This is a genomic window from Arthrobacter sp. B2I5 (assembly GCF_030816735.1).
GTDB lineage: Bacteria > Actinomycetota > Actinomycetes > Actinomycetales > Micrococcaceae > Arthrobacter.
The window spans coordinates 2,098,074-2,213,416 of record NZ_JAUSYF010000001.1 but is presented as its reverse complement, the minus strand read 5'-3'; the positions used below and the strand labels follow the sequence as shown (position 1 = coordinate 2,213,416).

At 66.2% G+C, this 115,343-nt stretch carries 103 protein-coding genes and 2 pseudogenes (2 of these 105 cut by a window edge); 66 read left to right on the top strand and 39 right to left on the bottom strand.

Features of this window, described 5'->3' with window-relative positions; translation table 11 throughout:
• A protein-coding gene (locus QFZ60_RS10545; protein WP_307090331.1) for an aldo/keto reductase crosses the window boundary here: on the top strand, positions 1-769 show its 3' portion. The gene continues 263 nt to the left of window position 1, outside the view; 769 of the gene's 1,032 nt are visible here — the last part of the coding sequence; its start codon lies off the left edge, out of view; its stop codon occupies positions 767-769.
• Between the two features lie 25 nt (positions 770-794).
• Here the strand turns inward: QFZ60_RS10545 and QFZ60_RS10540 are convergent, their stop codons facing one another.
• From QFZ60_RS10540 to QFZ60_RS10520, 5 genes are all read right to left on the bottom strand, one after another.
• A complete protein-coding gene (locus tag QFZ60_RS10540; RefSeq protein WP_142121624.1) occupies positions 795-1,037 on the bottom strand; it encodes a hypothetical protein in 243 nt (80 codons plus the stop codon).
• An 8-nt stretch (positions 1,038-1,045) separates the two neighbouring features.
• Positions 1,046-2,479, bottom strand: a complete 1,434-nt coding sequence (locus QFZ60_RS10535) for a flotillin family protein (RefSeq protein ID WP_142121626.1) — start codon at positions 2,477-2,479, stop codon at positions 1,046-1,048.
• 193 nt (positions 2,480-2,672) lie between these two features.
• Positions 2,673-2,972: a hypothetical protein gene (locus QFZ60_RS10530; protein WP_307090328.1), complete on the bottom strand. Its 300-nt coding sequence runs from the start codon at positions 2,970-2,972 to the stop codon at positions 2,673-2,675.
• A 112-nt stretch (positions 2,973-3,084) separates the two neighbouring features.
• On the bottom strand, positions 3,085-3,948 hold the full coding sequence (locus QFZ60_RS10525) for an SDR family oxidoreductase (RefSeq protein ID WP_307090326.1): 864 nt from the start codon (positions 3,946-3,948) through the stop codon (positions 3,085-3,087).
• Between the two features lie 48 nt (positions 3,949-3,996).
• Positions 3,997-6,555, bottom strand: coding sequence for an excinuclease ABC subunit UvrA (locus tag QFZ60_RS10520; RefSeq protein WP_307093287.1), 2,559 nt, complete (start codon positions 6,553-6,555; stop codon positions 3,997-3,999).
• A gap of 207 nt (positions 6,556-6,762) precedes the next feature.
• On the opposite strand from QFZ60_RS10520, the gene QFZ60_RS10515 reads away from it, so the two are divergent.
• Positions 6,763-7,587, top strand: coding sequence for a DUF1206 domain-containing protein (locus tag QFZ60_RS10515; RefSeq protein ID WP_307090324.1), 825 nt, complete (start codon positions 6,763-6,765; stop codon positions 7,585-7,587).
• 75 nt (positions 7,588-7,662) lie between these two features.
• Here QFZ60_RS10515 and QFZ60_RS10510 read toward each other — a convergent pair whose 3' ends face one another.
• Complete coding sequence (locus tag QFZ60_RS10510) at positions 7,663-8,409, bottom strand: MBL fold metallo-hydrolase (RefSeq protein ID WP_307090322.1); 747 nt, start codon at positions 8,407-8,409, stop codon at positions 7,663-7,665.
• 230 nt (positions 8,410-8,639) lie between these two features.
• Here QFZ60_RS10510 and QFZ60_RS10505 point away from each other — a divergent pair, with 230 nt between their 5' ends.
• On the top strand, positions 8,640-9,383 hold the full coding sequence (locus QFZ60_RS10505) for an SGNH/GDSL hydrolase family protein (RefSeq protein ID WP_307090320.1): 744 nt from the start codon (positions 8,640-8,642) through the stop codon (positions 9,381-9,383).
• Positions 9,384-9,433: 50 nt separating this feature from the next.
• On the opposite strand, the gene QFZ60_RS10500 is transcribed toward QFZ60_RS10505, so the two are convergent.
• The gene (locus tag QFZ60_RS10500) at positions 9,434-10,180 is read right to left on the bottom strand and encodes an SCO1664 family protein (RefSeq protein WP_307090318.1); all 747 of its coding nucleotides are present in this window, start codon (positions 10,178-10,180) and stop codon (positions 9,434-9,436) included.
• An 88-nt stretch (positions 10,181-10,268) separates the two neighbouring features.
• Here QFZ60_RS10500 and QFZ60_RS10495 point away from each other — a divergent pair, with 88 nt between their 5' ends.
• From QFZ60_RS10495 to QFZ60_RS10485, 3 genes are read left to right on the top strand one after another with little or no spacing between them, the layout of a single operon-like run.
• On the top strand, positions 10,269-11,657 hold the full coding sequence (locus QFZ60_RS10495) for a sigma 54-interacting transcriptional regulator (protein ID WP_307090316.1): 1,389 nt from the start codon (positions 10,269-10,271) through the stop codon (positions 11,655-11,657).
• A 14-nt stretch (positions 11,658-11,671) separates the two neighbouring features.
• Positions 11,672-13,672: a VWA domain-containing protein gene (locus tag QFZ60_RS10490; protein ID WP_307090313.1), complete on the top strand. Its 2,001-nt coding sequence runs from the start codon at positions 11,672-11,674 to the stop codon at positions 13,670-13,672.
• 36 nt (positions 13,673-13,708) lie between these two features.
• Positions 13,709-14,326, top strand: a complete 618-nt coding sequence (locus QFZ60_RS10485) for a dihydrofolate reductase family protein (RefSeq protein WP_373427673.1) — start codon at positions 13,709-13,711, stop codon at positions 14,324-14,326.
• A gap of 17 nt (positions 14,327-14,343) precedes the next feature.
• Here QFZ60_RS10485 and QFZ60_RS10480 read toward each other — a convergent pair whose 3' ends face one another.
• On the bottom strand, positions 14,344-15,666 hold the full coding sequence (locus QFZ60_RS10480; RefSeq protein ID WP_307090310.1) for a BNR-4 repeat-containing protein: 1,323 nt from the start codon (positions 15,664-15,666) through the stop codon (positions 14,344-14,346).
• A gap of 158 nt (positions 15,667-15,824) precedes the next feature.
• On the opposite strand from QFZ60_RS10480, the gene QFZ60_RS10475 reads away from it, so the two are divergent.
• Together QFZ60_RS10475 and QFZ60_RS10470 are read left to right on the top strand one after the other, a co-directional pair.
• A complete protein-coding gene (locus tag QFZ60_RS10475) occupies positions 15,825-16,778 on the top strand; it encodes a 5'-3' exonuclease (protein ID WP_142121645.1) in 954 nt (317 codons plus the stop codon).
• Positions 16,779-16,966: 188 nt separating this feature from the next.
• Positions 16,967-17,482: a flavin reductase family protein gene (locus tag QFZ60_RS10470; protein ID WP_307090307.1), complete on the top strand. Its 516-nt coding sequence runs from the start codon at positions 16,967-16,969 to the stop codon at positions 17,480-17,482.
• Between the two features lie 75 nt (positions 17,483-17,557).
• On the opposite strand, the gene QFZ60_RS10465 is transcribed toward QFZ60_RS10470, so the two are convergent.
• Positions 17,558-17,971: a CBS domain-containing protein gene (locus QFZ60_RS10465; RefSeq protein ID WP_142031162.1), complete on the bottom strand. Its 414-nt coding sequence runs from the start codon at positions 17,969-17,971 to the stop codon at positions 17,558-17,560.
• A gap of 265 nt (positions 17,972-18,236) precedes the next feature.
• On the opposite strand from QFZ60_RS10465, the gene QFZ60_RS10460 reads away from it, so the two are divergent.
• The 4 genes from QFZ60_RS10460 to QFZ60_RS10445 all read left to right on the top strand — a co-directional run bounded on the left by QFZ60_RS10460 (position 18,237) and on the right by QFZ60_RS10445 (position 22,100).
• The gene (locus QFZ60_RS10460; RefSeq protein WP_307090305.1) at positions 18,237-18,539 is read left to right on the top strand and encodes a hypothetical protein; all 303 of its coding nucleotides are present in this window, start codon (positions 18,237-18,239) and stop codon (positions 18,537-18,539) included.
• A 13-nt stretch (positions 18,540-18,552) separates the two neighbouring features.
• Positions 18,553-19,146, top strand: coding sequence for a hypothetical protein (locus QFZ60_RS10455; protein WP_307090303.1), 594 nt, complete (start codon positions 18,553-18,555; stop codon positions 19,144-19,146).
• A 42-nt stretch (positions 19,147-19,188) separates the two neighbouring features.
• Entirely contained in the window at positions 19,189-21,810 is a 2,622-nt protein-coding gene (gene hrpB / locus QFZ60_RS10450) for an ATP-dependent helicase HrpB (RefSeq protein WP_307090299.1), read from the top strand.
• 143 nt (positions 21,811-21,953) lie between these two features.
• Entirely contained in the window at positions 21,954-22,100 is a 147-nt protein-coding gene (locus tag QFZ60_RS10445) for a hypothetical protein (protein WP_307090296.1), read from the top strand.
• Here QFZ60_RS10445 and QFZ60_RS10440 read toward each other — a convergent pair.
• Entirely contained in the window at positions 22,097-22,783 is a 687-nt protein-coding gene (locus QFZ60_RS10440) for an alpha/beta family hydrolase (RefSeq protein WP_307090294.1), read from the bottom strand. The genes QFZ60_RS10445 and QFZ60_RS10440 overlap by 4 nt on opposite strands.
• Positions 22,784-22,871: 88 nt before the next feature.
• On the opposite strand from QFZ60_RS10440, the gene ligD reads away from it, so the two are divergent.
• Positions 22,872-23,894 (top strand): non-homologous end-joining DNA ligase, encoded by a 1,023-nt coding sequence (ligD, locus tag QFZ60_RS10435; protein ID WP_307090292.1) that lies wholly within the window; start codon positions 22,872-22,874, stop codon positions 23,892-23,894.
• Between the two features lie 153 nt (positions 23,895-24,047).
• Here ligD and QFZ60_RS10430 read toward each other — a convergent pair whose 3' ends face one another.
• Positions 24,048-24,668 carry an L-threonylcarbamoyladenylate synthase gene (locus QFZ60_RS10430; RefSeq protein ID WP_307090290.1) on the bottom strand — a complete coding sequence of 207 codons (621 nt, stop codon included), beginning with the start codon at positions 24,666-24,668 and terminating at the stop codon, positions 24,048-24,050.
• Positions 24,669-24,844: 176 nt separating this feature from the next.
• Between QFZ60_RS10430 and QFZ60_RS10425 the strand changes: the two genes are divergently transcribed.
• The 6 genes from QFZ60_RS10425 (at position 24,845) to QFZ60_RS10400 (ending at position 28,844) form a co-directional block, all read left to right on the top strand.
• Positions 24,845-25,276: a VOC family protein gene (locus QFZ60_RS10425; protein WP_307090288.1), complete on the top strand. Its 432-nt coding sequence runs from the start codon at positions 24,845-24,847 to the stop codon at positions 25,274-25,276.
• A 100-nt stretch (positions 25,277-25,376) separates the two neighbouring features.
• Positions 25,377-26,063: a hypothetical protein gene (locus tag QFZ60_RS10420; protein ID WP_307090286.1), complete on the top strand. Its 687-nt coding sequence runs from the start codon at positions 25,377-25,379 to the stop codon at positions 26,061-26,063.
• A 17-nt stretch (positions 26,064-26,080) separates the two neighbouring features.
• A complete protein-coding gene (locus tag QFZ60_RS10415) occupies positions 26,081-26,587 on the top strand; it encodes an HAD domain-containing protein (protein WP_307090284.1) in 507 nt (168 codons plus the stop codon).
• Positions 26,588-26,740: 153 nt separating this feature from the next.
• Positions 26,741-27,988 carry an inorganic phosphate transporter gene (locus tag QFZ60_RS10410; protein WP_307090283.1) on the top strand — a complete coding sequence of 416 codons (1,248 nt, stop codon included), beginning with the start codon at positions 26,741-26,743 and terminating at the stop codon, positions 27,986-27,988.
• The gene (locus QFZ60_RS10405) at positions 27,985-28,206 is read left to right on the top strand and encodes a hypothetical protein (RefSeq protein ID WP_307090281.1); all 222 of its coding nucleotides are present in this window, start codon (positions 27,985-27,987) and stop codon (positions 28,204-28,206) included. The genes QFZ60_RS10410 and QFZ60_RS10405 overlap by 4 nt, the downstream gene beginning before the upstream one ends.
• 77 nt (positions 28,207-28,283) lie before the next feature.
• Positions 28,284-28,844 carry a dihydrofolate reductase family protein gene (locus QFZ60_RS10400; protein WP_307090279.1) on the top strand — a complete coding sequence of 187 codons (561 nt, stop codon included), beginning with the start codon at positions 28,284-28,286 and terminating at the stop codon, positions 28,842-28,844.
• 10 nt (positions 28,845-28,854) lie between these two features.
• Here QFZ60_RS10400 and QFZ60_RS10395 read toward each other — a convergent pair whose 3' ends face one another.
• The gene (locus QFZ60_RS10395) at positions 28,855-29,319 is read right to left on the bottom strand and encodes a hotdog fold thioesterase (RefSeq protein ID WP_307090277.1); all 465 of its coding nucleotides are present in this window, start codon (positions 29,317-29,319) and stop codon (positions 28,855-28,857) included.
• 217 nt (positions 29,320-29,536) lie between these two features.
• Here QFZ60_RS10395 and polA point away from each other — a divergent pair, with 217 nt between their 5' ends.
• The 3 genes from polA (at position 29,537) to rpsA (ending at position 35,268) form a co-directional block, all read left to right on the top strand.
• Complete coding sequence (gene polA, locus QFZ60_RS10390; RefSeq protein ID WP_307093286.1) at positions 29,537-32,179, top strand: DNA polymerase I; 2,643 nt, start codon at positions 29,537-29,539, stop codon at positions 32,177-32,179.
• A 76-nt stretch (positions 32,180-32,255) separates the two neighbouring features.
• Positions 32,256-33,554, top strand: a complete 1,299-nt coding sequence (locus tag QFZ60_RS10385) for a GNAT family N-acetyltransferase (RefSeq protein WP_307090275.1) — start codon at positions 32,256-32,258, stop codon at positions 33,552-33,554.
• A gap of 238 nt (positions 33,555-33,792) precedes the next feature.
• Positions 33,793-35,268, top strand: coding sequence for a 30S ribosomal protein S1 (gene rpsA / locus QFZ60_RS10380; RefSeq protein WP_307090273.1), 1,476 nt, complete (start codon positions 33,793-33,795; stop codon positions 35,266-35,268).
• Positions 35,269-35,375: 107 nt separating this feature from the next.
• Here rpsA and QFZ60_RS10375 read toward each other — a convergent pair whose 3' ends face one another.
• Positions 35,376-35,876 (bottom strand): GNAT family N-acetyltransferase, encoded by a 501-nt coding sequence (locus QFZ60_RS10375; RefSeq protein WP_307090271.1) that lies wholly within the window; start codon positions 35,874-35,876, stop codon positions 35,376-35,378.
• Complete coding sequence (locus tag QFZ60_RS10370) at positions 35,860-36,549, bottom strand: YigZ family protein (RefSeq protein ID WP_307090269.1); 690 nt, start codon at positions 36,547-36,549, stop codon at positions 35,860-35,862. Before QFZ60_RS10370 ends, QFZ60_RS10375 begins: the two co-directional genes overlap by 17 nt.
• Positions 36,550-36,625: 76 nt before the next feature.
• On the opposite strand from QFZ60_RS10370, the gene coaE reads away from it, so the two are divergent.
• Positions 36,626-37,840 carry a dephospho-CoA kinase gene (gene coaE / locus QFZ60_RS10365; RefSeq protein ID WP_307090267.1) on the top strand — a complete coding sequence of 405 codons (1,215 nt, stop codon included), beginning with the start codon at positions 36,626-36,628 and terminating at the stop codon, positions 37,838-37,840.
• Positions 37,841-37,920: 80 nt separating this feature from the next.
• Positions 37,921-40,020 (top strand): excinuclease ABC subunit UvrB, encoded by a 2,100-nt coding sequence (uvrB, locus tag QFZ60_RS10360; protein WP_142121678.1) that lies wholly within the window; start codon positions 37,921-37,923, stop codon positions 40,018-40,020.
• 114 nt (positions 40,021-40,134) lie between these two features.
• On the opposite strand, the gene QFZ60_RS10355 is transcribed toward uvrB, so the two are convergent.
• Positions 40,135-41,460 carry an ABC transporter substrate-binding protein gene (locus QFZ60_RS10355; protein ID WP_307090265.1) on the bottom strand — a complete coding sequence of 442 codons (1,326 nt, stop codon included), beginning with the start codon at positions 41,458-41,460 and terminating at the stop codon, positions 40,135-40,137.
• A gap of 340 nt (positions 41,461-41,800) precedes the next feature.
• Between QFZ60_RS10355 and QFZ60_RS10350 the strand changes: the two genes are divergently transcribed.
• On the top strand, positions 41,801-42,829 hold the full coding sequence (locus QFZ60_RS10350) for a TerC family protein (protein WP_307090264.1): 1,029 nt from the start codon (positions 41,801-41,803) through the stop codon (positions 42,827-42,829).
• Positions 42,830-42,961: 132 nt separating this feature from the next.
• Positions 42,962-44,368 carry an MFS transporter gene (locus QFZ60_RS10345; protein ID WP_307090262.1) on the top strand — a complete coding sequence of 469 codons (1,407 nt, stop codon included), beginning with the start codon at positions 42,962-42,964 and terminating at the stop codon, positions 44,366-44,368.
• Here QFZ60_RS10345 and QFZ60_RS10340 read toward each other — a convergent pair.
• The 3 genes from QFZ60_RS10340 to QFZ60_RS10330 form a co-directional block, all read right to left on the bottom strand.
• Entirely contained in the window at positions 44,354-45,628 is a 1,275-nt protein-coding gene (locus QFZ60_RS10340; protein WP_307093284.1) for an alpha/beta fold hydrolase, read from the bottom strand. The two genes, QFZ60_RS10345 and QFZ60_RS10340, sit on opposite strands and share 15 nt — an antisense overlap.
• A 64-nt stretch (positions 45,629-45,692) precedes the next feature.
• Positions 45,693-46,208, bottom strand: a complete 516-nt coding sequence (locus tag QFZ60_RS10335) for a GNAT family N-acetyltransferase (RefSeq protein ID WP_307090260.1) — start codon at positions 46,206-46,208, stop codon at positions 45,693-45,695.
• Between the two features lie 21 nt (positions 46,209-46,229).
• Positions 46,230-48,773 (bottom strand): RNA helicase, encoded by a 2,544-nt coding sequence (locus QFZ60_RS10330; RefSeq protein WP_307090258.1) that lies wholly within the window; start codon positions 48,771-48,773, stop codon positions 46,230-46,232.
• 97 nt (positions 48,774-48,870) lie between these two features.
• On the opposite strand from QFZ60_RS10330, the gene QFZ60_RS10325 reads away from it, so the two are divergent.
• From QFZ60_RS10325 to QFZ60_RS10245, 17 genes are all read left to right on the top strand, one after another.
• Entirely contained in the window at positions 48,871-49,650 is a 780-nt protein-coding gene (locus QFZ60_RS10325) for a trans-aconitate 2-methyltransferase (protein WP_307090256.1), read from the top strand.
• 154 nt (positions 49,651-49,804) lie between these two features.
• Entirely contained in the window at positions 49,805-51,550 is a 1,746-nt protein-coding gene (locus QFZ60_RS10320) for an ABC transporter ATP-binding protein (protein WP_307090255.1), read from the top strand.
• Complete coding sequence (locus tag QFZ60_RS10315) at positions 51,547-53,358, top strand: ABC transporter ATP-binding protein (RefSeq protein WP_307090253.1); 1,812 nt, start codon at positions 51,547-51,549, stop codon at positions 53,356-53,358. The genes QFZ60_RS10320 and QFZ60_RS10315 overlap by 4 nt, the downstream gene beginning before the upstream one ends.
• Positions 53,355-53,735, top strand: a complete 381-nt coding sequence (locus tag QFZ60_RS10310) for a GntR family transcriptional regulator (protein ID WP_307090252.1) — start codon at positions 53,355-53,357, stop codon at positions 53,733-53,735. Before QFZ60_RS10315 ends, QFZ60_RS10310 begins: the two co-directional genes overlap by 4 nt.
• Before the next feature lie 47 nt (positions 53,736-53,782).
• A complete protein-coding gene (uvrA, locus tag QFZ60_RS10305) occupies positions 53,783-56,707 on the top strand; it encodes an excinuclease ABC subunit UvrA (protein ID WP_142121696.1) in 2,925 nt (974 codons plus the stop codon).
• A gap of 79 nt (positions 56,708-56,786) precedes the next feature.
• Positions 56,787-57,503 (top strand): HAD hydrolase-like protein, encoded by a 717-nt coding sequence (locus QFZ60_RS10300; RefSeq protein WP_307090250.1) that lies wholly within the window; start codon positions 56,787-56,789, stop codon positions 57,501-57,503.
• The gene (locus QFZ60_RS10295; RefSeq protein WP_307090248.1) at positions 57,490-58,158 is read left to right on the top strand and encodes a 1-acyl-sn-glycerol-3-phosphate acyltransferase; all 669 of its coding nucleotides are present in this window, start codon (positions 57,490-57,492) and stop codon (positions 58,156-58,158) included. The genes QFZ60_RS10300 and QFZ60_RS10295 overlap by 14 nt, the downstream gene beginning before the upstream one ends.
• A 43-nt stretch (positions 58,159-58,201) precedes the next feature.
• A complete protein-coding gene (gene uvrC, locus QFZ60_RS10290; protein WP_307090246.1) occupies positions 58,202-60,217 on the top strand; it encodes an excinuclease ABC subunit UvrC in 2,016 nt (671 codons plus the stop codon).
• Between the two features lie 86 nt (positions 60,218-60,303).
• On the top strand, positions 60,304-61,227 hold the full coding sequence (gene rapZ, locus QFZ60_RS10285; protein ID WP_142031191.1) for an RNase adapter RapZ: 924 nt from the start codon (positions 60,304-60,306) through the stop codon (positions 61,225-61,227).
• Positions 61,227-62,246, top strand: a complete 1,020-nt coding sequence (gene yvcK, locus QFZ60_RS10280; protein ID WP_142121704.1) for a uridine diphosphate-N-acetylglucosamine-binding protein YvcK — start codon at positions 61,227-61,229, stop codon at positions 62,244-62,246. The genes rapZ and yvcK overlap by 1 nt, the downstream gene beginning before the upstream one ends.
• A gap of 9 nt (positions 62,247-62,255) precedes the next feature.
• Complete coding sequence (gene whiA / locus QFZ60_RS10275; RefSeq protein WP_015937022.1) at positions 62,256-63,236, top strand: DNA-binding protein WhiA; 981 nt, start codon at positions 62,256-62,258, stop codon at positions 63,234-63,236.
• 101 nt (positions 63,237-63,337) lie between these two features.
• Entirely contained in the window at positions 63,338-63,964 is a 627-nt protein-coding gene (locus QFZ60_RS10270; RefSeq protein WP_056333700.1) for a superoxide dismutase, read from the top strand.
• 259 nt (positions 63,965-64,223) lie between these two features.
• Positions 64,224-65,234: a type I glyceraldehyde-3-phosphate dehydrogenase gene (gene gap / locus QFZ60_RS10265; protein ID WP_142031193.1), complete on the top strand. Its 1,011-nt coding sequence runs from the start codon at positions 64,224-64,226 to the stop codon at positions 65,232-65,234.
• Between the two features lie 10 nt (positions 65,235-65,244).
• Positions 65,245-66,471 carry a phosphoglycerate kinase gene (pgk, locus tag QFZ60_RS10260; protein ID WP_307090243.1) on the top strand — a complete coding sequence of 409 codons (1,227 nt, stop codon included), beginning with the start codon at positions 65,245-65,247 and terminating at the stop codon, positions 66,469-66,471.
• Positions 66,472-66,592: 121 nt separating this feature from the next.
• Positions 66,593-67,408, top strand: coding sequence for a triose-phosphate isomerase (gene tpiA, locus QFZ60_RS10255; RefSeq protein ID WP_142121708.1), 816 nt, complete (start codon positions 66,593-66,595; stop codon positions 67,406-67,408).
• A gap of 48 nt (positions 67,409-67,456) precedes the next feature.
• The gene (gene secG / locus QFZ60_RS10250; protein WP_142121710.1) at positions 67,457-67,714 is read left to right on the top strand and encodes a preprotein translocase subunit SecG; all 258 of its coding nucleotides are present in this window, start codon (positions 67,457-67,459) and stop codon (positions 67,712-67,714) included.
• Between the two features lie 137 nt (positions 67,715-67,851).
• Positions 67,852-68,250, top strand: coding sequence for an RNA polymerase-binding protein RbpA (locus tag QFZ60_RS10245; protein WP_142121712.1), 399 nt, complete (start codon positions 67,852-67,854; stop codon positions 68,248-68,250).
• Here QFZ60_RS10245 and pgl read toward each other — a convergent pair.
• Genes pgl through tkt form a run of 6 tightly spaced genes read right to left on the bottom strand, consistent with a single transcriptional unit; the run spans position 68,203 to position 76,421 of the window.
• On the bottom strand, positions 68,203-69,021 hold the full coding sequence (pgl, locus tag QFZ60_RS10240) for a 6-phosphogluconolactonase (protein ID WP_307090239.1): 819 nt from the start codon (positions 69,019-69,021) through the stop codon (positions 68,203-68,205). The two genes, QFZ60_RS10245 and pgl, sit on opposite strands and share 48 nt — an antisense overlap.
• Positions 69,011-69,952 (bottom strand): glucose-6-phosphate dehydrogenase assembly protein OpcA, encoded by a 942-nt coding sequence (locus QFZ60_RS10235; RefSeq protein WP_142121716.1) that lies wholly within the window; start codon positions 69,950-69,952, stop codon positions 69,011-69,013. The genes pgl and QFZ60_RS10235 overlap by 11 nt, the downstream gene beginning before the upstream one ends.
• Entirely contained in the window at positions 69,949-71,508 is a 1,560-nt protein-coding gene (gene zwf, locus QFZ60_RS10230) for a glucose-6-phosphate dehydrogenase (protein WP_142121718.1), read from the bottom strand. Before zwf ends, QFZ60_RS10235 begins: the two co-directional genes overlap by 4 nt.
• Positions 71,509-71,523: 15 nt before the next feature.
• Positions 71,524-73,155 carry a glucose-6-phosphate isomerase gene (locus QFZ60_RS10225; protein WP_307090235.1) on the bottom strand — a complete coding sequence of 544 codons (1,632 nt, stop codon included), beginning with the start codon at positions 73,153-73,155 and terminating at the stop codon, positions 71,524-71,526.
• A 5-nt stretch (positions 73,156-73,160) separates the two neighbouring features.
• Positions 73,161-74,276 carry a transaldolase gene (gene tal, locus QFZ60_RS10220; protein WP_307090233.1) on the bottom strand — a complete coding sequence of 372 codons (1,116 nt, stop codon included), beginning with the start codon at positions 74,274-74,276 and terminating at the stop codon, positions 73,161-73,163.
• A 27-nt stretch (positions 74,277-74,303) separates the two neighbouring features.
• Positions 74,304-76,421 carry a transketolase gene (gene tkt / locus QFZ60_RS10215; RefSeq protein ID WP_307093283.1) on the bottom strand — a complete coding sequence of 706 codons (2,118 nt, stop codon included), beginning with the start codon at positions 76,419-76,421 and terminating at the stop codon, positions 74,304-74,306.
• A gap of 518 nt (positions 76,422-76,939) precedes the next feature.
• On the opposite strand from tkt, the gene QFZ60_RS10210 reads away from it, so the two are divergent.
• Positions 76,940-77,899: a heme o synthase gene (locus QFZ60_RS10210; RefSeq protein ID WP_307090231.1), complete on the top strand. Its 960-nt coding sequence runs from the start codon at positions 76,940-76,942 to the stop codon at positions 77,897-77,899.
• A gap of 193 nt (positions 77,900-78,092) precedes the next feature.
• Positions 78,093-80,348: a bifunctional SulP family inorganic anion transporter/carbonic anhydrase gene (locus tag QFZ60_RS10205; protein ID WP_307090229.1), complete on the top strand. Its 2,256-nt coding sequence runs from the start codon at positions 78,093-78,095 to the stop codon at positions 80,346-80,348.
• Positions 80,349-80,423: 75 nt separating this feature from the next.
• Here the strand turns inward: QFZ60_RS10205 and QFZ60_RS10200 are convergent, their stop codons facing one another.
• From QFZ60_RS10200 to QFZ60_RS10190, 3 genes are read right to left on the bottom strand one after another with little or no spacing between them, the layout of a single operon-like run.
• Complete coding sequence (locus tag QFZ60_RS10200; RefSeq protein ID WP_307090227.1) at positions 80,424-81,404, bottom strand: heme A synthase; 981 nt, start codon at positions 81,402-81,404, stop codon at positions 80,424-80,426.
• 7 nt (positions 81,405-81,411) lie between these two features.
• Positions 81,412-82,179: an ABC transporter permease gene (locus tag QFZ60_RS10195; protein WP_307090225.1), complete on the bottom strand. Its 768-nt coding sequence runs from the start codon at positions 82,177-82,179 to the stop codon at positions 81,412-81,414.
• Positions 82,176-83,144, bottom strand: a complete 969-nt coding sequence (locus QFZ60_RS10190) for an ABC transporter ATP-binding protein (RefSeq protein WP_307090223.1) — start codon at positions 83,142-83,144, stop codon at positions 82,176-82,178. The genes QFZ60_RS10195 and QFZ60_RS10190 overlap by 4 nt, the downstream gene beginning before the upstream one ends.
• A 126-nt stretch (positions 83,145-83,270) precedes the next feature.
• Here QFZ60_RS10190 and QFZ60_RS10185 point away from each other — a divergent pair, with 126 nt between their 5' ends.
• The 6 genes from QFZ60_RS10185 (at position 83,271) to QFZ60_RS10160 (ending at position 88,423) form a co-directional block, all read left to right on the top strand.
• Positions 83,271-84,059: a metalloregulator ArsR/SmtB family transcription factor gene (locus QFZ60_RS10185; protein WP_307090221.1), complete on the top strand. Its 789-nt coding sequence runs from the start codon at positions 83,271-83,273 to the stop codon at positions 84,057-84,059.
• 11 nt (positions 84,060-84,070) lie between these two features.
• Positions 84,071-85,534 carry a Fe-S cluster assembly protein SufB gene (gene sufB, locus QFZ60_RS10180; RefSeq protein ID WP_056333736.1) on the top strand — a complete coding sequence of 488 codons (1,464 nt, stop codon included), beginning with the start codon at positions 84,071-84,073 and terminating at the stop codon, positions 85,532-85,534.
• Positions 85,535-85,536: 2 nt separating this feature from the next.
• The gene (sufD, locus tag QFZ60_RS10175; RefSeq protein WP_142121736.1) at positions 85,537-86,820 is read left to right on the top strand and encodes a Fe-S cluster assembly protein SufD; all 1,284 of its coding nucleotides are present in this window, start codon (positions 85,537-85,539) and stop codon (positions 86,818-86,820) included.
• A 23-nt stretch (positions 86,821-86,843) separates the two neighbouring features.
• Positions 86,844-87,203 carry a non-heme iron oxygenase ferredoxin subunit gene (locus QFZ60_RS10170; protein WP_056333741.1) on the top strand — a complete coding sequence of 120 codons (360 nt, stop codon included), beginning with the start codon at positions 86,844-86,846 and terminating at the stop codon, positions 87,201-87,203.
• 80 nt (positions 87,204-87,283) lie between these two features.
• Complete coding sequence (gene sufC / locus QFZ60_RS10165; protein WP_307090217.1) at positions 87,284-88,078, top strand: Fe-S cluster assembly ATPase SufC; 795 nt, start codon at positions 87,284-87,286, stop codon at positions 88,076-88,078.
• A gap of 12 nt (positions 88,079-88,090) precedes the next feature.
• Positions 88,091-88,423: a metal-sulfur cluster assembly factor gene (locus QFZ60_RS10160; protein ID WP_307090216.1), complete on the top strand. Its 333-nt coding sequence runs from the start codon at positions 88,091-88,093 to the stop codon at positions 88,421-88,423.
• Between the two features lie 139 nt (positions 88,424-88,562).
• Here the strand turns inward: QFZ60_RS10160 and QFZ60_RS10155 are convergent, their stop codons facing one another.
• A complete protein-coding gene (locus tag QFZ60_RS10155) occupies positions 88,563-89,444 on the bottom strand; it encodes a neutral zinc metallopeptidase (RefSeq protein ID WP_142121740.1) in 882 nt (293 codons plus the stop codon).
• A 58-nt stretch (positions 89,445-89,502) separates the two neighbouring features.
• Between QFZ60_RS10155 and QFZ60_RS10150 the strand changes: the two genes are divergently transcribed.
• On the top strand, positions 89,503-90,909 hold the full coding sequence (locus QFZ60_RS10150) for a class I adenylate-forming enzyme family protein (RefSeq protein WP_307090214.1): 1,407 nt from the start codon (positions 89,503-89,505) through the stop codon (positions 90,907-90,909).
• Positions 90,872-92,101, top strand: a complete 1,230-nt coding sequence (locus QFZ60_RS10145; RefSeq protein ID WP_307090213.1) for a thiolase family protein — start codon at positions 90,872-90,874, stop codon at positions 92,099-92,101. The genes QFZ60_RS10150 and QFZ60_RS10145 overlap by 38 nt, the downstream gene beginning before the upstream one ends.
• 3 nt (positions 92,102-92,104) lie before the next feature.
• Here the strand turns inward: QFZ60_RS10145 and QFZ60_RS10140 are convergent, their stop codons facing one another.
• Genes QFZ60_RS10140 through QFZ60_RS10130 form a run of 3 tightly spaced genes read right to left on the bottom strand, consistent with a single transcriptional unit; the run spans position 92,105 to position 94,121 of the window.
• Positions 92,105-92,737, bottom strand: coding sequence for an energy-coupling factor transporter transmembrane protein EcfT (locus QFZ60_RS10140; RefSeq protein ID WP_307090212.1), 633 nt, complete (start codon positions 92,735-92,737; stop codon positions 92,105-92,107).
• On the bottom strand, positions 92,734-93,465 hold the full coding sequence (locus tag QFZ60_RS10135) for an energy-coupling factor ABC transporter ATP-binding protein (protein ID WP_307090211.1): 732 nt from the start codon (positions 93,463-93,465) through the stop codon (positions 92,734-92,736). The genes QFZ60_RS10140 and QFZ60_RS10135 overlap by 4 nt, the downstream gene beginning before the upstream one ends.
• Before the next feature lie 11 nt (positions 93,466-93,476).
• On the bottom strand, positions 93,477-94,121 hold the full coding sequence (locus QFZ60_RS10130) for a biotin transporter BioY (protein WP_307090209.1): 645 nt from the start codon (positions 94,119-94,121) through the stop codon (positions 93,477-93,479).
• A 622-nt stretch (positions 94,122-94,743) separates the two neighbouring features.
• On the opposite strand from QFZ60_RS10130, the gene QFZ60_RS10125 reads away from it, so the two are divergent.
• From QFZ60_RS10125 to QFZ60_RS10115, 3 genes are all read left to right on the top strand, one after another.
• Positions 94,744-96,189, top strand: a complete 1,446-nt coding sequence (locus QFZ60_RS10125; RefSeq protein WP_307090207.1) for a hypothetical protein — start codon at positions 94,744-94,746, stop codon at positions 96,187-96,189.
• Between the two features lie 29 nt (positions 96,190-96,218).
• A complete protein-coding gene (locus QFZ60_RS10120) occupies positions 96,219-96,656 on the top strand; it encodes a VOC family protein (protein WP_307090206.1) in 438 nt (145 codons plus the stop codon).
• 90 nt (positions 96,657-96,746) lie between these two features.
• Positions 96,747-97,760 (top strand): DUF808 domain-containing protein, encoded by a 1,014-nt coding sequence (locus QFZ60_RS10115; RefSeq protein WP_307090204.1) that lies wholly within the window; start codon positions 96,747-96,749, stop codon positions 97,758-97,760.
• Between the two features lie 30 nt (positions 97,761-97,790).
• On the opposite strand, the gene QFZ60_RS10110 is transcribed toward QFZ60_RS10115, so the two are convergent.
• Positions 97,791-98,855 carry a spore photoproduct lyase family protein gene (locus QFZ60_RS10110; RefSeq protein WP_307093282.1) on the bottom strand — a complete coding sequence of 355 codons (1,065 nt, stop codon included), beginning with the start codon at positions 98,853-98,855 and terminating at the stop codon, positions 97,791-97,793.
• A gap of 211 nt (positions 98,856-99,066) precedes the next feature.
• Here QFZ60_RS10110 and QFZ60_RS10105 point away from each other — a divergent pair, with 211 nt between their 5' ends.
• The gene (locus QFZ60_RS10105; protein WP_307090202.1) at positions 99,067-100,665 is read left to right on the top strand and encodes an ABC-F family ATP-binding cassette domain-containing protein; all 1,599 of its coding nucleotides are present in this window, start codon (positions 99,067-99,069) and stop codon (positions 100,663-100,665) included.
• Positions 100,666-100,798: 133 nt separating this feature from the next.
• Here the strand turns inward: QFZ60_RS10105 and QFZ60_RS10100 are convergent.
• The 4 genes and pseudogenes from QFZ60_RS10100 to QFZ60_RS10085 form a co-directional block, all read right to left on the bottom strand.
• Positions 100,799-100,966, bottom strand: a pseudogene (locus tag QFZ60_RS10100) (YbaK/EbsC family protein); the annotation flags it as partial.
• A gap of 155 nt (positions 100,967-101,121) precedes the next feature.
• Positions 101,122-102,001 (bottom strand): annotated as a pseudogene (locus tag QFZ60_RS10095) (SURF1 family protein).
• Positions 102,002-102,262, bottom strand: coding sequence for a hypothetical protein (locus tag QFZ60_RS10090; protein ID WP_307090201.1), 261 nt, complete (start codon positions 102,260-102,262; stop codon positions 102,002-102,004).
• Entirely contained in the window at positions 102,259-102,684 is a 426-nt protein-coding gene (locus tag QFZ60_RS10085; protein WP_056333776.1) for a DUF3099 domain-containing protein, read from the bottom strand. Before QFZ60_RS10085 ends, QFZ60_RS10090 begins: the two co-directional genes overlap by 4 nt.
• 152 nt (positions 102,685-102,836) lie before the next feature.
• Here QFZ60_RS10085 and QFZ60_RS10080 point away from each other — a divergent pair, with 152 nt between their 5' ends.
• A complete protein-coding gene (locus QFZ60_RS10080; RefSeq protein ID WP_056333780.1) occupies positions 102,837-103,562 on the top strand; it encodes a beta-ketoacyl-ACP reductase in 726 nt (241 codons plus the stop codon).
• Positions 103,563-103,703: 141 nt separating this feature from the next.
• On the top strand, positions 103,704-104,465 hold the full coding sequence (locus tag QFZ60_RS10075; RefSeq protein ID WP_307090198.1) for an SDR family oxidoreductase: 762 nt from the start codon (positions 103,704-103,706) through the stop codon (positions 104,463-104,465).
• Between the two features lie 91 nt (positions 104,466-104,556).
• Here QFZ60_RS10075 and serB read toward each other — a convergent pair whose 3' ends face one another.
• Positions 104,557-105,450: a phosphoserine phosphatase SerB gene (serB, locus tag QFZ60_RS10070; protein ID WP_307090196.1), complete on the bottom strand. Its 894-nt coding sequence runs from the start codon at positions 105,448-105,450 to the stop codon at positions 104,557-104,559.
• Between the two features lie 125 nt (positions 105,451-105,575).
• Between serB and QFZ60_RS10065 the strand changes: the two genes are divergently transcribed.
• The 5 genes from QFZ60_RS10065 to QFZ60_RS10045 all read left to right on the top strand — a co-directional run bounded on the left by QFZ60_RS10065 (position 105,576) and on the right by QFZ60_RS10045 (position 109,590).
• Positions 105,576-106,361 carry an ABC transporter ATP-binding protein gene (locus QFZ60_RS10065; protein ID WP_307090194.1) on the top strand — a complete coding sequence of 262 codons (786 nt, stop codon included), beginning with the start codon at positions 105,576-105,578 and terminating at the stop codon, positions 106,359-106,361.
• Positions 106,362-106,381: 20 nt separating this feature from the next.
• Positions 106,382-107,167, top strand: a complete 786-nt coding sequence (locus QFZ60_RS10060) for a sulfite exporter TauE/SafE family protein (protein WP_307090193.1) — start codon at positions 106,382-106,384, stop codon at positions 107,165-107,167.
• Between the two features lie 7 nt (positions 107,168-107,174).
• Positions 107,175-107,981, top strand: a complete 807-nt coding sequence (locus QFZ60_RS10055) for an RNA methyltransferase (protein ID WP_307090191.1) — start codon at positions 107,175-107,177, stop codon at positions 107,979-107,981.
• A 156-nt stretch (positions 107,982-108,137) separates the two neighbouring features.
• Entirely contained in the window at positions 108,138-108,395 is a 258-nt protein-coding gene (locus tag QFZ60_RS10050; protein ID WP_018771158.1) for a type B 50S ribosomal protein L31, read from the top strand.
• 97 nt (positions 108,396-108,492) lie between these two features.
• Complete coding sequence (locus QFZ60_RS10045) at positions 108,493-109,590, top strand: biotin/lipoate A/B protein ligase family protein (RefSeq protein WP_307090189.1); 1,098 nt, start codon at positions 108,493-108,495, stop codon at positions 109,588-109,590.
• A gap of 48 nt (positions 109,591-109,638) precedes the next feature.
• Here the strand turns inward: QFZ60_RS10045 and pepN are convergent, their stop codons facing one another.
• Together pepN and QFZ60_RS10035 are read right to left on the bottom strand one after the other, a co-directional pair.
• Positions 109,639-112,341, bottom strand: coding sequence for an aminopeptidase N (gene pepN, locus QFZ60_RS10040; RefSeq protein ID WP_307090188.1), 2,703 nt, complete (start codon positions 112,339-112,341; stop codon positions 109,639-109,641).
• Positions 112,342-112,374: 33 nt separating this feature from the next.
• Positions 112,375-113,433: a YeiH family protein gene (locus tag QFZ60_RS10035; protein WP_307090186.1), complete on the bottom strand. Its 1,059-nt coding sequence runs from the start codon at positions 113,431-113,433 to the stop codon at positions 112,375-112,377.
• Positions 113,434-113,546: 113 nt separating this feature from the next.
• On the opposite strand from QFZ60_RS10035, the gene QFZ60_RS10030 reads away from it, so the two are divergent.
• Together QFZ60_RS10030 and QFZ60_RS10025 are read left to right on the top strand one after the other, a co-directional pair.
• Positions 113,547-115,103, top strand: coding sequence for a circularly permuted type 2 ATP-grasp protein (locus QFZ60_RS10030; RefSeq protein WP_142121785.1), 1,557 nt, complete (start codon positions 113,547-113,549; stop codon positions 115,101-115,103).
• A gap of 60 nt (positions 115,104-115,163) precedes the next feature.
• Positions 115,164-115,343 carry the 5' end (the start) of an alpha-E domain-containing protein gene (locus QFZ60_RS10025; RefSeq protein WP_142031231.1) on the top strand. The gene runs 747 nt beyond the window's last position, so the window shows 180 of its 927 coding nt (coding positions 1-180); the start codon lies at positions 115,164-115,166; its stop codon lies beyond the right edge, outside the window.

The window sequence follows — 115,343 nt, the reverse complement described above, 5'->3', positions numbered from 1 at the left end:
GGCACCGAACGACGTCGGAACGTCCCGGCGGCGCCTGACGCGCGCCCTGGACAATTCCCTCCGCCGCCTGGGCGTGGAACAGATCGACCTGTACCAGATGCATGCATGGGACCCGATCACCCCGCTGGAGGAGACCCTCCGCTTCCTGGACGACGCAGTGACCCGCGGAAAGATCGCCTACTACGGCTTCTCGAACTTCCTGGGCTGGCAGCTCACCAAGGCCGTGCATGTGGCACGCAACCAGGGGTGGAACCCGCCCGTCAGTCTGCAGCCCCAGTACAGCCTGCTGGTCCGGGACATCGAATTCGAAATCGTTCCGGCCGCCCTTGACGCCGGGGTTGGCCTGCTGCCGTGGTCGCCCCTGGGCGGCGGCTGGCTGTCCGGCAAGTACAAGCGCGACCAGCACCCTTCCGGCGCAACACGCCTCGGCGAAAACCCCGAACGTGGCATGGAGGCCTGGAAGGCGCGCAACGAGAACCCGAGGACGTGGGCTGTCATCGACGCTGTCCAGGACATCGCGGACGCCCACGGCGTAAGCCCGTCCCAGGTGGCCCTGGCCTGGCTGGCGGACCGCCCTGCCGTGACGTCCGTGATCCTGGGGGCCCGGACCATGGAACAGCTGGCTGACAACCTGGCCGCCGCGGACCTGGAACTCAGTGCTGACGAATCCGCCCGGCTCACCCAGGCCAGCCAGCCGGAGACGGGCGTCTATCCCTATGGCCCCATGGCCTTGGAACAGCGCAGCCGCAAAATGGAGGGCGGGCGGTAGCTCTCCAAGGAGGCCGGGGGAGGGCCTACTCCGGGTGCTTCAGCACGTCCGGAAGCTCGTCCACATACACCGTTTGCGGCGGGTCGAAATAGATCACCAGCACCTCACTGCCCGCCGGGAACTCACTGGTCTTGTCGTACGGGTGGGCATGGAATGCCATGGTGCCGCCAAGATAGGGAAGCATGACTTCGCCAATGGTGCCCGGGCCGATGCGCCCGGTCACCCGGCCGATCTTCCCGGTCAGGCTCCGGTCAACGTCCTTGTGCACCGGCAGCCCTACGCACCCGGTGCCTTGGGCGGACGCTTGGTGTCCTCGCCTTTTCGGAGCGCGGACGCGAGGGCAGGCAGGTAGTCGCCAGCCTGCGCCAGGATGCCGCCCAGCATCTTGTTGACGCCCTCGCCGCCGTTGAGGACGGTCATGTTGCCCACGTGCGAGAAGGGCTCCGCTGCTGCGGCGATGATGGCAGGCATGTTCTCGGCAAGCTGCTGGGAGATGACCGCGTCCTGGTTGGTGCCCAGCGCTTCGGCCCGGGCCTTGATGCCGTCAGCTTCGGCCAGCGCCTTGGCCTTGATGGCGGAGGCCGCGGCGTCACCCTTGGCCCTGGTTGCGGCGGCTTCGGCCTCACCGGTGACCTTCGTTGCTCCGGCTGCCGCGGCAGCGGCGGTGGCGTTCGCCTGGGCCTGCAGTTCCGTGCGCCTGGCGTTCGCCTGGGCCTCAAGCTCGGTGCGGCGCGCCAAAGCCTCGGCGGCGCTGATATCCGCCGCCTTCTGCCCTTCGGCGTCGGTGCGCTTGGCATAGGCTTTCGCGTCAGCAGGCTTCCGGATGCTCGTCTGCAGCTTTTGCTCCTCACGGTCCGCCTCAAGCTTGGCAACTTCGGTTTCCTGGACCACCACCTGCTGCCGTGCAGTAGCCTCAGCCAGAGGTCCGGCCTGGGCGGCGTTTGCCCTGGCCCGTTCCGCGTTGGCCTGCGCCACCGACTGCCGGATCGCCGAAACGCTCTGAGCGTCCGCAATCAGGGCTGCGGCTTCCGCTTCCTTTTCCGCCGCTTCCCGGTTGCGGGTGGCCTCGGCAATCCGGGCCTCCATCTTTACCTGGGCGATATGCGGCTTTGCGATGTTCTGGATGTAGCCGGTGGGGTCCTGCAGGTCCTTGATCTGGAGCGAATCCACCACCAGGCCCAGCTTTTCCATTTCCACCCCGCTGGCGCTGCGGACCTGCGAGCCCAGTTTGTCCCGCTCCCGGATGATTTCCTCCACCGTCATGCTGCCGATAATGGAGCGGAGGTGGCCTTCAAAGACGTTGTATACCTGGCTCTGCATTTTGGGCTGCTGGCCCAGGAATCGGCGCGCCGCGTTGGCAATGAAGGGCGGAGCATCGCCGATCTTGTAAATGACGACGCCTTCAACAATGACCTGGATGCCCTGGGAGGTAACACAGGAAACCTTGAGTTCCGTTTCATTCAATGTGAGTGACAATGGCCGCACGGTCTGGAGTCCGGGGAGGACCAGGGCGCCTTTGCCGGTCACAATCTTGAAGTCCATTCCTGCCCTGGTTTCCAGGGTTCCCCTGGTCAGCCCGGAGATGATCAGGGCCTCGTTGGGTTCTGCCACCTTCCACATCAGCTTTGTTGCCACCCAGATAAAAACAATGGCAACAAGAACGCCCAGAATAATGGCGATCAGCGGGAAGAACGGTGCAAAGTCCGGCATGGCCAGGTCCTTTCAATGCCGTGAAGAATGCCTCACGGTAAAACCCCAATAAATGCAGCCGTCCATTTACGCGGGCATTGAAAGCGCAGACAATTCGGGCGCGGTGGCCAACTGTTGTAGACAGTCTGGTGTGCCCCCGGCCAAGAGTCCAGAGCGGGACAGATATTTGCCTGCAGCAACGGAAAAGGATTGGTCAGCGGCGGTCCAGAAGGCCCGAACCCATTGCAAGGATTGCTTCCACTTCCGCTGAGCGGTGGGCCTCAAAGACGCTGTCTGCAATGGCACGTGTGCTGGCTAGGATCGGTATTGGCAGACTTGCGTTGCACCCCCTGCAGCGGATCTCATCGGTCCAGACCCAGTTGTAGGCAACGTGGCGTTCCAGGACACTTTGCATGGTGGCGGCAATGGCCGTCGCGATGACGTCGGCCGCCGCGCCGAAACGCGCCGAATCCCCGGTGCTGCAGATGGACCCAACCTCAATATCGATGCTCATGGTGCCTCTTCCCGCGATCCGGATGGTGCTGTCGAGCATAGTGTGCGCCGCATCACAACCCTGCATTGGGAATGTCTCAGTTGCCTAACGGGGGCCGGTGGAGGGGCCCCGCTCAGGGCTGCGGGTCCGGATGCACCACGGTGACCTGCAGCGGCATCCTGTTTGTCCTGCGCAGGCGTCCGCCCAGTATGTTCCGTAACCCGTGGGTCACCAGCCGTCTTTTAGTCAGGAACCGGAACTCCGCGGCCTCGGATGTCACAAGATCCACGATGGGCCGTGCCGCCTGCCCGGCGCTCTGCCCCCACAGTCCCACCACCACCTGCAGGGCCCCGAGGCGGTGCTCGAACCCCGGCTGGGACGCCACCCGCCCCAGGAGGTCCGTTTCCACCAGGCCGGGATTCATGCCGTGCACCCGCACGCCCGTACCTTTGGTTTCCAACCGCAGTGTCTCCGTGAACTGGCGGACCCATCGCTTGCTTGACGCATACGCGTTCTGCAGCGCCACGGGTCCCCGGTCACCTTGGCCATAGAGGTTCACCAGGTCACCGTGGCCTTGCTGCAGGAACACCGGCAGGGCCACCCTGGCCCCGTGGAATGTGCCCAGGATGTTGGTCCGCACCACGCGTGTGAAGTCATCCACGGGCGTTGACGCAGTGGGCCCATAGAGCCCCGACGTGCCGGCGTTGTTGATCCAGATGTCCAGCGTCCCGCGGCTGATGGCCTCGTCCCGGAGTGCTTCCACGTCGGCGAGGTCGCCGGTGTCGCAGCGCCTCCCGGATGCAGCGATGCCCGCAGCACGCAAACGTTCGACGGCGGCAGCAACGTCGTCGTCCGATCTTGCTCCCAGCACTACAGCCGCACCGTGCAGGCCCAGCTCCCGGGCCATGGCGAATCCAAGGCCGCGGCTTGAACCGGTCACCACCGCAACCCGGCCGCTAAGCACGTCCTGTGGAAGCACCGCCTGGGGGGAACGCATTCCTCTGTCCTACGCCCGCGCATGAGCGGGGGCAAGAGCCCAAAGCCGCTACCCTTCCGCCCCGGCGTAACGGTCCCGGAGGGCGGCGGCCAGATAGGGAGCGGTGCGGCTGCTGCGGGAACGCGCGACGGCGGCCGGGCTGCCGGCGGCGACGAGCTTACCGCCGGCGTCGCCACCGGCCGGCCCCAGGTCCATCACCCAGTCCGCGGCGGCCACCACGTCCATGGCATGTTCCACAACGATCACCGTGTTGCCGGCGTCCACCAGGCGGTTGAGCTGGGCCATCAGGAGTTCGACGTCGGCCGGGTGGAGTCCGGTGGTGGGCTCGTCCAGCAGGTAGAGCGTGTGGCCGCGCCGGGCCCGCTGCAGTTCAGTGGCCAGCTTGATCCGCTGCGCCTCACCACCGGAAAGCTCGGTGGCCGGCTGGCCCAGCCGGAGGTAGCCCAGGCCCACTTCCTGGAGGGTCTGCAGGGAACGCGCCGCGGCGGGAACCCCTGCCAGGAAGCCGGCCGCGGCATTGACCGTCATTCCCAGCACCTCCGCGATATTTCTGCCCTGATAGGTGACCTCCAGGGTTTCCGGGTTGTAGCGCGAACCGCTGCATTCCGGGCAGGGACCGTAGCTTCCGGGAAGAAAGAGCAGCTCCACGGCCACGAAGCCCTCGCCCTGGCACGTCTCACACCGTCCGCCGGCCACATTGAAGGAAAAGCGCCCTGGGCCGAAACCGCGGCTCCTTGCAGCATCGGTGGCAGCGAACTCCTTCCGGACCGCATCAAAGAGCCCGGTATAAGTGGCCAGGTTGGAGCGGGGCGTGCGCCCGATGGGCTTCTGGTCCACCTTGACCGTGCGGTCAATCCGCTCCAGCCCGGACACGTGTCCCACACTGCCCGGACCGCCGTCCTCGTCGATCTCAATGCCCGGCTCTTCACGTGGCTCCCGGCTGGTATCGCTGGCCTGCCGGAAGGTGCCGGCAACATCTGCGAGGACCTTGCTCACCAGGGTGGACTTACCCGAACCTGATACGCCCGTGACGGCCGTCAGGACGCCGAGCGGAAAGGCCACGTCCAGGTTCCGCAGGTTGTGGCGGCTGATGCCGCGCAGTTCCAGCCACCCGCCAGCGTCCCGCGTCGCACCCGTGCCGCTCCCGCCGTCGGCCGTCAACCCCGCCGCATCCCTGGGGAACAGGAAGGGCCTTGTCACTGACCCTGGCACAGCGTCCAGGCCCTGGACGGGCCCGCTGTACAGCACCTGCCCGCCGTCCTCGCCGGCGCGGGGACCCACGTCCACCAGCCAGTCGGCGCGGCGGACCACGTCCATGTTGTGCTCCACCACGAACACGGAATTTCCCGATGCCTTCAACTGGTCCAGGACTGCAAGGAGGGGTTCGGCATCCGCGGGGTGCAGGCCGGCTGACGGTTCGTCCAGCACATAGATCACCCCGAACAGCCCGGACCGGAGCTGGGTGGCGATCCGGAGCCGCTGCATTTCGCCCGGCGAGAGCGTCGGGGTGGCCCGCCCCAGCGCCAGGTAGCCCAGGCCAAGGTCAAGCAGGACGTTGACGCGCTGCAGCAGGTCGCGGGTAATGGCCACGGCCACTTCATTGGACTCAGAGGACTGCTTCCGCGACGCCGTGCCTGCCGTAGCCAGCAGGGTTGTGGGGCGGATGATGTCCGCCAGTTCGGTCATGGGCACGGCATTGAGTCCGGCAATGGTGTGCCCGGCGAAGGTCACCGCAAGGGCCTCGCGCCGAAGCCCGGTGCCATCGCAGCGCGGGCACGGTCCAGTCTCCATGAAGCGCAGCACCTTCTCCCGCATGGCAGGGCTCTTGGAGTCAAGCAGTGTGTGCATCACATAGCTTTTGGCACTCCAGAACCGGCCCTTGTACGGTTTGGCCACGCGGTCCCGCTGCGGCGTCACTTCCACCACGGGCTGGTCCTCGGTGAAGAGGATCCAGTCCCGCTGTTCACGGGGCAACTGCCGCCAGGGAATGTCCACGTCGTAGCCGAGGTGGGTCAGGATGTCGCGCAGGTTCTTGCCCTGCCAGGCACCGGGCCAGGCGGCGACCGCGCCGTCGCGGATGCTGAGGGATGTGTCCGGAACCAGTGATGCTTCGGTGACCGTGTGGGCGGTTCCCAGGCCGTGGCATTCGGGGCAGGCGCCTGCCGCGGTGTTGGGGGAGAAGGCATCCGAATCCAGCGGGGTAGCGCCGTCCGGGTAGCTGCCGGCGCGGGAGAACAGCATGCGCAGCGAATTGGAGAGCGTGGTAACGGTCCCCACGGTGGACCTCGAGGTGGCGGTGCCGCGCCGCTGTTGGAGTGCGACGGCGGGCGGCAGCCCGGTGATCTGCTCCACCTTGGGGTTGTGGCCCTGCTGGATCAGCCGGCGGGCATAGGGCGCCACGGACTCGAAAAAGCGGCGCTGCGCCTCGGCGTAGATGGTGCCGAAGGCCAGCGACGACTTGCCCGAGCCCGAGACTCCGGTGAACGCCACAATCGCGTCCCGCGGCACGTCGACGCTGACGTTGCGCAGGTTGTTCTCACGGGCGCCGCGCACCCGGACGAAGCCGTCTTCCCCCTGGCCGGCCAACTCTGCGGGCAGGCCCAGCATGTCTGGGTTCAGGGCGGTCAGGCGGTCAACGTTCTGTTCGGCATGCACCGCTTCGACTCTAGTGGTCATCCGTCCGTGGCCCGAACTTTGGGGGATCTGTCGGGACGGCGCGGACGGATTTACACTGAATCATCCCGCGGGGCCGGCAGGCACGAGACTCCGCCAGGGGGACCGAGAGATCAACTGCATAAAGTGGAAAGGCCGGCCATGGGCAACGCGTCGCAGGGAGCGAACAGGGCAGTATCCGAGGCCGCGTCGGCGAGCCGCAGCCCCGCGGTCCGTATTCTGGCCCGCGCCGGATTTGTCTTCATCGGCCTGGTCCACATCCTGATCGGCGTCATCGCATTGCAACTGGACAGGGGCCAGGGCGGTGAAGCCGACCAGTCGGGAGCAATCGGAGCCCTGGCGTCCAAACCTGGCGGCGGGATCCTGCTCTGGGTGGGAGCTGTTGCCTGCGCTGCGCTTGCCCTGTGGATGTTGAGTGAAGCCGTTTTTGGTGCCCGCTCCGAGACTGATTCCAAGAAGAAGCTGAAGGCGGCCGCCAGCGCCGCGGGCAAGGCCGTGGTTTTCGGGTTCCTGGCCTTCACCTTTGCCGTCTTTGCCTCCGGCGGCAGCAAGAACTCCAGCCAGTCCGCCAGCGATTTCACGGCAAAGCTGATGGGAGCGCCTGCAGGGGTGGTGCTCTTGATCGCGGTGGGGCTGGCAATCATCGGCGCCGGAGGCTATTACGCCTATCGCGGCATCACGCGGAAATTCATGAAAGACCTGCAGGACCCCGGTGATGCCCGGACAGCCGTGGAGTGGATCGGAACCATTGGCTACGCCGCCAAGGGCGTGGTGCTCGCCGTCGTTGGTGTGCTGATCATCGTGGCCGCCGCAACCGCCGACCCGTCCAAGTCCTCCGGGCTGGATGGCGGGCTGAAGACCCTCGGAGCGCAGCCGTATGGAGTGTTCCTCCTGGCCGCCATCGCCGCAGGGCTCATTTGTTACGGCGCATATTCCATGGCTCGGGCGCGTTACGGAAAGTTTTAGCTTGCCCCTTTAATCCAGTGCGGCGCGTTCGCCGGGATGCCTGCACAGCTTTCCGCCGCTGGCTCCCCAGAGCTGCTACTGCTTGGTCCAGCGGCATGCGCAGGGCCGGACCATGTCCCGGCAGGACAACCAAAGCGTCGACGCCGGCCAGGTTTCGCATGGCGGCGAGCGCCGCGCCCGGATCTGCGTGATACATCGAATGCAGCATTTGCGGACAGGACTTCCGGCTGATCGGGTGCCCGCTGACAAACGAATCGCCGACCGCGATGGCTCCCGCTTCCGGAAGCAGGATTGCGTGTTGCCGGGCGTGTGCCCGGGCACGGAGATGGCCACCGGCCGGCCCGGCAGGGCCCGGAGTGTGGCAGCGTCCCACGCCGTTGCCTGCGTTGCGGGCCGGGCTGCCAATGCGCCGGCCTTGATGACGTGCACTATCCAGCGGAACACCCGGGGCCGCCACGCCCGGCTGAGGACCTGGCCGAGGGTCACCTGGTGCTTCTCCTTGCCCTGCACGTGCGCCAACTCCCCGGCCGCGCACAGGACAGGTGTCCCGTAGGACTCGGAGAAGAAGGCCGCGGAGCCAGTATGGTCCACATGGCCGTGCGTGAGCAGCAGGGCCAGGGCGTCCGCGGGTTCCAGGCCCAGGTGACGGAGCGAGGCAAGGACATGGTGGCGGTCACCCGGGTAACCGCTGTCAATGAGGATGAATCCGGGCCCGTCCCGGACCACTATCCAGTTGGAGGCCGGCCCTTCAACGAAGTGGACGCCGGGTGCCTGTTCGGAAACGCGTTTCGCCGGGTCCCACCCGTTGGTTTTCTGTCGCACGGGTACAGCGTAGTCCGATGGCAACACCACAATCCGGACGCCGGATGACAGGTGCCTGGGCTACCCAACGCCCCTCAAGTTCCTGTGCAGTGGCTGTGCATCCTTTGATCCTGGTCACCTTGGCCCTACAGTATTCCCACCATTGCCTACGATGGGACACGGACAGAGGACGGATTGGCGGCGCCGGGCAGCGGCCGGACCGCGACGACTTGCAGGCAGGAGGTGGACCCATGCACCATGGCGTGCTGCTGCAGTCGCATCCCGCCCACCGGCATCCTGGCCGGGCCATAGCCGCAGGTGCGGTCGGCCTGGCCCTGGCCGTGACGTCAGGGAGTACTGCCCAGACGCAGCCACCTGCCACGGCAGCACCCCCGGTCCGCGTTGTGGTTGTGGGGGACTCCCTGAGCACCGGCCACGGCACGTCACCGCAGGAGGCGTGGCCGGCGTTGATGCGCAAAGACCCGCTGGGTGCCGGCCTGGAGGTGGTCAACGCCGCCGAGAACGGCAGCGGCTACATCAGTACGGGTGACCTGGACGGTACTTTCGGAACCGAGGTTGAAGACTTCGTGACTCCGGATACAGGAATTGTTGTCTTTTTCGGGTCGGAGAATGACCTGGGCCATGCCCCCGCAGATATTGGTGATGCCGCCCTGGCGGCGATGGACCGCGCCGAAGCCCTGGCCCCGGGAGCGAAGATCATTGTGGTGGGGCCGCCGTCGTACTCTGCAATCCCGGATCCTTCGCTGGTGGACATCAGTGACCAGCTCAGGGCCGCTGCCCTGCAGGCGGGCGGAGAGTTCGTGGACCCCATCGCGGAGGGCTGGATCAGCGATGATTTTGACGATCTCATCGGCCCGGACGGGGACCATCCCACGGTGCTGGGACAGCACTACCTGCTGGAGCACATCGGCACCCACCTCGAACAGGCGGCCCCTGCGGCGGCCGCTGCGCAAGGACATCCGGACGCCCAGTAAGGGTGCCGGCGCAAACAGTTCGGGCCCAGCCGGTTCCGGACCAGGATGACTCAGACCAGGGGCCAGGGGTAGCGCATGCCAGTGGGGTCAACGGGAAGTACCTTGTCCTGAAGCACCCGCTGGACGCGGCGCTGGAGTGCTGCCACTTCGGCCTGGTCCAGCAGTGCGGCGACACCGGCGGGCACCATGGTGGCCAGTGGACTTATGTCCTCAAGCAGATTGTCTGGAATGGGGTCACCGGCGAAGTCCCAGATCACGGTGCGCAACTTGAACGCGGCGGAAAAGCACAGGCCGTGGTCGATGCCCCAGATACGGCCGTCGGTGCCGCGCAGCACATGCCCGCTCTTCCGGTCCGTATTGTTCGCCACGTAGTCGAACAGGGCGATCCGGGCGAGATCGGTGTGGGTCCCGGGGAAGTCCGCGTACAGGGTGAAGTAATGCTCCTGGAGGTCCCCCTCGATGAACCATTGCAGCGATCCCACCCCAAGCGGCGCGTCTGTGCGGACTATCGTCGGCGGTACGACTCCCCACCCCAGTGCTTCGCTGAGCAGGTAGGCCGCGCACTCCCTGCGGTACAGGCCGGCGTCGAAATCCGCGAGCGGCCGTTCCCCGGCTTCCGGTTTGTAGACGGCCCAAGCGGAATCGTCCGCGCACGTAACTTCCACCAGGAACGTGGCGTTGCTGCCGCTCATGATCCGGCCCAGCAGCTCCACGCGGCCCTCATTAAGGAGGGTCAGCTCCCGCCCGGACTCCGGATCCTCAGAGCGGCCGCGTTCCGCCCCCGTCCCCTCCATCATGCCAACCAGCCTATGCCGGAGCCCGGTTCAACGGAGGAATCTGGAGGAAACTCTCGATTAGCCGCAGGGCGGGGCTTACCGTAGAGGGGTGAGTGAGCGCCCCGATATTTTTACCGTTGGTGAACTGCGTGCAGCAGGGTACGTCCACAAGGACCTGCGCCACGAAATCCGCGACAATCTCCTCGCCGCCCTGGCCGCGGGGCGGGACCCCTGGCCCGGATTGTTCGGCTTCAGCCGGACCGTGATCCCGCAGCTCGAACGGGCCCTCATCGCCGGGCACGACATCGTCCTGCTCGGTGAGCGGGGACAGGGGAAGACGCGCCTGCTGCGGACCCTGGCCGGGCTGCTGGATGAGTGGTCTCCGGTCATCGAGGGCTCTGAGCTGAACGAGCACCCCTTCGAGCCAATTACCGAACAGTCCCATGCCCGGGTCCTGACCGAGGGCGACCGGCTGCGGGTTGCCTGGCGGCACCGGTCGGAGCGCTACGTGGAAAAGCTGGCCACGCCGGACACTTCGGTGGCCGACCTGGTGGGCGACGTGGATCCGATGCGGGTGGCCGAGGGCCGCCGCCTGGGGGATCCCGAGACCATCCACTACGGGCTCATTCCCCGCTCCAACCGCGGCATCATCGCCATCAACGAGCTCCCGGACCTTGCCGAGCGCATCCAGGTGGCGATGCTCAACGTCATGGAGGAGCGGGATATCCAGATCCGCGGCTACGTGCTGCGGCTGCCGCTTGACGTGCTGGTAGTCGCATCCGCAAACCCGGAGGACTACACCAACCGCGGCCGCATCATTACACCGCTGAAAGACCGCTTTGGTGCGGAGATCCGGACCCACTACCCCATTGAACTGGAGGACGAGGTCTCCGTCATCCTGCAGGAGGGCCGGCTGGTGGCGGACGTCCCGCCCTTCATCCTGGAGATCCTGGCCCGCTACACCCGCGCGCTGCGGCAGTCCCCGGCCATCAACCAGACTTCCGGCGTTTCCGCCCGGTTCGCGATCGCCGGCGCGGAGACGGTGGCCGCCGCGGCGCTGCGCCGGGCGAGCCTGCGGGGCGAGGACCAGGCGGTGGCCCGGATTATCGACCTCGAGCCGGCCGTGGAGGTCCTGACGGGCAAGATCGAGTTCGAATCGGGGGAGGAAGGACGCGAACAGGGCGTCCTCGACCATCTCCTGCGCACCGCCACCGCCGAAGCTGTCAGGGCGCACTTCCAGGGCCTGGACATGGGTCCGCTGGTGGCCGCCCTCGACGGGCACCGGACCGTCACCACCGGGGAGCAGGTGACCGCGCAGGAGTTCCTCGGCAACCTCCCCTCCCTGAACGGCTCGGGCCTCTACGACGAAATCGGGCGGCGCCTGGGCGCCACAAATGACGGACAGCTCGCTGCCGCCGTCGAACTGGCACTCGAAGGCCTGTACCTCGGCCGGCGGATCTCCAAGGAATCCGACGACGAGGAAACCATTTACGGCTAGGCACAGGAGGGACCATGGCCATCCACAAGCGGTCCGCCAGGTATGGCCGGTACACCGGCGGCCCGGACCCGCTCGCCCCGCCGGTCGACCTGGCCGAGGCGCTCGACGCCGTCGCCGAGGACGTGATGGCAGGCTACTCGCCGCGCCATGCCCTCCAGGAGTTCCTGCGGCGCGGCGGGCGGAACCGCGAGGGGCTGGACGACCTCGCCCGGCGCGTCCAGGAGCGGCGGCGCGACCTGCTCAGCCGCCACCGGCTGGACGGCACCCTGGATGAAGTGAAGAAGCTCCTGGACACGGCCGTGCTGGAGGAGCGCAAGCAGCTGGCCCGGGACGCCATGATGGATGACACCGACCGTGCCTTCCGGGAGATGCAGCTGCAGAACCTCCCGCCCTCCACGGCGGCCGCCGTCAATGAGCTCGCCTCCTACGACTGGCAGTCCCAAACCGCCAGGGAAGCGTACGACCGGATCAAGGACCTGCTGGGCCGGGAAGTCCTTGAACAGCGGTTCGCCGGCATGAAGCAGGCGCTGGAGAGCGCCACCGACGAGGACCGCGAAGCAGTAAACGCGATGCTCCGGGACCTCAACGAGCTGCTGGGCAAACACCGGCGGGGCGAAGACACGGACGCCGATTTCCAGGAGTTCATGGCCAGGCACGGCCAGTACTTTCCGGAGAATCCGCAATCCGTGGAGGAATTGGTGGATGCCTTGGCTCAGCGCGCGGCGGCGGCCCAACGGCTCCTGCAGTCCATGTCCCCTGAGCAGCGTGACGAGCTGATGCGGTTGTCCGCCCAGGCATTCGGCTCGCCGGAACTGATGGCGCAGCTCAGCGAGCTCGACGCCACCCTGCAGGCCCTGCGTCCCGGAGAGGACTGGACGGGATCGGAACGCTTCGAAGGGCAGGAAGGCCTGGGGCTGGGTGACGGGACCGGTGTGCTGCAGGACATCGCCGAGCTCGACGAACTGTCCGAGCAACTGTCGCAGTCCTACAACGGCTCCCGGCTTGACGACCTGGACCTCGATGCCCTGGCACGCCAGCTCGGTGCGAATGCCGCCGTGAGCGGCCGCACCCTCGCCGAGATCGAGCGGGCCATGCAGGACGGCGGCTACCTGCGGCGCGGCACTGATGGCGACCTGCGGCTGTCTCCGCAAGCCATGCGGCGGCTGGGGAAATCGCTGCTCCGGGACACTGCAAGGCAGCTCTCCGGGCGGCAGGGAAACCGGGACACGAGGATGGCGGGGGCCGCCGGGGAACAGACGGGCTCAAGCCGGCAGTGGGAGTTCGGTGACCGCGAGCCCTGGGACGTCACCCGCACCATGACCAACGCCATCCGGCGCATCATGGCCGACGGCGGTGACCCGGGCCGCGGACTGCGCCTCGCCGTCGGCGACATCGAAGTGGCCGAGACGGAGGCACGCACCCAGGCGGCGGTTGCCCTGCTGGTGGACGTGTCCTTCTCCATGGCTGCCGAGGGGCGGTGGGTGCCGATGAAGCGGACCGCGCTCGCACTGCACCACCTGGTGTCCACACGCTTCCGCGGCGACCGGCTGCAGCTGATCACGTTCGGACGCTACGCGCAGTCCATGGACATCGGCGAACTCACTGCCCTCCCGGCGCTCCGCGAGCAGGGCACCAACCTGCACCACGGTTTGCTGCTGGCGGGCCGTTTCTTCCGAAGCCACCCATCCATGCAGCCCGTCCTGCTGGTGGTCACCGATGGCGAGCCCACCGCGCACCTGCTGCCGGACGGGGACTCCTGGTTCAACTGGCCGCCGGATGCGGAGACCATCCGTGCCACCGTTGCGGAACTGGACCGCCTTGGGCGTTCGGGCGTCCAGACCACGTTTTTCCGCCTGGGCAACGACCCCGGGCTGGAGCGGTTCATCCAGCGGATGGCGCGGCGCGTGGACGGCAGGGTGGTGGCGCCGGAGGTGGGCGACCTGGGCGCAGCCGTGGTGGGGGAGTACCTGCGGGCCCACGTCCGCAGCGCCTACGCCGACGGCGACTGGTTCTGACGGGTCCCTTGCCGGGCTTCCCGGGCCGGGAATAGCATGGGCGCCATGAGCCAGCTGATGGTGGACCTGATCATCACCCTGGACGGCTTCGCCTCGGGTGAAGGGTGGCCGGGCTGGTGGGGCCTGGAGGGTCCGGAATACCTGGCCTGGCTCCAGCAGGAGGCCGGGAAGGACTATACGTTCCTGCTGGGGGCCAACACCTACCGCCTCATGTCAGGGATGTCGGAGGACGCTGGAGCCGGGGGAACGGGATATTCACAGGACGAAAGCTCAGCCCTGACCGGCCTGGCCGCCGTTCCCAAGGTGGTCTTCTCCTCCACGCTCAAAGCACCTCTTCGATGGCCGAACTCCGTACTGGTACCGGGGGATGCGGTGGAGGCCGTCAGGCAGATGAAACAAACCCATCCCGGGCCCTTGAGTACCCTCGGCAGCCTCAGCCTCTGCCGTTCCCTGATGGCAGCAAACCTCGTGGACCGGTTCAGGCTGGTGGTCTTCCCCCTGATCACCGGACGCACGGGACGCGAACGGATCTACGACGGCTACCCGGACGTCGCCCTGGACCTGGTGGACAGCAGGATCTTCGACGGACGCCTCCAGCTGCTTGAGTACATTCCCCGCGTGATAGACCGCCCGCCGCTCAGCGGCCAGCCCTGACGTCGAGTGGTGACTGGTCAGCGCAGCACCACCACTTCCGTTTCATACGCCTGGGATGAACGCATGGTGCCCCGGAACCAGCAGACGGCGTGGACGGAAGGGTCCCCCGGCGGAACGATGGGGCGGAGGTTGTCCACGTGGGAGTTCCCGGTTATTGCCTCCCATGCCCACGACCCGCCTTCGTCAACGGTCCGGCCGCAGTAGATTTCGTAGTGTGCCGTGGTGCTGCCGGTCCGGGGATCCACCGGCGTGGAAATGTACACCCGGTCCAGGTCGTAAGGGTCCACCGCCCCCAGTCCGGTGTAGTCCTGTTCGTGGGGGAGCAGTCCGGGGCCCGCGACGGCGAGATGGTTCAGCCGCCAGCGTGTTCCGTCGAAGCGCGCGTACAGCAGGCGGTGATCATCGACGTCGAGCATCTGCTCACGTTCAAGGGCTCCGTTGACGTCGTTGGCCCGGCAACTGATGATGGCGGCCAGGTGTCCGTCCCGGCCCCGCAGGTCAGCCGTCCAGCCGTGGGTGAGGACGTCCCCGTCCAGTTCGGTGCCGGCCTGGAAGACGGTGGTCAGGGAGGCCTGGTCGACGCCGGGTGAGCCGATCACCGGCTTTCCCACCACCCGCCCTTCGGCGTCGTGCAGCGCATCGTCCCGGATGTAGCCGTGATAGATGCTGTTGTTGAAGTCGCGGGGGTGGTGGTCCGTGGTGATGAGGTCAATGCGGTCAGCGCCGTTGCCGTAGTAGCGGGTGTAGCCGTTGACATAGCCCACCTTGGGCCGTGTGAAGAGCTTGCCGCCGAAACTCCAGGTGTTGCCGTCATCCCCGGACACCATCAGGGTGGGGTCGTCGTTGATGGCGCGGACAAAGTTGTACACCCGCGACTCCGCGTCCAGCCGGTGCAGGTTGGAGTAGGTGGCGCCCCGTCCTGCGGCCAGTTCCGTCCAGTCGAAGTGCTGCTCGGGACCCCATTCGGAGGCGTCGTGGGGGCGGACGGAGATCCGCCAGCGGGAGTAGTTGTCGGTCTTGTGCCGAGCGTACATGGCAAGGTACCGGCCGTCCGGCCGGACCAGCAGCGCCGGAGCGTCATGGTCGTCAGGCTCCAGCCTGTGGTGCAGGACGTGGACCGTGCTCGTCCCGGAGGCCAGGTCCAGGACGGCAACTTCGATGTTGCCGCCCCGGCGCTCGCCGCCCGGGCCCTCCGGAGCGGCTACCGAACCCACCAGCAGCGTGTTGTTGACGGGGTCCACCAGGGCCCGCTCGTCCTGGAACCAGCACCACGCGCCGTTGTCGTTGATGGTTTCCGGCGCGCGATGCCCGAATTCCCTGCCTTCGATGCTGGATGTCATCCCGTTATCGTTGCGTACGGAAATCGGAGGGTCAACGACAACACGGCAGTCGATCGTGGTCGGTCAGCAACTCGATCAGATGGATGTGCCAGGGGCAGTCTGAATGACCTTGGAAGAGGCTGCTGCCCCGCCGGCCATTTCCATGTCAGGATCAAGGTATGCCCCAGCGCCTCATGCTGCTCGACACTGCCTCCCTGTACTTCCGCGCCTTCTACGGCCTGCCGGACACCATCCGCCGGCCCGACGGGATCCCGGTCAACGCCGTCCGCGGGCTGCTCGAGATGATCGCCCGGCTCAGCACCGACTACCACGCCACCCACCTGGTGGCCTGCTGGGACGATGACTGGCGGCCGCAATGGCGGGTGGACCTGCTCCCCACCTACAAGGCCCACCGGGTGGCCGAAGCAGTTCCGGGCGGGGCCGACGTCGAAGTGGTGCCCGAGGGTCTCCAGGCCCAGCTGCCCATGATCCGCCGCGTACTGGAGTTGGCGGGCATCGCCATTGTGGGCGCGGCACACCATGAGGCCGACGACGTCGTGGGCACCTACGCCAGCCATGCCGGCTTCCCGGTGGACGTGGTCACGGGCGACCGCGACCTGTTCCAGGTATGCGACGACGAACGGGCAGTCAGGGTGATCTACACCGCCCGCGGCATGAAGAACCTCGAAGTCATGACGGAAGAAACCGTGGTGGCCAAATACAAGGTCCTGCCCCAGCAGTACGCGGACTATGCCACCCTTCGGGGGGACGCCTCCGACGGCTTGCCGGGCGTGGCCGGGATCGGCGAGAAGACGGCCGCGTCCCTGCTGCTCAAATACGGGACCCTCGAACGCCTGCTGGCGGCCGCGGAGGAGCCGGGCACGGGCGTATCCGCACCTGTCCGGGCCAAACTGTCTGCTGCTGCCGCGTACCTGGAAGCGGCCCCCGCCGTCGTCCGCCTGGTGCGCAACCTGGAGCTGCCCACCCTTGAGGAGGCGGGCGCCCGCCTGCAGCCCGTGACGGGTGACCGGCGCGCGGAACTGGAGCAGCTGGCCGCCGACTGGAACCTGGGCGGCTCGGTCCGCCGCCTGCTCGCCGCCCTGGACCTGCAGCAGCAGCCCGCACCGTCCTGATCGCCAGGCACCTCATTCTGTTGCGTCATACAACGGCATTCCGGCGCCGGGAAGCGAGGCGCCGATGACGCCGAAAGTACGGGCATGACAATTCGTTGCGCCCCGGGTCGGCGCGTTTCAGGCGGCTTGAATGAGTTGAATCGCTGATGGTTTGGTGAGGTAACGATCCAGACGAGAGGCCACTTTCCATGTCAATCACTTCAGATCTTGCTCCCCGCCGGCTTCGGGATATTTTTGGAACATTTGCCAGCGGCCTGACCGTCATCACCGGCTCCACCCCGGACGGTCCCGCCGGCTTTACCTGCCAGTCCTTCGCGTCCCTGTCGCTGGAGCCGGCGCTGGTCACGTTCAGCCCTGCCCGGACGTCAACCACCTGGCCCGCGCTGCGAAGGGCAGGCTCCTTCGCGGTGAACATCCTCCCGGCGGAACACCAGCACCTGGCGGGGCAGTTCGCCCGTTCAGGGACGGATAAGTTCGCGGGCGTCAGCCACGCGTCCTCGCCGCTGGGTAACCCCTTGCTGGACGACGCGCTCGGCTGGATCGACTGCGAGCTCCATGCAGAGTACGACGGCGGCGACCACACCATCGTGGTGGCGGCGGTCCGGCACCTCGATGCCCGGACCGACGCCGAGCCGCTGGTGTTCTTCAAGGGCCGGTATGCCGGTCTCACCCGGGCGGAACGCCTGCTCGAAGCGGCGGGCTGAACCGGGAGAAGAGAAGCCGGTCATTTCCCGTGTAAGCGGGGATGACCGGCTTCAGCGTGTATCCAGGCGGAGGACTCAGTAGGAAATGAATGCCACGAGTTCGCCCACCCGGTCCTCGGGGTAATTCCGGGCAATGTCGGCCTGGCTGATCACGCCAACCAGCTTGTGGCCGTCAATCACGGGAAGCCTGCGCACCTGGTGGTCCTGCATGGTGCGGATCGCTTCCTCAATCGAGTCGTCGGCTCCAATGGTGACCGGCTTGCCTTCGGCCAGGTCGCCCGCCTTGGCACTGCGCGGGTCGCCGCCTTCGGCCAGGCACTTCACCACGATGTCGCGGTCCGTGAGCATTCCCTTGAGGCGGTCGTCCTCGCCGCAAATGGGGAGGGAACCAACGTCAAGTTCCTTCATTTTGCGGGCGGCTGCTTCCAGGCTCTCGTTCTCGCCCACGCACTCCACGCCGCCAGTCATGATTTCGCGCGCCTTTGCCATGTTCGTCTCCTTCCTTCCTGCTGGTGTGCCGTATCTGCGGCCGGATCGGACGGCCCTTCGGGTGTAATTCCGGAGGCGGATGGTTCCGGAGAGCTGCCGATGAAAAAATGCTAAGCCTACTTATTATCAGTGTCCAGGCTCCCGGGCCGGCGCGCTGCCCTGCCTTTGCCGAATTCGCCGAACGCTTGCCTTGCGCCCATCAAGTAGTAAGCTTGCTGAGCATTACTAGTAAGCTTGCTGATTAAATGGGATTGGAGCAGGAGCTATGGGCGCAATTTTCGGGACGGCCCTGTCACTGATGCTGACCGTTGGGGGCGCTGCGGTGGCGGCCGACCGGGGCGTCGGAGGCGCACAGCATTATCTTGCCGGCCATGTGCTCCTCGGAGTGGGCATCGGACTGCTGATCGCCACCGTCCTGCGAACCGGCCTCCGGCGTCTCCTGGCCCGGCCCGCCTCGCCCGTGCGGTCCGCTCCAGTGGCGCTCCCGGAAGCCGGGTACGCCTCTGTGACTGTCCTCCCCGTCCGGAGCGCTCCCGTTGCCCCGCTGCGGGGCCGGCATGCCGCTTAAGGTGACGCCACGCATGGAACCAGAGGCGGTCGCGGTGCCCGGAGCGGTGAAGCCCGTACCGGAGGCCCGCCGCGGAGCCCGTACGCTGATCGTCCTGTGCAGCGCCGTTCTTGCGGCCGCGCTGGTTGCAGGCGCGGCCGGGATCCGTTCGGGCGATGCCGACGAAAACGTCCTGCGGGGTTTCCAGATCCGGGTGCTGAGCATCAGCCAGGCCGCTGCCGAGAACAGGATGGACGGCGCGCTGGCCGCCCTGCAGGCCCTCGAGAAGGACCTGGGGGATGCGGCAGCGAATGGACGGCTCTCGGCTTCGCGCTACCGCAGCATCGAGAACGCACTGTCGGCCGTCCGGACTGATCTCGCCACACAGGTGGCGGCAGCCGCCCCGGCGGCACCCCCTGCCGCGGCGCCGGACGCCGTCGCGCCCGCCCCTGCCCTCGCCGGCACCGGGCAGGAGCAGGCCGCTCCCGTGGAAGCGGCCGTCCCGGCCGTCGCGCCGGCGCCGGCCGCGCCCGCGCCCGAAGAGTCAGCGCCCGAAGCTCCGGGCCAGGAGCGGTCGGAGGCTGCGAAGGAAGCCAAGGGCAAGGGCAAAGGTCCGGGCAAGCCCTGACCTTTGCGATAGACGGCGTCCCGGTCAGGGCAGAATGGAGGGATGGTTTCTCCTGCCGTGCGGCCCGGTGCCGGCACCTTCGATCTTGGCGCCATTGGTGCCGGGCTTGCCTTCGAAGGATCCCTTTCCGTACTGCGGGACGCGCTGGATAGCGCTGGTTCACCCGGCGCCGCCGTGGTGCAGGCCCCGCCGGGGACGGGCAAAACCACGCTCGTTCCCCCGCTGCTGGCAAACCTTTACGGCCGGCGGGGCCGGGTGGTGGTCACCCAGCCGCGGCGGGTCGCCGCCCGCGCCGCCGCGCGCCGCCTCTCCGCACTCGACCGCAGCCGGCCGGCCGGGCGCGTGGGCTACACGGTTCGCGGCGAACGCCAGGCCGGCCCGGACACCCTGATCGAATTTGTCACCCCGGGTATCCTGCTGCGCCGCCTGCTGGCCGACCCGGCGCTGGATGGCACTTCCGCCGTCGTCCTGGACGAGGTGCACGAGCGCGGCCTGGAAACGGACCTCCTGCTCGGCATGCTCGCAGAGGTCCGTGCACTGCGCGGCGACCTCGCCGTCGTCGCCATGTCCGCAACCCTGGACGCACCCCGGTTCGCCGCCCTGCTGCGGGACGCCGACGGCGGCGCGGCAGCACCCGTCGTCGACTGCCCCTCCGTGAACCATCCGCTGGACGTGCAATGGCTCCCGGCACCCGCCCCGCGGCTGGACGCGAGGGGAGTGGCGCGCAGCTTCCTGGACCACGTCGCCGCGGCAGCCGCGGACGCCCATGTCCATGCCGTTGCCGCCGACAGATCCGTGGACGCGCTCGTATTCCTGCCGGGTGCCAGGGAGGTTTCCCAGGTTGCAGCGGCACTGCGCAGCCGGCTGGGCAGCCAGGTGGACGTGCTGGAGCTTCACGGCCAGGTGGGCCCGGCGGAGCAGGACAGGGCAGTGTCGGGGCGAGGTCCCGGGGATCTCCCGCGGATCATCGTCTCCACGGATCTTGCCGAGTCCTCCCTCACGGTGCCCGGCGTCCGGCTGGTCATCGATTCCGGCCTGGCCCGGGAACCGCGCCGGGACGCCGGCCGGGGCATGAGCGGACTGGTTACCGTCTCCTGTTCACGGGCATCCGCCGACCAGCGGGCAGGGCGTGCCGCCCGGCAGGGTCAGGGAACCGTGGTGCGCTGCTACTCCCAGCAGGCCTATGGAGCGGCTCCCGCCCACGTGACGCCGGAAATCAGCGTGGCAGACCTGACCGGCGCCGCCCTGGTCCTTGCCTGCTGGGGCACGCCCGGCGGAAACGGGATCGCCTTGCCGGACCCGCCGCCGCGCCAGGGCATGGACGACGCCGTGGAGGTGCTCCGGGAGCTGGGCGCCGTCTCCGATGAAGGCATGGTGACGGCTGCGGGCCGGGCCCTTGCCCGCATCCCCGCCGATCCACGGCTTGCCCGGGCCTTGCTCGACGGCGGCACCTCCACCGGCCCCCAATTTGCTGCCGGCGTGGTGGCGGCACTCTCAGGGGACCACCGCGCGCCCGGAGCGGACCTGCCCCGCCTGCTGGCCCAACTCCGTGCCGAGACAGGCCCGGAGGGAAGGCGATGGGCGGAGGAATCCAGGCGGCTGGCCGCAGTGGCACGGCGGCAGCAGGACGGCACGGCGGTGGTTCCCGCCATTCCCGCCGCTGGAGGCGAAGCTGTTGGGGCCGTCGTCGCCCTCGCCTTTCCTGACCGCGTGGCCCGCCGGGTGCCCGGCAGCGACGGCGCCGGACAATACCTGCTGACCTCCGGCACCAGGGCAGGCCTGCCGGCCGCCAGCAGCTTGTCCGGCCACGAGTGGATCGCCGTTGCCGACGTGGCCCGCGCGGAAGGCAGGGACGCGGCCGGTACTGGCGCAGTCATCCGCGCCGCCGCCCCCATTTCCCTTGGCATTGCTGAAACGGCGGCATCGCATCTGCTGGCCGACACCGTGGACGCGGAATTTACCGGCGGCCGGCTCAGCGCGCGCAGGACCAGGCGGCTGGGATCGATCGTGCTTTCCACAACACCGGTGCGGCCCACCGCGGAACAGGGCAGGAGGGCGGTGGCGGCCGCGCTGCAGTCCGGCGGGCTTGCAGCCCTGTCATGGTCGACGGCGGCGGCGTCCTTCCGGCGCCGCCTGGCCTTCCTGCACCGGGAGTTGGGAGAACCCTGGCCTGATGTGTCGGACGGGGCGCTGCTGGGCCGGCTGGAAGAGTGGCTGGGACCCGAGCTGGGAGACCTTGCCGCCGGGAAACCGGTCACCTCGATTGACCTGGCGCACCCTTTGCGCCGGCTGCTGCCCTGGCCCGAGGCTGCGCGGCTGGACGAGCTTGCGCCGGAAGACCTTGAGGTACCCAGCGGTTCCCGGGCCAGGATCGACTACCCGGAACCAGGAGACGACGCCGCACCGCCCGTGGTGGCGGTAAAGCTGCAGGAGTGCTTTGGGCTGGTTGAGTCTCCAAGACTGGTGGGCGGCCGTGTTCCGGTCCTGTTCCACCTGCTGTCCCCGGCTCGCCGACCCCTCGCGGTTACGGATGACCTGACCTCATTCTGGTCCGGACCGTACCTGCAGGTGCGCGCGGAGATGCGGGGCCGCTACCCCAAGCATCCGTGGCCGGAGGACCCGTGGTCGGCCCCGGCCACGGCACGCACCAAGCAGCGCAGGTAGGCGTTCTTCCCGCGCCTGGACCCGGGCGTGAAAAGTCCGATACACAGCCGAAACGTCCTGTCGACGTGCTGAAACATCGCTGACCTAGGCTCAGTCCAACGCGGACGACGCAGTCCGCAGCCACCTATGGAAGGACGCACGCCATGTTTCCCTTGAACAGCCTCAACCTCCTGCTGGACGGGCGCCGCAGCGACGCCGGTGCTTTCCACAACAGCGACACGGGCTCATTTCCCGAAGGCAAGCTCACCTCGGCCGCCTGGGAGGGCTGGTGGCACGAGGACGCTGCCTAGCGGCGTGATGCCTGCGCTGCGATGAACGCGGCAACGGGGGGCGCCAGAGACGCACCCACCTCATCGGCGGCCCGCTTCTTCCCCGCCACTGCAAACGAGTGGTCACCGCCTTCCACCCACTGCAGCACGGCATTGGACCCGATCCGGGCCACGACGTCCGCCAGGATGCCGGGCGTGGCAAAGGTGTCGCGGGTTCCCTGCAGGAACAACATCGGCGTGGTGATCCCGTACAGGTGCTCATCACGAAGTTTTTCCGGCTTTCCGGGGGCATGCAGGGGGTAGCCCAGGTAGACCAGGCCGGAGGCCTCCATCCCCCCGGCGACCGCCATGGACGCCATCCTGCCGCCGAACGACTTGCCCGCCGCCCAGACCGGGCCGCTGTCACCGTCGGCATCCGCCTGCGCGCGGGCCGTATCGATGGCGGCCCGCCATGCGGCGATGGCGGCCGGCGGGCGGTCAGGGAACTTCCGCCCTGCCTCGCGGTACGGAAAGTTGAAGCGGAGGGTGGCAACGCCCAGGCCGTTCAGGGCATCGGTGAATCCGCGGAGGAACGGGTGGTCCATCCCTGCACCCGCTCCGTGTGCCACCACCACAGTGGCGGTGGGATCTGCGGGGCGGGCATAGGCTGCAGAAAACGTGGTGTCACCAACCGTGACGGTGAGCTGTTGATCGGCTGCGGGCATGGATCCATCATGCCGGAGTGCTGCCCGATCCGCCGGAGCGATGCATGATGTTCCGGTTACTGCCCGTGGCGGGGTGTACGTTGTCCCCATGGCGAGTGAACAGACCACCCTCACAGTGCAGGGCCCCAACGGGCCGCGTGAGATGCGCATTTCCAGTCCCAGCCGCGTCCTCTGGCCGGATCTGGGCCTTACCAAGCTGGACCTGGTCAACTACATCTGCGACGTGGGGGAGGCGTTCATCGCCGCCAACGGGGACCGGCCCGTTGCGCTGCAGCGGTTCTCCGGGACCATCGAGGGTGAGCAGTTCTTCTCCAAGAATCCACCCAAGGGCACCCCGGATTTCATCCGCTCCGTCAAGGTGGTGTACCCCAGCGCACGGTCCCACCCGCAACTGGTGTTCGACGAGCCTGCGGCAGCCGTTTGGGCCGCGCAGATGAACACGGTGGTGTTCCACCCCTGGCCGTCCCGGGCGGAAAATACGGACAATCCGGACCAGTTGCGCATCGATCTTGACCCGCAGCCGGGAACCGACTTCGATGACGCCGTCCCCGCCGCGCTGGTGCTCAAGGACGTCCTGTCCGAGGCAGGCCTGACCTGCTTCATCAAGACCTCCGGAAACCGCGGACTCCATGTCTACGCACCCATCGAAGCAACCCGCGAGTTCCTCGACGTACGGCACGCAGTGATTGCGGCTGCAAGGGAAGTGGAGCGCCGCATCCCGGACAAGGTGACCACAGCCTGGTGGAAGGAAGAACGCGGCCGGCGGGTGTTCCTGGACTTCAACCAGGCCAACCGGGACCGCACCATCGCGGGCGCCTACAGCCCCCGCGCCCTCCCGCATGCTCCCGTCTCCTGCCCCATCACCTGGGAGGAGCTGGAGAACGCGGATCCGAAGAACTTCACTATCCTGACGGTTCCCAAACGCTTGAAGACGGTGGGGGATCCCTGGGCGGATTTCAGCGCCCGCCCGGGCACCATCGACACCCTGCTGGAGTGGTGGGACCGCGACTGCAAAGCCGGCCTGGGGGAAATGCCGTTCCCGCCGGACTACCCCAAGATGCCGGGCGAGCCGCCCCGGGTCCAGCCCAGCCGCGCCCGCAAGCAGGACTGACCCCAACAGGACTGAGCCAAGCAGGACTCACCAAGGCGCTCCCAAAACGGGGCACTTTGGCGCGGACACGCCGGTCGCCGTCGGAAATTACGACGGCGGCGCCGCCAAAGTGCCCCGGGACCGAAGGTGCGGCCCGGGTTTGCTCGAAGCAGGTTACTCGAAGCGGGACGGATCACCCATGCCGCGCCTGACAACCTCGGCCACCCCGCTGGAGAAATCGACCACGGTGGTGGGCTCGGCGCCGCAGTCCCCGGCGTCGATCACGGCGTCCACCTGGTGGTCCAGCCGTTCCTTGATCTCCCAGCCAACGGTCAGCGGCTCTTCCTCATCCGGCAGCAGCAGCGTGCTGGACAGCAGCGGCTCGCCCAGCTCGGCCAGCAGCGCCTGGACAACGCGGTTGTCAGGAATCCGCACCCCGACAGTCTTCTTCTTCGGGTGGAGCAGGCGTTTGGGAACCTCCCTGGTGGCAGGCAGGATGAAGGTGTAGCTGCCCGGAGTCACGGACTTGATGCTGCGGAAGACATCATTGCCGATGTTCACGAACTGCCCCAGCTGCGCGAAATCCCGGCAGACAAGGGTGAAGTGGTGCTTGTCGTCCAGGTGCCGGATGCTCCTGATCCTGTCCAGGGCGTCCCGGTTGCCCATCTGGGCCCCCAGCGCGTAGCAGGAATCCGTGGGGTAGGCGATCAGTCCGCCGTCCCGGATGATGTTCACCGCCTGCGAGATGGCGCGCGGCTGGGGGTCCTGGGGATGAACGTCAAAGAATCTGGCCATGCCCCCGAGCCTACGTTCCCGCGCGCCCCGCCGCACCACATACCCACGTCAGGCGTCCCGAAATACGGGGTGAACAGGGGAGACTTCCCCTACCGGCTTGCCGCAGGATGGGGCAGGATGTTGTCTGCCCACGTTCCGGCCGGCGCAGTTCCGGCCCCTGTGAAGGAGAGCTCCCCATGCCAACAATCCTCAACCCCTACATCAGTTTCAGGGACAATGCCCGTGAGGCGATGAACTTCTACCAGTCGGTGTTCGGCGGCGAGCTGACACTCAGTACTTTTGGCGACTTCCAGGCCAGCGAGGATCCGGCGGAGGCGGAAAAGATCATGCACGGCATGCTGACCACCACCCAGGGCCTGGTAATCATGGGCGCTGACACCCCCAACAGCATGGAGTACCACCCGGGTTCCGCGATTTCCATCTCCGTCAGCGGCGACGACGAGGTGGAACTGCGCGGCTACTACCAGAAGCTCAGCGGTGACGGGGGAGCGGTGACCGTTCCCATGGAACAGTCACCGTGGGGTGACGTCTTTGGCATGTGCACGGACCGGTACGGAGTCGCATGGCTGGTCAACGTCAACGCAGCCCAGCCCGCGCCGGCGCCGTAAGAGGGGAGGGGCCTGAGGGCGGCCGGGAGGGCCTCCCGGCCGCCCGACCGGATCTGCGCTTTGCCTTGAGGGCGCGCCCCAGGGCTGGGAGGATTAATGCGTGAGGCCCCTCATGGAGTTCCTGTCCGACAAATGGTGGATGGTGTTTCCACTGATGGCGCTGGCCGGCCGCTGGGCGGGCGGCTGGCGGCGCGGCGCCGGGCGCCGGTACCGGCGAAGGGCCGAACTGTACAACCTCCGGAACCAGGCACGTGCAGCCGAAAGGGCGTCCGTGGCCGAGGTGCAGTCGCTGATGGACACCCACGACGACACCAACCGGCGATGGCTTGAATATGAGCTCGACGTGGGCAAGCTCATCGATTTTCCCATGATGACGGACGTGCGGGAACCGCTCACGGTGGCCTTCCTGCGCGCCAAACGGGAAGCCGACGGCCAGCGGCCGCCTTCCGCCGAACGTCTGACATCACTGTCCGGCCTTGACGCCTACCGGCAGGCAGTGAACAACTTCGCGGTGGCGCTGGACGTGGCCGAACGGGAAGCCAGGCGGGTCAGGGACAGCAGGTTCAGCGGACCCGAACGCGAACGGCTGGCCACGGCACGGAAACTGCTGATGATCGCGGAGAACCACGCGGCCACCCCGGCCGAACGGCAGGCAGCCTACAAGCGGGCACGCCGCGAACTGGACGGGCTCATCGTCCTGCCGGACGTCACCGTGGCGGCCCTTGAGGAAAAGATCGCCCCGCAACTGGATGCCGGCTCCAGGCCGCCGCAGTTCCACGAGGGCTGAAGCCTTTTAGGTGCAGCGTGGGGCGAACACTTTACCTGGATGTCGACGGCGTGGTCTGTCCATTCGGCCCGGACGGAACCACCGGCTGGGGGTCAGCCTGGCAGCACGCCGACGCCGGACTGCTGCCCGTCGCGTTCGCCGCCGAACTCGTGGCCGGGCTCAACTCCCTTGCCCTGACGCCCGGGCTGCGCTGTGTCTGGCTCACCAGCTGGGAGGAGCTGGCGCCCCAATACCTTTGCGCCGCCGTCGGACTTAACGGCAGCGGCTGGCCTTATCTTGCCGCGGACGGGGCAGCGGGCGGGACCGGCTGGTGGAAGCTCCGGGCCATCCAGGAGGACGTCGAGGAGACCGGGCCAGACGCCGTCGCATGGGTGGATGACCAGCTGGGCTTCGAGGCTGAGGCGCAGTCATGGGCACGCTTCCTGGGCAGGCGCATCCTTACGGTGTCACCGCATCCCCGGCAGGGAATCGCGCCCGCGGAACTGGACCTGCTCCGCTCTTTCCTGTCCCGGTCCGTGTTTTGACCTCATGCCCGGGACGCGTACGATCGATAAGGTTTCCCGCCGGTTGTGCCATCGCCGCAAGTCATTCCACTGCAAACAGCTGGTGAACTATGCTGTGCAAGGCAGCCTGGTAAGAGAAACTGCTGAACGTCGACTCTGCAGATTGGGCAACAGGTGGATATCACCTTCATGGTGGCGCTGGTCATCGCACTGGCACTATTTTTCGACTTCACGAACGGCTTCCACGACACCGCGAACGCCATGGCAACGCCCATCGCGACGGGTGCCATCAAACCGAAAACCGCGGTGGCCCTGGCAGCCGTCCTGAACCTGGTGGGTGCCTTCCTTTCCACGGAGGTGGCCAAGACGGTATCCGGCGGCATCATCCGTGAAGGGTCCGGCGGCGTCCAGATCACCCCGGACATCATCTTCGCCGGGCTGATGGGAGCCGTCCTGTGGAACATGGTCACGTGGCTGAAGGGGTTGCCATCCAGCTCGTCCCATGCGCTGTTCGGCGGATTGATCGGCGCCGCAATCGTCGGTGCGGGATTCAGCTCCGTTAATCTTGAGACGCTGCTGCAGAAGGTCATTCTGCCGGCCATCTTCGCGCCGGTGATTGCAGGCCTTGCCGCATACGTGTGCACACGCCTTGCCTACGCCCTCACCTCACGCCACGACCCGGAGACGGGCACCAAGCTCACCCAGAAGCGCGGTGGTTTCCGCACCGGGCAGATCTTCACGTCCAGCCTGGTGGCACTGGCACACGGAACCAATGACGCCCAGAAGACCATGGGCATCATCACGCTGGTCCTGATCGCCGCCGGAACCCAGACGCCCGGATCCGGTCCGCAGCTCTGGGTCATCACCGCCTGCGCCCTGGCCATCGCCATCGGTACTTATGCCGGCGGCTGGCGGATCATCCGCACCATGGGTTCCGGCCTGACCGAAGTCAAGCCGGCCCAGGGTTTCGCGGCCGAGTCCAGCACAGCCTCGGCCATCCTCGCCTCGTCCCACCTGGGCTTCGCCCTGTCCACCACGCAGGTGGCGTCCGGTTCCGTCATCGGCTCCGGAATGGGACGCCGCGGAACCACCGTCCGCTGGAACATGGTGGGCAAGATCGCCCTGGGCTGGCTCTTTACCCTGCCTGCCGCCGGGATCGTCGGTGCCCTGACCGCCCTGCTGGTCAAGACCGGCGTCGTGGGCGTCCTCATTGCCGCCATCGCCGGCACCGGCGCAGTGCTCTTCATGTTCTTCTACTCACGCAAGTCCTCCGTGAGCCACCAGAATGCCGTCGAGGTGGAGGAAGCCGGCCAGGCCGTCCGGTTCGCCAAGAAGAAGGCCATGGCCCGCGCCCGGGCCGAAGCCAAGGCAAAAGCCAAGGCCGACGCCAAAGCCAACAACCCCAAGGAGAATCGGCGATGAAGTGGTTGGAACTCCTGGCCGTTGCCGGCGCCACCCTGGTAGCTTCCGCAACAGTGGTAACCCTCTACTCGTTTGGCGTCCGGCTGACGGCCATCGCCGCTGACGCGGAACAGACCTCTCCCGGCCTGAAGCGCTTCTTCGCCTACGTCTGCTTCGGCCTGTGCGGCCTGGCCGTCCTGGTGGGGCTGTACCTGATCATTCCGTACTTCTCGAAGTAGCAAATCCTGGCTCTTGCGGGGCTGTTGGCTGGGGTTGGCCCCTTGGCTGGGCCGGGGTGCTTGTCTAGGCTGAAGCCATGCCGCGCATCCAATACTTTGTAGCCGAGTCCCTGGACGGCTTCATCGCCACGTCCACGGACGACCTCGGCTGGCTCCTGCAGTTCGACGGATTCGAGGGCGGTGCCGAGAGTTACAACGGGTTCATGGCCGGTGTGGGCTGCATCGTCATGGGCGGGGAAACCTACGCCTGGCTGATGGAACATGAGCCCGGCAAGTGGCCCTACACCGGGACGCCCAGCTACGTCTTCACCCACCACGAATACCGCGCCCCGGACGGGGCGGACATCACGTTCGTCCGCGGCGACATCCAGGAATTCGTCACGGACTTCCGCCGCGCGGCCCATGACATGAACATTTGGGTGGTGGGCGGCGGCAACCTGGCCGCCCAGTTCGCGGACGCCGGGCTGCTGGACGACATCATCCTCTCCGTCATCCCGGTGGTGCTGGGCAGCGGGAAGCGGCTGCTCCCGATGAAGGGCCCGACGCCGCCGCTTGAGCTGGCTGCCTCCAGCACCCTGGGCAGGGGGATCGTCGAGCTGCGCTACGTGATGCCCGGAAGGACACGCCCGCAGCCCTGACGCCGCTGCCTCAGCCGGCGTTGTCCCTGAGCATGTTGGTGATCCGTGCCGTTGACAGGCGCCGTCCCTGGCCGTCGGTCATCACAATCTCATGGGTGGTCAGCGTGCGCCCCAGATGGATCGCCGTGCAGGTGCCCGTGACCAGGCCCTTTGCGATGGACCGGTGATGGGTCGCGTTGACCTCAATGCCTACGGCGTGCCGGCCCGGGCCCGCATGCATTCCCGCAGCGAACGAGCCCAGGGTCTCTGCCAGCACCACATGCGCCCCGCCATGCAGGATTCCTGCCACCTGCGTGTTTCCCTCCACGGGCATGGTGGCAACGGTGCGTTCCGGGCTCATCTCCAGGAAATGGATGCCCATCTTGACCACCAGGGCGCCGACGCCAAACCTCCCCAGCCAGGCGTGCATGTGGTCGGGAATTCCGGCGGCTGCGAGCTCTTCAGCGAAAGCACCCGGCGTGAAATTGTCTGTCATGGCAACTAGGCTGGCACCTGTGAGTGAAACAACCAAACCGGCCCCTTTCCCGACTTCGGCCATCGAAGAGGAGGCTGCCGCGCAGCTTTCGTCCTCCACGCCCCGGCCTGCCGCAAAGGCTGCCGCCCCCGCTGCCGGCGGCTCTGTTTCAGCCACGGAAGCACCCGTCATTCCCATTACCGGCCAGCCGCGGCTGCTGGTCCTCGACGGCCACTCCATGGCGTTCCGCGCCTTCTTCGCCCTGCCCGCGGACAAGTTCTCCACCTCCAACGGCCAGCACACCAACGCCATCCACGGCTTCACCTCCATGTTGATCAACCTCATCAAGGAGCAGCAGCCCACCCACGTCGCTGTTGCGTTCGATGTCTCGGACGAATCCACCCACCGGAAGACCGAGTACAGCGATTACAAGGGCGGCCGGAACGAAACGCCCCGCGAGATGAGCGGCCAGATCGACCTCATTGCCCAGGTCATGGAGGCCTGGGGCATCAAGACCATCAAGATGCCCGGCTACGAGGCCGATGACATCCTGGCCACCCTTGCCGCCATGGGTGAGAAGGCCGGATTCGAGGTCCTGCTGGTATCCGGCGACCGGGACGCCTTCCAGCTGATCACCGACAACGTCTTCGTGCTCTACCCCCGGAAGGGCGTCAGCGACATCCCCCGGATGGATGCTGCCGCCATTGAAGCGAAGTACTTCGTCAGCCCGTCCCGCTACTCCGACCTTGCCGCCCTGGTGGGGGAGACCGCGGACAACCTTCCGGGCGTGCCGGGCGTCGGGCCCAAGACCGCGGCCAAATGGATCAACCAGTACGGCGGGCTGGAAGGCGTCCTGGAACACCTTGACTCCATCGGCGGCAAGGTGGGCGACGCCCTGCGGGAGAATGTCGACGCCGTGAAGCGCAACCGCCGCCTGAACCAGCTCCACACGGACCTGGACCTGCCCGTCACGCTGGAGGACCTGTACCAGCCGCGCCCCGACCAGGCCGCGATCGAAGATCTCTTCGACCAGCTGGAGTTCAAGGCCATCCGCGGCCGGTTGTTTGCCCTCTACGGCGACACTGACGCTCCCGCCGCCGAACGCGAAAGCATCGACGCCCCGGACTACACCACGCCGGCCACTGCCGCAGAACTTGCCGCTTTCCTGGCCGCCGGTGCGGGTCAACGGACCGCCCTCGCCGTGGACCTCGTGCCCGGCCGCATCGGTGAAGACGCGGCCGCGCTGGCCATCGTGCGCGGCGACGCCGCAGTCTACGTCGACCTCGCCGGCCAGGACGCGGAGACCGAGAATGTGCTGGCCGCCTGGCTGCGCGATCCCGAAGCGCCCAAGGTGATGCACGGCTTCAAAGCTGCACTCAAGGCACTCACGGCCCGTGGCCTGGAGCTGGAGGGCGTGGTGGATGACACCTCCATCTCCGGCTACCTCATCCAGCCGGACCGCCGCACCTACGAACTCGCAGAACTCGCCCAGCACCATCTCAATGTGGGAATCCCTGCCGCCACTGCCAAAGCCGGGCAGCTGGAACTGTCCTTCGACGGCGATGACAACGCTGCCGCCGACGCCCTGGTCCAGGCCGGCGCGGTGGTGCTGGCCCTGAGCCGCTACTTTGAGGACGAGCTCAAGGAACGCCGGGCGGAGGAGCTGCTGTCCACCCTCGAACTGCCGGTCAGCCGCGTCCTTGCGGACATGGAGCTCGCCGGCATCGCCATCGACATGGACAAAATGGACGAACAACTTGCCGACCTTGCGCGGGTCATCGACCAGGCGCAGGAACAGGCGTTCGCGGCCATCGGCCACGAAGTCAACCTGGGCTCGCCCAAGCAGCTCCAGACCGTCCTGTTCGATGAACTGCAGCTTCCCAAGACCAAGAAGATCAAGTCCGGCTACACCACGGATGCCGCTTCGCTGAAGAACCTGCTGGAAAAGACCGGGCACGAGTTCCTGGTCCAGCTCATGGCGCACCGGGAGGCCGCCAAGCTGCGGCAGATGCTCGAATCCCTGAAGAAGTCCGTGGCGGAAGACGGCCGGATCCACACCACCTATGCACAGAACGTGGCAGCCACGGGCCGGATCTCGTCCAACAACCCCAACCTGCAGAACATCCCCATCCGCAGCGAGGAGGGCCGCCGGGTCCGCGGTATCTTCGTGGTCAGCGATGGCTACGAATGCCTGTTGTCCGCCGACTACTCCCAGATCGAGATGCGCATCATGGCGCACCTCTCCGGGGACGCCGGCCTGATCCAGGCGTACAAGGACGGCGAGGACCTGCACCGCTTCGTCGGCTCCAACATCTTCCACGTCCCCACGGACCAGGTCACCAGCGCCATGCGCTCAAAGGTGAAGGCCATGTCCTACGGCCTTGCCTACGGATTGACCTCCTTCGGCCTGTCCAAGCAGCTGGAAATCTCCGTTGACGAGGCCCGGACCCTCATGAAGGACTACTTCGACCGCTTCGGCGCCGTCCGTGACTACCTGCGGGGCGTGGTGGACCAGGCCCGGGTGGACGGCTATACGGCCACCATCGAGGGACGCCGCCGCTACCTTCCGGACCTCACCAGCACCGACCGCCAGCTGCGCGAAAACGCAGAGCGCATTGCCCTCAACAGCCCCATCCAGGGCTCCGCAGCGGACATCATCAAGCGCGCCATGCTGGGTGTCCACGCCGAACTGCAGGCCCAGGGCCTGAAATCCCGGATGCTGCTCCAGGTCCACGACGAACTGGTCCTGGAAGTTGCCGCCGGGGAGCGGGCCGCGGTGGAGAAACTCGTCACCGAACAGATGGCCGCAGCTGCCGACCTGAGCGTTCCCCTGGAAGTCCAGATCGGCGTCGGGCCCAGCTGGTACGACGCCGGGCACTAGGCTCGGCGGCGCCCTCTTTCGAAGCGAGGATGTTTATGCTGGTCAGCCGCCGGATTCATTGACTAGGCTCGGGTAAATGGGTGATCTGAGCGGAAACTATGAAATCCGGCGCTTTCCCGCTGTGTCCCAAGGCAGGGACGGCTATGCAGAAGCGGAGGCCTGGGCGCGTGCAGTTGCGTTCGGCTTCCATGATTCGACCCGCACTCCCGAGCACGTGGCGCGTTCAATGGCCACCTATGAGGCAGATGGCAGGATCTTCACGGGCGCCTACCAGACGGGAACGCCGGCGCAGCACTCGCTCCCGGCCCAGGTTCCCGTGGCCACCTTCGGAACGTTCCGAAAGACCCTTAACGTCGGTTTTGGCCGGATGCTTGAAGCCCAAATGGTAACCGCCGTTACCGTCAGGACCTCTCACCGCCGGCGAGGCCTGCTGCGCCGAATGATGACCGGGGACCTGCAGGCAGCCAAGGATGACGGCATTGCAGTGGCCGCGCTCACCGCATCCGAGGGAAGCATCTACGGACGGTTCGGTTATGGCGTAGCCAGCCTGGAACGCACCGTCAAGGTGGACACGACGGCCCGGTTCAACCTGCGCCACCAGGCAACGGGGACCGTGGAGGTGGCGGATCCCAAAGTCCTGCTCGACGTTGCCCCCACAGTCTTCGCCCGGGTGCACCGCCACACCCCCGGATCCCTCGGCCGCCAGGAATGGTACCGGCAGTTGGCGTCGGGGTCGCTGGGCCGTGACGGTAACGAAGATCCTGCCATTAAGGCAGCGCTCCACTACGGGCCGGACGGCAGGGTGGACGGGTACGTCTCCTACAAGTTCGCCGGCTGGGACGCCACGCCCGCCACCGTGGAGGTGGTGGACCTCCTGGCTGCCACGGATCACGCCTACCTTGAGCTCTGGCAGTATTTGGCTGCCATCGACCTTGTGGAACGCATTTCGTGGAATGAAGCGCCGGTGGATGATCCCTTGGCCTGGGCGCTGGTGGACCCACGCTGCATCGACGCCTCCGACAGCCGCGACATGCTGTGGCTCCGGATCCTCGACGTCCCGCAGGCCCTGTCGGCGCGGCACTACCCGGCCGACGGCCGGCTGGTCCTCGACATGGAGGACCCGCTGGACCTCACGGCAGGAACTTTCACGTTGGAGGTCAAAGGCGGCCAGGCCGCCGTCGAACGTGTCTCCGTGGGGGAGAAGGCTGACCTGGTTCTGGACGTCTCGGCGCTGTCCTCGATCTACCTCGGCGGAATCAGCCCCGTAACGCTCAAGGCGGCAGGAAAGGTCTGCGAGGCAACTCCCGGCGCAGCGTTCAAAGCGCAGCAGATGTTCGCAGTGGAACGGGCAACCCACTGCCTGACCCACTTCTGACGTCACTACGCCTCCTGCACACCCGCTTTGACCCGAATTGCGGGCAGCGACTAGAATAAACGGGCGTGTACCACGTGCACGCACTTGCGGCCCTTTGAGGGCTGCATTGAAAGCAATCCACAAAATCAGGATGACCCGGAGGATCCGTCGGATTCACCGCGAATCGCGCCTGCGTTCCATAACGCGGGCGCGCCGGTTTGCCTGACCGACTAACTATCCACAACGGAGCCCCTACTACATGACCATCACCTCCACCGAGAAGCCCGGTACCCCCGTAGTCGCGATTAACGACATCGGTACCGCTGAGGACTTCCTCGCAGCTGTCGACGCCACCATCAAGTACTTCAACGACGGAGATCTCGTCGAAGGTACCGTCGTCAAGGTCGACCGCGACGAAGTCCTGCTCGACATCGGTTACAAGACCGAAGGTGTCATCCCCTCCCGCGAGCTTTCCATCAAGCACGACGTTGACCCCGGGGACGTTGTCTCCGTTGGCGATCAGGTCGAAGCCCTGGTGCTCACCAAGGAAGACAAAGAAGGCCGTCTGATCCTCTCCAAGAAGCGCGCGCAGTACGAGCGTGCCTGGGGCGACATCGAGAAGGTCAAGGAAGAAGACGGTGTCGTCACCGGTACCGTCATCGAGGTTGTCAAGGGTGGTCTTATCCTCGACATCGGCCTGCGCGGCTTCCTGCCCGCATCCCTCGTCGAGATGCGCCGTGTGCGCGACCTGGCTCCGTACATCGGCCAGCAGATCGAAGCCAAGATCATCGAGCTGGACAAGAACCGCAACAACGTGGTCCTGTCCCGCCGTGCATGGCTCGAGCAGACCCAGTCCGAGGTCCGCTCCACCTTCCTCAACAAGCTGGAAAAGGGCCAGGTCCGTCCCGGCGTTGTTTCCTCCATCGTCAACTTCGGTGCCTTCGTGGACCTGGGCGGCGTAGACGGCCTGGTTCACGTTTCCGAGCTGTCCTGGAAGCACATCGACCACCCGTCCGAGGTTGTCGAAGTTGGCCAGGAAGTCACCGTCGAGGTCCTCGAGGTCGACCTGGACCGCGAGCGCGTCTCCCTGTCGCTCAAGGCTACGCAGGAAGATCCGTGGCAGACCTTCGCCCGCACCCACGCCCTGGGCCAGGTTGTTCCGGGTAAGGTCACCAAGCTGGTTCCGTTCGGTGCGTTCGTCCGCGTCGAAGACGGCATCGAAGGCCTGGTCCACATCTCCGAGCTGGCTGTCCGCCACGTGGAGCTGGCCGAGCAGGTTGTCTCCGTTGGCGACGAACTGTTCGTCAAGGTCATCGACATCGACCTCGAGCGCCGCCGCATCTCGCTGTCCCTCAAGCAGGCCAACGAGGGCGTCGACGCCGACAGCACCGAATTCGATCCCGCTCTGTACGGCATGGCCGCAGAGTACGACGAAGAGGGCAACTACAAGTACCCCGAGGGCTTCGACCCCGAGTCCAACGAATGGCTTGAGGGCTACGAAGCACAGCGCGCCGCCTGGGAGCAGCAGTACGCTGACGCCCAGGCCCGTTGGGAAGCCCACAAGAAGCAGGTTGCCCAGCACGCTGCTGACGACGCTGCTGCTGCAACGTCCGGTGACGGCGACTCCGGCACCACCAGCTACTCCTCCGAGCCTGCTGCCACCGACACCGGTGCCGGCACCCTGGCTTCGGACGAGGCACTTGCTGCCCTGCGCGAGAAGCTGACCGGCAACTAATTGCCGCCGGTCCGGATTCCGGGCCAACCAACAGACCCCCTGCCGGCGGCAGGGGGTCTGTTGCGTTTAATGCGATGCTCCGGCTTTGTGTGGCAGTCGGCCTGTCCTTAAAGGTCGACGACGGCGCGGACGGTCCCGTCGTCGTCGAGCGTGAGTTGGGCGCCGGCTGAGGCGAGAAGGCACCGGGCGCCGGCATTGTCCGCCAAAGTGCGGGCGGTCACCCGGGACAGGCCAGCCCTGCGGGCCTCTTCCAGCACCAGATGCAGGGCTGCACCTCCGATGCCGTGTGAACGGAAGCTCCGGCCCAGCCAGATACCCGTTTCGGCTGAGGGGATGCCCGCACCGGTGTCGCGCTTGAGGCGCACGGAGCCGGCAATCCGGCCGCCGCTGAGGACGGCCCAGGATTTTTCCGCGGCGGGTCCATCCAGCCCGCCGGCGGCGGCGTGATGGTAGCTGTAGAACCAGGCGGTGCGCTCCAGGTTCCAGCCGGGGCCGCCCAGCGGGGGCGCCACCTCATCCGGGGAGGCATCGCGTTTGGCCAGCTGGAGCAGCTGGTCCGCTACGGCTTCGTCAACGTCCACCAGGGTCACGTCAGGTGAGGGGTTCATCCACCCATTCCGTTCCATCGGCAGTGAGGCTGGCCGAGCCCGCCGTCAGCTGCAGGATGCGGTCGCTTGCGGCGGCAATCGCGTCAGCATGGTCCGGCACGGCAATGCGCAGCACGGTGTGCCGGTCCTGGTAACTGGTCTCCGCCATGACGGTGCCGGCGGCGCGCAGATCGTTCTCCAGCCGGCCCGCGGCCGCGTGCGGTACGGCGGCGGAACAGATCCGCAGCCTGCTGCGGCGCGCCAGGGGTGCCAGCTCCAGGGCTGCGGAGACGGACTCGGAATAGGCCCGGACCAGGCCTCCGGCGCCGAGCAGGACACCGCCGAAATAACGCACGACGACGGCACTGATGTCACTGAGGTCGCTCACCCCGGGCGCCGTTTCACGCTTCAGCAGGGCCTCGAGCATGGGGATGCCGGCGGTCCCGGCGGGTTCACCGTCGTCGCTGGAACGTTGGATGCTGCGGTCCGGCCCGATGACGAAAGCCGAGCAGTGATGGCGGGCGTCGTGGAACTCGCGCCGGAGGCCGGCCACCAGGTCCCGGGCCGCGTCCTCGGTGCCGGCCCTGCGGAGGACGGTGATGAACCGGGAGCGCTTGATGTCGAGTTCGTGCCGGAAGTCCCCGCCGGCCGCCAGTGTGGTGAAAGAGGTTGCCCGGCTGTCTTGCTCTTGCATCCGCCCCAGTCTAGGCCCACCCGGAGCCTGTCCCACCTTCACTGAACACGGCTGCCCGGGCTAGTAGGCTGGCGGCGTGCTGAAAATTGGACTGACGGGCGGGATCGCATCAGGGAAATCGGTGGTGGCAGCGCGGCTGCGGGAACGCGGCGCCGTGCTGGTGGACGCGGATGCCCTGGCGCGGGAAGTGGTTGAGCCCGGAACCGAGGGGCTGCACCGGATTGTGGAGGAGTTTGGCGCGGACATGCTCGACGGCGGCGGGCGGCTTGACCGGGCCCGGCTCGGCGCGGCGGTGTTCGGCGACCAGGAGCGGCTGGCTGCGCTGAACGCCATCGTCCACCCCTTGGTCCGCGCCCGCGCCGCGGCCATTACGGCAGCGGCGCCGGACGGCGCGATCGTGGTCCAGGACATCCCCCTGCTGGTGGAGACGAGGCAGGGGAGTGCCTTCCACCTGGTGCTGGTGGTGGACGCCCCGGAGGAGGTGCGGTTGCAGCGCATGCAGGAGCTGCGCGGCATGACCGCGGAAGCGGCGCGTTCACGGATGGCCGCGCAGGCCACGCGCGAGGCACGGCTGGCCGCTGCCGACGTCGTCCTGGACAACTCAGGGACGGTGCAGCACCTGCTTGACCAGGTGGACAGGCTTTGGGACGGGCGGATGGTGCCTTTTGCCCGCAACCTCGCGGCGGGGACCCGCGCCCCGCGGAACGGGGGACCGGTGCTGGAGCCGTACCGGCCGGAATGGGCGCAGCAGGCCGCGAGGATTGCGGCCCGGCTGGCGGCGTCCGCACCCGGACTCATCCTGGCCGTGGACCACATCGGCTCCACCTCCGTTCCCGGCCTGGCCGCCAAGGATGTGATCGACCTGCAGGTTGCGGTGCGGGACCTGGAGGCAGCGGCCAGGATCGCTCCGTTCCTGGCTGCTGCCGGTTTCCCGGCGGTGCGGGGGATCGAATCCGACACCCCGAAGCCCAGCGCTGCCGATCAGTCCGAATGGCTGAAGCGGTTCCACGCCAACGCGGACCCGTGCCGTGCCGTGAACGTGCATGTCCGGGTGGCCGGCTCGGCCGGATGGCGTTATGCCCTGATGTTCCGGGACTGGCTGCGGAACGATCCCTCCGCGCTCAAGCTTTACGGGGCACACAAGGCCGGGCTGGCAGCGCGCTTTGCTGGCGCGGACACCACCAGCGGATACGCAGAAGCCAAGGAACCCTGGTTCACGGACGTGGCGTGGCCGGGGATGTCCGCCTGGGCGGAGGCAACGGGGTGGGTGCCGCCGTCGTACTCCTCCTGAGGCAGGAACCCGGCCGGGCGGCTGTTCGCCTGTAACGGACGGGCCCGCCCACTGTCGGTGCCCGGTTGTAGATTAGATCCATGAGCCTTGCGCAGGAGATCAACCGTGTTGTCGCGCCCTTTGAAGTCATCAGCGAATTCAAGCCCGCGGGCGACCAGCCGGCCGCCATCGCCGAGCTGACGGAGCGCATCAATAACGGCGAGAAGGATGTTGTCCTGCTCGGTGCCACGGGTACCGGCAAGAGTGCCACCACCGCCTGGCTCATCGAACAGGTGCAGCGCCCCACCCTGGTGATGGTGCAGAACAAGACCCTCGCCGCCCAGCTCGCCAACGAATTCCGCGAGCTCCTGCCCAACAACGCCGTGGAGTACTTTGTCTCCTACTACGACTACTACCAGCCCGAAGCGTACGTGGCCCAGACGGACACATTCATCGAGAAGGATTCCTCCATCAACGAGGAAGTCGAACGGCTCCGCCACTCTGCCACGAATGCGCTGCTGACGCGCCGCGACGTGATCGTGGTGGCCACGGTTTCCTGCATCTACGGCCTGGGAACCCCCGAAGAATACATCGCGGGCATGGTGACCCTGCGAAAAGGCGCCGAGATGAACCGGGACCACCTCCTCCGCAAGTTCGTCGCCATGCAGTACGCCCGCAATGACATGGACTTCCACCGCGGGACCTTCCGGGTACGCGGCGACACCGTGGAAATCATTCCCATGTATGAGGAACTGGCCATCCGGATTGAGTTCTTCGGGGACGAAATCGAGAACATTCAGACCCTCCATCCGCTGACCGGCGAAGTCATCCGGGACGAAGAGGAGATGTACGTGTTCCCGGCCTCGCACTACGTCGCCGGGCCGGAACGGATGGCACGGGCCATTAAGCGGATCGAGGATGAACTGGCCGACCGGCTGAAGGTGCTGGAAAGCCAGAACAAGCTGGTGGAGGCCCAGCGGCTGCGCATGCGCACCACCTACGACCTCGAGATGATGCAGCAGATGGGTTTCTGCAACGGCATCGAGAACTACTCGTCCCACATTGATGGCCGCGGTCCGGGCACTGCGCCCCATTGCCTCCTGGACTACTTCCCGGACGACTTTTTGCTGGTGGTGGACGAGTCCCACGTGACCATTCCGCAGATCGGCGCCATGTACGAAGGCGACATGTCCCGCAAGCGGAACCTGGTGGACTTTGGTTTCCGCCTGCCGTCCGCCATGGACAACCGGCCCCTGAAGTGGGACGAGTTCCTGGAACGGGTGGGGCAGACCGTCTACCTTTCCGCCACTCCAGGCAAGTACGAGCTGGGCAAGGCGGACGGGTTCGTCCAGCAGATCATCCGCCCCACAGGCCTGGTTGATCCGGAGGTGGTGGTGAAGCCCACCAAGGGCCAGATCGATGATTTGCTCGGCGAAATCAAGACCCGCGTGGAGAAGGACGAGCGGGTCCTGGTGACCACGCTGACCAAACGCATGGCCGAGGACCTCACGGACTACCTGCTGGGCCACGGCGTCAAGGTTGAATACCTGCACTCGGACGTGGACACGCTGCGGCGGGTGGAGCTCCTGCGCGAACTGCGCATGGGTTCCTTCGACGTCCTGGTGGGCATCAACCTGCTCCGCGAGGGCCTCGATCTTCCCGAGGTATCCCTGGTCAGCATCCTGGACGCGGACAAGGAAGGCTTCCTGCGCTCGTCCACATCGCTCATCCAGACCATCGGACGTGCCGCCCGCAACGTGTCCGGCCAGGTTCACATGTATGCGGACCGCATCACCGACTCCATGGCCAACGCCATCGACGAGACCAACCGGCGGCGCGCCATCCAGGTGGCATACAACAAGGAACACGGCGTGGACCCGCAGCCGCTGCGGAAGAAGATCGCGGACATCACGGACCAGTTGGCCAAGGAAGACGCCGATACCCAGGAACTGCTGAAGAACAACCGCCTGGCCAAGGGTGCCAAACGCGCCAAGTCCGGTGCGAAGGGCGGCGCGCAGGTACGTGCCGATGGCCTCGCCGCTGCACCGGCCGAGGACCTGGTGGGCCTGATCGAGCAGCTGACGGAACAGATGCATGGCGCGGCGGCGGAACTGCAGTTCGAGGTGGCAGCCCGGATCCGCGACGAAGTCAGCGAACTGAAGAAAGAGCTGCGCCAGATGCAGGCCGCCGGCCACGCCTAGGGACGGCGCCTTTTCCACGCAGGCTCCGCATCTCCACGCAGCCTCGGCACCGCAGAACGGCGGGCACCCACCCGGGTGCCCGCCGTCGTGCGTTTCCGTACTATGCTGCGGCCTTTACTTCCTGGCCGAGTCGATCATTCCCTTTGCTTCCTGCATCAGGCCCTTGGCTGCATCAGCGGGGGATTTGCGGTCAAACAGGACATCGGTGCTGTACCGCTGGATCAGCGCCTGCACCCCGGAGGAACCGGTGGGAGGAACCGGCGGACCGCTCTTCAGGTCCGGCTTGATGTCCTTCAGGAACGCCGCTGCCGCCTTGTCCGCGGGTGTAAGCAGCGGGTCAATCGCGGTCTGGACTTCAGAGTTGGTCGGGAAACCGCGCTCGGTGAGGATGGTCTTGGCCGCATCCAGGTTATTGAGCATGTAGTTGACCACTTCGGCGGCTTCCTTCGGGTGCTTGCTGCGCGAGGAAACCGACCAGAACATGGACGGCTTGTAGGACATGCCATTCTCCTTGGCGCTGCCGCTGGAGCTGGGCGCGCGGAGGATCTTTACGTCCGTCTTCAATGCTGACTGGAGCGCGTTCACCTGGTTGGTCCACCACCAGGACATGGCCGTCTTGCCGGTGGCGAACAGGGTCTGTTCCACGGGGGCGCTGATGTCCTCGGTGGCAATGTTGGCCGGCGGAGCCGCATTTTGGTTGCGCAGGTTCAGCACGTTCTGGAAGAAGGACGTGGCGGTGTCTTCCTTGAAGCCCAGGCCTCCGTCCTCGGAGTACAGCGACTCGCCGTGCTGCATGGCCCAGGTGTTCAGGTCGGAGTCGGTCAAAGAGTAGGAACTGCCGTAATTTGTCTGGCCGGCCTTGCCCGCGGCCGCTGCGATCTGGGCGGCGGTCCTCGTGTAGTCGTCCCAGGTCCAGGTTTCGTCATCCGGGATGGGAACTCCGTAGTCCTGGAACATCTTCGTGTTGATCATCACCGCTTTGGCATTCTGGCCGGTGCTCAGGCCGTATTGTTTGCCGCTGACCTGACCGGATTTGAGGGCGTCCTGGTCGATTTTGGACGTATCGATGTTTCCCTGCTTGGACAGGTCCAGCAGTGCGCCCCGGCCACCGTACTCGGCAATGTAGGCCTGGTCCATCTGGATCACGTCGGGCGAATCGTTGGCCGCCGTGGTGGTGGCCAGTTTGTCCCAGTAACTGCTCCACACTCCGGGCTCAGCCTGGATCTTGATGTTGGGGTGCGACGCCTGGAATGCATCGATCACCTGTTGTGTCTGCTTGTTCCGCAGGTCGTTCCCCCACCAGGTGAAGCGGACGGTGACGTTTCCACCGCTGTCGCCCGACGGCGACGCGGAGGATGAGCAGCCGCTGGCCAGCATGGCCAGCGCGGCGGCGGTGGCAAGGGCTTTGACCACCATGCCAGTGCGATGAGGAGTCTTCATTGACCAACCTTGACTTTCTGGGACGGACACCGGGAAAGCATGAGAAAGCGTTTTCTCACCCGGAAGAGATTATTTCAACCCCTTCTGGAGGCGTCAACGGTTTTGCGGAAAACGTTATCCAAGCGTCCGATCGGGCTGTCTGCCGGATCTCCGGGCGCGCGCCGTCACGTGGCTGGGGTACAGTTATAGGCACGTAGGGGAGTATCCCAAGCGCTACGATCGTCAACACGCGGGGCACAGTTGCCCCGCCGGGCGTAGCGGGCCGCCACATCAGCACCAAGTGCACAGGCTGGCCGGAGAGACTTACACCATTCTTGTGTACCCTGCGAAAGGCTGCCCTGTGCTTGATTTGCCCATTTGGTTTGAGGTTGGCTCGTTTGTCGTCCTCGGCCTGATTCTCCTGATCGATCTCCTCCTGGTGGTCCGGCGGCCGCACGAACCGTCCATGAAGGAAGCCGGCCTGTGGGTGGCCTTCTACGTCACCTTGGCCCTGGCCTTCGCCGGTGCCATGTTTGCTTTCACCGGTCCGGAGTTCGGCAGCCAGTTCGTGGCCGGCTGGGTCACGGAATACAGCCTCAGCATCGACAACCTGTTCGTCTTCATCATCATCATGGCCAGGTTCTCGGTCCCCCGGAAATACCAGCAGGAAGTGCTGATGGTGGGAATCATCATCGCCCTGATCCTGCGCGGCATCTTCATCATGCTCGGCGCCATCGTCATCGAACAGTTCAGCTGGGTGTTCTATATCTTCGGTGCGTTCCTGCTGTGGACGGCCTGGAAGCAGGCCCAGGACGAAGGCGAAGAGGAAGAGGACCGGGAGAACCCGCTGATCGCCAGGATCCGCAAGGTCATCCCCATGTCGGAGAAGTTCGACGGCGGCAAGCTGCGTACCACGGTCAACGGCAAGAAGGTCTTCACCCCGATGGTGATCGTCTTCATCACCATCGGCCTCACGGACCTGCTGTTCGCGGTGGACTCCATTCCCGCCATCTTCGGCCTGACCCAGAGCCCCTTCATTGTCTTCACCGCCAACCTGTTCGCCCTGATGGGCCTGCGGCAGCTGTACTTCCTGCTCGGGGGCCTGATGAACCGGCTTATCTACCTGAAGCACGCCCTGTCCTTCATCCTTGCGTTCATCGGCGTCAAGCTTGTCCTGCACGCCATGCACGTCAACGAACTGCCCTTCATCAACGGCGGACAGCACATCGAATGGGCTCCTGAGATCCCCACCTTTGTCTCCCTGGCCGTGATCGTGGGCACCATCATCATCGCCGTGGTCGCCAGCCTGCTCAGCTCCAAGGCCCAGCTTGCCAAGGTCGATCCCCGGCTTGAGGAAGACGCGCGCAAGAGCCACAGCGACGTCGAGTAGGCCCGCCCTCTCATTCAAGCCCCGGTAGATCCCGGCCGCCTGCGCGGCCGGGATCCCGCCTTTTAAACCCCTCCAGGAGGCAGCGGACCAAAACCCCTGTGGCACCCGCCGCCGCGGGACTATGCTCTGAACATGGCCCGCACCCTTGTGATGGAGCAGGACGTGCGCCATGTGCAGCGGCGCACAGTCGTGCTTCTGAGCGTGGCCCAGGTATTCAGTGGACTCGGGACTGGATCAACCGTGTCCATCGGCTCAATCCTGGCCGTGGAGCTTTCCGGTTCCAGCGTGTGGGCCGGTTCCGTGGCGACGGTCATGACCCTTGGGGCCTCGGCCGCGGCGCTGCCGCTGGCATCACTTGCCGAGCGGCGTGGACGCCGGGCCGGCCAGGTGGCCGGTCTCTCGGCGGCGTTGGGAGGCGCCGTGCTGATGGTGCTGGCCGTTGTTTCCGGCCTCTTCGTCCTGTTGCTCCTGGGATCCGCGGGCATCGGCGTGGGCACGGCCGCCAGCCTGCAGGCAAGGTTTGCCGCCGTCGATCTCGCCGCGGCCGAGCACCGCGGGCGCGCGTTGTCCACCGTCGTCTGGGCGGTAACTGTGGGCGCGGTGGCCGGGCCCAACCTGATCCAGCCGGGTGCGGCCGTGGGAGCAGCGCTGGGCCTGCCGCCGGTCGCCGGCCCGTTCGTGATTTCAGGCGCCGGGCTCCTTATTGCCACGGTGATCCTGTTCACGGGCCTTCGCCCGGACCCGCTGCTGCTGGCCCGCCAACGTGCCGGGGCCAACGCTGCCGGGGTTGTTCCGCTTGCAGGGCCAGCCCCCGCAGGAGGAGTGCCGGCCGGGGTTCCTGCCGCCCCTGCCACTGCCGCCCCTGCCACTGCTGCCGGGCCCGCAGTGGCGCCTGCCCGGGGCTCGCTCAGCCGCGGGCTGCGCGCCATCCGGGGCTCGCGGACAGCCCTGTTGGCGGTGGCCGGCGTCGTGGCAGCGCACGCGGTGATGGTCGGCGTGATGTCCATGACGCCGCTGCACCTCCAGCACCTGGTGGAAGGGCCGGGACCACATGCAGGGCATGTTGCGGAGGGGGACGTGCTGGTCATCATCGGCTTCACCATTTCGCTGCACATCGCCGGGATGTTTGCGCTCTCCCCGGTCATGGGCTGGCTGACCGACCGGGCAGGCAGGATGGAAACCATCATGATCGGTTTCACCGTGCTGATCGCGGCCGTGGCTGTTGCCGGGTTCGGCCAGTCCTCCACCGCGGCAGTGGCCGTGGGGCTGGTCCTGCTGGGCATGGGCTGGTCCGCGGCGACGATCTCGGGCTCCACACTGCTGGCCGAAAGCGTGGGGCAGGACGCCCGGGTGGCGGTCCAGGGTGTCTCCGACATGCTGATGGGTGCCGCGGGTGCCGTAGGCGGCGCCGTGTCCGGTTTGGTCCTGGGCCTCGCCGGCTACCTTGGCCTGAACCTGGTGGGCGGAGCCATCGGGGCGGCAGTCCTGGCCGCCGCGGTCCTCACGCGCCTGTCACACCGGCAGTCAGCGGCCGCCTGACCGCACCATGCCCAGCAGGCGCGCGAAGATCCGTTCACCGTCGTCGGCGATTCCGTCGTGGTGGAAGTCGGCCGTCTCCCAGACCTGCAGCCCGCGCACCGCTGCTGCAGTCCGCAGGGAAAGGTCCCGGTCCACGTAGATGTCGTCTGAGTAAACCGCCGCTGCCACGGGAACAGTGTTCGCCGCCAATGCCCCAGGGTCATACAGCGGCGCCCAGTCCTGCTTGGCGGCCAGCAGCTCCGCCACGTCCCGCAGCGGCCGGAGGGCGGGGTCCTGCTCGAAGTACCACGGGTACACCATCTCGCCGGTCAGCAGCAGGGGATCAGCGTCGGGCCGGAACCACGGGTTCTCGCCGAGCATCCGCCAGGCGGACCAATTGGTTGCCTCGCCCTGGCCGTAGATGGATTCGTGCATCAGCGCGTACAGCGGATTGGAGCGGCGGGAAACCACGCTCTGGAGCTGCTCCAGGAACGCATCGGAGAGCCGGGGTCCGGCGGCCGTGTCAATAAAGGCGTCCTCAAGCAGGTAGTGGAGGCCGTCCACGCGTGTGTTGCCCCCCAGGAACGCCCCGGCCATCTGGAACCGTTCCACGGTGAGGGGCCCGCCGTCGGGCAGGAATTCCGGTGTGGAGCGCAGGTGGCGGGCGATCCGCTCCACAACCTCCCGGTCCTCCGGATACCAGCGGAAGTACTCATCGTTGCGGGCAGCCACCCGCTGGTACGTGGCGCGGTACACGTCATCCGCACTGCCGGTGAGCGGGGCAAGCCCGCCCGTGATCAGGGCTTCGCGGAGGCCCTCCGGCGCCAATGACAGGTAAGTGAGCGCGCAGAAGCCCCCGTAGCTCTGGCCGTAGATGGTCCAGGGCGGTGAGTCCAGCGCCCGGCGGATCAGTTCCGCGTCCGCCACGATCGAGTCGGCCCTGAAGTGCTGCAGGTAGGCGGCCTGCTCCACTGCGGTTCCGCGGGCGGGCAGGGTGGCCCGGTCGAGGGGTGTGGAGAGCCCGGTGCCGCGCTGGTCAAGCATCAGGATGCGGAAGTCCTGTGCTGCGGCCTTGCCCCATCCGCCCAGGGAACCCCATCTGTTGCCTCGGCCGCCCGGGCCGCCCTGCAGGAAGAGGAGCCACGGCAGTTGCGACGCCGCCTCCTCGCTGTGCGCGGCTGAGACATACTCCCGGGCAAATACGGTGATGGTTTCCGCGGAGCCGTTCATTGAAGCGGAATGGTCCAGGGGCACCGTGAAGTAGTGCTCCACGGTGCGCATGCCACGGAACTCATGCCGGGCCCTGATCTTGTGCCCGACCGCGGTGGCCTGGCCCTGCCGCGCGTCACCCACGGGAGGAAGCGGGAAGGGACGTGCGGGACGGTGCCCGGCCGAACTGGTCCAGCGCTTCGCCGGTCAGCCTGAAGGTGGACCAGCCATCCATGGGGCGGGCGCCAAGGCGGCGGTAGAAATTGATGGAAGGTTCATTCCAGTCCAGCACGCTCCATTCCACCCGTGCATAGCCGTTTTCGACGGCGATGGCGGCAAGGTGCTGGAGCAGGGCCTTGCCGTGTCCTTCGCCGCGGGCTTCCGGACTGACGTACAGGTCTTCGAGGTAGATCCCGTGCACGCCTTCCCAGGTGGAGTAGTTCAGGAACCACAGCGCGAAGCCCTGCACCTCGCCGGCCGCGTTTTCAGCCATGGCTGCGAAGACGCGGGGATTCGCGCCGAAGAGCACCTGCTCCAGCCGTTCCGGGGTGTTCCGGACGGCGTCGGGTTCCTTCTCGTAATGGGCCAGTTCATGGATCATGCGGAGGATGGCGGGCACGTCATGCGGGGTTGCGGGGCGGATTACACTCATTGTTCGAGCTTACCGCCGGCGTCAGAGCCGGTTGACGTCCGTCACCCTGACCACCGCTGTTCCGGTGGCATCGGACGCGGCAAGATCCACCTCGGCCGAGATACCCCAGTCATGGTTGGCCGCCGGGTCATCGAAAATCTGGCGGACCTTCCAGGTGCCGGCTTCCTCGGTGATGATAAGCAGGCCCGGCCCGCGGGCATCCGGCCCTGTCCCGATGTCATCGTGTTCGTCGAAGTAGTCGTCCAACGCGTCTTCCCAGCGCTCTGAACCCCAGCCGGAACCGCCGCCGAGCTCTCCCAGCGCGGCGGCGTCCTCGTCCGCGAAAAGTTCCACGCGCCGGAACATCTCGTTGCGCACCATCACCCGGAATGCACGGATATTGGAGGTGAGCGACGGCGGTGGTGGCGGCGGTGCGTCGTGCGGCGTCGGCGCCGCCCCGGAAGCCAGTTCCTCCCATTCGTCCAGGAGGCTGGAGTCCACCTGCCGCACCAGCTCACCCAGCCAGGCCGTCAGGTCCGCCAGGTCCTCGCGGAGCATGTCCTGTGGAACTGTCTGGCGCAGCGCCTTGAAGGCATCTGCCAGGTACCGCAGCACGATTCCTTCGGACCGGGCCAGGCCGTAGAACTGGACGAATTCACCAAAGTTCATGGCCCGCTCGTACATGTCCCGGACCACCGATTTGGGTGCCAGCTCGAAGTCTCCCACCCACGGCGCGGCCTTCCGGTACACCTCGAACGCTTCGCCCAGGATTTCCGCGAGCGGCTGGGGGTAGGTGACCTCGTCCAGCATGGCCATCCGCTGGTCGTAGTCGATGCCGTCGGCCTTCATGGCCGCCACCGCTTCGCCGCGCGCCTTCTTCTGCTGGGCGGACAGGATCTGCCGGGGTTTCTCCAGGGTCGCCTCGATCACGGAGACCACGTCCAGGGCGTACGACGGCGACTCCGGGTCAAGGAGTTCCAGTGCGGCAAGTGCGAACGGGGAGAGCGGTTGGTTCAGGGCGAAGTTCGGCTGCAGGTGGACGGTCAGCCGCACCGAACGGCCATCGGCGCCCTGTTCCTCCGGCGGGATCCGTTCAATGACCTCGGCGGCCAGCAGTTCCCGGTAAATGCCCAGGGCCTTCTTCATCAGCCGCAGCTGGGAGGACCGCGGCTCGTGGTTTTCGGTGAGCAGCCGCCGTGCCGCCGCGAACGGGTCGCCCGGCCGTTCCATCAGGTTCATCAGCATGGCGTGCGTCACCGTAAAGCTTGACGTCAACGGGTCCGGCACCGATTCCACCAGCCGCTTGAAGGTCGGCTCACCCCAGGAAACAAAACCCTCGGGCGGCTTCTTCTTCACCACCTGGCGCAGCTTCTTTTGGTCGTCGCCGAACTTGGCGGTGGCCTTGGCCATCGCCTTGACGTTCTCGATCACATGCTCTGGTGCCTGAACCACCACCGTTCCGGCGGTGTCATAGCCCGCCCGCCCGGCCCGGCCAGCAATCTGGTGGAACTCGCGTGAGTTGAGCAGGCGGGTGCGGACGCCGTCGTACTTGCTCAACGCCGTGAGCAGCACGGTGCGGATGGGGACGTTGATGCCCACCCCCAGCGTGTCCGTGCCGCAGATAACCTTCAGCAGCCCTGCCTGTGCCAGCTGCTCCACCAGCCGGCGGTACTTGGGCAGCATTCCCGCGTGGTGCACGCCGATCCCGTGGCGCACTAGCCGGTTCAGCGTCTTGCCGAACCCGGCAGCAAAGCGGAAGTTGGCAATGAGCTCCGCGATCCTGTCCTTTTCCTCCCGGGTGCAGACGTTGATGCTCATCAGGTTCTGGGCGCGGTCGATCGCTTCGAGCTGGCTGAAATGCACCACGTAGACGGGCACCTGCCGGGTGGACAACAACTCCTCCAGCGTCTCGTGGACGGGAGTCTGGTGGTAGTAGTAATGCAGCGGAATGGGCCGTTCGGCGGAGCTGACGGTGGTGGTGGCCCGGCCGGTCAGCTCTGTGAGCCCCGTTTCAAACCGGGTGACATCGCCCAGGGTGGCGGACATCAGCAGGAACTGCGCCTGCGGAAGCTCCAGCAGGGGGACCTGCCAGGCCCAGCCCCGCTGCGGGTCGGAGTAGAAGTGGAACTCGTCCATGATCACGGCACCGAGTTCGGCTGCGGAACCTTCGCGCAGCGCAATGTTGGCCAGGATCTCGGCGGTGCAGCAGATGATGGGAGCATCCTGGTTCACCCCGGAGTCACCGGTGATCATGCCGACGTTCTCTGCCCCGAAGATCTCACAGAGCGCGAAGAATTTTTCGGACACCAGGGCTTTGATCGGCGCTGTGTAGTAACTTCGCCGGCCCTGCGCCATGGCCTGGAAGTGCGCCGCAATGGCCACCAGGGACTTCCCCGACCCGGTGGGCGTGGCCAGAATGACGTTCGCCCCTGTTGCCAGCTCCATGATGGCCTCGTCCTGGGCCGGGTACAGCGACAGGCCGCGGCTTTCCGTCCACTCCACAAACCGGGTGTAAAGGGCGTCGGGGTCGACGGCGGCGGATTGGACGGGGGCGGACAGATCGCTCAGCTGGTCAACGAGTTTCATTGACTTCAACCTTAGTGCCACGTTGCGGGCGGATCAGGAGTCCGTTGCGGGTTAGGCTACGCCTTGCCCGTGTGTGCGTCAGAAGCTGGAGAATTTTATGAAATGGGACCCCGCGAAGTACGTCCAGTTCGGCGACTACCGGAACCGGCCGTTCTTCGATCTCACAGCCCGGATCCATGCCGACGCGCCCGCACAGGTGGTCGACCTTGGCTGCGGACCGGGGAACCTCACGGCCACCCTGGCTGAACGCTGGCCCGGCGCCCAGGTCCTGGGTGTGGATTCCTCCACCGAGATGCTGGCAAAGGCGGCAGCCCTGGTGGAGAAAGGTTCCTCCCTTCAGTTCGAGCAGGCGGACATTGCCGACTGGATGCCGGCTCCGGAGACGGACGTTGTGGTCACCAATGCAGCCCTGCAGTGGGTTCCGGGCCACCAGGACATGATGCGGAAATGGCTGGAAGTTCTGCGGCCGGGGGCCTGGTTTGCCATGCAGGTGCCCGGAAACTTCAATGCCCCCTCGCACTCGCTCATGCGGGAGCTTGCGGGGTCGGACCGGTGGGCGGCGAAGCTGGACGGGGTGCTGCGGGGCGGGGAGTCAGTGGGGGAGCCGGGGGACTACCTGGGGATCCTGCTCGACGCCGGCTGTGCGGCGGACGCGTGGGAAACCACCTACCTGCAGGTCCTGCCGGGGCCGGACCCGGTGCTGGATTGGGTCCGGGGCACGGCACTGCGGCCCGTCATGGCGGCCCTCGATGATGAGGAAGCCAGGCGTTTCGAAGCCGAATACGCGGCGGCCCTGCGGAATGCCTACCCGGGCGGTGTCCATGGCACCGTATTCCCGTTCCGCCGGATCTTCGCAGTGGGCCGCAAAGCGGGCTGACTCCGCGCCCGCCGGATGGTTTTCCACCCGGTCACAGGCTGTGACAGCAGCGGAAAGTGATCTGGCTTACAATGACGACTGTGGTTTAGGGGTCAAGCCGCTGGCCCCCTCTTCGGCCCAGGCATTTACAGGGGGTATTTTGCTGGTCGGACTCATGAGGCGGCAGCTTGCCGGTCAATACGCGTACGTTTGGGCCATCGTTTTCCTCCAGCTGGTCCAGGCGGCGGCAAACCTGCTGCTGCCCACCGTGAACGCAGCCATCATCGACGACGGGATCGTTGCGGGCAAACCGGACGTGATCTCGCGCCTTGGCGTGCTGATGGCCGTCATTGCCATAGTGCAGGCGGCGTCCGCCATTGCCGCCGGCTACCTTGGTGCTGTTGTGGCCATGAGGACCGGGCACCGCCTGCGGGCCGAGGTTTTCACCCGGATCCAGTCACTGTCCTCCCAGGACGTGGCCCTGTTCGGAACGCAAAGCCTGACCACCCGCGCCACGAACGACGTCCAGCAGATCCAGGCTTTCGCTGTACTTGTCTTCACCATGCTCTTTGCCGGCCCTGCCATGGGCATCGGCGGCATCGTCCTTGCCGTGCAGCAGGATGTGGCGCTGTCCCTGGTGGTCATCGTCATTGTGCCCCTGCTCCTGCTGATCATGTACCTGATCGTCCGGCGCCTTATTCCGCTCTACCGTGAGGGCCAGGACCTGCTGGACCGGTCGGGTGGGATTCTCCGCGAGCAGATCATCGGTGTGGACGTCATCCGCGCCTTTGTCCGCCAGGGCCACGAGGTCCGGCGGTTCGCGGAGACCAACGCGGGATTGACCGCCAACAACCTGCAGTCAGCGCTCCTGGTGGCGGGGATGCTGCCCATGATCATGCTGGTGGTCAATACCAGCTCGGTTGCCGTCGTGTGGTTCGGCGGGCACCGGATCCAGGCTGGACTGATGAACCTGGGCGCGCTGACGGCGTTTATCGCCTACATCATGCAGATCCTGCTGGCGATCATGATGTCCATGTACGTCCTGATGACGGCCCCGCGTGCCGCTGTCTGCGCCGAACGCATCCAGGCGGTCCTGGAGACCGAGCCGTCAGTCCCCAACCCGGCCGGCCACAGCGCGGCTGCGCCGGCGCAGCCCGGGGCCTGCCTGCCAAAGCAGCCGGCAACCCTGGCGTTCCAGGGTGTCGCCTTCTCCTATCCGGGAGCAGAAGCGCCCGTGCTGGCGGATATCACCTTCACCGCGGCTCCCGGCACCACCACCGCAATCGTTGGCGCTACCGGAAGCGGCAAGACCACGCTGCTGAACCTGATTCCACGTTTCCTCGAGGCGACCAGAGGCAGCATCACCCTGGCCGGACATGACATCCGGGACCTGCCCCTGGACCAACTACGCGCTGCCATGGCCATCGTGCCCCAGCATTCCCACCTGTTTACCGGAACCATCGCAGACAACCTGAGGATGGCGGCCCCTGACGCCACGGATGAGGAACTCTGGACCGTCTTGGAGGCGGCCCAGACCATGCGGTTCATGCGCGACCTCCCGCTTGGACTTGCAACCCCCGTCGGCCAGGGCGGTGCCAGCCTCTCAGGCGGGCAGCGGCAGCGGCTGTGCATCGCCAGGGCCCTGCTGCGCAAGGCACCCCTCTACCTCTTTGACGACAGCTTCTCCGCGCTGGACTACGACACCGACACGAGACTGCGCCAGGCCCTTGACCTGGCACTTGCCCCCGCAACGGTCATCATTGTCGCCGAACGCCTTTCGGCTGTGGAGGACGCGGACCGCATCCTGGTGCTTGACGACGGCCGGCTGGTTGCGCAGGGAACGCACCAGGAGCTGCTGGAAACGTCCGCCACCTACCGGGAAATCGCCGAATCCCAGCTTGCGCTGGACGGCACGCCGTGACGGCAGTGGAAGAAGCCGCGGAAACTGCGCACAGGTTCTGGCCGACAGCCGGCCGGCTCCTTGGCCTGCTGCGCCCCTTCCGGCTGCAGATGCTGGGGGCGGTGGCGGCAACCTGCGCCTTCGCAGGACTTAACGTTGCCGCCCCGAAGTACCTGGGCGACGCCACTGACGTGGTGGTGGACGGCATCTTCCAGGGAAGCCTTGACCAGCGGCTCGGAATCCTGCTGGCTGCCGTGGCCATCATGTACGTTTTTGCTTCCCTGTTTAACTGGATCCAGGGCGCGCTGACGGCGCGCGCAGTGCAGGGACTCATGTACGGCCTCCGTGCAGCGGTTGAGGACAAGCTGCACCGCCTCCCTTCAACCTATTTCCGGCAACGCTCCCGCGGCGACGTCCTGAGCAGGGCCACCAATGACATCGACAACATTGCGCAGGCCCTGAACCAGGTCCTGACCCAGCTCATCGTGTCCGTCCTGATGCTGTGCGGTTCCCTGGCCATGATGCTGTGGATTTCACCGTTGCTGGCGGCCATTGCCATCGCCAGCGTTCCGGTCTCCACCTGGATCACCGTCCTGGTGGCCAGGCGGTCCCAGGAGCATTTCGCCAGGCAGTGGAAGGAAACGGGCGAGCTCAACGCGCACGTGGAGGAATTCATCAGCGGGCATGAAGTCATCAAGGCTTTTGGCCGGCAGGCCCAGGCGGCGGAGGTGTTCAGGCGCAGCAACGGCCGCCTGGCCCGGGCCGCCGCCAAAGCCCAATACTCGGCCGGCGTGGTCCAGCCGCTGATGGTCCTGATGTCCAACCTTAACTACATTGCTGTTGCCGTGGTGGGGGCGCTGCAGGTCCTCGCAGGCGCCATGACCATTGGCGGGGTCCAGGCATTCATCCAGTTCAGCCGGTTGTTCACCCAGCCCGTAGGGCAAATCGGCGGGCTGCTGAACGTCATGCAGTCCTGCGCCGCTTCGGCGGCAAGGGTTTTCGTGCTCCTGGACGCCGGCGAAGATCCGCAGGAGCCCGAGGGCAAGGCATCCGGCGGTACTGCAGCGGGCGCCATAGCCTTCCACGACGTCACGTTCGGCTACCCGGGCTCCGTGCCGGCGGTCCGCAACCTCACCTTCACGGTGGAGCCCGGCCAGGCAGTGGCCATCGTGGGACACACCGGAGCGGGCAAGAGCACCGTGGTGAACCTGCTCATGCGGTTCCTGGAACCTTCGTCCGGCCGGATCACCATGGGCGGAAGGGACATCGCGGACGTTCCCCGCGACCAGCTGCGGGCCCGGTTCGGCGTCGTGCTTCAGGATTCCTGGCTCTTTGGGGGCACTATCCGGGAAAACATCGCTTACGGCCTTCCGGGTGCCGCGGATGCTGACATTGTTGCCGCAGCCGAGGCCACGTACGCGGACCGTTTCATCAGGTCCCTGCCGCACGGCTACGGCACACTGCTGGAGAACGGAGGGGAGCCGCTCAGCCAGGGGCAGCGGCAGCTCATCACCATCGCCAGGGCGCAGCTTGCCGGCCGCAGCGTCCTGGTCCTGGATGAAGCCACCAGCTCGGTGGATTCCAGGACGGAGCTGCTCATCAGGCAGGCGATGCAGCGGCTGCGCCAGGGACGGACCAGTTTCGTGATTGCCCACCGTTTGTCCACCATCCGGAACGCTGATCTAATTCTCGTCATGGACCACGGACGCATCGTCGAGCAGGGTACGCATGGAAGCCTCCTTGCCGCCAACAGCTACTACGCCAGGCTGTACAACGCCCAGTTCGCCGAACGCGACGGCCGCGCAGGGGTCCTGGAGGGCGGCCTGTGAGCGCCAGTGCCGGTTTCCCCGGATCCTGGCGGCCCAATTCCGCCAGCAGTGTGGCGCTGTTTGAGCAGCTGCGGCTCCAGGTCATCCACCTGGCGGACAGCGGGGCGCTGGCACCGGGCACCAGGCTGCCTGCCGTGCGGGCCCTCGCGGAGAAGCTCGACGTCGCCCCGCACACCGTTGCCAGGGCGTACAAGGAACTGGAGGCCGCCGGCATCGTCACCACCCGCGGCCGCAACGGGACGGTGGTCGCCGCACGGGATGAGCGGCTGGGAGGGCTGTCCGCCGCCGCTGCCGCCTACGCCGCCGTCGCCAAATCCCAAGGGGCCAGTTTCGCCGAGGCAGTGAAGATCCTGGCCGCCGCCTACGATGTTCCCTGACGGCGGAACCGTAAGTGTTCGAAAAAGTTTTCGATTAGCATAATGGGGTGCCTAAAGCCGTAGCTGAAGAAACCCCTGCCCCCTCCGCTTCCCTCGTTGTCCCCTCCGCTGCCGCACCGCAGCGCCCGGACCTCTCCCGCCTCGTGGTGAAGGGCGCGCGGGAGCACAACCTGCGCAACGTGGACCTTGACCTGCCGCGTGATGCCATGATCGTCTTCACCGGCCTCTCCGGATCCGGCAAGTCCTCGCTCGCGTTCGACACGATCTTCGCCGAAGGCCAGCGCCGCTACGTCGAATCGCTGTCCGCCTACGCACGGCAGTTCCTTGGCCAGGTGGACAAGCCCGACGTCGACTTCATTGAAGGCCTCTCCCCGGCGGTCTCCATCGACCAGAAATCCACCAGCAAGAACCCGCGGTCCACCGTTGGCACCATTACCGAGATCTACGACTACATGCGCCTGCTGTGGGCCCGCGTCGGCAGGCCGCACTGCCCCGTCTGTGGCGAACCGGTATCCAAGCAGACGCCCCAGCAGATTGTTGACCAGCTCCTTGAACTCGACGAGGGCACCCGCTTCCAGGTCCTGGCGCCGGTGGTGCGCGGACGCAAGGGCGAGTTCGTGGACCTCTTCAAGGAACTCAGTGCAAAGGGATACTCCCGGGCGCGGGTGGACGGCAACCTTGTCCAGTTGAGCGACCCGCCCAAGCTGGGCAAGCAGTTCAAGCACACCATCGAAGTGGTGGTGGACCGCCTGGTGGTCAAGGAAGGCATCAGCCAGCGGCTCACCGATTCCATCGAGACCGCCCTGGGACTGGCCGAGGGCCGGGTGCTGGCGGAGTTCGTCGACCTTGAGGCCGACGACCCCGGTAGGATCCGGGCGTTCTCGGAGAACCTCGCGTGCCCCAACGAGCACCCGCTCGCCATCGACGAAATCGAGCCCCGCTCCTTCTCGTTCAACAACCCCTTCGGCGCCTGCGCAGCGTGCAGCGGCATCGGCACCCGCCTTGAGGTGGACGAGGAACTTATCGTTCCCAACCCGGAACTGTCCCTGTCGGAGGGTGCCATCGCCCCCTGGTCAATGGGCACCGCCACCACCGAGTACTGGAACCGGCTCCTGGAAGGCCTGGCAAAGGAAATCGGCTTCTCCATGACCACGCCATGGGAGAAGCTGGGCAAGGACGTGCGCCAGACCATCCTGCACGGCAAGGACCACAAGGTAGTGGTGCAGTACCGCAACCGCTTTGGCCGCGAACGTAAATACAGCACCGGTTTTGAAGGTGCCATCCAGTATGTCCACCGCAAGCATGGCGAGACCGATTCCGACTGGGCCCGCGACCGCTACGAGGAATACATGCGGCAGGTTCCGTGCCCCGCCTGCAACGGCGCGCGGCTCAACCCGGCATCCCTGTCGGTGCTGATCAACGGCAAGTCCATCGCCGAGGTTGCAGCCCTGCCCATGCGGGACTGCGCCGAGTTCCTCAACAACCTGGTCCTGACCGGGCGTGAAGCACAGATCGCCCACCAGGTCCTCAAGGAGATCCAGGCCCGCCTGACCTTCCTGCTGGACGTGGGCCTTGAATACCTCAACCTCGAGCGCCCGTCCGCCACCCTCTCCGGCGGCGAAGCCCAGCGCATCCGGCTTGCCACCCAGATCGGTTCCGGCCTGGTGGGTGTCCTCTACGTCCTCGACGAACCGTCCATTGGCCTGCACCAGCGCGACAACCGCCGGCTCATCGAAACCCTCACCCGGCTCCGCGACATGGGCAACACCCTTATCGTGGTCGAGCACGACGAGGACACCATCCATGTGGCGGACTGGATCGTGGACATCGGGCCGGGCGCAGGCGAGCACGGCGGACAGGTGGTCCACTCGGGGACGTACAAGGAACTGCTGGACAACAGGGAATCCCTGACCGGCGACTACCTGTCCGGCCGCAGGGCCATCGAGGTGCCCAAGAAGCGCCGCAAGTACGACAGGAAGCGCGAGATCAAAGTGGTTGGCGCACGGGAGAACAACCTCGTGAACGTCGACGCCGCCTTCCCGCTGGGGCTCTTCACCGCGGTGACCGGCGTGAGTGGTTCGGGCAAGTCAACCCTCGTCAATGAAATCCTGTACAAGGTGCTGGCGAACAAGCTCAACGGCGCCAAGCAGGTGGCCGGGCGGCACAAGACGGTCCAGGGCCTGGAGCACCTGGACAAGGTGGTCCACGTGGACCAAAGCCCCATCGGCCGGACCCCCCGCTCCAACCCGGCCACCTATACGGGTGTCTTCGACAACATCCGCAAGCTTTTCGCCGAGACCACAGAGGCGAAGGTCCGCGGCTACCTGCCCGGCCGCTTTTCGTTCAACGTCAAGGGCGGCCGCTGCGAGGCATGCTCAGGTGACGGCACGCTGAAGATCGAAATGAACTTCCTGCCTGACGTTTATGTTCCCTGCGAGGTGTGCCACGGTGCCCGCTACAACCGGGAGACGCTGGAGGTGCACTACAAGGGCAAGACCATCGCCGACGTCCTCAACATGCCCATCGAAGAGGGCGCCGAGTTCTTCGCGGCGTTCTCACCCATCGCACGGCACCTGAACACCCTGGTCGACGTGGGACTGGGCTATGTCCGCCTGGGACAGCCTGCAACCACCCTTTCCGGCGGTGAAGCCCAGCGCGTCAAGCTCGCGGCGGAACTCCAGAAGCGGTCCAACGGCCGCAGCATCTATGTCCTGGACGAGCCCACCACGGGCCTGCACTTCGAGGACATCCGCAAGCTGCTCATGGTCCTGCAGGGGCTGGTGGACAAAGGCAACACGGTGATCACCATCGAGCACAACCTCGACGTCATCAAGAGTGCCGACTGGCTGGTTGACCTCGGACCCGACGGCGGTTCGGGCGGCGGCCAGATTGTCGCCACCGGAACACCGGAGCAGGTGGCAAAGTCCAGCACCAGCCATACGGGGAAGTTCCTCGCGGAAATACTCAGCTAAGCGGGGGAAATTCCAGCGAAGTATTCCTCCCGGGGAATGCGAGTTTCAGGCACTCCTGCTGTCGTGAGAAACTAACCCGGTGACTTCAACAACAGTGCCCGTGATCTTTGACCTGGACGGCACTCTTGTCGACCCTGCAGGTGGAATAACCGGGGGGATTGCCTCAGCCCTCCGCGGACTGGGGCTCCCGGTTCCCAGCCAGGACCTGCTCGATGCGATGATCGGCCCCAAGCTGAGCGATTCCCTGCTCAACGTGGCAAAGGTACCGGCAGACCGTCTGGACGAGGTGGTCCGCCGGTACCGCGAACACTATGTGTCCACGGGGATAGCCCAAAGCCGGCTGTACCCGGGCATCCGCGAGATCCTTGAATCCTTCGCCGCAGCCGGACAGCCCGTGGCAGTAGCCACCCAAAAGCCCCAGGGCCTGGCGCACAAAGTGCTGGCACATCATGGCATCGACGGCCTCTTCCATGGCATCCATGGTTCCGCCGATGACGAAGCGGCAGTGGAAGGCGTCCCGCTGGGCAAGACCCAGATCATCGCCGCCGCCCTGCGGGACCTGGACACGGAGCACGCCATCATGGTGGGGGACCGCGCCCAGGATGTTTCCGGCGCGATCGCCAACGGACTGGACTGCATCGGTGTCGCCTGGGGGTTCGCCCCGGACGGTGAACTGGAGGAAGCCGGCTCTGTGGCCGTCGTCAGTACGCACGGGGAATTGCTAGCCGCCATCGAGCGGCTGCAGGCTGTCCACGCTGCGGCAATGAGCGGGGTGAGCAACGATGGAAATGTTTGATGCCGTCCGCTGGACCACGCGCAACCTGATTGCCGGCACCTGCCGGCCCACCGTCGTCGGGCTGGAAAACGTCCCCTCCGACGGCCCCTTCATTGTGGCTCCCAACCACCTGTCCTTCTTCGACAGCGTGATCGTGCAGGCACTGATGCCGAGGCCGGTTGCCTTCTTTGCCAAAGCCGAATACTTCACCACCGGCGGCGTCAAGGGCAAGGTCATGAAGGCGTTCTTCGAATCCGTGGGCTCCATCCCGGTGGAGCGCGGCGAACAGGCCGCCAGTGTCCAGGCGCTGAAGACGCTTCTGGACATCCTTGAGGCCGGCCGCGGCATCGGCATCTACCCGGAGGGAACGCGATCCCGTGACGGCATCCTTTACCGGGGACGCACAGGGGTCGGCTGGCTGGCGCTCACCACCGGGGCGCCCGTGATTCCCGTGGGCCTGATCGGCACCGAGAAGCTCCAGCGTGCCGGCGAAAAGGGGGTCAGGCCGCAGCACTTCACCATGAAAGTGGGGGAGCCGCTGTACTTCGACAAGACCGGCCCCGACCATTCCCTTCCTGCCCGCCGGGAAGTCACGGACCGGATCATGGATGGGATTGCCGAACTCAGCGGCCAGGAACGCTCCACCAGCTACAACCAGAGCAAGACTGCAGATTAGCCGCCTGGCAAGGAGACGCGGCGCGACTCAGTAGACTTGATAGGTGGCAAACCCAGCAAGTTACCGGCCCAAAACCGGTGAAATCCCCACCAACCCGGGCGTCTACCGGTTCCGTGATCCGCACGGCCGGGTGATCTATGTCGGCAAAGCGAAAAGCCTCCGGTCCCGGCTGAACTCCTACTTCGCCAACCCGGCCGGACTGCTGCCCAAGACCTACGCCATGGTCCACGCGGCCAGCAGCGTCGAGTGGACCGTGGTTGGCAGCGAGCTGGAATCGCTGCAGCTCGAATACACCTGGATCAAGGAATTCAAGCCGCGCTTTAATGTGGTGTTCCGGGATGACAAAACCTATCCCTACCTTGCCGTGACCATGAGCGAGAAGTACCCCCGGGTACAGGTCATGCGGGGGGACAAGCGCAAAGGGACCCGCTACTTCGGGCCGTACACCGCCGGGGCCATCCGCGAAACCATGGACACCCTGCTCCGCGTCTTCCCCGTCCGCAGCTGCAGCGCCGGCGTCTTCAAGCGTGCGCAGGCCAGTGGACGCCCCTGCCTGCTGGGATACATCGACAAGTGCTCCGCGCCCTGCGTGGGGCGGATCTCGCCGGAAGACCACCGGGCGCTGGCGGAGGACTTCTGCGCCTTTATGGGGGGAGAGGCGAAGCGGTTCATCAACAAGCTGGAGAAGCAGATGGCCGACGCCGTGGCGAAGCTCGACTACGAGCATGCTGCCCGGTTGCGGGACGACATCACCGCCCTGCGCAAGGTCTTCGAGCGGAACGCAGTGGTGCTGGCCGAGGATACCGACGCCGACGTTTTCGCCCTGCATGAAGACGAACTGGAGGCCGCGGTCCAGGTGTTCCATGTCCGCGGCGGCCGGATCCGCGGCCAGCGCGGCTGGGTGGTGGAGAAGGTGGAGGACTTCACCACTCCGGACCTCGTGGAGCACCTGCTGCAGCAGGTCTACGGCGAGGACGGCGACACCCACGGCCGGCTGCCCCGCGAAGTCCTGGTGCCGGTGGCGCCCAGCAACGCGGAGGACCTTGCCAAATGGCTGGGCGGCATCCGCGGTGCCAAGGTGGACATCCGGGTGCCGCAGCGCGGAGACAAGGCGGCGTTGATGTCCACCGTCCGGGAGAACGCCGAGCATGCGCTGAAACTCCACAAGACGCGGCGCGCCGGCGACATCACCGTCAGGTCCCAGGCCCTCCAGGAACTCCAGGAGGCGCTGGACCTGCCCGTGCCCCTGCTCCGGATCGAATGCTTCGACGTCTCCCATGTCCAGGGCACCAACGTGGTGGCATCCATGGTGGTGGTGGAGGACGGGCTGCCCAAGAAGTCCGATTACCGCAAGTTCTCCATCACCGGTCCCGCCGCGGCCGATGACACGGCGGCCATGCATGACGTCCTGACGCGGCGCTTCCGTTATTACCTGCAGGACAAGTCTGCCCAGGTGGACGAATCCGTCCTGGCCTCCGACGGGCAGGACAGTGCCCGGGAAGCGGCAGTGGACAACCCTGCCGTGCTGGACACCACCACGCCTGCCCCCAAGGCAAAATTCGCCTACCCGCCCAACCTCGTGGTGGTGGACGGCGGGCAGCCGCAGGTGAACGCCGCGGCCCGTGCACTGCGGGACCTGGGCATCGACGACGTCTATGTCGTGGGCCTGGCTAAACGGCTGGAGGAAGTGTGGCTCCCGGACAGCGACTTCCCCGTCATCCTGCCCCGGACGTCCCAGGGGCTGTACCTGCTGCAGCGGATCCGCGACGAGGCGCACCGCTTCGCCATCACGTTCCACCGGCAAAAGCGGGGCAAGGCCATGACGGTGTCGGCACTCGACGCCGTTCCGGGCCTCGGTGCGTCCAAGCGCAAAGCCCTGCTGGCCCATTTTGGATCGGTCAAGGGCGTCAAGGCCGCCACCGTGGAAGAGCTCGCGCAGGCAAAGGGGATTGGTCCGGCACTGGCCACCGCCATCGTGAACCACTTCGCGTCCGACGGACCCGGGGCCGTTGCCATGCCGGCGATCAACATGACCACCGGCGAAATCATCGAGACTTAGCGCCTGCCCCCGAAACTTAGCTAGGGTAAAGGACGGGCAGCGCCATCGCGGCTGCCGGCGGACAACGAAGAAACGGGGCAGGCTTCATGGCAGACACGACGGCGGGATCCGGAGCGGATCAGGACGGGCTGGAGCCCGTCAAACCGCTCGAAGCGGAGCTGCTGGTGGTCACCGGAATGTCCGGCGCGGGGCGGAGCACCGCCGCGGACGCCCTGGAAGACCACGGCTGGTATGTCGTGGAGAACCTCCCGCCCCAGATGCTGGGCACCCTGGCGGAGCTCGTCTCACACGCCCCGCAGTCGATTCCCCGGCTCGCAGTAGTGATCGATGTCCGCAGCAAGGGCCTCTTCGCGGATATCCGCGCGGCCCTGGGGGCTCTGGCCGCGAGCGGGGTCACCTTCCGTGTCCTGTTCCTTGACGCCAGCGACAACGTCCTGGTCCGGAGGTTCGAACAGGGGCGCCGGCCCCATCCGCTGCAGGGCGGTGGACGCATCCTGGACGGCATCGCTGCTGAACGCGAGCTGCTGCAGGAACTGCGCGACAGCTCCGACGTCGTCCTGGACACCTCCAACTACAACGTCCACGGCCTGGCCACCGCCATCACCGAACTGTTCAGCGAAACCGGTCCGGTGGCCCTGCGGCTGAACGTCATGAGCTTTGGCTTCAAATACGGCCTGCCGGTGGACGCGAACTATGTGGCTGACGTCAGGTTCATACCCAACCCGCACTGGGTGCCGCAGCTGCGTCCGCAGACCGGCCTGGACAAGGACGTCAGCGACTACGTGCTGGAGGCCGAGGGCGTCAAGAACTTCGTGGACCGCTACGTCCTGGCCCTGGAACCCGTCCTTGAGGGCTACCGCCGCGAGAACAAGCACTACGCCACCATTGCCGTCGGCTGTACCGGCGGCAAGCACCGCTCCGTGGCGGTCGCAGTGGAGCTTTCCAAGAAACTTGCGCAGTACCCGCGGGTCACGGTGACCACCGCGCACCGGGATCTGGGCCGCGAATAATGGCCCTGTTCACCGGAGCCCTGCCCCTGGTGCCGCCCGCCGCCGGCAAGGGCTCGGGCCAGCAGGACAAGGGCCCCAACGTGGTGGCTTTGGGCGGCGGCCACGGCCTGGCGGCCTCCCTGTCCGCGCTGCGCCTGCTCACCTCCGAACTCACCGCGGTGGTCACGGTTGCGGACGACGGCGGCTCCTCCGGGCGTCTGCGCGAGGAGTACGGCGTCCTTCCGCCGGGAGACCTCCGCATGGCCCTGTCCGCGCTCTGCGACGACACCGACTGGGGCCGCACCTGGCGGGACGTCATGCAGCACCGGTTCCGCGCCGGGAAGGGGCCCGGCGGTTCGCTGGACGAGCACGCCATGGGGAACCTGCTGATCGTCACCCTGTGGGAGCTGCTGGGCGATACCGTTGCCGGGCTCAAATGGGCCGGCGCCCTGCTCGGAGCCCGCGGCCAGGTCCTGCCGATGTCCACCGTCCCGCTCACCATTGAAGGCGATGTGCGGGTGACCGCCCCGGACGGCGGAACGGCACTGCAGACCATCCACGGCCAGGCCCGGTGCGCGGTGGCCGGTTCGCTCGAGGAAGTCCGGCTCCTGCCCAAAGCGGCGCCGGCCTGCACGGATGCCCTGACCGCCATTGAGCTGGCGGACTGGGTGGTCCTGGGCCCGGGGTCCTGGTACACCTCAGTCCTGCCGCACCTGCTCCTGCCGGAGATGCGCCAGGCCCTCTGCAGCACGCCCGCCAAGCGCTGCCTGACCATGAACCTCGCCACGGACACCAAGGAAACCACCGGCATGACGGCGGCGGACCACCTCCACGTCCTTCGGCGCTACGCCCCCGAGTTTAGCGTGGACGTGGTCCTGGCGGACCCTTCGTCCGTACCGGACCGGCAGGAGTTCGAGAAGGCTGCCGGCATGATCGGGGCAGAGGTGGTCTTGGGTAAAGTAGGGGCGTCGGGACGCCGCCCTGTCCACGAGCCGCTGCGGCTGGCGACGGCGTACCAGGACATTTTTGGGAACAGTTAGGAAGGTGCCATGGCACTGACAGCATCAGTCAAGGAAGAACTGTCCCGTCTGGACATCAAGAAGTCATCAGTGCGCAAGGCCGAAGTCTCCGCCATGCTCCGGTTCGCCGGGGGACTGCACATCATCTCCGGCAGGATCGTCATCGAGGCGGAAGTCGACCTCGCCTCGACGGCCCGCAGGCTCCGGGCCGCGATCGCCGAGGTCTACGGGCACCAGAGCGAGATCATCGTGGTGTCGGCCGGCGGACTCCGGCGCGCCAGCCGGTACGTGGTCCGCGTGGTCCGCGACGGCGAGGCGCTTGCCCGCCAGACCGGTCTCCTGGACGGCCGGGGACGCCCCGTGCGCGGCCTGCCGTCCGCCGTCGTCAATGGCTCCGCGGCAGATGCCGAAGCCGTCTGGCGCGGAGCGTTCCTGGCCCATGGCTCACTCACGGAGCCGGGCCGGTCGTCCTCGCTTGAGGTCACCTGCCCGGGGCCGGAATCCGCGCTGGCCCTGGTGGGCGCGGCCCGCCGGCTGGACATCCAGGCCAAGGCCCGGGAAGTCAGGGGAGTGGATCGCGTGGTCATCCGTGACGGCGACACCATTGCCGCCCTCCTCACCCGCATGGGGGCGCACGACGCGCTGATGGTGTGGGAGGAACGCCGCATGCGCAAGGAGGTCAGGGCCACCGCCAACCGGCTCGCCAACTTCGACGACGCCAACCTGCGCCGTTCCGCGCAGGCAGCCGTGGCCGCAGGGGCAAGGGTGGACCGGGCGCTGGAAATCCTGGGCGACGACGTTCCGGACCACCTCAAGTACGCGGGCGAACTGCGGGTGGCGCACAAACAGGCAAGCCTGGACGAGCTGGGCCGCCTTGCCGATCCGGTCATGACCAAGGATGCAATTGCCGGCAGGATCCGCCGCCTGCTGGCCATGGCGGACAAGCGCGCCCTTGACCTGGGCATTCCCGGAACGGACGCCAATGTGACTCCCGAAATGCTGGACGAGTAACCGCCCCATAGAATCAAAAATAATTCCGGGCACCAGCTGTCCGGATGCACAATCCGAGAGTTACCAACCGGGCCTGCGGGTCCACGATATTGGAGGATTTTGTGACCGAGTACGTTTTGCCGGAACTCAGCTACGACTACGCCGCCCTCGAACCGCACATCTCTGCGCGGATCATGGAACTGCACCACAGCAAGCACCACGCCACCTATGTGGCGGGCGCCAACAACGCCCTGGCCCAGCTGGCCGAGGCGCGCGAAAAGGGCGACTTCGCCAACATCAACCGGCTTTCCAAGGACCTCGCGTTCCACACCGGCGGCCACATCAACCACTCCGTGTTCTGGAAGAACCTTTCCCCGGACGGCGGCGACAAGCCCGAGGGTGAGCTCGCTGCCGCCATCGATGACGCCTTCGGCTCCTTCGATGCCTTCCGTGCACAGTTCTCTGCCGCTGCCCTGGGCCTCCAGGGATCGGGCTGGGGGTTCCTGGCCTACGAACCCATCGGCGGAAACCTCGTCATCGAGCAGCTGTACGACCAGCAGGGCAACACCGCCCTGGGCACCACCCCGCTGCTGATGCTGGACATGTGGGAGCACGCCTTCTACCTGGACTACGTCAACGTGAAGGCCGACTACGTCAAGGCATTCTGGAACATCGTCAACTGGGCAGATGTCGCCCAGCGCTTCGAGGCAGCACGCACCAACGCCACGGGACTCATTACCCTCCCGTAGTGGCCGGCGCCATACATGGCTGTAACAAACTTCACATTCGGACTTAAACAGGCCGCGATGTGGACCGTCCGCCCCCGCACTTGCGGGGGCGGACCCAGTTAAACGTAAGATAGGTCACGGAAGGCGGTTAGCCTTCAGCAATGAGGCTGGTCGCCCTCCGTGTAAATCATCTCTGCCCAATGGCGTGCGGGATCTGTTAGTTGGCTTGATAGCCCGCTCAACTAGTTGTGCTTCTGAAAGCACCAAGGAGACTGAAAAAGTGACGACCCGTATTGGTATCAACGGCTTTGGCCGTATTGGCCGCAACTACTTCCGCGCAGCACTCGCTCAGGGCGCGGACCTCGAGATCGTTGCAGTCAACGACCTCACCAGCCCCGAAGCCCTGGCCCACCTCTTCAAGTACGACTCCGTCGGCGGCCGCCTGAAGGAAACCATCGAGGTCAAGGACGGCAACATCGTCGTCAACGGCAACGTTGTGAAGGTCCTCGCCGAGCGGGATCCCGCCAACCTCCCGTGGGGCGAACTGGGCGTGGACATCGTCATCGAATCCACCGGTTTCTTCACCAAGGCAGCGGACGCGCAGAAGCACATCCAGGCCGGTGCCAAGAAGGTCCTGATCTCCGCTCCGGCCTCGGATGAGGACATCACCATCGTGATGGGTGTCAACCACAACCTCTACGACAACGCCAAGCACAACATCATTTCCAACGCATCCTGCACCACCAACTGCCTCGGCCCCCTGGCCAAGGTTGTCAACGACGAATTCGGCATCGAACGCGGCCTGATGACCACCGTTCACGCCTACACCGCAGACCAGAACCTGCAGGACGGTCCGCACAAGGACCTGCGCCGCGCCCGCGCCGCCGCCATCAACATGGTCCCCACCTCCACCGGCGCCGCCAAGGCCATTGGCCTGGTCCTGCCGGAGCTCAAGGGCAAGCTGGATGGCTACGCCATCCGCGTCCCCGTGCCCACCGGCTCGGCCACCGACCTCACCGTTACGGTCTCCCGCGAAACCACCGTGGAGGAAGTCAACGCAGCCCTCAAGCGTGCGGCTGAGTCCGAGGAACTGCAGGGCTTCCTGACCTACACGGACGAGCCCATCGTGTCCTCGGACATTGTCGGTGACCCCGCGTCCTCCATCTTCGACTCGGGCCTGACCAAGGTCATCGGCAACCAGGTCAAGGTTGTTTCCTGGTATGACAACGAATGGGGCTACTCCAACCGCCTCGTAGACCTTACGGAGCTTGTGGCATCCAAGCTGGGCTAGGGTTAGACACATGACATCTCACACCCTCAACGAACTGATCGCTGAAGGTGTCCGCGGGCGGTACATTCTGGTTCGAAGTGACCTGAATGTGCCGCTCGACGGCTCTACAGTCACTGATGATGGCCGTATCAAGGCCTCCCTGCCAGTGCTGCAAAAGCTCACGGACGCCGGTGCCCGCGTGCTGGTTACAGCCCACCTCGGACGCCCCAAGGGCGCCCCGGAAGACAAGTACTCCCTCCGTCCCGCAGTGGACCGCCTCGCCGAACTGGCGGGCTTCAAGGTCACCCTGGCCGCCGACACCGTCGGCGATGCCGCCAAGGCGGCCGCCGCATCGCTGCAGGACGGCGAAGCCCTTGTCCTCGAGAACGTCCGCTTCGACGCCCGCGAGACCAGCAAGGACGACGCTGAACGCGGAGCCTTCGCGGACGAACTCGTGGCATTGACCGGCAGCAACGGCGCCTACGTGGACGACGCCTTCGGTGCGGTCCACCGCAAGCACGCCAGTGTCTACGACGTCGCCACCCGGCTCCCGTCGTACCAGGGCGACCTGGTGCACACCGAAGTGGAAGTCCTCCGGAAGCTGACCACTGACACCCAGCGTCCCTACGTGGTGGTGCTCGGCGGTTCCAAGGTCTCGGACAAGCTTGCGGTGATCGATAACCTGATCGGCAAAGCTGACACCATCATGGTGGGCGGCGGCATGCTCTTCACGTTCCTGGCGGCAGCAGGCCACAAGGTTGGCTCGAGCCTCCTTGAGGAAGACCAGATCCCTGTCGTCAAGGACTACCTGAAGCGCGCAGCTGACGCCGGAACCGAATTCGTGGTTCCCACGGACGTCGTGGTGGCAGAGAAGTTCGCTGCCGACGCCAAGCACGAAACCGTGGCGGCCGACTCCATTGAAGGCAGCAGCTTCGGCCCCCAGGCCATCGGCCTGGACATTGGGCCCGATACCGCGGCTGCCTTTTCCGAACGGATCAAGGGCGCGCGGACGGTTTTCTGGAACGGTCCCATGGGCGTCTTTGAGTTCGAGGCGTTCTCGGCAGGTACCCGTGCCATCGCGCAGGACCTGACCGAAACTGAAGGATTCACCGTGGTGGGCGGCGGCGATTCTGCTGCCGCAGTGCGGACGCTGGGATTCAGTGATGACCAGTTCGGCCATATTTCCACCGGTGGCGGTGCCAGCCTTGAGTACCTTGAAGGCAAGGAACTGCCCGGCCTTAGTGTCCTGGACCGATAGCAGCAGGCCGGTAAAACCCCGCTGCTGACCAGCAGCAACCGGACTTCACAGTCCTCCGGCCGGCAGGTTGCCCGCGGCAGCCTGCCGGCCGCACCCATATCAAGAACTTTTTGGAGATTACGTGACTACGTCAACGAACGGCGCTTTTGACCGCAAGCCCTTCATCGCGGGCAACTGGAAGATGAACATGGACCACGTGCAGGGCATCACCCTCCTGCAGAAGCTGGCCTGGACCCTCTCCGACGCCAAGCACGACTACAGCCGCGTCGAGGTGGCCGTCTTCCCGCCGTTCACGGACCTCCGCGGTGTCCAGACCCTGGTCCAGGGCGACGACCTGCAGGTCGCCTACGGTGGCCAGGACCTGTCGCAGTTCGATTCGGGGGCCTACACCGGTGACATCTCGGGACAGTTCCTGAACAAGCTTGGCTGCAAGTACGTCCTGGTGGGCCACAGCGAACGCCGGACCATCCACAACGAATCCGACGAGGTCCTCAACGCCAAGGTCAAAGCTGCCTTCAAGCACAACCTGGTTCCGGTGCTCTGCGTCGGCGAAGGCCTGGAGATCCGCCAGGCCGGAACGCACGTGGACCACACGCTGCAGCAGCTCCGCGCCGGCGTGGCCGGGCTCACAAACGAACAGGCCGCTGAACTGGTGGTTGCTTACGAACCCGTTTGGGCCATCGGCACCGGCGAAGTGGCTGGGCCCGAGGACGCCCAGGAAATGTGCGCCGCCATCCGCGCTGAGCTGGAGTCGTTGTTTGGAGCGGAAACGGCCGCTAAGACCCGCCTGCTTTACGGCGGCTCGGTGAAGGCGAACAACGCGGCCGCGATCCTTCAGGAACGCGACGTGGACGGCCTGCTGGTGGGCGGCGCAAGCCTGGACCCGGCCGAGTTTGCTAATATTGTCAGGTTCGAGAGCCACCTGGTCACGGACTAGTCCGTAACCAGCCAAAACTCCCGTAATCCCAACTTCCGAAAGGCCGTCGTGGACGTTCTTCATGTCATTCTGCAGATCCTCCTGGGTATCACCAGCCTCCTGCTGACGCTGCTGATCCTCCTGCACAAGGGACGCGGTGGCGGGTTGTCCGATATGTTCGGCGGCGGCATGAGCTCGGGCCTCAGCTCTTCAGGTGTGGCGGAACGGAACCTCAACCGCTTCACCGTCATCCTCGGCGTCACCTGGGGCGTGGTGATCATTGCCCTCGGCCTGATCATGCGGTTCAGCGGGACCGGGGACTCCTGACCCCTGCTGGACAAGGTCCTTTAGGCCCTGCCGGTCCTTAGGCCGGCGAATTAGACTGTGGCTGTCGGAAAACCCGGCAGCCACAGTCTTGTTTAAGCTGCCGGTCCGCCGGCGCTCCCTTCGAGGCAGGAGTCGTTATGGTCCACCCATCGTCAGGGTTCCGGGGCACCCGTGCCGGCGTTACGGCAGGGTCCGGTTCGAGCCTGCAGTCCACCGACTCGTCGTCGTCGCGTCCGCTTCCGCGGATCCGCGTGTCCTACTGGTGCGCCAAGGGGCATGAGACGCAGCCCGTGTTCCTGAAGATGCCGGAGGACCAGATTCCCACGATGTGGGACTGCAGGCGCTGCGGCGCTCCTGCTTCCCGGGACGGCCGTGCCGCGGCAGGTGACGACCCCTTCGACGACGGCTACAAGAGCCACCTGGAATACGTTAAAGAACGGCGCTCCGGCCAGGACGCCGAAGCTGTCCTGGCCGGAGCGCTGGAAAAGTTACGCGCCCGCGGCGTCCTTCCGGACCAACTGCTGCGGGACCCGTGAGGCCGCGTTCTCGTCGATCAGCCACAGGGTACGGGAGGTTCCCCGGGGACCGGAGGCCGGTACCTGGACAGGGTTGGCTCCGGCCAGGGCCAGTCCCACCGCTCCGGCCTTGTCCTCCCCGGCAACAACCATCCATACCTCCGCCGCCGTATTAATGGCGGGCAGGGTTAGGGAGATCCGCAGCGGCGGCGGCTTGGGGGAGTTCCTGACGCCCACCACCGTGCGGTCCTTTTCCCGGATGCCGGCCTGTTCGGGGAACAGTGATGCAATGTGTGCGTCGGGTCCTACGCCGAGCAGCACCACGTCCAGGCGGGGGAGTGCGGAGGGTTCCTCCGGCCGGTCGTCGGACATGTCAGCCGCGTGCTCGGCTGCAGCAGCTTCCCGCAGCCGGCGTGCGTAGTCCTCGGCAGCTTCTTCCGGAGTGTCGAACTCGTCTGCCGAACCAGGGGAATGCACCCGCTCCGGGTCCACGGGGATGTGCGACAGCAACGCGTCGAACGCCTGCCCGGTATTCCGCTCAGGATCGGCGGAGCCAACGAAACGTTCGTCACCCCACCAGAAGTTGACCTTGGACCAATCCACGGCCGGCGCTGCCGGTGAATCCGCAACAGCTTTCAGCGTGCCAATCCCCACGGTTCCCCCGGTGAGCACCACTGTGGCTTCGCCGTACTTGTCCTGGACATCAACGAGCTTGGTGATCAGGCGTGCCGCGATGGCGGCCATGAGGACGGACGAATCCGGATGGATGCTTACTCGTGGGTCAACGCTCACTGGGTCGGACGCTCCTTAGATTGGTACGTGGCAGTCCAATAGTAATCACTTCCCCAAAGACTTCGTCCGGGTCGAGGCGGCGGAGCTCTTCGGCGAGGCAGTCGCGGAGACTGCGCCGCGGCAGCGAGATGCGCTGGGCGGGCTGGCCTGGTTGGGTCAGTTCCGCCACGGAGAGTCCGGGGCGGAAGAGCTGGACGTCGCCCCCGGGGCGGGTGAGCCGGACGCGGCGGATGCCGGTTCCGGCCGGGTCCGCGACGATGGTGACGGGTGCGTCCAGGGTCAGGGTGAGCCACGCCGCGAGGAGGATGGTGGACGGTGAGTCCGAGGCGCCCTCGACCGCGACGGCCGTTACCGGGGAGGAGTCCACCCCATCCAGGGCCGCTGCGAGCTGGATCCGCCAGTTGGTCAGCCGGGTCCAGGCGAGGTCTGTGTCGCCGGCCTTGTAGGTGCGGTGGATCCGTTCCAGCGCGGCCTGCGGGTCCGGTTCGTTGGCGGAATCGGTGATCCGTCGGTGCGCGATTGCGCCGATGGAAGTCTCGCAGGCGTTTTCCGGGGCGCCGTGCGGCCACCAGGCCACGATCGGAGCGTCCGGGAGCAGCAGCGCGGCCACCAGGGATTCGGACTCGTGGGCCAGCTGGCCGTAGCCGCGCAGGACGATGACTTCCGAAGCGCCGGCGTCCCCGCCCACCCGGATCTGGGCGTCGAGCCGGTCTTCGTTATCCTTCCCGGCGTCGGCCAGGACGATGATCCGGCAGGGGTGTTCCCGGCTGGCGTCGTTCGCGGCCTCGATTGCTTCTTCCTCGAGCCCGGACTTGGTCACGACAACCAGGGTCAGGACCCGGCCCAGGGCAATGACGCCGCCCTGCTCGCGCAGGGCCATGAGTTTCTTGGACACCTTCGAGGTGGTGGTGTCGGGCAGGTTAACGATCATGGCCTTCTCCAGGTTCGTCCGTCACGGGCCAGCAGCTCGTCAGCGGAGGCAGGGCCCCAGGAGCCGGGGGCGTAGGGCTCGGGCTGTTCTGACAGGGAGGCCCAGTATTCCTCGAACGGGTCGAGGATCTTCCAGGACAGCTCCACTTCCTCATGCCGCGGGAACAGCGGCGGCTCGCCCAGGAGCACGTCAAGGATCAGCCGCTCGTAGGCCTCGGGGGAGGACTCGGTGAAGGAGTGGCCGTAGCCGAAGTCCATGGTCACGTCCCGCACTTCCATCTGGGTGCCGGGGACCTTGGAACCGAACCGGATGGTCACGCCCTCGTCGGGCTGGACCCGGATCACTACCGCGTTCTGTCCGAAATCGTCCTCGCCGTGGTCACGGAACAGCAGGTTGGGGGCGCGTTTGAAGACGACGGCGATTTCCGTCACCCGCCGCCCCAGCCGCTTGCCCGCCCGGAGGTAGAACGGGACTCCGGACCAGCGGCGGGTGTGGATGTCCACGCGGACCGCGGCGTAGGTCTCGGTAGTGGAATCGGCGGGGATGCCTTCTTCCTCCAGGTAGCCCTGGACCTGCTCGCCGCCCTGCCAGCCGCCGGTGAATTGTCCGCGCGCAGAGTGCGTGGACAGGTCCTCCGGAAGCTTGACCGCGGCGAGGACCTTTTCCTTCTCCGCCCGCAGGTCATCGGCGTTGAAGGAGATGGGCTCCTCCATGGCCGTGAGCGCCAGCAGCTGGAGCAGGTGGTTCTGGATCACGTCACGGGCAGCACCCACGCCGTCGTAATACCCCGCCCGGCCGCCGGTGCCGATGTCCTCGGCCATGGTGATCTGCACGTGGTCCACGTAGTTGGCGTTCCACAACGGCTCGAACAACTGGTTGGCGAAACGCAGTGCCAGGATGTTCTGCACCGTTTCCTTGCCCAGGTAGTGGTCGATCCGGAACACCGCGTCCGGCGGGAACACCGACTCGACGATGTCGTTCAGCTTCCGCGCCGACTCCAGGTCGTGCCCGAACGGCTTTTCGATGACCACGCGCCGCCACTTGTCCCCGTCGGCCTGCGCCAGGCCGTGCTTGGACAACTGCCGGCAAACCTGTTCGAACGCCTTGGGCGGGATCGACAAATAGAACGCGTGGTTCCCGCGGGTGCCGCGGACATCGTCGAGTTCCTTGATCGTCTCACCCAGCCGCTCAAAGGCAGCATCGTCGTCGAACTCGCCCTGGACAAACCGGATGCCCTCGGACAACTGGTTCCAGACCGCCTCATCAAACGGCGTACGGGCGTGCGCCTGCACCGAAGCCTTCACCTCGGCGGCGAAATCCTCCTTGTCCCACTCCCGGCGGGCGAAGCCCACCAACGCGAAACTCGGCGGCAACAGCCCGCGGTTGGCAAGGTCGTACACAGCCGGCATCAACTTCTTCCGGGCCAAATCACCGGTCACCCCAAAGAGGACCAACGACGACGGACCGGCAATCCGGTTCAAACGGCGGTCACGCGGGTCACGCAGCGGATTGCGCCCGCGGCCCGCGCCCTTCCTGCCGTATTCAGTTTCTGGCATGGTTGCTTTTGTGCCTTAGCTTTCGGTGGCGGACGCGCGGGTGGACAGGGCAGCAGCAATGTCCTGCAGCTGCGCCACACCGGCGGCACGGTTGGTGAGGTGGAGGCGCAGCACGGGCCGGCCGTGACCAGCCAGGACCTGGGCGTCGCCTGCAGCCTGGGCGGCGATGAGTTCCCCGAAGCTGAAGGGCCGGTCAGGGATCCCCAGGTCCTCGGCGGGCGTGGCCGTGACCTGCAGGAAGACGCCAATGGCAGGTCCACCCTTGTGGAACTGGCCGGTGGAGTGCAGGAAGCGCGGACCCCAGCCGAATGTCACCGGACGGCCGGTGGCGGCGGCCAGTTCATCCCGGATGCCCTCCAGGTTGGCGAAGGCCAGCCGGTCAAAGTACGCCTGGACGCTCAGGTAGCTGTCCGCGGCCAGGGTGCCCAGCAGGGCCTTGACGGCGCCCTCAGCGGTGGCAGCGTTTCCGAGCCAGTCCCCGCCGCGAACCTCAATGGCGCCGTCGACGAAGGCTGCAGGCGTGGGCTCCGGCTGGGCGTCCAGGAGTCCGCGCGCTGCCACCTTGGCGGCCTCAACGTCAGGCTGGTCGAAGGGGTTGATGCCGAGGAGGCGCCCGGCAACGGCCGTGGCGAATTCCCAGACCATCATCTGGGTGGCAAGGCCGCCGGCAATGGCCACTTGGTTGTCGCCGGGTTCGACGTCGGCATCCGCGGCCACGAGCCGGACCACCAGGACGTCGGGGGCGCCGGAGGTTACCTCCGGGGCATCGGGACCCGCGACGACCGGCAGGATTCCGGTTCCCAGCTTGCCGGTGGATTCAGCGATGAGCTGTTCAGCCCAATCAGCGAACCCAACAATGCCGGAGCCGTCCTCGGCAATGACGATTTTGTTCCGCAAGGGGCTGGTTCCGCCCAGCGCGGCGCCCAGGGCCAGCCCGATGTTTTCGGGGGCGTCATCGTTCAGGATTTCGGCAGCTTCCTCAGCCTCATCCAGGAACGCCTGGATATCCACGCCGGCCAGCCCCGAAGGTACCAGGCCGAACGCCGTGAGCGCGGAGTAGCGGCCGCCGACGTTGGGGTCGGCGTTGAAGACAGCGCGGTAGCCCGCTTCCCGGGAGGCCTTGTCCAACGGGGAGCCCGGGTCCGTCACGATGATGATCCGGCTCTTGGCGTCCAGGCCGGCCTGGGTGAAGGCCTGCTCGAAAATCCGGCGCTGCGAGTCGGTTTCCAGCGTGGAGCCGGACTTGGACGAGACAACGATCGCGGTCTGCGCCAGCCGGTCAGCAAGGGCAGCACGGACCTGGTCCGGGTCAGTGCTGTCCAGGACTGTCAGCTCGACGCCGGCGGTGCCCGCGATAACCTCAGGGGCCAGCGAGGATCCGCCCATGCCGCAAAGCACTATCCTGCTGACGCCCTCGGCGCGCAGGGCGTCGCGGAGTTCCAGGATGTCCTTGACCAAAGGCTGCGAGACTGTTGCCGCCTCCACCCAGCCGAGGCGGACTGCGGACTCGGATTCCGCGTCGGGACCCCACAGGGTGTGGTCCTTGGCGAAGATCCGGGTGGCGACCCGGTCCTCCACGAGGGCGGGAAGGTGCTGGTCAAGCGCCTGCTGGGCAGCGCCGGTGGCGTCGAAGCTGAGAGTGCTCATAGGTGTTAGGAAGCCTTCCGTGCAGAGGCGAGGGCGCCTTCGACGTCCGCCAGCAGTTCCTTCCAGCTGGCCACGAACTTGTCCAGGCCTTCGGTTTCAAGGAGTGCTACGACGTCGTTGTAGGAGATCCCCAGCTTTTCCAGGGCGTCGAGGGTGGCGTTTGCTTCGTCATAGGTGCCGGTGACGGTGTCACCGGTAACCACGCCGTGGTCGAAGGTGGCATCCAGGGTCTTCTCCGGCATGGTGTTCACCACGCCGGGGGCAACGAGCTCGGTGACGTAGAGCGTGTCCGGGTAGGCCGGGTCCTTCACGCCGGTGGAAGCCCACAGGGGGCGCTGGGGGAGTGCCCCTGCGTCAGCAAGCAGGGCCCAGCGCTCCGTCGAGAAGAGCTCTTCGTAGACCTGGTAGGCCAGGCGGGCGTTGGCCAGGCCGGCCTTGCCCTTAAGCGCCTTTGCCTCGTCGGTGCCGATCTTGTCCAGGCGCTTGTCGATTTCGGTGTCCACGCGGGAAACGAAGAACGATGCCACGGAGTGGATCCTGGAAAGGTCGTGGCCGTTTTCCCTGGCCTGCTCCAGGCCGGACTGGAACGCATTGATGACCGCGCGGTACCGCTCCAGCGAGAAGATCAGGGTCACGTTGACGCTGATGCCTTCGGCGAGGGTTGCCGTGATGGCCTCAAGGCCCTCGATGGTTGCCGGGATCTTGATGTGGACATTGTCCTTGTTCACGCGCTGCGAGAGGTGCTTGGCTTCGGCGATGGTTCCTGCGGTGTCCCAGGCAAGGCGCGGGTCGACCTCAATGGAGACGCGGCCGTCAACGCCCTTGGTGGCGGCAGCCACGGGGGCGAAGAGGTCGCAGGCGTCGGCGACGTCCGTGGTGGTGATCTCGAAGATCGTGTCCTCCACGCTGGCGCCTTCGGCGGCCTTGCCGGCGATGATGTGGTCGTAGTCAGTGCCGGACGTGATGGCCGCGTGGAAGATGGAGGGGTTGGTGGTCACACCAACCACGTTCTTCTCTTCGATGAGCTTGCGCAGGGTGCCGGTCTGCAGGCGTCCGCGGGAAAGGTCGTCGAGCCAGATGGAGACTCCGGCGTCGGAGAGCTGCTGGGTGGGAGTAGTCATTTTTTGTATCTCCTAAAAGATGAGGTTTCAGGCCTGGAGGCTGGAGAGGGAGTCCTTGGCGGCGGCAGCCACTGCATCTGCCGTGATGCCGAACTCCTGGAAGAGGCGCTTGTAGTCTGCGGAAGCGCCGTAGTGCTCAAGGCTCACGGAACGGCCGGCGTCGCCGACGAATTCCCGCCAGCCCAGGGCCAGTCCGGCTTCGACCGAGACGCGTGCCTTGACGGCGGCGGGCAGCACGGATTCGCGGTAGGCGGCGTCCTGCTTCTTGAACCATTCGACGCACGGCATGGAGACGACGCGGGCTGCGATGCCTTCGGCCTGGAGGGCTTCGCGGGCCTGGACGGCCAGCTGGACCTCGGAGCCGGTGGCGATGAGGATCACGTCGGCCGGTACCGTGGCGCCGTCCTTCGATGCCTCAGCCAGGACGTAGCCGCCCTTTGCCACACCTGCCGTGGAAGCGAAGGTGTCGCCGTCGGCGTCGCCCGCGCCGCGTTCCCAGGTGGGGATGTTCTGGCGGGTCAGGACGATGCCTGCCGGGTTGGCGTGGTTTTCCAGCATGGTCTTCCAGGCAGCTGCCACTTCGTTGGCGTCACCGGGACGGACCACGTCCAGGCCCACGATGGCGCGCAGCGAGGCGAGCTGCTCCACCGGCTGGTGGGTGGGGCCGTCCTCGCCCAGACCGATGGAGTCGTGGGTCCAGACGTACAGCGACGGGACACCCATCAGGGCACCCAGGCGGATGGCCGGACGCTGGTAGTCGCTGAAGATCAGGAAGGTTCCGGAGAACGCACGGGTGTTGCCCGCCAGGCTGATGCCGTTCACGATCGATGCCGCGGCGTGCTCGCGGATGCCGAAGTGCAGCACGCGGCCGTAGGGGTTGCCGGACCAGGCGCCGGTCTGCTTGGAGGCCGGCACGAAGGACGGGGAGCCTTCAATGGTGGTGTTGTTCGACTCTGCAAGGTCGGCGGAGCCGCCCCAGAGTTCGGGCATGACCGGGCCCAGGGCGTTGAGGACCTTGCCGGATGCTGCACGGGTGGAAACGTCCTTGCCGGCCGGGAAGACCGGAAGGGCTGCGTCGATGCCCTCCGGAAGTTCCTGCGCTTCAATGCGCCGCAGGAGTGCTGCGCCCTCCGGGTTGGCTGCCTGCCAGGCGTTGAAGGACTCTTCCCATTCCTTGCGCTCGGACGCGCCGCGCTCCACCACCTGGCGGGCGTGGTCAAGGACTTCCTGGTCCACCTGGAAGGACTTGGCGGGGTCGAAGCCCAGGACCTCCTTCAATGCGGCCACCTCGTCGGCACCGAGGGCGGACCCGTGGATCTTGCCGGTGTTCTGCTTCTTGGGTGCGGGGTAACCGATGATGGTGCGCAGTGAAATGATGGACGGCTTGGAAGTTTCGGCCTTGGCGGCGAGCAGGGCGCTGTAGAGCTCCTGGACGTCTTCCTTGTATTCGCCGGTCCGGGTCCAGTCCACCCGCTGCGTGTGCCAGCCGTACGCTTCGTAACGCTTCAGGACGTCCTCGGTGAAGGCGATGTCGGTATCGTCCTCAATGGAAATGTGGTTCTCGTCGTAGATGACCACGAGGTTGCCGAGTTCCTGGTGGCCGGCCAGCGAGGAAGCCTCGGCCGTGACGCCTTCCTGGAGGTCGCCGTCGGAGGCAATAACCCAAATGGTGTGGTCAAACGGCGATTCGCCGGCGGGGGCGTCGGCGTCGAACAGGCCGCGCTGGCGGCGCTGCGAGTAAGCGAAGCCCACGGAGGATGCAAGGCCCTGGCCCAGCGGGCCCGTGGTGATCTCAACGCCGGCGGTGTGCTTGTACTCTGGGTGTCCCGGGGTCAGCGAACCCCAGGTGCGGAGCGCTTCCAGGTCCTTCAGCTCCAGGCCGTAGCCGGAGAGGAACAGCTGGATGTAAAGGGTGAGCGAGGTGTGGCCGGGGGACAGCACGAAGCGGTCGCGGCCCAGCCACTGTGGATCGCGCGGGTCATGGCGCATCAGCTTCTGGAAAAGCAGGTAGGCGGCCGGCGCGAGGCTCATGGCGGTTCCGGGGTGGCCGTTGCCCACCTTCTCCACGGCGTCTGCGGCCAGGACGCGGATGGTATCCACGGCGCGCTGGTCCAAGCTGGTCCATGACAGTTCTTGCTCTTCCAAATGTGGCACGAAAACCGGGCCCCTCTCTGTGCTGATGGCGGCGGTACACGGCTCCGTTTAAGGGCGCACTGCGTGGCGCCCGCTGCGGTGTGTACCAGCCGTTCACCATCGAAACGTTGATCCTTGCATTCAGTCACGTGCAGCAGCGGGAATGCGTTTTCCACCGCTTTCTTGCTGCGTGCTGATCTGGTGACAGCTTAGCTCTTATCCATTCTCCGGGCGGCCCAAATCTCACGTTTTGGACGCAATTTCCCCTTTTGTGAATCAGCATTCCGACCGGCTGAGTTAATCTGCTCGAATGGGCGCGCGAGCAATCATTTGCGCATATGGAAGGGCCGGGACAGGGGCTGCGGCGCGGTATGATATTCGGAGGCCAACGCCGGATGGGCATCGCTACCGCCGCCCGGGGTTTCCCGGCTGTTGCACGCTCTTGGAGCATTTCCTCCCTTTGTGCCGTGCCCGGGTCCGGGCCGCACGACCGGAGCTGCATTGCCAGCCTCAACTGCCACACAGAACGGGTGACTGCCACCGTGAGCACTACAGATACGCCGCTGAACGCATCCCGGGCCGCCGGCACCGGGTTTGCCCGTAAGGCCAAGGCGTATCTCGCCCTCACCAAGCCGCGCGTGATCGAACTGCTCCTGGTCAGCACCCTGCCCACCATGATCTACGCCGAACGGGGCTTCCCGTCCATCGGGCTGATCCTGGCCACGCTGGTGGGCGGCGCCTTCGCCGCCGGCAGCGCCGGCGCCTTCAACTGCTATATCGACCGCGACATCGACAAGCTGATGCACCGTACGGAGAACCGGCCCCTGGTCACCGGCGAAGTCACCCCGCGGGAGGCCCTGGTCTTCTCCTGGCTGCTGGGCGCGGCCTCGATCGTGATCCTTTGGTTCGGCGCCAATCCCCTCTCAGCGTGGCTCGGGCTCGCGGCCATCTTCTTCTACGTTGTCATCTACACGATGATCCTCAAGCGGCGCACGGCACAGAACATCGTCTGGGGCGGTGCCGCCGGCTGCTTCCCGGTGCTGATTGCGTGGGCTGCCGTCACCAACTCCGTCGAGTGGCCGGCGGTCATCCTGTTCATGGTGATCTTCCTGTGGACCCCGCCGCACTACTGGCCCCTGTCCATGCGCTACGGCGAGGACTACCGGAACGCCAACGTCCCCATGCTTGGCGCCATCGCCGGCGCCAAAGTGGTGTCCGTCCAGGTGGTCCTGTATGCCTGGGCCATGGTGGCCTGCTCGCTGCTGATGATCCCGGCCGGAGGGGCCGGCTGGGTGTACACCGTCACGGCAGTTATTGCCGGGGCGTGGTTCCTCTACGAATCACAAGCCCTGTATGCGCGTGCCCAGCGCGAGGACATCCAGGACAAGCGCGCCATGAAGGTCTTCCACGGATCCATCAGCTACCTGACCCTGCTGTTCATCGCACTGGCGGTGGACCCCTTCGTCGGGCAGGCGGTCATGGCCGGCTAAGCCACCGCAACAGCCACCACGGCGGCTCCCATCTGACGGTGGGGGCCGCCGCCTGCTTTAACAACACAATCCCTTACCTGAGGACATGGGAAGGCTGTGACCTTTTTTGTCATATCGGTCACTTTAGCTGTCATCCACAATGACAAGCTGCTTACGGTGGAGCGGACCCTTCCCTCGACCAAAGGAAAGTCCCATGGAAGCCCGTCCCTCCACCTTCCCGGCCCCCAGCCACAGCCCGCCGGGTAAAAGCCGCTTTAGATTTCCCCGCCCACCTTTTGCCGCCCATCTTGGTGCCGACGTACCGGCATCCCTGGTGGTGTTCCTGGTGGCCCTCCCGCTCTCGCTGGGCATCGCAGCCGCGTCGGGGGCGCCCATCATGGCAGGACTCATTGCCGCAGCCGTTGGCGGAATCGTGGCCGGAAGCCTTGGCGGCTCACCGCTGCAGGTGAGCGGACCCGCAGCGGGGCTTACCGTCGTCGTGGCCGGCCTGGTCCAGGAGTTCGGCTGGCAGGTGACGTGCGCAATCACCGCGGCCGCCGGCGTCGTGCAACTCCTGCTGGGCATCAGCCGCGTGGGCAGGGCCGCCCTGGCCGTTTCGCCGGTAGTGGTCAAGGCAATGCTCGCCGGCATCGGCGTCACCATCATTCTGCAGCAGCTCCATGTGCTCCTTGGATCCAAGCCGGCAGGCTCGGCCCTTGAGAACCTCGTGGCACTGCCGGCAACCATCACCAACCTGGAACTGCATGCCGCCCTGCTGGGACTCGCCGTCGTGGCAATCCTCCTGTGCTGGAAGTTCCTGCCCGCCGCGGTTCGGCGAATCCCCGGCCCGCTGGCCGCCGTCGCCGCAGGCACAGCACTGGCTGTGGCCTTTGCACCCGGTGTCGAACGCATCTCCCTGGACGGCTCAATCTTCGATGCGGTCGCCCTGCCGCAACTCCCCGACAGCAACTGGCGCGCCTTCGCCTTTGCCATCCTGACCATGGCCCTGATCGCCAGCATCGAGTCCCTGTTGTCCGCCGTCGCCGTGGACAAGATGCAAACCGGCCCGCGGACCAACCTGAACAGGGAGCTCATCGGCCAGGGCACGGCCAACATCGTTTCCGGATCACTGGGCGGACTGCCGGTGACGGGCGTTATTGTCCGCAGCGCCACGAATGTTGAGGCGGGTGCGGCCACCCGGGCATCGGCAGTCCTGCACGGTGCGTGGGTCCTGGCGTTCTCAGCCCTCTTTGCCGGCCTGATCCAGTTGATCCCGCTGGCCGTCCTGGCCGGCCTGCTAGTGGTGATCGGGGCACGCCTGATCAAGGTGGCCGACATCAGGACCAGCCTGCGGACCGGCGACCTCACCATCTACGCAGTGACCCTTGTCTGCGTGGTGTTCCTGAACCTGCTTGAGGGCGTCATGATCGGCCTGGCCCTCGCCGCTGCCAGTGTGCTGTGGCGCGTCCTGCGGGCCCCCATCAAGGCGCACCGTCCCGCCGCGCCGTCAGCGCCCTGGCGCGTCACCATAGCAGGATCGTGCAGTTTCTTCGCACTGCCAAAGCTTAACGGCGTCCTCCAGTCTGTCCCCGCCGCCGCGGACGTGGTGGTGGAGCTCAACGCCGACTATGTTGACCATTCCTTCCGGGAAGCCCTGTTGGCCTGGCAGCTCCAGCACCAGGCCGCGGGCGGGACGGTGCATCTTGAGGAGCACGGCAACACGGTCTTCCGGGACGCTGCCCACCAGGCTCCCCGGCGCGAGGAGGCCAGCGAACTGCCCCTTCCGCCCCGGAAGGAGCCGCTGCTGCAGGGCGTCAACAAATACCACCGCCGGTTCGCCCACCAGGTCCGCCCGCTGGTGCACGACCTGACGGAAGGGCAGAGTCCGGACAGCCTGTTCGTGGCCTGCGTGGATTCCCGCGTCAATCCCAATCTGATCACCAGCAGCGGTCCCGGCGACCTGCTCACGCTGCGGAACATCGGCAATGTGGTGTGCGCCGACGGCCAGGACGCCTCGACTGCCTCGGCCCTGTCCTTCGCCGTCAACGGACTGGGGGTGCAGTCGCTGGTGATCTGCGGACACTCCAACTGCGGCGCCATGAAGGCGCTGCTCGCAGAAGCCGACGGCGAAGACCACGCTTCCCTGGGTGCGGCATTCGGGCAGTGGCTGGACCATGCCCGGCCAAGCTACGCAGAGCTGCTGGCAGGTCATCCGGTGGGCCGGCAGGCGGCCGCAGCGGGATACAACCGAGTGGACCAGCTGGCGATGGTCAACGTGGCCGTGCAGTTGGCCAAGCTGCAGAACCATCCGGTGGCGGGCCCGCCGCTGGCTGCGGGGAAGGTCCAGGCCACCGGCCTCTTTTACGACATTTCCACCGCCCAGGTCCTGCAGATCACCACCACCGGAATCGACAACCTTGACCCCGCCTGCGAGGCCGCGTTTAGGGTCGAGGCATTCGCGGACCGGTAACGTCCCGGCCAGCTGAAAGGGTCCGAAACCGGCAGGCGCCCCGGTCCCATCCGGGCCGGGGCGCCTGCCGCGCATTTATCGGGGAGCGTTCGCCTGCTTCTCTGTCCTGGAGGAGTCCAGGGGACTGGAACGGGCGATGTCCCAGGCGTTCGTTGACGCCGCCATCAACAGGGCGGCGCCGAGCATGTGGGCCGCCACCAGCAGCGCCGGAATGCCGTTGTAGTACTGCGTGAAGCCGATGATGGCCTGAAGCACGGTGACGCCCAGGAGGGCCAGGACGGCCGTCCGGAAAGGCCCCTTAATGCCACGCCTGAAGACCAGCACCAGGGCCACCAGCGTTCCGGCCGTGACCAGGTACGCCGGCACGGCATGGATGTGGGAGAACAGATCCCAGTCCAGGTCGTTGCGGGGAGCATCGGCGTCACCGGCATGCGGACCCGCCCCCGTGACCACCACACCAAGCATCACGGCGACGGCGGAGAAAAGGGCGACGGCGGACGCCACCGGGCGCAGGGCAGCGGGCAGCGCGGCGGGCCGGGAGGCAAGGAAGCGGCCGGTCCGTCCGAAGGCCCGGTTGACCAGCAGCGTGGCGAATACCACCAGCGCCATGGAAACCAGGAAGTGCAGCCCAACCACCCATGGGTTGAGGTTGGTGAGGACTGTGACGCCGCCAATCACCGCCTGGGCGGGAATGCTGGCCAGCAGGCCCAGGGCCAGGAGGAAGAGATCCTTGCGTTCCTTCCGCAGGTTCCACAGGTACACCAGCATCAGGGCAGCAACGGCGGCCAGCGCGAACGTCAGGAGTCGGTTACCGAACTCGATGAAGCCATGGATCCCCATTTCAGGGGTGTTTACCAGCGAATCCGTGGTGCACCGGGGCCAGGTGGGGCAGCCGAGGCCTGATGCCGTCAGGCGAACGGCGCCGCCGGTGACCACCAGGAGCGTCTGCCCGATCAGGGAGGCGACGGCGAGGCGGCGGATCCTGGCGTCCACGGTGCGTGGGAGCCGCGATGCCAGGCGGCCGGCGAGCTGGGGGAGGCGTGAAGCCGTGGTCACGATTATCTCAATTCCACTTGAACCAACGGATGGCTGCGGCTCCGGCGATAACCGTCCAGAGCAGCAGGATGAGGGCAGCGCCGCCGTTGACGGCGCCATCCAGGAAGGCGGCCCGCATTGATTCGCCCAGCGCGCCGGACGGCAGGAAGTGCACAATGGCCTGCGCCGCGGCAGGCAGTCTTTCGGCGGGGATCACGATGCCGCCCAGTGCGCCGAGGAGGATCCACAGCAGGTTGGTGATGGCCAGCGTGGCCTCCGGCCGGACTGTTCCGGCCACCAGCAGACCCAGGGCAGTGAAAGCCGCCGCGCCCAGGGCGAGCAGTGCCAGCCCCGGGAGCCAGCCCGCCGCCGTCGGCTGCCATCCCAGCGCCAGGGCTACCAGCCCCACCACCACCACCTGAAGGCACAGGACGGCCAGGACCGAAAGGACCTTGCCGGCAATAAGGCCGCCACGGCCCAGCGGCGTGGTGGACAGGAACCGGAGCACGCCGTAGCGGCGGTCGAAGCCGGTGGCGATGCCCTGGCCGGTGAACGCGGTGGACATCGCGCACAGCGCGAGGATACCCGGAACCGCCACGTTGATGCGGCTGGAGCCCATCCCGTCCAGGAAAGGGGTCACCGTCAGGCCGACCAGGGCCAGCAGCGGCAGCACCACTGCAAGGATGAGCTGTTCGCCGTTCCGCAGCATGGTCAGTGCCTCATACTTGCCCTGCAGCAGGACGCGGCGCAGCAGGGAGGCCGGCTGCTGCATCTCCCGCGTTGCTGCCGTGCTCATCGGATGTCCTTTCCTGAAATGTCCAAAAAGACGTCTTCAAGGCTACGCGCCTGGAGGCTCATTGATGCGGGCATGACGCCCTTCGCTTCCCACCACTGGGCCAGCGCGGCGAGGTGGCGCGGGGTCAGGGCGCCGGTGACGGTGTAGCTTCCGGCGCGGGATTCTGAAACATCCACGCCATCCGGCAGCACCGCGGCCACATCCAGGCCGGCCGGTGCCTCGAACACCAACGTCCGGATGTGCTCGCCGCCTTGGCTGGCTGCCGGGCTGCGCTGCAGCAGCTCCTGCACTGTTCCCTCGGCAACGTTGCGGCCGCCGTCGATGATGTACACGTAGTCCGCCAGGCGCTGGGCGTCGTCCATGAGGTGGGTGGTGAGGATGATCCCCATCCCGCTGTCCCGCAGCTCGGCGATCAGGTCGAAGACGAGCTGCCGGGACTGCGGGTCCAGTCCGGCGCTCGGCTCGTCCAGGAAGAGGACTTCCGGCCTGCCGATGAGGGCGGCCGCGAGAGCCAGGCGCTGTTTCTGGCCGCCGGACAGCCTGCGGACGCTGGTCCGGCTGAAGGTGTCGATGCCCAGCCTGCCCACCAGGTCCTCCAAAGGCCAAGGGCGGGCATACAGCCCTGCGATGTGCCGCAGCAGCGGCAAGGGCCTTGCCGACGGCGGGAGGCCACCGTCCTGCAGCATCACACCGACGCGGGAACGCAGGTCAGCGCCTGCCGCAGCAGGGTCCTGCCCCAGCAGCGAAATGCTGCCGCCGTTGCGCTTCTGCAGGCCCTGCGCGCATTCGAGTGTGGTGGTCTTTCCGGCGCCGTTCGCGCCCAGGAGCGCGGTTACCTGTCCACGCTCCGCGATAAGTGAAACGCCGCTGACAACCCTGAGCATCTTTCCGTCCAGGCTGGAAAGGGGGCCAACGTCCTTGATGAGCCCATGGATGGACAGGACGGGGGACTGGGGGAATCGCACCACAGTATTCTACGGGATGTAGTATTTCCCGACGTCCGACGCGGTTATGCGGCACTGGCAGCCAAGGTCAGCCTGTCCTTACTGGAGTGCGGGACTAAATTACGACATGATTGTGTTGTGTATTCCATGACCAACGCTACAGCTGTGCCCGTGGCCGGAGCCGCGGCATCCAGTCCTGTCGCTGATGCCGACGAGCGGACCCGGGACCGGGTCCTCGCTGCCGTCCTGGAACACGGACCCGTCAGTGCGGCCGAGCTCGGAGACATGCTGGGGTTCACCCCGGCCGCAGTCCGGCGCCACCTGGACCACCTCTCCCGTGCCGGCGTCATCGAGGTCAAGAAGGTGGCCAAGCCCGGAGCGGGTGCCGGTCGTCCCGCCCGACGCTACGTCCTCAGCTCCCAGGGTCAATCCAGCCTGGGCAACGACTACCTGGACATCGCCGCCCTTGCGCTGCAGCAGCTGCAAAAGATGGCCGGCCCGGACGCCGTGCGCGCCTTCGCCGAGGAGCGTTTTGCGGATATGGAGCGCCGCTACGCACCTGAAATCGAGCAGGCCGGACCGGACATCCGGGACCGTGCCAATGCACTCGCAGCCGCCCTGACCCGCGACAACTTCGTGGCCTCCGCCGCGTCCATCGAGGCAAAGGCGCCGCTGCCCGCGGCGCTCTCGAGCGTGCAGCTCTGCCAGGGGCACTGCCCCATCCAGCAGCTGGCGGCCCGCTTCCCGGTGTTCTGCGACGTCGAAACCGAAGTTTTCTCAAGGTTGGTGGGCGTTGACGTCCGACGCCTCTCCACCCTGGCGCGCGGCGGCCACGTCTGCACCACCCACATTCCTACAGGCAGGCTGTCTGCCAAGCCGGTCACTGCGCCGGCCGCAGCCCCCGCCAGCCTGGACGAAGTAACCAACCATCAGTAAGAAAGGCCGTGATGACGGACCAACTATCAGAGAAAGCAGTAGCCGAAAACACTGTGATCTCGGAGATTCTGGAAAAGAATCCCGAGCTCCACGGCATCGGCAACTACGAGTACGGGTGGGCTGACAAGAACGACGTCGGCGCCAACGCACGCCGTGGGCTCAGCGAAGAAGTAGTCCGGGACATTTCGGCCAAGAAGAGCGAGCCGGAGTGGATGCTTGACCTGCGCCTCAAGGGCCTGAAGTACTTCGACCGCAAGCCCATGCCCACCTGGGGTGCGGACCTGTCGGGCATCGACTTCGACAACATCAAGTACTTCGTCCGTTCCACCGAGAAGCAGGCTGCCTCCTGGGACGACCTCCCCGAGGACATCAAGAACACCTACGACAAGCTGGGCATCCCGGAGGCCGAGAAGCAGCGCCTGGTTTCCGGCGTCGCCGCCCAGTACGAGTCCGAGGTTGTCTACCACCAGCTGCGCGAGGACCTTGAGCGGCAGGGCGTCATCTTCCTGGACACCGACACCGCGTTGAAGGAACACCCGGAGATCTTCCAGGAGTACTTCGGCACCGTGATCCCCGTGGGCGACAACAAGTTCGCCTCGCTGAACACGGCTGTGTGGTCCGGCGGCTCGTTCGTGTATGTCCCCAAGGGCGTCCACGTGGACATCCCCCTTCAGGCGTACTTCCGCATCAACACCGAGAACATGGGCCAGTTCGAGCGGACCCTGATCATCGCCGATGAGGACTCCTACGTCCACTACATCGAGGGCTGCACGGCACCGATCTACACGTCGGACTCGCTGCACTCCGCCGTGGTGGAAATCATCGTGAAGAAGGGCGCCCGCGTCCGCTACACCACCATCCAGAACTGGTCCAACAACGTGTACAACCTGGTGACCAAGCGTGCCATCTGCGAAGAAGGCGCCACCATGGAGTGGGTCGACGGCAACATCGGCTCCAAGGTCACCATGAAGTACCCGGCTGTCTACCTCGTGGGCGAGCACGCCAAGGGTGAAACCCTGTCCATCGCGTTCGCCGGCGAAGGCCAGCACCAGGACACGGGCTCCAAGATGGTGCACATCGCGCCGAACACCAAGAGCTCCATCATCTCCAAGTCGGTGGCCCGCGGCGGCGGCCGTGCAGCCTACCGCGGCCTGGTCCAGGTCCGTGAAGGTGCCAAGCACTCGGCCAACACCGTGCGCTGCGACGCGCTGCTGGTGGACACCATCAGCCGTTCGGACACCTACCCTTACATCGACATCCGCGAGGACGACGTTGTGATGGGCCACGAGGCAACTGTTTCCCGGGTCAGCGAAGAGCAGCTGTTCTACCTGATGTCCCGCGGCATGCGCGAAGACGAAGCCATGGCGATGATCGTGCGCGGCTTCATCGAGCCGATTGCCCGCGAGCTCCCCATGGAGTACGCACTTGAGCTGAACCGCCTCATTGAACTGCAGATGGAAGGGTCCGTCGGATAACGATGACTGAAATCACTACCGAAAAGGCACGCATCGGCGCGCCCTCAGCCCAGCCGTTCATCGACGGCTTCACCGAAGAGGGCGAGAGCCTCTCGCCGATCAACGCCAACGGCAAGGCCCCGCTTGCGGGCGCTTCAGCCAAGAGCCACTCCCACGGCGGCGGCGTCGGCGTACCGGACAGCTCACGCGCCGGCCGGCTGACGTCCTACAAGCTCGCTGACTTCAAGCCGCTCACCGGCATGGAGGAGGACTGGCGTTTCACCCCGCTCAAGCGCCTCCGCGGCCTGCATTCCGAGGTCCTGTCCGGCGCGGCGCCCACCGTGATCGTCAAGGGCCCGGAAGGCGTCGTTGTCGAGGGCGTCGGCCGCGACGACCAGCGGATCGGTACCGCCGGCATCCCCGAGGACCGCGTCTCCGCCAACGCCTGGGAGAATTTCGCCCAGGCCACCGTGGTGACCATCCCCGCGGAGTTCGAAGCGTTGACGGAGATCACCATCGACGTCGAAGGCACGTCCCTGGACGCCGCCGCCCAGCACCTCGTGATTGTTGCGGAAAAGTTCTCCAAGGCTGTTGTGGTCCTGAACCACAAGGGCTCCGCCGTGGTTTCGGAAAACGTTGAAATCATCGTCGAAGACGGTGCCAACCTCACGGTTGTCTCGCTCCAGGAATGGAACGACGACGCTGTCCACGCCTCCTCCCAGCAGGCAAAGATCGGCCGTGACGCCAAACTCAAGCACGTCATGGTGAGCCTTGGCGGGGACCTGGTGCGCGTCACGCCGTCGGCCCGCTTCACCGCCCCCGGTGGCGAGGCCGAACTGTTCGGCCTGTACTTCGCCGACGCCGGCCAGCACCTTGAGCAGCGTCTCTTCGTGGACCACGCGGTACCCAACTGCAAGTCCAACGTCCTCTACAAGGGTGCCCTGCAGGGCCGCAACGCCCACGCTGTCTGGGTTGGTGACGTCCTGATCCGCAAGGAAGCAGAAGGCACCGACACTTACGAGGCCAACCGCAACCTGCTGCTCACCGACGGTGCCCGCGCCGACTCGGTGCCCAACCTCGAAATCGAGACAGGGCTCATCGAGGGTGCAGGCCACGCCAGCGCCACCGGCCGGATGGATGACGAGCACCTGTTCTACCTGATGGCCCGCGGCATCCCCGAGGATGTTGCCCGCCGACTGGTGGTCCGGGGCTTCCTGAACGAAATCATCCAGCAGATCAAGGTCCCCTCCATCGAGGAACGGTTGACCGAGGCTGTTGAGCACGAACTCGCACTGACGGACAACTAGAAGCTACGGAGCACGGTTTTCAGATGACTGACCAGCCAAAGGGCGAGCTTGTCTGCAAGGTGGACGAAATCCAGGTGAAGCAGGCGCTGCGGATCCTGATCGACGACTACCCTGTGGCGATCGTCAAGGATTCCATGGGGGAGATCCACGCGATCGGCGACACCTGCTCGCACGCGGACATTTCACTGTCCGAAGGTGACGTGGATGGCTGCACCATCGAGTGCTGGGGCCATGGCTCGCAGTTCGACCTCCGCAGCGGCCAGCCGCTGCAGCTGCCCGCCTACGATCCCGTCCCGGTATTCGCCGTCGAGATCGCAGGGGATGAGGTCTACGTGGATGTCACCAACGTCCTCAACGGCGCCGAAGCTCCGAACTTCAGCTAGCACCACAGAATTACGAACCACACTTCCAGACACAGAGCGCACCGCAGCCGGCAGGCGCGGCGCAGAGGAGAACAAGACATATGTCTACTCTTGAGATCAAGGACCTGCACGTCAGCATTGAGACGGAACAGGGCACCAAGGAAATCCTGAAGGGCGTCAGCCTGACCATCCGCACCGGCGAAACCCACGCCATCATGGGCCCCAACGGCTCCGGCAAGTCCACCCTGGCCTCCACCATCGCCGGGCACCCCCGCTACAACGTCACCAGCGGCTCCATCAGCCTGGACGGCGAGGACGTCCTGGAGATGAGCGTGGACGAGCGTGCCCGCGCCGGCGTCTTCCTGGCCATGCAGTACCCGGTGGAGGTCCCCGGTGTCAGCATGACCAACTTCCTGCGTACCGCGAAGACCGCCATCGACGGCGAAGCCCCCAAGCTGCGCACCTGGACCAAGGACGTCAAGGCTGCCATGGAGCAGCTGCGCATCGACGCTGACTTCGCCCAGCGCAACGTCAACGAAGGCTTCTCCGGCGGTGAGAAGAAGCGCGTGGAGATCCTGCAGCTGGAACTCTTCAAGCCCAAATTCGCCATCCTGGACGAGACCGACTCGGGCCTGGACGTAGACGCGCTGAAGGTTGTTTCCGAAGGCGTCAACCGCGCACATGCGGAAGGCAACATGGGCACCCTGCTCATCACGCACTACACGCGCATCCTTCGCTACATCAAGCCTGACTTCGTCCACGTGTTCGTGGACGGACAGGTTGTCGAGGAGGGCGGCCCCGAGCTGGCCGACCGCCTCGAGGAAGAAGGCTACGACCGCTACGCCAAGGGCGCCGGCGCTGCCACCGTCGCCGCCGAAGCCGCAGTACAGGCCTAGTTAGGACTTGCCATGACCGAAATCAAGCCGGCCCGTACGGCCCTGGAGGACGTCGAAGAGGCGCTCAAGGACGTCATCGATCCTGAGCTTGGCGTCAACGTGGTGGACCTCGGGCTGTTGTACGGCCTGAAGTACTCCGACGACGACGGTGCGCTCCTGATCGACATGACGCTCACCACCGCCGCCTGCCCGCTCACCGATGTGCTCGAGGAGCAGGTAGGCCAGGCCCTGGACGGCGTCGTGGACGATTGGCGTCTCAACTGGGTATGGATGCCGCCATGGGGTCCCGAGCGGATCACCGACGATGGCAAGGACCAGATGAGGGCCCTCGGCTTCAACATCTAGTCCCCACGGCTTTAGTACGGCGACGGCGGGTCACCTTCCCTGGGAAGGTGGCCCGCCGTCGTCGTTCCCACCGCCATCGACTGCTCCGTACCTGTCGTTATCAGGCGTGAAAACGACAGGTGGGGAGCAATCGATGGGGTTAGAGGGTGGCGGCGCTGAAGGTGTCGCACTGCTTGATGTCGCCGGACTGGTAGCCCCGGGTGAACCAGCGCTGGCGTTCCTCGCTGGAACCGTGCGTCCAGCCCTCGGGGGAGACCCTGCCGGTGGCTGCCTTCTGGATCCGGTCGTCGCCCACGGACGCGGCGGCGGACAAGGCATCGTTCACGTCCTGCTGGGTAAGGGGTTCCAGGTACGGCTGGCCCGTGGCGGGGTTCGGCGTGGTGGAAGCGTACTTGGCCCACAGACCTGCATAGCAGTCGGCCTGCAGTTCGGTGCGGACGGAACCGGACTCCGGTCCCTGCGGATCCTGCTGCGCCCGCCCCAGGTCGCCGAGGATGTTCTGGATGTGGTGGCCGAATTCGTGGGCTACCACGTACTCCTGGGCCAGGGGGCCGCCGGAGGAACCAAAGCGGTCCACCAGTTCCTGGAAAAAGCCGGGATCGAAGTATGCGGTGGTGTCCGTGGGGCAGTAGAAGGGGCCCACCTCGGATGTTGCGGACCCGCACCCGGTGTTGGTGCCGCCGCTGAAGATCACTGCCTCCGGACGGGGGTACTGCACGTTGTACTGCTTCAGGTAGCCGGGCCAGAACGCATTGAGGCTGTTGACGGTGCCGGTGATCCGGCAGTCAAGGCGCGCATCGGCGTCCGCACCGGTGGTGCAGGCCGGTGCCGTGCCCTGCGACTGTCCTGCGGTTCCGCCGTCAGTCAGGCCTCCGAGCATGTTGGGGTTGATGCCCAGCAGGAGTGCAACGAGCAGCACCAGGCCGCCACCGATTCCGCCGCCGATCTTCACGCCGGTGCCCATGCCCCGCCGGTCCTGGACCTGGGAGGGATCAAGCTGCACGTTGTCATTGAAACTCATATCGTCACAATACCCGCGGGCCGGGGGCTCAACCCATGGCGGCCGGTAAAGTTGGTTCGTGCCTTTCCTCGACAAGATCCAGCTCTGGGCTGGGCAACGGCCGCACGACACCGCCGTGGTGATCGCCGGGCGGCGCCTGGCCTGGGATGAGCTGGTGGATTCCGCCGCCGGACTGGTGCCGGAGACGAAGTCACTCACCACCTTGTGCGAGTCCAACTCCGTGGATTTCGCCGTAAAGTTCGCTGCAGCCGTGGCGGGCAGCCGCCAGTGCGCAGTCCTGGACCCGTCCTGGCCCGCACCCCTGCAGGAGGACATTGTCCGGCGGGTGGAGGCTTGCGCCGTTCCGGCCCCGGTCTCCCCGGATGACGGCCTGGCTGACGGCCCTCCTGACGCCTGCTTCCTCATCGGACTGACCTCCGGCACCACTTCCGTGCCCAAGGCATTCACGCGTTCCCGGCGGTCGTGGCAGCAGTCCTTCGATGCTTCGATCGAGTTTTTCGGACTCCGGCAGGATGATGTCACCCTTGCGCCCGGCCCGCTGGCCGCCAGCCTGAACCTCTATGCCCTGGCCGAATGCCTTTACGCCGGGTCCGAGTTCCAGACGCTGGAAACGTTCGACGTCGGCGACGTCCACGCTGCCATCACGTACGACAGAGTCACCCGGCTGGTCCTGGTGCCCACCATGCTGCGGATGCTCAGCGAACGGGGGATGACGGGGTGCGTCGACGCGTCCGGAATCCGCACCATCATCTGTGCCGGCTCCAAGCTCGACGCCCGCACCCTGGAAGCGGCCCGTCGCTGGGCTCCCAACGCCACCATTTACGAGTACTACGGCGCCTCCGAGCTGAGCTTCGTCTCCGGCCTTGGCCTGGTCCCTGGGGAGGACGCCGCCGCGGGCGGCACCGGAATCGGGCGGCCCTTTCCCGGCGTCGACGTCCGGATCCTGGACGACGACGGCATCGTGGTTCCGGCCGGTGGCTACGGCAACATCTGCGTCCGCAGCGGCATGGTGAGCAACGGTTACCTGTGGGGCGATGACGGCGAGGCGCTGCGGTCCTTTGGCGACTGGTACACGGTGGGGGACCAGGGCTACCTTCTGGACGGGGAGCTGCACATCCTTGGCCGCCGCGCCGACATGATCCTTACCGCCGGAAGGAACGTCTACCCGCACGAGGTGGAACTGGCGCTGGCAGCAGTCCCCGGCGTTGCGGCAGCGGTGGCCGCCGGCATGCCGGACGATCTGCGGGGCCAGCGGATAGTTGCTGGAGTGGTGGCCTCCCATGGCGGGCTTACCGCAACGCAGCTGCGGGCCGGGCTGGAGGACATCCTGTCCCGGCACAAGCGGCCCCTGCAGTACTACCTCCTGCCGGAACTTCCCACCACGGACCGCGGAAAGGTCAGCCGGAGCCTGCTGATGGAGTGGATCAATGCCCGGGACCCCAGGGTACGGGCCCTTGGCGGCTGACGTCCGGCCGGCCGGGCTCCTGCCGGCGGACCGCCAGCCCGTGATCATCGCAGCGCGCCGGACCCCGGTGTGCCCGGTCAACGGAGCCCTGCGGACCCTCCGGGCACATGAACTGCTGGCGCCGGTCCTGCGCAACCTTGTAGCCGAACTGTCATTGGATCCGGAGTCGGTCGCCGACGTCGTGATCGGCAACGCCGTGGGCGGCGGCGGAAACGTGGCCAGGCTCGCCCTGCTGGAGGCGGGACTGCCCGTCACCGTGCCCGGGATCACCGTGGACCGGCAATGCGGCTCAGGCCTGGACGCCATCGTCTTCGCCGCACGGCTGGTTGCTGCCGGTGGCAGCCCGCTCTACCTGGCAGGGGGAGCGGAGAGCACCAGCACCGCACCCCTGCGCGCCCACCGGAAGGACGACGGCGGCCCGGAGTTCTACCGCCGCGCCCAGTTTGTGCCTGCGGGCTTTGGCGATCCGGACATGGGCGTCGCGGCGGAAACGGTGGCGGCGGAATACGGTGTGGGCAGGGACCGCCAGGATGCCTTTGCGCTGGCCAGCCACCGGAAAGCGCTCGCGGCGCTCAGCGAGGGGCGGTTTGCAGACGAAATTGTGCCGCTGGCCACAGCTGCCGGGACTGTTTCAACCGATGGCGGGCCGCGCGCCGGCCTCACCCCCGCCATCATGGCCCGGTTCCCAGCCGCCTTCGTGCCGGGGGGAACTGTCACCGCCGGAAATTCCTGCTTTGACGCGGACGCAGCATCCGCCGTCGTCATCACCTCCCTTGAGCGCGCGCGCCAATTAGGGGTGCACGATGGCCTGCTGGTACACGGGACAGGCACCGCGGGTGTGGCTCCGCAGGTGCTGGGGATTGGTGCTGCCCCCGCTGCCCGTGAGGTCCTCGCCGGAGTCGGTGTATCCGCCGGGGAGGTGGACCTGGTGGAATTCAATGAGGCCTTCGCATCCCAGACCCTTGCCTGCCTGGACCAGCTGGGCATTGATGCCGGGCGGGTGAACCTGGACGGCGGCGCGCTGGCGCTGGGGCATGCCTATGGTGCGTCCGGGGCGGTCCTGGTGACGCGGCTGCTGGCCCAGGCGCGGAGGGCGGGCGTTCCGGGAACGTTGGGGCTGGCGATGATCAGCATGGCCGGCGGGATGGGAACCGCGGCACTGCTTGAGTACTGCGTGCCGGCACAAGCCTGATTGTCAGGCTGGCTGGTCTTCGGCCTCGCCCAGGCCGCGGGCTGCGAGCGCTTCACCGGTTTGGCGGGCGTAGGCCACGGAGGTGATGAACACCGGGAGGACCAGGGCCCGGGGGTTGCGCTCCAGCCCCCTGGCCCGGGCGGAGTCCCGGACGTCGGCGAACGTGCCGGCGATGAACGGGATGCTCCGCAGCATGATGCCAATGGTCAGGGCGAAGCGTTCCGGATCGGCGCCCAGCCTTTTGAATGGACGCGCCACCCGGACAACGCCATCCAACAACCGCTGAATGGGCGTGGTAGCCGTGAGAAGGGAGGCGGCCACCACGCAGACCAGGATGTTCAGCACGATCCGCGCCGCGGTGGGTCCGCCCAGCTGCCACCACTGGAAGAGGCCGATGGCCAGCAGCACCGCAGCGAGCGGCCGGACGGCACCCCACAGCCGCTTCACGCCGGCGCCGGCCAACAGGAACAGGCCGGTAAGAACGGCCAGCACGGCTGCCGAAATACGCCAGTCCACGATGATGAAGGACGCAAGCCCGCAGGCGAAGACCAGTGTGAACTTCAGCGCCAGTGGCGTCCGGTGCAGGAGGGAATTGCCCGGCACATAGTTGGCCAGGAGGAATCCGTGGCCCCTCATTGGGCGTCCCGGGCTGCGTGGTTAAGCCCGTGGAGGCACCACGAACGGTAGGCTGCCACGGCTTCGGCGGGGGCGCCGTCGAATGCCACGCGACCCGCTTCGATGACCAGGACACGGTCCATCTCCAGGGCCAGGTCAAGGTCATGGGTGGACATAATGATCTGCTGGTCCAGGGTGGCAAGTGTCCTGCGGAGCAGCTCGCGGTTGCGCAGGTCAAGCAGCGTGGAGGGTTCATCCAGGACCAGCACCGCCGGGTCAACGGCGAGCACGGCGGCGAGCGCCATCAGTTGCCGTTCGCCGCCGGACAGCTCGTAGATGCTCTGGTCCGCCAGGTGAAGCAGTCCCAGCCGGTCAAGCGCCGCCTCAGCCTGGCGGCGCCGCTCCGGGCCGTTCTTCACGGAGCGGCGCAAGGACAACTCCACGTCCTCCCTGCCGGTGGGCATCACCAGCTGGGAGAGGGGATCTGTGAAGACGAAGCCGACGTTCCGCCTGACTTTCCGCACGGCACGCACTGTGTCGTCGCCGTCGACCGTCACCCTGCCGTTGGTTGGCTGGATGAGCCCGTTGACCAGGCGCAGCAGCGTGGATTTGCCGGAGCCGTTGGCTCCGATGATGCCCACGCGTGCTTCCTCGAGCCGGAGGGTCACTGCGTCGAGGAGGACTTTGGGTTGCGGGGAGTTCTCCGTTTCGACGGCGACGGACACCTGGTCAAAGGTCACTGTGGGCATGGCGATGGGTCCTAGCCGCTTTCGGATGCCACGGCACGGCGGCGCACACGGCGCACAAGGACGTCGGGGAAGGCTCTGTGAAGCGCGACGGCGATGACGGCCGCGAGGACATTCTTGATGATGTCCCCCGGGTAGAAGATGAGGTCGCTGAGGAAGGCCTGCTCCAGGGTGGCCTTGGAGTTAAGGGCGATGCCCACGATGCCCAGCGAGTGCACCACCACGATGCTGGTGACCGTGGCGGACAGGAAGAACCAGAGGGCGCGGGCCCTGGTGGTGCGCTTGATCACCACGGTGGCCAGCCATCCCACGACGCCCGCGGCGATGGGGAAGGCGATGATGTAACCGGCGGAGGGGCCGGCAAGGATGCCCAGGCCGCTGCGGCCCTGGCTGAAGATGGGGAGGCCGGCAAGGCCGAGGAGGGTGTAAAGGCCGACGGCGGCGAACCCGCGCGCCGGGCCCAGCACCAGGCCGGTGAGCATGACGGCAAGTGTCTGGAAGGTGATGGGGACGCCGAAGCCGTTCAGGGCCAGACCCGGCACCAGGGCTGCGCCGGCTACGAGGGCGGCAAAAACGGCGATGAGACCCAGGTCCGTGCCGTTCCAGCGGCGGCGCTCCGTCCGCGGGCTGTTCTTGGGGGTGGTGTCGGTGTTGCTCATTGGGGTCCTGTCGGGGTTGTACAAGCGGAATCTAATGTACAGCCGACGCTACCGGGGTGGAACGGGGCCCATTTTGTAGGGGACCTACTAAGCAGGGGGCCGACGGCTTTGGGCTGGGCACAAGGACCCTCCAAATGGTCCGGCATTTGCCGGGGCGAACCTTTGAAGGAGGCCGGAGAGACGGAGGTTCCCTCTCCACTTAGAGCTTCGAGCATCGGAGGCCCGGGCCGCTTCCCCGCACGGGGAGAAGGGTAAAGCTGGGACTTCTCGGCCTGATCATTCGGGACCACTCATGGCCTTCCCTGCTGTGCAGAGCTCACAACTTAGAGGCGCCACTCGGAACAAAGGATTTCAAGAGTCGGATGAACGGTGAAACAAACATAGAGTCTGCCCTGTCTGGCGGCAGAGCTGGCCGAGTGGGATAATCCGGTCATCCGTAGAAAAGGGGGCCATTATGGCCGGCCTTGGTGCCCTTCAACCTGGCCGCCGCTCCCGGGCATCCATCACCCGGCTCCTGGCAGCATTACTTGTACTTGCACTCGGCGTGCTGTTCGCTCCGCCCGCCGGGGCAGTGGACTACGGACATGACGTCTCGTGGCCACAGTGTCCAGGAGGTCTTCCGATGCCACCCGAAGACACGGAATTCGTGGTCGTGGGGTTGACGAGGGGGCTCGCGTTCACGGAAAACCCCTGCCTGGCCGGGCAGTACCAGTGGGTGCGCGACCACGGTGTCCGGGCCCAGGCTTACGCCATGGGTACATTCCCGACCACCGTGCAGTACGACACCTATGGCGACGACGGCCCCCTGCCCGCAAACACCAGGCCGGACCGGCTGTACAACGTCGGGTACGCCGAGGGCAGTGCTGCTCTCGCGTCCCTCGTTGAGGTGGGGTGGCGGCCGGAGAGAATCTGGGTCGACGTCGAACCCCGTCCGCAACAGCCCTGGCCAAGCTCTACGCCGGCCCAGCGGCAGGAGAACCGGTACGTCATCTCCGGGCTCCTGGCCGCCCTGGAGAATGCCGGGTACCCTCACGGGATTTACTCCTACGTTAGCGCTTGGGAGGTCATCACCGGATCGTGGCAGCTTCCCGACGAGCCAGTCTGGTCACCGGCAGGGCGTCTCGACTTCCCCAGTGAAGCATCGGATCTCTGTGTGAATCCCAGCTTCTCGGGTGGCACGGTCCACCTCGCGCAATGGACCGACGGCACCTACGACCACGACATGACGTGCATCGGGGTCTACCAGGCCCACGTTGCGACGATCGGCTGGCAGCCGAGCATCTCGGACGGCGCCACCGCCGGAACAACTGGCCGTGCACTGCCTCTGGAGGCGTTGCGCTTGTCGGTGGCAGGAGACCGCCTGTCGGGTGACATCCTGTGGCGGGGCCACGTGCAGAACATGGGCTGGCAGCAATGGACGACGTCAGCGTCCCCGGTTGGCACGGTCGGTCTCGGTTTGCGCCTGGAAGCGTTCGAGGTGCGGTTGACGGGGAATCTGGCCTCGAAGTACAGCGTCAGGTATCGCGCGCACGTCCAGAACGTCGGGTGGCAACCGTATGCTATCGACGGAGCCACGGCCGGCATCGTCGGGCAAGGTCTTCGGATGGAGGCCGTGACGATCGAGTTGGTTCCGAAGGTCGCGCCGGCATTCACTGCCGTGTACGCCGCCCACGTCCAGAACCTCGGCTGGATGCCGAACGTTTCGGATGGGACCGTCGGGGGGACCACGGGTGAGGCCCTTCGGTTGGAGGCGTTGCGCCTGAACGTGTCCAGCACCGCCTACGCCGGTGACATCCAGTGGCGGGGGCATGTGCAGAACATCGGCTGGCAGCCGTGGACGTCCTCCGCCAATTTTATCGGCACCACGGGCCAAGGGCTGCGTTTGGAAGGGTTTGAAATCAGGCTTACCGGTGAGATGGCGAACCATTACAGGATCTACTACCGCGCGCACGTGCAAGATCTGGGCTGGCAGTCATGGGTCGCCGACGGCGGAACGGCGGGCACGTCGGGTCTTGGCAAACGGATCGAGGCCGTACAGATCCTCCTCGCACCCAGAACCGGCGGCTAGTCTGGCAGCAACTTGGTAACGTGTGCCCCATGCCCATCAAACTGGAGAACATCGGCATTGCAGTCCGGGACCTGGAAGCCGCGATAGCGTTCTTCACCGACCTCGGTCTCAGTGTCCTGGGCCGCCAGACGGTCAGCGGAGAATGGGCCGACACGGCCGTAGGCCTCGATGGCAACCATGCCAGGATCGCCATGCTGCAAACGCCGGACGGCCACGGCCGGCTCGAGCTGTTCGAGTACATCCACCCCGAAGCGATCGAAACTCCGCCCACACTGCCAAACGAGATCGGCATGCACCGCGTTGCCTTCTCGGTGGACGACATCGACGCCGCACTGGACATTGCGGCCAGGCACGGCTGCCACCCCCTGCGCGGGGTGGCCACCTACGAAGACGTCTACAAGCTCACCTACGTCCGGGGACCGAGCGGAATTATTGTCATGCTCGCCGAGGAACTGAAGAAGGGCTGACCGCCCGCTGCAATATACTCCGAACATGCCCAAGAAGCACCAAGCCCTTAATGCCCATCGGTCCGTTACCGTGCTGCGCGGAGGCCAACTGTGAGCGGCGGTCTCGTTGCCCTGCTCGACGACGTTGCGGCCCTCGCCCGGATTGCGGCAGCCTCGGTGGACGACGTCGCCGCCGGCGCCGCAAAGGCGGGGGCCAAGGCCGCCGGCGTGGTGATTGACGACGCCGCCGTCACCCCTCAGTACGTTTCAGGAGCGGACCCATCCCGCGAACTGCCCATGATCAAACGGATCTTCTGGGGCTCCATCCGGAACAAGCTGCTGATCATCCTGCCGGCACTGCTGCTCATCAGCGCCTTCATCCCGGGTGTTATTCCCTACATCCTCATGCTGGGCGGCACCTACCTCTGCTATGAGGGCGCGGAGAAGGTCTGGCACAAACTCCGCGGCAGTCACCATGAGGACGAGGAGTCCCCGTCAGTGGAACGCGGGCCCGATGCCGAGGCCAAGGTTGTCAAGGGAGCCATCACTACGGACTTCATCCTGTCCTGCGAGATCATGGTGATCTCGATGAACGAGCTGGCAGCGGAGTCCATCTGGGTCCGTGCCTTCATCCTGGTCATGGTGGCATTCGCCATCACGGTGCTCGTGTACGGTGCCGTGGCACTGATCGTCAAAATGGACGACATCGGAATACACCTGGCTGCCAAGGACTCTGCCCGTTCCCAGCGCTTCGGCAGGCTCCTGGTGAGAGGCATGCCGGCCGTGCTGGCCGCGATTACCTTCGTCGGCACCATCGCGATGCTCTGGGTTGGCGGCCACATCATGGTCCAGGGGGTACACGACCTGGGCTGGCACGCACCCTATGACCTGATCCATGCACTCGAGCACCCGGTAGCCGGCGTGGCAATTGTCGGCGGCTTCCTGGCATGGCTCGTCGACACCCTGTGCTCCGCAGTTATCGGACTCGCCTGGGGCCTCGTCGTCCTGGCCGTTGTGGGCCCGCTGCTGAAAGTCCTGCCGTTCGGCAAGGCGAAGGGCAGTCACGACGAGGGAGCCGTGAAGGAACAGACGGACAGCCATCAGCCGGAGAGGCACGAAGGCTGATACTTATCGGTCTTTCGGGAAGATGCCCTGCTAGAACGCGTACCGGACGCGGCAGTACGGCGTTATGTCTGCAATCAGGGCGGTGAGCTGGCGCACGTACGCCGCTTTAGCCCGCGCCCGGTACCGGACGTTGCTGAAACCGTTCGAGGAAACTTTCCCTTCCTGAAGATCGGGACGCCACAGGACGTTCTCGGCCTGCGGATGCCAGCCCAGGTTGACCTGGTGCAGTTGCTCGTTGTGCGTCAGGAAGATGACCTCCGCGGCCAGCTGCGCCTTGGCTGCCGGCGTCAGGGTTGCGTCGAGCTGGCGCAGCAGCTGCTCCCAGTCCGCCAGCCAGGTGTCCGTCACGATGACGGGGGAGAAGTTCACATGCACCTGGTACCCGGCCGCAACGAAGTCATTGATGGCCGCCATCCGTTCCGCCACCGGTGATGTCCGCACGTCGACCGACTTTGCCAGGTCCGCGGGCATCAGCGAAAATCGGATCCGGGTATGCCCGCCATGATTCCATTCCAGCATCGCGGGGTTGACGAACTTCGTGGCAAAGGACAGCTTGGCGTTGGGCAGTTCGCGGAAGAGCGTGACGAGATCCTCCACGTTGTCGCTGATCAAGGCATCAACTGAACAGTCACTGTTCTCGCCAATGTCGTAGACCCAGAGCTCCGGATCGCACTGATTGGGCTCGAGTTTGATGCCCTGGCGGGCGGCGTGCCGCTCGACCGCCCCGGCGATCTGGGCAATGTTGGCGAAGACCGTGACGGGGTTGCTGTACCCCTTGTGGCGCGGCACGTAGCAGTAGGCACACGCCATGGCGCACCCGTTCGCCGTGGAGGGCGCGATGAAGTCCGCGGACCGGCCGTTCGGCTTGAAAAACAGCGACTTCTTGACGCCGAGGACCAGCGCCTCCGTCTTGATCCGTGACCAGCGCGGGACGTTGGCTTCGTCACCATGGACGTCCGGGATGTTCCAATGGTTTTCCACCAGTACGACGTCGGCATCCGGCCAACGTGCCACGATCTCCTGGCCCCGGGGCAGTTCCAAAGCGGCCGGCTGCGCGTAGATGCGGCGGATTTGGAGCAGCCGATCGAATTCCATCACCTCATTCTCCATGAACCTCGGGAGCAGCAGGCCGCGTTAAGCCCACGGCATCAGCAGCAAAACTACCCCCGGATGCCGTTGTTGAAATTGCGCTGCCCTGCCGGACGGTAGACTGGATTGTGCCGTTCTCCGGCCACTCTGCCCTGGCGTCCCTTCGTACTGCGTGCGCGGACCGTGGCGTTCCCTGTTGTGAAAGGCCTTACCTGCTGTGATTACTGTCCAGGATCTTGAACTGCGTGCCGGTGCCCGGCTCCTGATGGACCAGGTGAGCTTCCGCATCGATAAAGGGGACAAGATCGGCCTGGTGGGCCGCAACGGCGCAGGCAAGACTACGCTGACGCGTGTCCTTGCAGGCGAGGGCCTTCCCGCCGCCGGCAAGGTGACCCGCAGCGGTGAAATCGGCTACCTGCCCCAGGACCCCCGCACGCCGGACATGGAGCAGCTGGCACGCGACCGGATCCTCTCCGCCCGCGGCCTGGACATCGTCGTCGGGAAGCTCCGGAAAGCGCACGACGAAATGGCCAGCGACGACGCCGACGTCCAGCGGAAGGCCATGAACCGGTACGACCGGCTGGAGTCCGAATTCCTCGCAGCCGGCGGTTATGCTGCCGAGGCCGAAGCCGCGTCAATCTGTTCCAACCTGGCCCTCCCTGACCGCCTGCTGAACCAGCCGCTCAAAACGCTGTCAGGCGGCCAGCGGCGCCGCGTGGAGCTCGCCCGCATCCTTTATTCCGATGCCGAAACGATGCTTCTCGACGAACCCACCAACCACCTTGACGCCGATTCGATCGCCTGGCTGCGTGACTTCCTGAAGAACCATCAGGGCGGCCTTATCGTCATCAGCCACGACACCGACCTGCTGGAAGCCACGGTCAACAAGGTGTTCCTGCTGGACGCCAACCGCGCCCAGATCGACTTCTACAACATGGACTGGAAGCGGTACCTCCTGCAGCGGGAGACGGACGAGCGCGCCCGGAAGCGTGAACGCGCCAACGCCGAGAAGAAGGCCCAGGTCCTCATGGACCAGGCCAACAAGATGCGGGCAAAGGCCACCAAGGCTGTCGCGGCGCAGAACATGGCCAAGCGTGCCGAACGTCTGCTCAGCGGCCTGGAAGCCGTCCGTGAGCAGGACCGCGTGGCGGCGTTGCGGTTCCCCGACCCGTCACCCTGCGGCAAGACCCCGCTCACCGCGGACGGTCTCAGCAAGTCCTACGGCTCGCTGGAAATCTTCACCGACGTGGACCTGGCCATTGACCGCGGTTCCAAAGTGGTCATCCTGGGACTCAACGGTGCCGGCAAGACTACACTGCTGCGCATGCTTGCCGGCGTGGACAGCCCTGACACCGGCGAGGTCATCCCCGGCCACGGCCTGAAGGTGGGCTACTACGCCCAGGAACACGAAACCCTGGACCACGACCGCACGGTCCTCGAGAACATGCGCTCCGCTGCGCCGGACATGAAGGACGCCGAGGTGCGCGGCATCCTGGGCTCATTCCTGTTCTCAGGTGACGACGTCGACAAGCCCGCCGGCGTTCTCTCCGGCGGCGAAAAGACGCGCCTGGCCCTGGCCACCATCGTGGCCTCCAGCGCCAACGTCCTCCTCCTCGACGAACCCACCAACAACCTCGACCCCGCCAGCCGCGCCGAAATCCTCGGCGCCCTGCGCAACTACACCGGCGCCGTCGTCCTGGTCAGCCACGACGAAGGCGCTGTCGAAGCCCTGAACCCCGAACGCGTGGTCATGCTTCCCGACGGCGTCGAAGACCTCTGGAACGAGGACTACCTGGACCTGATCACCCTGGCCTAGCCTCCCCAGGTCCCCACCGCAGGGTTGCGTTCGCGCCCCCGGCCGCGCAATTTGCCGCTTGCTGGCTCGTTCCTCGCCTCTGACGCAAGCTACACAAATCACCCGGCCGCTGGCGCTGGGAGGTTGCGCCAGGTCAGCGGACGGGCATTTCCTTAGCGCCAGTAATCCTGTGCAGGTCGTCGTAAGTGATGCTGAACATTGATTTGTGGTCCCCTGCTCCTGCCCAGAGGAGCCGGTGGTCCTGGAGGGTCAGGTCCAGCAGGGTCCTGATCCTTTTTGGGTGCCCTACCGGGGCTACGCCGCAGCCAGGGGTGATTGCCGCGAGCGGAGCGGCGTGGGTGATCTATGTAGCGTGCGTCAAAGGCGACAAAGGAGCCACCACGCGGGAAATCACGAGCGTCGCGAAGCGGACGGCACAGGCGCAACCAGCCAAGCGCCGCCGTCGTACTCCATGCCCTAGTACCCCTGCGCGTCCAGGAGGGCGTCCTCTTCTTCCTCCGCTGTCGCCTTCTTCCGCTTGCGCGGCGGGGCCGGGCGGCGGCGTGGGCCAGGGACTGCGGAATGGACGGCCCCGTCCGGCAGCGTTTCTTCCTGGTCCTCGGCGTCGATCGCTGCATTGCGGGCCTGCTGCCGGGCCGCGTAGCCGAAGCCAACGAACATGAGCACACCGAAGGCGAACCACTGCAGCGAATAGGACAGGTGCGTCCCCTCGTCCGTGGACGGTTTGGGGAACGCGACGGGCATGGTGGCGGACGGAGGCGTTTCCGACGCAAGCTGGCCGTAGGCGCCCGTGAGCAGTGGATAGCCCAGCTGCGCGGCGTAGGTGGGCAGGTCAATGGACGCGAGCTGGCCTTCGGGCGCCCCGCGCTGAAGTTCCGGCTCACCATGCTTCAGGCGAACGACGGCGGTGACCTCACCGGAAGGGGGTGCCGGCACCGAATCCGGGCTGCCTGGGTTCTTGTTTCCGATGGGCAGCCAGCCGCGGTCGATGACCACGGTTTCGCCGGTGCTGAGGCGGAAGGGGACCACCACCTCGTAGCCGGGCTGGCCGTTCAACGGCCGGTTGCGGACAATCCGCTGGCCGGCCGCATCGTAGGAGCCCTTCAGCTCTACCTGGGTCCACTCCCTGGCCGGGTCAAGCTGGTTAAACTGGTCCCGTGCCTGGGCAAAGGGGATGGGGGTGGCCGAGTAATTGCTGACCACCCGGTTGATCTCGGCCAGCGTCTCCGCACGCCGGTCCATCTGCCAGCGGCCCCAAAAATACGCACGCGGCGGCAAAGATCGCGGCCAGCAGGAGATAGCCCAGCCATTTGCTGGAAAAAAGGAACCGGTACATTCAGAGGTCCTGCGCCGGTGAACCGTCATCGCCGGGGCTGAGGGGAAGCGTTTCCTTCCAGAGCCCCCGGGTCTGCAGGTAGTCCTCCAGCCATTCCCGGTGGTCGGCGCAGGCCAGCCACGTTTTGCGGCGCTCGGGGGCGTGGATTTTGGGGTTGTTCCAGAGGAGCTGCCAGGATGCCTGAGCCCTGCACGCCTTCCGTGAGCACATGGCGGTCCCGGACGCCACGTCCGATCCTGCCGCGAAATCGAAAAGACTCATGATGCCTGCCGCTCCTCCCCGGGGTCCTCATCCTTTACCAGTTCGCCTTGAAGCACAGCACTTCCGGGTTCATCCTCCGGATCCGGAAGAACCGGGCTCTCAATCTCCGCCAAGGGGGCGGAATCCAGCAGCAAATCACTGTGGGCCTCGGCCTTGTCGCTGCCGTTGGCGATCACCACTGCAATCCAGGGCAGGAATACAGCGCCGGCCACCGCGATGATCTTGAACCAGCCGTCCACCACGAAGATCATGATCAGGCACACCATGCGGATTCCCATGGCCAGCGCGTACTTGATCATCCGCTGGCGCATGTCCTCAGAGTGCGCTCCGGCGGCGTCGGTAATGCTGTGGACCTCGGTATCGCCGGAGAATCGGCCCGGTTCTTCGGGCGCGGAATGTCCCGCATGGTTTTCAAGGGTCACGGTGAATGATCACGCTCCAAAGGCTTCCCTCAATTCTCGCACCATCGGCAGTGCTGCCCAAACCCGCAGCGGGCCTGCCGCTAAGATCGGAGGCAGCCCAAACCACACCCCGCTACCGCGGCGCAGCCTGCCGCAGAATCCCGGAGCCCCCTATGACTGAAACAGCTTCCGCGCCCCGCAGTGTCCTGATCACCGGCGGCAACCGCGGCATCGGACTGGCTATCGCGCAGGCGTTCCTTGCCAACGGTGACAAGGTGGCGGTCACCTACCGCAGCGAAACCCAGCTGCCCGAGGGAATCCTCGGGGTCAAGGCGGATGTCACCGATGAGGCATCCGTGGACGCCGCCTTCAAGGAAGTGGAAGCTGCCCACGGTCCCGTGGAAGTCCTGGTGGCCAACGCCGGAATCACCAAGGACACGCTGCTCCTGCGCATGAGCGAGGACGACTTCACCTCTGTCATCGACACCAACCTGACCGGTGCCTTCCGTGTCATCAAGCGTGCGTCCAAGGGCATGATCCGGCTCCGCAAGGGCCGCGTGGTCCTCATTTCCTCAGTGTCCGGCCTCTACGGCGCACCGGGCCAGATCAACTACTCCGCTTCCAAGGCCGGCCTGGTGGGCATCGCCCGGTCCCTCACCCGCGAACTCGGTTCCCGCGGCATTACGGCCAACGTAGTGGCACCCGGCTTCATCAACACCGACATGACCGCCGAACTCCCCGAAGCCACCCAGAAGGACTACCTCACCAGCATCCCCGCCGGCCGCTTTGCCGAAGCCGCCGAGGTTGCCAACGTGGTCCGGTGGATCGCCAGCGACGAAGCCGCCTACATCTCGGGTGCGGTCATCCCGGTGGATGGCGGGCTGGGCATGGGCCACTGACCCTTCCGGTCATTGCCCCTGCAGGAAACTAGCCGGGCGGCCCTTATTTGTGGGAGCCGGACAACGGATATGGGCCACAGCCGCTGGCATGATGGACTGCAGACCACAACGATTTAGATGTTTCGAACAAAGGAAGCTCGAATGGGACTGCTGGACAACAAGACGGCCATCGTCACCGGATCATCGCGGGGTATCGGCGCCGACGTAGCAAAGATCCTCGCCTCGGAGGGTGCCGCCGTCGTGGTCAACTACCGCCAGAAGGCGCCCCGCGCCAACAAGGTGGTGCAAGGAATTGAAGCCGCCGGCGGACGTGCTGTCGCCGTGGGTGCCGATCTCACCACGCAGGAGGGCGTGCAGGCCCTGGCCAGCGCCGCGATGGAGAACTTCGGTTCGCTGGACATCCTGGTGCTGAATGCCTCGGGCGGCATGGAAACCGGCATGGGGGAGGACTACGCCCTCAAGCTCAACCGCGACGCGCAGGTCAACATGCTCAACGCCGCCGTGCCCCTGATGAAGGAAGGCTCCCGCGTGGTTTTCGTTACCAGCCACCAGGCACACTTCATCAACACCGTGCCCACCATGGAAGCCTACGAGCCGGTAGCCCGCAGCAAGCGTGCCGGTGAGGACGCCCTGCGTGAACTGATCCCCAACCTGGCCGAAAAGGGCATCTCCCTGGTCGTAGTGTCGGGCGACATGATCGAGGGAACCGTCACCGCCACGCTCCTGGACCGCTCCACGCCGGGCGCCATCGAGGCCCGCCGCGCGGAAGCCGGCAAGCTGTACTCCGTGGAGGAGTTCGCCGAGGTGGTGGCAAGCATGGCCACGGCCGACGTCGAATCCGGCCACACCGAGTACGCCGGGGGAGCAGATTACTTCGGTAAGGGGGCCCAGCCCGCGGGCTAGGCTCCCCCCACTCCGCGAGATGGCAGTTCCCGGCAATGTTCACTCCGAACACCGCCGCGAACTGCCATCCCGCGGTTAAGTGTCAGGAAGGTCAGACCCCGGCGACGTGGCGGACAACGTCCAGGTACGGCATGTTCACGGCGGCATCGGCCACTGCCCGCACAGCAGGCTTGGCATTGAACGCCACCCCGATCCCGGCCGCACCGAGCATGTCCAGGTCGTTGGCGCCGTCGCCCACCGCGATGGTGTGTTCGAGGGCAATGCCCTCCGCAGCGGCCCACTCCCGCAGGTACTTCTCCTTCGCCGCCCTGTCCACCACGGCGCCAAGCACCTTGCCGGTCAGCGCGCCGTCGACGATTTCCAGTTCGTTGGCCTGCCAGTAGTCCAGGCCCAGGTCGGCCGCGATCGGTTCGAGGATCTGGTTGAAGCCGCCGGACACGACGGCCACGGCGTGGCCGGCCGCCTTGAAAGCGGCCACCAGTTCGCCCGCGCCTTCACTGAGCTTCACTTCGTTGCGGACGGAATGGACGACGTCGGCCGGCAGCCCCGCGAGGACGGCCACCCGGGCGTGCAGGCTCTGGGCAAAGTCCAGTTCGCCGCGCATGGCAGCTTCCGTGACGGCCGCAACTTCCTCCCGCTTGCCGGCATAGGCAGCCAGGAGCTCGATGACCTCCTGCTGGATCAGGGTGGAATCCACATCCATGATCAGCAGCTTCCGGGCAGCGGACCGAAGACCGGCCGGAACAACGGCGGTATCGAAATCACCGGTGGCGGACTCCGCCACGGACCGGCGCAGCGCGGCGAGCCCGGCCTCGGTCGCATCCGGAAGGGCCAGGTCAAGGATCTGGACCTGGTACCGGTCGCCTGCCGGGGAGGATTCGGACAGCACCTGGGCGCCGTGTGATGCGAGGACGGAACGCAGCTGCTCCAGCCCGCTGGGGGTCACATTGAGGCCATAGCTGACCGCAGTCACGTTCGAAGTCATGCCTGCAATCTTAGCCAGCGCTGACGGGGCCGCCGGAATTCGTTGCGGACCCGCCACGGCGAAGCATCCAGGGGCCTTCACACCGGTTATCAGTCATCTTCTTTTTTGTCCTAGTGTCTACTCCTATGAGTGATGTTCTGGAACTGGACTCCGTCAGCGTTGTCCGAGGCAAAAAGACCCTGCTGGATAATGTCGACTGGCAGGTCAATGAAGGCGAGCGGTGGGTCATCCTTGGCCCCAACGGCGCCGGCAAAACCACCCTTCTCCAGATCGCGGCGGCCCGGCTCCACCCCAGCAGCGGCACCGCGGGCATCCTCGACGAAGTGCTGGGCCGCGTCGACGTCTTCGAACTCCGGCCGCGCATCGGCCTTTCCTCTGCTGCCCTTGCCACCCAGATTCCCGAACACGAGAACGTCCTCAACGTCGTGGTCACCGCCGCCTACGGCGTGACCGGCCGCTGGCGCGAAGGCTACGAGCGTGACGACGAACGGCGCGCGTTCCGGCTGCTGAACGACTGGGGCATGGGACCGCTGCTCAACAGGACCTTCGCAACGCTGTCCGAAGGCGAGCGCAAGCGCGTCCAGATCGCCCGCGCCCTCATGACGGACCCGGAACTGCTGCTCCTGGATGAGCCGGGCGCCGGACTGGACCTGGGCGGTCGCGAAGAGCTGGTCCACAAGCTGGGCGAACTCGCCAGCGATGAGTCCGCGCCGGCCATGGTCCTGGTGACGCACCACCTGGAGGAAGTCCCGCCCGGCTTCACACACGCCATGCTCCTGCGCGACGGTGCCGTGGTGGCGGCCGGTCCCATCACCGACGTCCTGACCGAAGAACACCTGAGCACCACTTTCGGCCTGCCGCTTGCGGTCACCGAGAACGCGGGACGCTACACCGCCACCGCACGCCGCTAGAAGAGGCCTGCACTACTGCCTTGGAACTCTTCAGCAGCATCATTGTGTTCATCGCCGGCCTGTGGGCCGGCACCATCAACGCCGTGGTGGGCTCCGGCACCCTGGTCACGTTCCCGGTGCTCATCGCACTGGGCGTGGCCCCGGTGGTGGCGTCCATGAGCAACGCCATGGGCCTGGTGGCCGGCACCGCGGCCGGGGCCTTCGGCTACCGGCGTGAACTGGCCGGCCGGGGGCGGCAGGTGCTGCGCCTGCTGCCTGCGTCGGTCCTGGGCGGCGTGTCCGGGGCCTGGCTGCTGCTGCACCTGCCCGAGAAGGTGTTCCACTACGTTGCGCCGGTCCTGCTGGTCCTGGCGCTGCTGATGGTGGTGTTCCAGCCAAAGCTCCAGGAGTGGGTGCGCAACCGCGAGGCCAATCCGGAGCACGCCGTCCGGGATAAACGCCACGGGATTCTCCTGGTGGTCCTTGTCTACCTCGCCGGCGTGTACGGCGGCTACTTCGTTGCGGCCCAGGGGATCCTGCTGGTCGGAATCCTGGGCGTGTTCCTCACGGGGACCATCCAGAACGCCAACGCGATGAAGAACATCCTGGTGCTCGGCGTCAACATGGTGGCCGCCATCTCCTACCTGCTCTTCGCCTTCGACCGGATCAACTGGCTTGTGGTGCTGCTCATCGCGGTCAGCTCCACCATAGGCGGGATCCTGGGCTCCAAGGTGGGCCGAAAGCTCTCGCCGCGCGTCCTCCGGGCCGTGATCTTCAGCCTGGGCATCGTGGCCCTGGCCGTCATGATCGCCAACCTGCTGAAATAATCACCCGGTGACCTTCCACTACCTCGAATCCGCCGATGACCCGCGCGTCAGCGACTACACCACCCTGACCGACGTGCACCTTCGCAAGCTCCGCGAACCGGCCGAGGGGATGTACATCGCCGAGTCTTCGCGGGTCCTGCGCCGGGCCTTGGCGGCCGGCCACCGGCCGCGTTCGTTCTTCCTGGCGGAAAAGTGGATGGCGGACCTCGACGACGTCTTCCAGGCGTATCCCGACGTTCCCGCCTTCATCGGCTCGGCAGCCCTCCTCGAGGAGATCACGGGTTTCCACCTGCACCGCGGTGCCATGGCGGCCATGCAGCGCCCCGCGCCGGTGCCGCTGCCGGAGATCCTGGCCGGCGCGCGCCGCGTGGCCGTGCTGGAGGACATTGTGGACCACACCAACGTGGGCGCCATCTTCCGCTCCGCCGCAGCGCTGGACATCGACGCCGTCCTTGTCTCACCGCGCTGCGGGGATCCCCTCTACCGGCGCAGCGTCAGGGTCAGCATGGGCACGGTGTTCCAGGTGCCCTGGGCGCGCCTGGGGGACTGGCCGGGCGACCTGCAGGTGCTGAAGGACCACGGCTTCACCGTCGCTGCGCTGGAGCTGACGCCGGACGCAGAGGACGTCGACGCCGTTGCGTCCCGCAACCTGGACAGGCTCGCCCTGGTGCTTGGCACCGAAGGCGCCGGCATGAGCCCGGAGACGCTCGCCGCCGTCGACCTCGCCGTCAAAATCCCCATGCGCAACGGCGTGGATTCGCTCAACGTGGCCGCTGCGTCGGCCGTGGCGTTCTGGGAGCTGCGGGCGCGGTAAGGGCGGGCAGAACGCGTTCGTCACACCCTCCCGCATCGGCTATGATGGATAGCTGGTTGTCCTGCTTTTTCAGCTTCGGCTGATGCATCAGATCCCAGCCATCCCATTCATACCTGGCAGCTGGCAAAATCCAGTTGCGCGAACAAAGGTCCCATTATGAAGTCTGATACCCACCCGAAGTACGAAGCTGTTGTCTTCAACGACCTGGCCTCCGGCACCAAGTTCCTGACCCGCTCCACCGTGTCTTCCAATAAGACCATCGAGTGGGAAGACGGCAACACCTACCCGGTCATCGACGTCGAAATCTCTTCCGAGTCCCACCCGTTCTACACGGGCAAGCAGCGCATCATGGACTCTGCAGGCCGCGTCGAGCGCTTCAACGCTCGCTTCAAGGGCTTCGGCGGCAAGAAGTAATCTTCTTCCCCAAGGTCTGATGGAAAGCCCGCACCGGCAACGGCGCGGGCTTTCTGCTTTTAACCGTGCACCTGGTTTCTGGGGCAGGATGGAAAGCATGACCCAGCCACGTATTCCTGACCATGATGCCCCCGGTAACCAGCGCCTGCACGGTGAGTACAAGGTCCCGGGCGGCAAGCTGGTGGTAGTGGACCTGGCCGTGGTGGACGGCGCCCTGGCTGACGTCTCTGTCAGCGGCGACTTCTTCCTTGAGCCGGACGAGGCGCTGGAGGACATCAACCGCGCCCTGACCGGCCTTCCGGACACCACCCCTGCCAAGGACCTGGCAGCGGCCGTCACCGCCGCCCTGCCGGCCGGAGCCGTGCTGTTCGGCTTCTCCGCCGACGCCGTGGCCGTGACCGTCCGCCGTGCCCTGGCCAAGGCAACGTCCTGGGGCGACCACGAGTGGAACGTCATTGCGCCCACCGTGCTGCCCACCGAAATCAACGTTGCCCTTGACGAGGTGCTCACCGAGGCCGTCGGCGCCGGTGCGCGCACGCCCACCCTGCGTTTCTGGGACTGGCAGGAGCCGTCGGTGGTCATCGGCAGCTTCCAGTCGGTGCAGAACGAGGTGGACCCCGAGGGCGTGGCGAGGCATGGCATCAACGTGGTCCGCCGGATCAGCGGCGGGGGAGCGATGTTCATGGAGGCCGGCAACTGCATCACCTACTCGCTCTACCTGCCGCAGACGCTAGTGGACGGGCTCAGCTTCGCCGACTCCTACCCCTTCCTGGACGCATGGGTCATGGCGGCACTGGAACGGCTCGGCATCAATGCCTTCTACATCCCGCTGAACGACATCGCCACGGACCAGGGGAAGATCGGCGGTGCCGCGCAGAAACGCCTGGCCAACGGCGGCATGCTGCACCACGTCACCATGAGCTACGACATCGACGCCGACAAAATGGTGGAGGTCCTGCGGATCGGCAAGGAAAAGCTGTCCGACAAGGGCACCCGTAGCGCAAAGAAGCGGGTGGACCCGCTGCGGCGCCAAACCGGCCTGGCCCGCACGGCGATCATCGAGGCGATGATGGGGGTCTTCAGCGAGCGTTACGGCGCAACCCCGTCAGAGCTGGCGGGACACGAGCTGGCGGCAGCCGAGGAACGGGTAGCCACCAAGTTCGGCACCAGGGAATGGCTCCACCGGGTTCCCTAGCCCCATCGACTGCTCCATACTGGTCGTTTTGGGCGGGGAAAACGGCAGTTACGGAGCAATCGATGGGTGGTGGGCGCCCCACGTCGGCGGGGTTCCCTGGCCGAGCGCAGCGAGGTTAGGGGGCCGGTGGGGAACGACGGCGGCCTGCGCGGTGAGTGCGCGCAGCAGGTGGCTGCGCTGCTCTATGATGATCCGGCGCAGGGCGTGCGGCGCGTCAGGGTTGGCTGCCAGCCAGTCATCCGTCCGCCGGACCACCGGATGGTCCCCGGGGCGGGTGCCGGCTGCCAGGTCCTGCGCGGCGGGATAGAGGCCGCGGACAATCCGGCTGGCGATTTCGATGCTGCGCTCATCCCAGACAGCCAGCAGGCAGTCGAAGTAGGGCTCCAGGTACGGCTCCAGCAACGCCGGCGGCGCGGTGCTGAAGCCGCTGATGGTGGCCGTGAGGAGCTGGTTGGAAAGCTCATTCCTGTGAACGGCGGCCTCCCAGGCGGCGGCCTTGACCGCCGGGTCCGGGCGGGATGCCATGGCGGTTGCGTGGCCGGCGCGGCCGGAGGCGGTGGTGTCCCGCGCCAGCTCGGCGTCGAGCTCCGCTGCGCTGGCCTCTCCGTTGGCGGCGAGTGCATGCCACAGCTGCCAGCGCAGCTCAGCGTCCACGGACAGGCCCTCCACCGGTGCCGTGCCATCCAGCAGGCCACGGAGCCGGGGGAGTGCTGCCGCATCATGACGGCTGAGGGCGGCAAGGGTGCGGGCCCAGGCAAGCTGTGCGTCAGACCCGGGAACAGCCCGGTCCAGCTCGCCCGCTGCGGCCGCAAGGAAGGAAGCACGGACACTCATGCGGGCGTCTGCCGGTGTGTAACGTTCGACGGCGGTGGTGGCGTTGTCCAGGATGTTCAGCAGGACCCCGATTCCGGTTTCAGCCGGACCAAAGGCCGTCACGGCGTCAACGTACAACGATGCCGGGCTCTCGCCGTCCCGGGCGGAGTTCCAGAGCGCAGTCCAGCACAGGGCACGCGCCATGGGGTCCGTGACCCGGTCCAGGGAGGCGCGGACCGTTGCTTCAGATACCGGGTCCAGCCGCACCTTGGCGTAAGTGAGGTCCTCGTCGTTGACCAGCAGCAGCGCCGGCCGCTGCTGCCCGTCGAGCTGGGCGAGCTCCGTCCGCGCGCCGGCCACATCGGTTTCGATGCTCCCGGTCCGCACCAGGGCGCCGCCGGCGTCGAAGTCGTAGGAACCCACCCGGAGCCGGTGCGGGCGCAGCTCCTCGCGTCCTGTCACCGGATCCACCGCTTCCTGGACGATGGCCACCCGCCCCGGCACGCCGTCGTCGCCCGTTGCACTGGAAGCTGCGAACTCCAAGGACAAGCTGGAAATTCCGGAGGTCTGCAGCCACTGCCGTGCCCATCCGGACAGGTCCCGCCCCGACGCCGCAGCCAGGGAAGCCAGGAGGTCGGCCAGCGACGTGTTGCCGTAGGCATGCTTCCGGAAGTACTCCCGCGATCCGGCGATGAACGCGTCGAAGCCCACGTAGGCCACCAGCTGCTTCAGCACAGAGGCGCCCTTTGCGTAGGTGATGCCGTCGAAGTTCTGCTTTGCCGCTTCAAGGTCCGGGATGTCCGCCACGATGGGATGGGTGGTGGGGAGCTGGTCCTGCACGTAGGCCCAGGCTTTGCGTTTGTTGGCGAAGTTGACCCAGGCCGTGTCCCAGTCCGTGGCCCGGTCAACACCGAGGGTTCCCATGTAGTCGGCGAAGGACTCCTTCAGCCACAGGTCGTCCCACCACTGCATGGTCACAAGGTCGCCGAACCACATGTGCGCCATCTCGTGCATCAGGGTGTTGGCGCGGGCCTGGTACTGGGCGTCCGTGGCCCGGGAGGTGAACACGTAGCTTTCCGTGAACGTGACCAGTCCCGGGTTCTCCATGGCGCCGAGGTTGTATTCGGGAACGAACGCCTGGTCGTACTTGCCCCAGGGGTAGGGGAAGTCGAAAAGGCGGTTGAAGAAGTCCAGCCCCTTTTTCGTCAGGCTGAAGAGCTCCTCGGTGTCGAAGGAGTCCGCCATGGATGCGCGGCAGTAGAGGGCGAGCGGGACGTCCAGCTGGGTGCCGTCGTCGAGCGTTGCCTGCCAGCGGTCCTCTGCCTTGAAGTACGGCCCGGCCAGGATGGTGGTGATGTAGGTGGACATCGGCAGGGTGGTGGCGAAGTCCCAGCACGCCGTCGCGGGATCGCTGGTCAGCAGGGTCCGGTTGACCTCGGAGCCGTTGGACGCCACCTGCCAGTCGGCCGGTGCCATGACGTGGAAGGTGTAGGCCGCCTTCAGGTCGGGCTGCTCGAAGTTCGCGAAGACCCGGCGCGCATCAGCAGGCTCGTACTGCGTGTACAGGTAGCACTGGCCGTCCGCCGGGTCCACGAACCGGTGCATGCCCTCTCCGGAACGGCTGTAGAGCGCCGTTCCCGTGACCGTGACCTGGTTTTCGGCCCGCAGGTTGTCCAGCCGGATCCGTGCGCCGTCCACTACGTCCTCCAACCGCAGGCTCTTGCCGTTGAGGAACACGCTGTGCACGTCACCGGCGATGAAGTCGAGGAACGTGCCGGCGCCGGGTTCGGCGGTGAAGGTAATGACGCTGCGGCTCGTGTAACCCATGACTGCTGGATCTGCTGCCTGCCGCACATCGAGGGAGATGTCGTAGCTGGTGGTGCTGATCCGGGCTGAACGTTCGGCGGCTTCGCGGCGCTGCAGATTCTCATGTGACACCCGGCTATCTAATCACGGTGCCGATTCATCGGCTCAGCCGGCGATCAGGAAGGCCACAGCCAGGCCCAGCACGGCAATCAGGAGCCATGAGGCGAGTGCCGCCAGGAGTGCCGGTCCGCCGGTGTGGAGCAGGGCGCGGATACGGACCGCAGAGCCAAGGCCAAACAGGGCCGCGCCCAGCAGGATGTCCTGCAGGGCGGCCCCCAGGTCGAGCCAGCCCGCGGACAGCCAGCTTGTGGAGCGCAGCACCACCATGGCAACGAAGCCCAGGACGAACAGCGGCACCAGGGGCGGCATTTTCTCGTCCACGCCATCTTCGGCGCCCAGGGCACGCACCCCGTTTCTGTGGTGGGCACCTGCCAGCGCGGCGACGGGGGCCAGCAGCAGCACGCGGGTGAGTTTGACGACGACGGCGACCGCCAGGGCAGCGGTCCCGGCGGTTTGCGCCGTGGCCACCACCTGGCCCACATCGTGGACCGACGCGCCGGTCCAGGCTCCGAACACTGTGGCCGTGAGCCCCAAGGGTTGCGCGAGGAGGGGGAGGACGCCGATGGCGAGCGTGCCGCACAGGGTGACCAGGGCCACGGGCAGGACGGTTTCCGCGTGCCGGATGCGGCGGACGGCGGCCATGGCGCCAATGGCGGAGGCACCACAGATGGAAAATCCCGTGGCTACCAACAGTGAGGTCACAGGCGGAAGGCGGAACAAGCGCGAAATCGCATACGTCCCGCCGAAACTGGCTGCCACCACGCCCACAATCAGGACCAGGGACACCCAGCCGAGGCCCAGAACATCCATGACGCTGACCTTCAGGCCCAGGAGTACGATTCCCCCGCGCATCAGGTGCTTGCCGGCGAAGTCCAGCCCCGGCCGTGCCCGGCCTCCCGTCCAGGTGCCGGCGCCGGGCAGGTTGGCGGCCAGAACGCCCAGGACCACAGCGAGGGTCATTGCCGGCAGGGCCGGCAGCAGTCCATGCCATAGGAAGGCCGCCGCAACAGCGGCAGCGGCGGTCAGCAGCCCCGGAACCAGGCGGGCAATCCGCGGACCGGAACGGCCGTGGCCCGGCGCTGGGAGGCTTCTGCTGTCTGGCACTCACCTACTGTGCCCGACGAGGCCCGTAAAGTACGAACCGGGCCATTGGCGCCAACACGCCACAATGGATGGCAGTAATGAATTCGAAACAAAAAGATGGTTGGCTATTGGACATGTCAGACCTATTCCAGGATTACTCCGAGGCCGCCGGCCGCACCGGAGCCTACGACGAGATGTTCGCCCCGGGGCAACAGGCCAGGGACTCGTACGGGCAGGTGGCGGACGCACTCCGGAAGCTCTCCCTGGCGGACGTCACCGCACGCGCCGACTCCATGGCGCGCACCTTCCTGGACCGCGGGGTGACATTCGACTACGCGGGTGAGGAGCGGCCCTTTCCGCTCGACATCGTGCCCCGCGTCATCCCGGCGGCCGAGTGGGACGTCCTGGAAAAGGGGGTCGCCCAGCGGGTCCGTGCCCTGGAAGCCTTCCTGAACGACGTCTACGACAAAATGACCGTGGTGTCCGACGGCGTGATCCCGCGCCAGCTGGTAACCACCAGCGCACACTTCCACCGGCAGGTCCACGGCTTCGAACCGGCGGGCGGGGTCCGGGTCCACATCTCGGGCATCGACGTTGTCCGCGACGCCGCCGGCACGTTCCGCGTGCTGGAGGACAACGTCCGCGTACCCTCCGGGGTCAGCTACGTGCTGGAGAACCGGCGCGCCATGGCCAAGGGCCTGCCGGAAGCCTTCGGCCAGCAGCTCATCCGGCCGGTTGAGGAATATCCCCGCAGGCTGCTCTCTGCCCTGCGCAAGACCGCACCGGCCGGCGTCGACGATCCCACCGTCGTCGTCCTGACCCCGGGCGTGTTCAACAGCGCCTACTTCGAGCACACCCTCCTGGCCGGCCTGATGGGCGTTGAGCTGGTGGAGGGCCGCGACCTGATCTGCCGCGGCAACCGCGTCTACATGCGCACCACCGCTGGTGAACAGCGCGTGGACGTCATCTACAAACGGATCGACGACGACTTCCTGGACCCCCTCCAGTTCCGCTCCGACTCCATGCTCGGCTGCCCCGGCCTGGTCAACGCCGCCCGCGCGGGTGGCGTCACCATTGCCAACGCGGTGGGCAATGGCGTTGCCGATGACAAACTGGTTTACAGTTACGTGCCTGACCTGATCCGCTACTACCTCAGCGAGGAGCCCATCATCGCCAACGTGGACACCTTCCGCCTCGAGGAGAAGGAGGCCAGGGAGTACACCCTGGACAACCTCGCGGAACTGGTGGTCAAGCCCGTGGACGGTTCCGGCGGCAAGGGCCTGGTCATCGGCCCGGATGCTTCCAGGGATGAACTGGACGCCCTCCGCCAGCGGGTCATCGCCGACCCCCGCGGCTGGATCGCCCAGCCGGTGCTGCAGCTCTCCACCGTCCCCACATTGAGCGGCGACAAGTTCGGCCCCCGGCACGTGGACCTGAGGCCCTTTGCCGTCAACGACGGCGACAACGTCTGGGTCCTCCCGGGCGGCCTGACTCGCGTAGCGCTCAAGGAAGGGTCCCTGATCGTCAACTCCAGCCAGGGCGGCGGATCCAAAGACACCTGGGTGCTTGCAGATTCACCCCAGATGCCGGTGGAAACCGTTCCCCGCCAGTCCGTCACGGTCCGTGAACGGGTCTCCGTATGGCCGGTGGAAAGCAACTGGCGCGACCGCCAGTCGGAGCAGCAGCAGTGAGCCGCGCCGCCGTCGGACATTTCCCTTACACCGTTCCGGGCGCGCAGGAGGTAGCCGCGAATGCTTAGCCGAATTGCCGAGTCCCTGTTTTGGATCGGCCGCTATGTGGAACGGGCGGACGGTACCGCCCGCATCCTTGATGTACACCTGGAACGCCTGAACCACCTCCCCATGGACGAGCGCAGGAGCGTCGCCCAGGAACTGCTGGCGGTCATGGGCGCGCGGCCCCAAAGCGAGGAT

Coding starts and splice junctions, on each gene's coding strand:
- QFZ60_RS10535 (WP_142121626.1), bottom strand. CDS start 2,479: ATGCCGGACTTTGCACCGTTCTTCCCGCTGATCGCCATTATTCTGGGC.
- QFZ60_RS10530 (WP_307090328.1), bottom strand. CDS start 2,972: ATGAGCATCGATATTGAGGTTGGGTCCATCTGCAGCACCGGGGATTCG.
- QFZ60_RS10525 (WP_307090326.1), bottom strand. CDS start 3,948: ATGCGTTCCCCCCAGGCGGTGCTTCCACAGGACGTGCTTAGCGGCCGG.
- QFZ60_RS10520 (WP_307093287.1), bottom strand. CDS start 6,555: ATGCTGGGCCTGCCCGCAGAGTTGGCCGGCCAGGGGGAAGACGGCTTC.
- QFZ60_RS10515 (WP_307090324.1), top strand. CDS start 6,763: ATGGGCAACGCGTCGCAGGGAGCGAACAGGGCAGTATCCGAGGCCGCG.
- QFZ60_RS10505 (WP_307090320.1), top strand. CDS start 8,640: ATGCACCATGGCGTGCTGCTGCAGTCGCATCCCGCCCACCGGCATCCT.
- QFZ60_RS10500 (WP_307090318.1), bottom strand. CDS start 10,180: ATGATGGAGGGGACGGGGGCGGAACGCGGCCGCTCTGAGGATCCGGAG.
- QFZ60_RS10490 (WP_307090313.1), top strand. CDS start 11,672: ATGGCCATCCACAAGCGGTCCGCCAGGTATGGCCGGTACACCGGCGGC.
- QFZ60_RS10485 (WP_373427673.1), top strand. CDS start 13,709: ATGGGCGCCATGAGCCAGCTGATGGTGGACCTGATCATCACCCTGGAC.
- QFZ60_RS10480 (WP_307090310.1), bottom strand. CDS start 15,666: ATGACATCCAGCATCGAAGGCAGGGAATTCGGGCATCGCGCGCCGGAA.
- QFZ60_RS10475 (WP_142121645.1), top strand. CDS start 15,825: ATGCCCCAGCGCCTCATGCTGCTCGACACTGCCTCCCTGTACTTCCGC.
- QFZ60_RS10470 (WP_307090307.1), top strand. CDS start 16,967: ATGTCAATCACTTCAGATCTTGCTCCCCGCCGGCTTCGGGATATTTTT.
- QFZ60_RS10465 (WP_142031162.1), bottom strand. CDS start 17,971: ATGGCAAAGGCGCGCGAAATCATGACTGGCGGCGTGGAGTGCGTGGGC.
- QFZ60_RS10460 (WP_307090305.1), top strand. CDS start 18,237: ATGGGCGCAATTTTCGGGACGGCCCTGTCACTGATGCTGACCGTTGGG.
- QFZ60_RS10455 (WP_307090303.1), top strand. CDS start 18,553: ATGGAACCAGAGGCGGTCGCGGTGCCCGGAGCGGTGAAGCCCGTACCG.
- hrpB (WP_307090299.1), top strand. CDS start 19,189: ATGGTTTCTCCTGCCGTGCGGCCCGGTGCCGGCACCTTCGATCTTGGC.
- QFZ60_RS10445 (WP_307090296.1), top strand. CDS start 21,954: ATGTTTCCCTTGAACAGCCTCAACCTCCTGCTGGACGGGCGCCGCAGC.
- QFZ60_RS10440 (WP_307090294.1), bottom strand. CDS start 22,783: ATGCCCGCAGCCGATCAACAGCTCACCGTCACGGTTGGTGACACCACG.
- ligD (WP_307090292.1), top strand. CDS start 22,872: ATGGCGAGTGAACAGACCACCCTCACAGTGCAGGGCCCCAACGGGCCG.
- QFZ60_RS10430 (WP_307090290.1), bottom strand. CDS start 24,668: ATGGCCAGATTCTTTGACGTTCATCCCCAGGACCCCCAGCCGCGCGCC.
- QFZ60_RS10425 (WP_307090288.1), top strand. CDS start 24,845: ATGCCAACAATCCTCAACCCCTACATCAGTTTCAGGGACAATGCCCGT.
- QFZ60_RS10405 (WP_307090281.1), top strand. CDS start 27,985: ATGAAGTGGTTGGAACTCCTGGCCGTTGCCGGCGCCACCCTGGTAGCT.
- QFZ60_RS10400 (WP_307090279.1), top strand. CDS start 28,284: ATGCCGCGCATCCAATACTTTGTAGCCGAGTCCCTGGACGGCTTCATC.
- QFZ60_RS10395 (WP_307090277.1), bottom strand. CDS start 29,319: ATGACAGACAATTTCACGCCGGGTGCTTTCGCTGAAGAGCTCGCAGCC.
- polA (WP_307093286.1), top strand. CDS start 29,537: ATGGCGTTCCGCGCCTTCTTCGCCCTGCCCGCGGACAAGTTCTCCACC.
- QFZ60_RS10385 (WP_307090275.1), top strand. CDS start 32,256: ATGGGTGATCTGAGCGGAAACTATGAAATCCGGCGCTTTCCCGCTGTG.
- rpsA (WP_307090273.1), top strand. CDS start 33,793: ATGACCATCACCTCCACCGAGAAGCCCGGTACCCCCGTAGTCGCGATT.
- QFZ60_RS10375 (WP_307090271.1), bottom strand. CDS start 35,876: ATGAACCCCTCACCTGACGTGACCCTGGTGGACGTTGACGAAGCCGTA.
- QFZ60_RS10370 (WP_307090269.1), bottom strand. CDS start 36,549: ATGCAAGAGCAAGACAGCCGGGCAACCTCTTTCACCACACTGGCGGCC.
- uvrB (WP_142121678.1), top strand. CDS start 37,921: ATGAGCCTTGCGCAGGAGATCAACCGTGTTGTCGCGCCCTTTGAAGTC.
- QFZ60_RS10355 (WP_307090265.1), bottom strand. CDS start 41,460: ATGAAGACTCCTCATCGCACTGGCATGGTGGTCAAAGCCCTTGCCACC.
- QFZ60_RS10345 (WP_307090262.1), top strand. CDS start 42,962: ATGGCCCGCACCCTTGTGATGGAGCAGGACGTGCGCCATGTGCAGCGG.
- QFZ60_RS10340 (WP_307093284.1), bottom strand. CDS start 45,628: ATGCGCACCGTGGAGCACTACTTCACGGTGCCCCTGGACCATTCCGCT.
- QFZ60_RS10335 (WP_307090260.1), bottom strand. CDS start 46,208: ATGAGTGTAATCCGCCCCGCAACCCCGCATGACGTGCCCGCCATCCTC.
- QFZ60_RS10330 (WP_307090258.1), bottom strand. CDS start 48,773: ATGAAACTCGTTGACCAGCTGAGCGATCTGTCCGCCCCCGTCCAATCC.
- QFZ60_RS10325 (WP_307090256.1), top strand. CDS start 48,871: ATGAAATGGGACCCCGCGAAGTACGTCCAGTTCGGCGACTACCGGAAC.
- QFZ60_RS10320 (WP_307090255.1), top strand. CDS start 49,805: ATGAGGCGGCAGCTTGCCGGTCAATACGCGTACGTTTGGGCCATCGTT.
- QFZ60_RS10295 (WP_307090248.1), top strand. CDS start 57,490: ATGGAAATGTTTGATGCCGTCCGCTGGACCACGCGCAACCTGATTGCC.
- rapZ (WP_142031191.1), top strand. CDS start 60,304: ATGGCAGACACGACGGCGGGATCCGGAGCGGATCAGGACGGGCTGGAG.
- yvcK (WP_142121704.1), top strand. CDS start 61,227: ATGGCCCTGTTCACCGGAGCCCTGCCCCTGGTGCCGCCCGCCGCCGGC.
- whiA (WP_015937022.1), top strand. CDS start 62,256: ATGGCACTGACAGCATCAGTCAAGGAAGAACTGTCCCGTCTGGACATC.
- pgk (WP_307090243.1), top strand. CDS start 65,245: ATGACATCTCACACCCTCAACGAACTGATCGCTGAAGGTGTCCGCGGG.
- QFZ60_RS10245 (WP_142121712.1), top strand. CDS start 67,852: ATGGTCCACCCATCGTCAGGGTTCCGGGGCACCCGTGCCGGCGTTACG.
- QFZ60_RS10235 (WP_142121716.1), bottom strand. CDS start 69,952: ATGATCGTTAACCTGCCCGACACCACCACCTCGAAGGTGTCCAAGAAA.
- zwf (WP_142121718.1), bottom strand. CDS start 71,508: ATGCCAGAAACTGAATACGGCAGGAAGGGCGCGGGCCGCGGGCGCAAT.
- QFZ60_RS10225 (WP_307090235.1), bottom strand. CDS start 73,155: ATGAGCACTCTCAGCTTCGACGCCACCGGCGCTGCCCAGCAGGCGCTT.
- tal (WP_307090233.1), bottom strand. CDS start 74,276: ATGACTACTCCCACCCAGCAGCTCTCCGACGCCGGAGTCTCCATCTGG.
- QFZ60_RS10205 (WP_307090229.1), top strand. CDS start 78,093: ATGGAAGCCCGTCCCTCCACCTTCCCGGCCCCCAGCCACAGCCCGCCG.
- QFZ60_RS10195 (WP_307090225.1), bottom strand. CDS start 82,179: ATGAGCACGGCAGCAACGCGGGAGATGCAGCAGCCGGCCTCCCTGCTG.
- QFZ60_RS10185 (WP_307090221.1), top strand. CDS start 83,271: ATGACCAACGCTACAGCTGTGCCCGTGGCCGGAGCCGCGGCATCCAGT.
- sufB (WP_056333736.1), top strand. CDS start 84,071: ATGACGGACCAACTATCAGAGAAAGCAGTAGCCGAAAACACTGTGATC.
- sufD (WP_142121736.1), top strand. CDS start 85,537: ATGACTGAAATCACTACCGAAAAGGCACGCATCGGCGCGCCCTCAGCC.
- QFZ60_RS10170 (WP_056333741.1), top strand. CDS start 86,844: ATGACTGACCAGCCAAAGGGCGAGCTTGTCTGCAAGGTGGACGAAATC.
- sufC (WP_307090217.1), top strand. CDS start 87,284: ATGTCTACTCTTGAGATCAAGGACCTGCACGTCAGCATTGAGACGGAA.
- QFZ60_RS10160 (WP_307090216.1), top strand. CDS start 88,091: ATGACCGAAATCAAGCCGGCCCGTACGGCCCTGGAGGACGTCGAAGAG.
- QFZ60_RS10155 (WP_142121740.1), bottom strand. CDS start 89,444: ATGAGTTTCAATGACAACGTGCAGCTTGATCCCTCCCAGGTCCAGGAC.
- QFZ60_RS10145 (WP_307090213.1), top strand. CDS start 90,872: ATGCCCGGGACCCCAGGGTACGGGCCCTTGGCGGCTGACGTCCGGCCG.
- QFZ60_RS10140 (WP_307090212.1), bottom strand. CDS start 92,737: ATGAGGGGCCACGGATTCCTCCTGGCCAACTATGTGCCGGGCAATTCC.
- QFZ60_RS10135 (WP_307090211.1), bottom strand. CDS start 93,465: ATGCCCACAGTGACCTTTGACCAGGTGTCCGTCGCCGTCGAAACGGAG.
- QFZ60_RS10130 (WP_307090209.1), bottom strand. CDS start 94,121: ATGAGCAACACCGACACCACCCCCAAGAACAGCCCGCGGACGGAGCGC.
- QFZ60_RS10125 (WP_307090207.1), top strand. CDS start 94,744: ATGCCACCCGAAGACACGGAATTCGTGGTCGTGGGGTTGACGAGGGGG.
- QFZ60_RS10120 (WP_307090206.1), top strand. CDS start 96,219: ATGCCCATCAAACTGGAGAACATCGGCATTGCAGTCCGGGACCTGGAA.
- QFZ60_RS10110 (WP_307093282.1), bottom strand. CDS start 98,855: ATGGAATTCGATCGGCTGCTCCAAATCCGCCGCATCTACGCGCAGCCG.
- QFZ60_RS10090 (WP_307090201.1), bottom strand. CDS start 102,262: ATGAGTCTTTTCGATTTCGCGGCAGGATCGGACGTGGCGTCCGGGACC.
- QFZ60_RS10080 (WP_056333780.1), top strand. CDS start 102,837: ATGACTGAAACAGCTTCCGCGCCCCGCAGTGTCCTGATCACCGGCGGC.
- QFZ60_RS10075 (WP_307090198.1), top strand. CDS start 103,704: ATGGGACTGCTGGACAACAAGACGGCCATCGTCACCGGATCATCGCGG.
- serB (WP_307090196.1), bottom strand. CDS start 105,450: ATGACTTCGAACGTGACTGCGGTCAGCTATGGCCTCAATGTGACCCCC.
- QFZ60_RS10065 (WP_307090194.1), top strand. CDS start 105,576: ATGAGTGATGTTCTGGAACTGGACTCCGTCAGCGTTGTCCGAGGCAAA.
- QFZ60_RS10050 (WP_018771158.1), top strand. CDS start 108,138: ATGAAGTCTGATACCCACCCGAAGTACGAAGCTGTTGTCTTCAACGAC.
- QFZ60_RS10045 (WP_307090189.1), top strand. CDS start 108,493: ATGACCCAGCCACGTATTCCTGACCATGATGCCCCCGGTAACCAGCGC.
- QFZ60_RS10030 (WP_142121785.1), top strand. CDS start 113,547: ATGTCAGACCTATTCCAGGATTACTCCGAGGCCGCCGGCCGCACCGGA.